At 54.3% G+C, this 115,343-nt stretch carries 83 protein-coding genes and 1 pseudogene (1 of these 84 only partly in view); 22 read left to right on the forward strand and 62 right to left on the reverse strand.

Features of this window, described 5'->3' with window-relative positions; genetic code table 11:
* The 9 genes from N0M98_RS03095 to N0M98_RS03135 all read right to left on the reverse strand — a co-directional run.
* Positions 1 to 1,099, reverse strand: partial view of an extracellular solute-binding protein gene (locus tag N0M98_RS03095; protein WP_249866112.1) — the 5' portion only. The gene continues 494 nt to the left of window position 1, outside the view; 1,099 of the gene's 1,593 nt are visible here — the first part of the coding sequence; it begins with the start codon at positions 1,097 to 1,099; the stop codon falls past the left edge of the window.
* A 399-nt stretch (positions 1,100 to 1,498) separates the two neighbouring features.
* The gene (locus N0M98_RS03100; RefSeq protein ID WP_259616923.1) at positions 1,499 to 3,748 is read right to left on the reverse strand and encodes an AraC family transcriptional regulator; all 2,250 of its coding nucleotides are present in this window, start codon (positions 3,746 to 3,748) and stop codon (positions 1,499 to 1,501) included.
* Positions 3,749 to 4,129: 381 nt separating this feature from the next.
* On the reverse strand, positions 4,130 to 5,524 hold the full coding sequence (locus tag N0M98_RS03105) for an amino acid permease (protein ID WP_249866331.1): 1,395 nt from the start codon (positions 5,522 to 5,524) through the stop codon (positions 4,130 to 4,132).
* 365 nt (positions 5,525 to 5,889) lie between these two features.
* Entirely contained in the window at positions 5,890 to 12,810 is a 6,921-nt protein-coding gene (locus N0M98_RS03110; protein WP_259616924.1) for a putative Ig domain-containing protein, read from the reverse strand.
* A gap of 39 nt (positions 12,811 to 12,849) precedes the next feature.
* Positions 12,850 to 13,371 carry a phage tail protein gene (locus tag N0M98_RS03115; protein ID WP_249866116.1) on the reverse strand — a complete coding sequence of 174 codons (522 nt, stop codon included), beginning with the start codon at positions 13,369 to 13,371 and terminating at the stop codon, positions 12,850 to 12,852.
* 16 nt (positions 13,372 to 13,387) lie between these two features.
* The gene (locus tag N0M98_RS03120; protein WP_259616925.1) at positions 13,388 to 13,900 is read right to left on the reverse strand and encodes a phage tail protein; all 513 of its coding nucleotides are present in this window, start codon (positions 13,898 to 13,900) and stop codon (positions 13,388 to 13,390) included.
* Positions 13,901 to 13,946: 46 nt separating this feature from the next.
* A complete protein-coding gene (locus tag N0M98_RS03125; protein ID WP_249866118.1) occupies positions 13,947 to 14,459 on the reverse strand; it encodes a phage tail protein in 513 nt (170 codons plus the stop codon).
* 30 nt (positions 14,460 to 14,489) lie between these two features.
* Entirely contained in the window at positions 14,490 to 14,789 is a 300-nt protein-coding gene (locus tag N0M98_RS03130; protein WP_249866119.1) for a DUF6916 family protein, read from the reverse strand.
* An 18-nt stretch (positions 14,790 to 14,807) separates the two neighbouring features.
* Positions 14,808 to 15,278 (reverse strand): GNAT family N-acetyltransferase, encoded by a 471-nt coding sequence (locus N0M98_RS03135; RefSeq protein ID WP_259616926.1) that lies wholly within the window; start codon positions 15,276 to 15,278, stop codon positions 14,808 to 14,810.
* Between the two features lie 280 nt (positions 15,279 to 15,558).
* Between N0M98_RS03135 and N0M98_RS03140 the strand changes: the two genes are divergently transcribed.
* Positions 15,559 to 17,223 carry a PhoX family protein gene (locus N0M98_RS03140; RefSeq protein WP_259616927.1) on the forward strand — a complete coding sequence of 555 codons (1,665 nt, stop codon included), beginning with the start codon at positions 15,559 to 15,561 and terminating at the stop codon, positions 17,221 to 17,223.
* A gap of 414 nt (positions 17,224 to 17,637) precedes the next feature.
* On the opposite strand, the gene N0M98_RS03145 is transcribed toward N0M98_RS03140, so the two are convergent.
* Positions 17,638 to 18,528 (reverse strand): LysR family transcriptional regulator, encoded by an 891-nt coding sequence (locus tag N0M98_RS03145; protein WP_259616928.1) that lies wholly within the window; start codon positions 18,526 to 18,528, stop codon positions 17,638 to 17,640.
* A 145-nt stretch (positions 18,529 to 18,673) separates the two neighbouring features.
* Between N0M98_RS03145 and N0M98_RS03150 the strand changes: the two genes are divergently transcribed.
* Entirely contained in the window at positions 18,674 to 19,621 is a 948-nt protein-coding gene (locus tag N0M98_RS03150) for a DMT family transporter (protein WP_249866122.1), read from the forward strand.
* Positions 19,622 to 19,746: 125 nt separating this feature from the next.
* Here N0M98_RS03150 and N0M98_RS03155 read toward each other — a convergent pair whose 3' ends face one another.
* From N0M98_RS03155 to kdgD, 9 genes are all read right to left on the reverse strand, one after another.
* The gene (locus N0M98_RS03155; protein WP_249866123.1) at positions 19,747 to 21,363 is read right to left on the reverse strand and encodes a type 2 periplasmic-binding domain-containing protein; all 1,617 of its coding nucleotides are present in this window, start codon (positions 21,361 to 21,363) and stop codon (positions 19,747 to 19,749) included.
* A gap of 119 nt (positions 21,364 to 21,482) precedes the next feature.
* Positions 21,483 to 22,367: a carbohydrate ABC transporter permease gene (locus tag N0M98_RS03160; RefSeq protein ID WP_259616929.1), complete on the reverse strand. Its 885-nt coding sequence runs from the start codon at positions 22,365 to 22,367 to the stop codon at positions 21,483 to 21,485.
* Between the two features lie 17 nt (positions 22,368 to 22,384).
* The gene (locus N0M98_RS03165) at positions 22,385 to 23,365 is read right to left on the reverse strand and encodes an ABC transporter permease (protein ID WP_249866125.1); all 981 of its coding nucleotides are present in this window, start codon (positions 23,363 to 23,365) and stop codon (positions 22,385 to 22,387) included.
* A 288-nt stretch (positions 23,366 to 23,653) separates the two neighbouring features.
* The gene (locus tag N0M98_RS03170; protein WP_259616930.1) at positions 23,654 to 25,894 is read right to left on the reverse strand and encodes a helix-turn-helix domain-containing protein; all 2,241 of its coding nucleotides are present in this window, start codon (positions 25,892 to 25,894) and stop codon (positions 23,654 to 23,656) included.
* Positions 25,895 to 25,950: 56 nt separating this feature from the next.
* Positions 25,951 to 28,977, reverse strand: coding sequence for a chondroitinase family polysaccharide lyase (locus N0M98_RS03175; protein WP_259616931.1), 3,027 nt, complete (start codon positions 28,975 to 28,977; stop codon positions 25,951 to 25,953).
* A 117-nt stretch (positions 28,978 to 29,094) separates the two neighbouring features.
* Entirely contained in the window at positions 29,095 to 29,787 is a 693-nt protein-coding gene (locus tag N0M98_RS03180) for a DUF1961 family protein (RefSeq protein ID WP_259616932.1), read from the reverse strand.
* A 564-nt stretch (positions 29,788 to 30,351) separates the two neighbouring features.
* A complete protein-coding gene (gudD, locus tag N0M98_RS03185) occupies positions 30,352 to 31,701 on the reverse strand; it encodes a glucarate dehydratase (protein WP_249859984.1) in 1,350 nt (449 codons plus the stop codon).
* Between the two features lie 17 nt (positions 31,702 to 31,718).
* On the reverse strand, positions 31,719 to 33,185 hold the full coding sequence (gene gucD, locus N0M98_RS03190) for an alpha-ketoglutaric semialdehyde dehydrogenase GucD (RefSeq protein WP_259616933.1): 1,467 nt from the start codon (positions 33,183 to 33,185) through the stop codon (positions 31,719 to 31,721).
* Positions 33,182 to 34,138, reverse strand: coding sequence for a 5-dehydro-4-deoxyglucarate dehydratase (gene kdgD, locus N0M98_RS03195; RefSeq protein ID WP_259616934.1), 957 nt, complete (start codon positions 34,136 to 34,138; stop codon positions 33,182 to 33,184). Before kdgD ends, gucD begins: the two co-directional genes overlap by 4 nt.
* Positions 34,139 to 34,484: 346 nt before the next feature.
* Between kdgD and N0M98_RS03200 the strand changes: the two genes are divergently transcribed.
* A complete protein-coding gene (locus N0M98_RS03200) occupies positions 34,485 to 35,435 on the forward strand; it encodes an AraC family transcriptional regulator (RefSeq protein ID WP_259616935.1) in 951 nt (316 codons plus the stop codon).
* Between the two features lie 286 nt (positions 35,436 to 35,721).
* Here N0M98_RS03200 and N0M98_RS03205 read toward each other — a convergent pair whose 3' ends face one another.
* A complete protein-coding gene (locus N0M98_RS03205; protein WP_259616936.1) occupies positions 35,722 to 36,594 on the reverse strand; it encodes a hypothetical protein in 873 nt (290 codons plus the stop codon).
* A 339-nt stretch (positions 36,595 to 36,933) separates the two neighbouring features.
* Here N0M98_RS03205 and N0M98_RS03210 point away from each other — a divergent pair, with 339 nt between their 5' ends.
* Positions 36,934 to 38,589: a stalk domain-containing protein gene (locus N0M98_RS03210; RefSeq protein ID WP_259616937.1), complete on the forward strand. Its 1,656-nt coding sequence runs from the start codon at positions 36,934 to 36,936 to the stop codon at positions 38,587 to 38,589.
* A 127-nt stretch (positions 38,590 to 38,716) separates the two neighbouring features.
* Here N0M98_RS03210 and N0M98_RS03215 read toward each other — a convergent pair whose 3' ends face one another.
* The 8 genes from N0M98_RS03215 to N0M98_RS03250 form a co-directional block, all read right to left on the reverse strand.
* On the reverse strand, positions 38,717 to 39,718 hold the full coding sequence (locus N0M98_RS03215) for a ferredoxin family protein (RefSeq protein ID WP_259616938.1): 1,002 nt from the start codon (positions 39,716 to 39,718) through the stop codon (positions 38,717 to 38,719).
* Positions 39,719 to 39,740: 22 nt separating this feature from the next.
* Positions 39,741 to 40,721 carry an ABC transporter substrate-binding protein gene (locus N0M98_RS03220; RefSeq protein WP_259616939.1) on the reverse strand — a complete coding sequence of 327 codons (981 nt, stop codon included), beginning with the start codon at positions 40,719 to 40,721 and terminating at the stop codon, positions 39,741 to 39,743.
* Between the two features lie 176 nt (positions 40,722 to 40,897).
* Positions 40,898 to 42,568, reverse strand: coding sequence for a helix-turn-helix domain-containing protein (locus N0M98_RS03225; RefSeq protein ID WP_259616940.1), 1,671 nt, complete (start codon positions 42,566 to 42,568; stop codon positions 40,898 to 40,900).
* A 152-nt stretch (positions 42,569 to 42,720) separates the two neighbouring features.
* Positions 42,721 to 44,022: an ATP-binding protein gene (locus N0M98_RS03230; protein WP_259616941.1), complete on the reverse strand. Its 1,302-nt coding sequence runs from the start codon at positions 44,020 to 44,022 to the stop codon at positions 42,721 to 42,723.
* 625 nt (positions 44,023 to 44,647) lie between these two features.
* On the reverse strand, positions 44,648 to 45,298 hold the full coding sequence (locus N0M98_RS03235; protein WP_249859994.1) for a PspA/IM30 family protein: 651 nt from the start codon (positions 45,296 to 45,298) through the stop codon (positions 44,648 to 44,650).
* Between the two features lie 86 nt (positions 45,299 to 45,384).
* The gene (locus N0M98_RS03240) at positions 45,385 to 45,591 is read right to left on the reverse strand and encodes a PspC domain-containing protein (RefSeq protein ID WP_310943027.1); all 207 of its coding nucleotides are present in this window, start codon (positions 45,589 to 45,591) and stop codon (positions 45,385 to 45,387) included.
* 595 nt (positions 45,592 to 46,186) lie between these two features.
* Positions 46,187 to 49,801 carry a cyclic nucleotide-binding domain-containing protein gene (locus N0M98_RS03245; protein ID WP_259616942.1) on the reverse strand — a complete coding sequence of 1,205 codons (3,615 nt, stop codon included), beginning with the start codon at positions 49,799 to 49,801 and terminating at the stop codon, positions 46,187 to 46,189.
* A 32-nt stretch (positions 49,802 to 49,833) separates the two neighbouring features.
* Positions 49,834 to 50,376 carry a ThuA domain-containing protein gene (locus N0M98_RS03250; RefSeq protein ID WP_259616943.1) on the reverse strand — a complete coding sequence of 181 codons (543 nt, stop codon included), beginning with the start codon at positions 50,374 to 50,376 and terminating at the stop codon, positions 49,834 to 49,836.
* A 109-nt stretch (positions 50,377 to 50,485) separates the two neighbouring features.
* On the opposite strand from N0M98_RS03250, the gene N0M98_RS03255 reads away from it, so the two are divergent.
* Together N0M98_RS03255 and N0M98_RS03260 are read left to right on the forward strand one after the other, a co-directional pair.
* Positions 50,486 to 51,661: an oxalate decarboxylase family bicupin gene (locus tag N0M98_RS03255; RefSeq protein WP_249859997.1), complete on the forward strand. Its 1,176-nt coding sequence runs from the start codon at positions 50,486 to 50,488 to the stop codon at positions 51,659 to 51,661.
* A gap of 267 nt (positions 51,662 to 51,928) precedes the next feature.
* The gene (locus tag N0M98_RS03260; RefSeq protein ID WP_259616944.1) at positions 51,929 to 53,851 is read left to right on the forward strand and encodes a hypothetical protein; all 1,923 of its coding nucleotides are present in this window, start codon (positions 51,929 to 51,931) and stop codon (positions 53,849 to 53,851) included.
* 190 nt (positions 53,852 to 54,041) lie between these two features.
* Here the strand turns inward: N0M98_RS03260 and N0M98_RS03265 are convergent, their stop codons facing one another.
* Together N0M98_RS03265 and N0M98_RS03270 are read right to left on the reverse strand one after the other, a co-directional pair.
* Positions 54,042 to 54,851, reverse strand: coding sequence for a hypothetical protein (locus tag N0M98_RS03265; protein WP_259616945.1), 810 nt, complete (start codon positions 54,849 to 54,851; stop codon positions 54,042 to 54,044).
* 245 nt (positions 54,852 to 55,096) lie between these two features.
* On the reverse strand, positions 55,097 to 55,996 hold the full coding sequence (locus tag N0M98_RS03270) for an aldo/keto reductase (RefSeq protein WP_310943061.1): 900 nt from the start codon (positions 55,994 to 55,996) through the stop codon (positions 55,097 to 55,099).
* Positions 55,997 to 56,466: 470 nt separating this feature from the next.
* On the opposite strand from N0M98_RS03270, the gene N0M98_RS03275 reads away from it, so the two are divergent.
* From N0M98_RS03275 to N0M98_RS03300, 6 genes are all read left to right on the forward strand, one after another.
* Positions 56,467 to 57,477, forward strand: a complete 1,011-nt coding sequence (locus N0M98_RS03275) for a pectinesterase family protein (RefSeq protein ID WP_259616946.1) — start codon at positions 56,467 to 56,469, stop codon at positions 57,475 to 57,477.
* 484 nt (positions 57,478 to 57,961) lie between these two features.
* Positions 57,962 to 58,897 carry an ABC transporter permease gene (locus N0M98_RS03280; protein ID WP_249866335.1) on the forward strand — a complete coding sequence of 312 codons (936 nt, stop codon included), beginning with the start codon at positions 57,962 to 57,964 and terminating at the stop codon, positions 58,895 to 58,897.
* 17 nt (positions 58,898 to 58,914) lie between these two features.
* Complete coding sequence (locus N0M98_RS03285; RefSeq protein WP_259616947.1) at positions 58,915 to 59,799, forward strand: carbohydrate ABC transporter permease; 885 nt, start codon at positions 58,915 to 58,917, stop codon at positions 59,797 to 59,799.
* Between the two features lie 140 nt (positions 59,800 to 59,939).
* Positions 59,940 to 61,577, forward strand: coding sequence for an extracellular solute-binding protein (locus N0M98_RS03290; protein ID WP_259616948.1), 1,638 nt, complete (start codon positions 59,940 to 59,942; stop codon positions 61,575 to 61,577).
* Between the two features lie 123 nt (positions 61,578 to 61,700).
* Complete coding sequence (locus N0M98_RS03295; protein ID WP_259616949.1) at positions 61,701 to 62,801, forward strand: PRK06851 family protein; 1,101 nt, start codon at positions 61,701 to 61,703, stop codon at positions 62,799 to 62,801.
* Positions 62,802 to 63,111: 310 nt separating this feature from the next.
* Positions 63,112 to 64,044: an aldo/keto reductase gene (locus tag N0M98_RS03300; protein ID WP_259616950.1), complete on the forward strand. Its 933-nt coding sequence runs from the start codon at positions 63,112 to 63,114 to the stop codon at positions 64,042 to 64,044.
* Between the two features lie 137 nt (positions 64,045 to 64,181).
* Here the strand turns inward: N0M98_RS03300 and N0M98_RS03305 are convergent, their stop codons facing one another.
* Positions 64,182 to 64,781, reverse strand: a complete 600-nt coding sequence (locus N0M98_RS03305) for a hypothetical protein (protein WP_259616951.1) — start codon at positions 64,779 to 64,781, stop codon at positions 64,182 to 64,184.
* A 308-nt stretch (positions 64,782 to 65,089) separates the two neighbouring features.
* Positions 65,090 to 66,226, reverse strand: coding sequence for a response regulator (locus tag N0M98_RS03310; protein WP_259616952.1), 1,137 nt, complete (start codon positions 66,224 to 66,226; stop codon positions 65,090 to 65,092).
* Between the two features lie 349 nt (positions 66,227 to 66,575).
* Between N0M98_RS03310 and N0M98_RS03315 the strand changes: the two genes are divergently transcribed.
* The 3 genes from N0M98_RS03315 to N0M98_RS03325 all read left to right on the forward strand — a co-directional run bounded on the left by N0M98_RS03315 (position 66,576) and on the right by N0M98_RS03325 (position 71,695).
* Positions 66,576 to 67,256, forward strand: a complete 681-nt coding sequence (locus N0M98_RS03315; RefSeq protein ID WP_249860007.1) for an AraC family transcriptional regulator — start codon at positions 66,576 to 66,578, stop codon at positions 67,254 to 67,256.
* A gap of 112 nt (positions 67,257 to 67,368) precedes the next feature.
* On the forward strand, positions 67,369 to 68,358 hold the full coding sequence (locus N0M98_RS03320) for an ABC transporter substrate-binding protein (RefSeq protein ID WP_249860008.1): 990 nt from the start codon (positions 67,369 to 67,371) through the stop codon (positions 68,356 to 68,358).
* Positions 68,359 to 68,539: 181 nt separating this feature from the next.
* Entirely contained in the window at positions 68,540 to 71,695 is a 3,156-nt protein-coding gene (locus N0M98_RS03325; RefSeq protein ID WP_259616953.1) for an S-layer homology domain-containing protein, read from the forward strand.
* A gap of 138 nt (positions 71,696 to 71,833) precedes the next feature.
* Here N0M98_RS03325 and N0M98_RS03330 read toward each other — a convergent pair whose 3' ends face one another.
* The 14 genes from N0M98_RS03330 to N0M98_RS03395 all read right to left on the reverse strand — a co-directional run bounded on the left by N0M98_RS03330 (position 71,834) and on the right by N0M98_RS03395 (position 90,054).
* Positions 71,834 to 73,012 (reverse strand): iron-containing alcohol dehydrogenase, encoded by a 1,179-nt coding sequence (locus tag N0M98_RS03330; RefSeq protein ID WP_249860010.1) that lies wholly within the window; start codon positions 73,010 to 73,012, stop codon positions 71,834 to 71,836.
* 19 nt (positions 73,013 to 73,031) lie between these two features.
* Positions 73,032 to 73,880 carry an AhlS family quorum-quenching N-acyl homoserine lactonase gene (gene ahlS / locus N0M98_RS03335; protein ID WP_249860011.1) on the reverse strand — a complete coding sequence of 283 codons (849 nt, stop codon included), beginning with the start codon at positions 73,878 to 73,880 and terminating at the stop codon, positions 73,032 to 73,034.
* Between the two features lie 12 nt (positions 73,881 to 73,892).
* Complete coding sequence (locus N0M98_RS03340) at positions 73,893 to 75,326, reverse strand: aldehyde dehydrogenase family protein (protein ID WP_259616954.1); 1,434 nt, start codon at positions 75,324 to 75,326, stop codon at positions 73,893 to 73,895.
* A 471-nt stretch (positions 75,327 to 75,797) separates the two neighbouring features.
* On the reverse strand, positions 75,798 to 77,489 hold the full coding sequence (locus tag N0M98_RS03345) for a sigma 54-interacting transcriptional regulator (RefSeq protein ID WP_249860012.1): 1,692 nt from the start codon (positions 77,487 to 77,489) through the stop codon (positions 75,798 to 75,800).
* Between the two features lie 124 nt (positions 77,490 to 77,613).
* On the reverse strand, positions 77,614 to 78,288 hold the full coding sequence (msrA, locus tag N0M98_RS03350) for a peptide-methionine (S)-S-oxide reductase MsrA (RefSeq protein WP_249860013.1): 675 nt from the start codon (positions 78,286 to 78,288) through the stop codon (positions 77,614 to 77,616).
* Positions 78,289 to 78,484: 196 nt separating this feature from the next.
* Complete coding sequence (locus N0M98_RS03355; RefSeq protein ID WP_283942763.1) at positions 78,485 to 79,231, reverse strand: amino acid ABC transporter ATP-binding protein; 747 nt, start codon at positions 79,229 to 79,231, stop codon at positions 78,485 to 78,487.
* A 14-nt stretch (positions 79,232 to 79,245) separates the two neighbouring features.
* A complete protein-coding gene (locus tag N0M98_RS03360; RefSeq protein ID WP_249860014.1) occupies positions 79,246 to 79,905 on the reverse strand; it encodes an amino acid ABC transporter permease in 660 nt (219 codons plus the stop codon).
* Between the two features lie 74 nt (positions 79,906 to 79,979).
* Complete coding sequence (locus tag N0M98_RS03365) at positions 79,980 to 80,759, reverse strand: amino acid ABC transporter substrate-binding protein (protein ID WP_249860015.1); 780 nt, start codon at positions 80,757 to 80,759, stop codon at positions 79,980 to 79,982.
* 258 nt (positions 80,760 to 81,017) lie between these two features.
* Positions 81,018 to 83,021 (reverse strand): iron ABC transporter permease, encoded by a 2,004-nt coding sequence (locus N0M98_RS03370; protein WP_310943036.1) that lies wholly within the window; start codon positions 83,019 to 83,021, stop codon positions 81,018 to 81,020.
* Positions 83,022 to 83,080: 59 nt separating this feature from the next.
* Positions 83,081 to 84,091, reverse strand: coding sequence for an ABC transporter substrate-binding protein (locus N0M98_RS03375; RefSeq protein ID WP_249860016.1), 1,011 nt, complete (start codon positions 84,089 to 84,091; stop codon positions 83,081 to 83,083).
* A 251-nt stretch (positions 84,092 to 84,342) separates the two neighbouring features.
* Positions 84,343 to 85,461, reverse strand: a complete 1,119-nt coding sequence (locus tag N0M98_RS03380) for a TFIIB-type zinc ribbon-containing protein (protein WP_249860017.1) — start codon at positions 85,459 to 85,461, stop codon at positions 84,343 to 84,345.
* A 14-nt stretch (positions 85,462 to 85,475) separates the two neighbouring features.
* Positions 85,476 to 86,588, reverse strand: coding sequence for an SPFH domain-containing protein (locus N0M98_RS03385; RefSeq protein ID WP_249860018.1), 1,113 nt, complete (start codon positions 86,586 to 86,588; stop codon positions 85,476 to 85,478).
* A 363-nt stretch (positions 86,589 to 86,951) separates the two neighbouring features.
* Positions 86,952 to 88,325 carry an MFS transporter gene (locus tag N0M98_RS03390; RefSeq protein ID WP_259617001.1) on the reverse strand — a complete coding sequence of 458 codons (1,374 nt, stop codon included), beginning with the start codon at positions 88,323 to 88,325 and terminating at the stop codon, positions 86,952 to 86,954.
* 310 nt (positions 88,326 to 88,635) lie between these two features.
* Positions 88,636 to 90,054, reverse strand: coding sequence for an MATE family efflux transporter (locus tag N0M98_RS03395; RefSeq protein ID WP_375295438.1), 1,419 nt, complete (start codon positions 90,052 to 90,054; stop codon positions 88,636 to 88,638).
* Between the two features lie 514 nt (positions 90,055 to 90,568).
* On the opposite strand from N0M98_RS03395, the gene N0M98_RS03400 reads away from it, so the two are divergent.
* Positions 90,569 to 91,936, forward strand: a complete 1,368-nt coding sequence (locus N0M98_RS03400; RefSeq protein WP_259616956.1) for an ABC transporter substrate-binding protein — start codon at positions 90,569 to 90,571, stop codon at positions 91,934 to 91,936.
* A gap of 260 nt (positions 91,937 to 92,196) precedes the next feature.
* Here N0M98_RS03400 and N0M98_RS03405 read toward each other — a convergent pair whose 3' ends face one another.
* Positions 92,197 to 92,688, reverse strand: a complete 492-nt coding sequence (locus N0M98_RS03405) for a P-loop NTPase family protein (protein ID WP_259616957.1) — start codon at positions 92,686 to 92,688, stop codon at positions 92,197 to 92,199.
* Between the two features lie 321 nt (positions 92,689 to 93,009).
* Between N0M98_RS03405 and N0M98_RS03410 the strand changes: the two genes are divergently transcribed.
* Positions 93,010 to 93,405 carry a VOC family protein gene (locus N0M98_RS03410; RefSeq protein ID WP_249860023.1) on the forward strand — a complete coding sequence of 132 codons (396 nt, stop codon included), beginning with the start codon at positions 93,010 to 93,012 and terminating at the stop codon, positions 93,403 to 93,405.
* Positions 93,406 to 93,556: 151 nt separating this feature from the next.
* Complete coding sequence (locus N0M98_RS03415) at positions 93,557 to 94,051, forward strand: DinB family protein (protein WP_249860024.1); 495 nt, start codon at positions 93,557 to 93,559, stop codon at positions 94,049 to 94,051.
* Positions 94,052 to 94,324: 273 nt separating this feature from the next.
* Here N0M98_RS03415 and N0M98_RS03420 read toward each other — a convergent pair whose 3' ends face one another.
* The 9 genes from N0M98_RS03420 to N0M98_RS03460 form a co-directional block, all read right to left on the reverse strand.
* Positions 94,325 to 96,850, reverse strand: a complete 2,526-nt coding sequence (locus N0M98_RS03420) for a tetratricopeptide repeat protein (RefSeq protein WP_249860025.1) — start codon at positions 96,848 to 96,850, stop codon at positions 94,325 to 94,327.
* A gap of 345 nt (positions 96,851 to 97,195) precedes the next feature.
* Positions 97,196 to 97,348 (reverse strand): hypothetical protein, encoded by a 153-nt coding sequence (locus N0M98_RS03425; protein ID WP_249860026.1) that lies wholly within the window; start codon positions 97,346 to 97,348, stop codon positions 97,196 to 97,198.
* A gap of 14 nt (positions 97,349 to 97,362) precedes the next feature.
* Complete coding sequence (locus tag N0M98_RS03430; protein ID WP_259616958.1) at positions 97,363 to 98,154, reverse strand: glycerophosphodiester phosphodiesterase family protein; 792 nt, start codon at positions 98,152 to 98,154, stop codon at positions 97,363 to 97,365.
* 46 nt (positions 98,155 to 98,200) lie between these two features.
* Entirely contained in the window at positions 98,201 to 99,538 is a 1,338-nt protein-coding gene (locus tag N0M98_RS03435) for an ABC transporter substrate-binding protein (RefSeq protein ID WP_249860028.1), read from the reverse strand.
* 49 nt (positions 99,539 to 99,587) lie between these two features.
* The gene (locus N0M98_RS03440) at positions 99,588 to 100,388 is read right to left on the reverse strand and encodes a carbohydrate ABC transporter permease (RefSeq protein WP_259617002.1); all 801 of its coding nucleotides are present in this window, start codon (positions 100,386 to 100,388) and stop codon (positions 99,588 to 99,590) included.
* A 112-nt stretch (positions 100,389 to 100,500) separates the two neighbouring features.
* Entirely contained in the window at positions 100,501 to 101,379 is an 879-nt protein-coding gene (locus N0M98_RS03445; protein ID WP_259616959.1) for a carbohydrate ABC transporter permease, read from the reverse strand.
* The gene (locus N0M98_RS03450) at positions 101,372 to 102,424 is read right to left on the reverse strand and encodes an ABC transporter ATP-binding protein (RefSeq protein WP_259616960.1); all 1,053 of its coding nucleotides are present in this window, start codon (positions 102,422 to 102,424) and stop codon (positions 101,372 to 101,374) included. Before N0M98_RS03450 ends, N0M98_RS03445 begins: the two co-directional genes overlap by 8 nt.
* Before the next feature lie 40 nt (positions 102,425 to 102,464).
* Positions 102,465 to 103,106, reverse strand: coding sequence for a DeoR/GlpR family DNA-binding transcription regulator (locus N0M98_RS03455; protein WP_259616961.1), 642 nt, complete (start codon positions 103,104 to 103,106; stop codon positions 102,465 to 102,467).
* 178 nt (positions 103,107 to 103,284) lie between these two features.
* A complete protein-coding gene (locus N0M98_RS03460; protein ID WP_259616962.1) occupies positions 103,285 to 104,598 on the reverse strand; it encodes an ABC transporter substrate-binding protein in 1,314 nt (437 codons plus the stop codon).
* A gap of 184 nt (positions 104,599 to 104,782) precedes the next feature.
* On the opposite strand from N0M98_RS03460, the gene N0M98_RS03465 reads away from it, so the two are divergent.
* Positions 104,783 to 105,646: a helix-turn-helix domain-containing protein gene (locus N0M98_RS03465; protein ID WP_259616963.1), complete on the forward strand. Its 864-nt coding sequence runs from the start codon at positions 104,783 to 104,785 to the stop codon at positions 105,644 to 105,646.
* 182 nt (positions 105,647 to 105,828) lie between these two features.
* Positions 105,829 to 106,110: pseudogene (locus N0M98_RS03470) on the forward strand (YfbR-like 5'-deoxynucleotidase); the annotation flags it as partial.
* Positions 106,111 to 106,262: 152 nt separating this feature from the next.
* Here the strand turns inward: N0M98_RS03470 and N0M98_RS03475 are convergent.
* From N0M98_RS03475 to N0M98_RS03490, 4 genes are all read right to left on the reverse strand, one after another.
* Positions 106,263 to 107,216, reverse strand: a complete 954-nt coding sequence (locus N0M98_RS03475) for a DUF3800 domain-containing protein (protein WP_259616964.1) — start codon at positions 107,214 to 107,216, stop codon at positions 106,263 to 106,265.
* 345 nt (positions 107,217 to 107,561) lie between these two features.
* On the reverse strand, positions 107,562 to 108,461 hold the full coding sequence (locus N0M98_RS03480) for a ParB/RepB/Spo0J family partition protein (RefSeq protein WP_259616965.1): 900 nt from the start codon (positions 108,459 to 108,461) through the stop codon (positions 107,562 to 107,564).
* 31 nt (positions 108,462 to 108,492) lie between these two features.
* Positions 108,493 to 110,175, reverse strand: coding sequence for a sigma-70 family RNA polymerase sigma factor (locus tag N0M98_RS03485; RefSeq protein ID WP_259616966.1), 1,683 nt, complete (start codon positions 110,173 to 110,175; stop codon positions 108,493 to 108,495).
* Positions 110,176 to 110,584: 409 nt separating this feature from the next.
* Positions 110,585 to 111,157 carry an S-layer homology domain-containing protein gene (locus N0M98_RS03490; protein ID WP_259616967.1) on the reverse strand — a complete coding sequence of 191 codons (573 nt, stop codon included), beginning with the start codon at positions 111,155 to 111,157 and terminating at the stop codon, positions 110,585 to 110,587.
* A 217-nt stretch (positions 111,158 to 111,374) separates the two neighbouring features.
* Between N0M98_RS03490 and N0M98_RS03495 the strand changes: the two genes are divergently transcribed.
* The gene (locus N0M98_RS03495) at positions 111,375 to 112,757 is read left to right on the forward strand and encodes an MATE family efflux transporter (RefSeq protein WP_259616968.1); all 1,383 of its coding nucleotides are present in this window, start codon (positions 111,375 to 111,377) and stop codon (positions 112,755 to 112,757) included.
* Between the two features lie 98 nt (positions 112,758 to 112,855).
* Positions 112,856 to 113,782, forward strand: a complete 927-nt coding sequence (locus N0M98_RS03500) for an alpha/beta hydrolase family protein (RefSeq protein ID WP_259616969.1) — start codon at positions 112,856 to 112,858, stop codon at positions 113,780 to 113,782.
* A gap of 203 nt (positions 113,783 to 113,985) precedes the next feature.
* Here N0M98_RS03500 and N0M98_RS03505 read toward each other — a convergent pair whose 3' ends face one another.
* Complete coding sequence (locus N0M98_RS03505; protein WP_259616970.1) at positions 113,986 to 114,258, reverse strand: hypothetical protein; 273 nt, start codon at positions 114,256 to 114,258, stop codon at positions 113,986 to 113,988.
* A gap of 403 nt (positions 114,259 to 114,661) precedes the next feature.
* Positions 114,662 to 115,294: a TetR/AcrR family transcriptional regulator gene (locus tag N0M98_RS03510; RefSeq protein ID WP_249860039.1), complete on the reverse strand. Its 633-nt coding sequence runs from the start codon at positions 115,292 to 115,294 to the stop codon at positions 114,662 to 114,664.
* Positions 115,295 to 115,343: the final 49 nt, after the last annotated feature.

Raw genomic sequence — 115,343 nt, forward strand, 5'->3', positions numbered from 1 at the left:
CGGCTTCGCCGTTCTTGCTCGTCTTGGGAATCATGACGTACATCCCAGCCGGCTGATAGGCGGGCTTCGTATGCTTGCCTTCCTCGTTGGTATACGGATCGATAGGCGTAATTTTGGCTCCCTGCACGTTCTTCTGCAAAATGCCGACGACTTCCGGCGCCGTGCCGTAGCTTTGCCCCGCATCCTCGGCGTACATGCCGACCTTGCCCGTCATAACGTCCTGCTGCAGCTTCTTCTTGTCTTTGTCCAAAGCGAAGTCCGGCGAAATCAGCCCTTCATTGTACAGCTTGTTGAGAAATTTGACGCCTTCCTTATGCCCCGGCATCAAGGTCGGCTTGTCGCCGGACCCGAGCAGCTGCATAAGCGTATACCGTTCTTCTTCCGTCGTTTTCTTAATAAACGGCCATATGATCGGCTCATAGGAAGCCGGAGCAAGCGAGAAGCCCAGCGGGATCGTGCCGCTGCCGCCCGGATTTTTCTCTTTGAACGCCTTGAGCGTGTTATACACTTCCTCCGTCGTTTTCGGAACCGGCAGCCCGAGCTTGTCGAGCCAGTCTTGACGGATCATAGAAGAATATTTGCCGAGATAGACGCGCTTGGCCGGAATCGCGTACTGCTTGCCGTCGAACTTGCCGTAGTTCAGCGTATCTTCGCCGAGGTAGCTCTTCAGGTTGGCGCCGCCTGCGGCGAGCAGCTCGCCCAAATCCATCAACCCGCCCTGCTGGACGTATTTGTATACGAGATTCGGGTCGTACGTAAAGACGATATCCGGAGCGTCTCCGCTCGCCATCAGGACGTTCAGCTTATCGACCTCCTGCGCTCGGGGAACCGGAACGAATTCCAGTTTAATATGATTGGGGTCGCCGAACGTCTCTTGGACCCACTTGGTCACGAGATTGTTCGTCACCGTCATGCCCGCCGGCGAATTTCCGCGGTCGAACACTTCCACCTTCAAGGTCACTTGTTCTTTGGAACCGCCGCCTGCCGCCGCTCCCGTCTCTGTTTGCTCCCCTTGGCTGGTACAACCGATCAATAAACCGAATGCCGCAGCTGCCGTTATTACCGATGCCGCGTTTCTTTTAAGCGCTTTCTTTTTCAAGGTGATTCATCTCCTCTACTTCATTGACTTCGGTACCCTCGCCTCGCGCCCTCGCTCTTGCTGTGCATGCTGCTGTAACTGCCGTACCGGTGGAGGACCGGCGGGATGTAATTTAAGTTATACAGGGCGCGTCGGAGAAGGGTCAACCAACATGATTCTTTGCGGCAAACCAATTCTCCGAACAAGCCCGTCCCGAGCCGACCAACCGTTTTCCGCGGGCCAACCGTTTTCCTTATCGGCTGCGCAAACCGCCTGGCGACGCGGCTTAACGGCTTTTGCAAGCCTCTGCGCAGCCCAGTCGTCAATGCGGTCATAGCCTGCTGCAGGAGGAGCATTGCTAACCATATAGAAGCGGCAAGAAGGCGCCTCGTGCGCGCACGGGAGCCTTCCGCTTCACCCTTATTCGGCTTGCATATATTTGCGGTAATCGCCGGGCGTGACGCCGACGACTTTCTTGAAGGTACGGCCGAACGAGATCGAATGCGTATATCCGACCTTCTCGGAAATGTCCTGCAGCGGCAGCTCCGTTTGCAGCAGCAGCCTTTTGGCCTGCTCCATCCGCAAATTCATAAGAAAATCGACGAATTTCATGCCGTAAGCCTCTTTGAACAGCTGGCTGGAATATTTGGCGTTGACGTTAAACTGATCCGAGATCAGATTCAGCGATAAGTCCGGATTGGCGTAGTTGTCTTCAATATAGCGGCGAATCTCGTTCACCAGATGATGATGATTTTTGGCGTCCCTTACGGATACGTAATGGCTATGCAGCTGCTTTAGCGAAGAGGCGGCCGTCGGCAGCAGCTCTTCTAATGTTTCGGCCGTTTCCAGCGCTTCCGTCAGCCGCGGCGCGACCGTCTCATGCCAATAATCGGCGACTTCTCCCGACAACCCGTCCAGCGTCCGCTCCAGCAGCCGAGCCCAGTATTGCAGAAGATGGACGATCTCCGCCCCCTTCAGCACGTCCTGCTCCAAGCATTCCGCGAATTGATCGACCTGAAGCTGCCAGCCGGAATCGGCGATTCGGAAGTCCTGGCTCATCGCATCCATCATCTGGAAATATTTATGCGTATCCCCTTGTCCGGCGGCGGCAATCTCTTCATACCGGATCACCTGGTTGTTGCCGAGCGACATCTTATATTGCAGCGCGGCCGCCGCTTCCTCGAAGGAATTGCAAACCTCGGACAGCCGGACGGTGCTTCGCCCGGCGCCGATCGTCAGCGAGAACTTCAAGTTCACCGCCACCCAGGTGCGGAACCGGTCGAGCAGATCGTTCACCTCATCGGAGCGGTCTTTTCCCGGCGTATCCAGCATCAGCAAGATCGAGAGCCGCTTATCGGAAATCCACTCCGCCCAAATCGTCAGCCACTCGGGATCGGACAGCTCCTGCACGACGTTTGTGAGCGCGAATTTAAGCAAATTTTGATCGGTTAGACTGTAGCTTCGCTGGAAGGCCGCAAACCCGTCAATTTCGGCGATGCAGACATTGAGCTCCGTATACCGGTCGGGCAGCTTGAAACGATTCATATGCGCAGCCCATTCGGCCTCGTCCATCGGCGTTCGGCCCCCTAGCCAATCGAGAAAAAACTGCTTGCGCCGGACGATCAAATCCTCCTGGTACTGCTTCTCGTAGCGGCTCGTCTGATCCATCAGATTCTCCAGCACTTTACCGATGAAGGCGAACTCGTCGCTGCCTTTTCCTTTTAATGGATTGCGGCTTTGGTATTTGTTGATTTGCTGCATGATGCCTTCGATCGGCTTGTAATTGCGGCGCGTCACGTATAGCGTATATACGACGCTGAACAGCACCGTCAATATGCCAATCCCCAGCCATATATGGGAGATTGCCGATACCCAGCTGAACATGCGCCCGCCCTTGATCCCGCTGACGAAATTCCAGCCGACGACGCCGGAATGAATATCCGTCACGACGCTTCCCTGATCGGCCAGCGATTTGCGGTCGAGACGCTGCCCCGCCCTCTCGACCGGGTACACCTGCTGTCCGCCCGCATCGATAATATCCATAAAAGTGATATCTCCGTTGATCATCTCGTCCACAATGCGCAAGAGCGAATCGACTCTGACGTTCACGACGATGATCCCCTGATTGCCGAAGGGGAGCAGCGCTTTTTTGCTCATCGAAATCACTTTCTCTTTGGATTGCAGGCTCAGATCCGAATACATCCGCACCTCGGACCAGCCCGTATTGCTCGGCTTGCTCAGCGCCTGCTCGACGAACGGTTTATCCTCAAAGCCGTCCAGCTTCTGAATGGAGTTCGTTGTCAGCACCAGCTGATCGCGCGCCCTGTACAAATAAATCGACTGGATCATCGGATTGTCGTCCATGATTTTATGCAGTTCTTTGGATGTCTCGTAGTGAAGCATTCCCGCATCGGAGCCGTTTTTCGGTTCAAAAAATTCGTACAGCACATCGCTGTTCCCGGCTTCCTCCAAAATGACGCGCTCGACCGATTTCAGTGAGGTTTCGATAAAATCGATGACATATTTGGCAAATATCCGGTTAGCCTTCTCCGTCTCTTTAATCGAAAACTCGCTTATCATGGAAACGGATACAAAAATAATGATGCTGACGGTGATGAATAAGATCGGAAAATACGACATCAGCAATCGATTATACCAAGTCTTTTCCATACGCCTATATGCTCCTTAAACAATGAATTGTCCTATGCAAAATAATAAAATCAGCTTCGGCCCGCCGCCTGAGCAGGGTTGGCCGGACGACTCGCGCCGCCAGTGCTGTCATTATACAGCGGAGCCGCCGGCAGCGACAAGCTTCGCTTCGTTCTGTTTCCTCCTTGTTCGATAGCATCCGTCCGTGATGAGCTTCTATTCTTTGTACCTTAATCGCGGCATTCCGGCAACCAACTCTTTTCCGATCGACCAACATTTTTCCGGCGGGACCGCCGAGGGCACGGACTATTCACGGAAGCTTGCGTGCAGACAAGCTATGCAACACAAATAACGCACAGGCTTGACCGCCCATGCGCTATTTTGCCGCCGAGTTATTTCCTCTTATTCGTCCGTCTCTGCGAAATGGCAGTCTTCCGGACTCAGCACCTTCGTCTTATATTTCCATTTATATCCTAACCAAATCGCCAAAAATAGCGGAATGCCGATATAGGAGGCGAATAAATAAGCCCAATCGATGCGGCCGTCGGCAATCGCCTCCATGCATTGCCCGATAATGACGACGACGCAAAGCACCGCCGCCAAAATCGGACCGAACGGAAACCACTTGGCCCGGTAAGGCAAATCCTTCAGCGACTTGCCATGAGCCAAATACGCTTGGCGAAAACGGTAATGGCTGACGGCAATGCCGAGCCAGGCGATGAAACCGGACATCCCGGACGCGTTCAGCAGCCATGTGTAGACGAGGCCGTCGCCGTAGAAAGACGACAAGAACGCGAACATGCCGAGAATCGCGGTCGCCAGCAGCGCAAAGACGGGAACTCCGCGGCGCGACAGCTTGGCCAAGAAGCGCGGCGCCTTGCCTTCCTCCGCCAGCACCCACAGCATCCGGGTCGACGCGTACATGCCCGAGTTGCCCGCCGACAGAACGGATGTCAAAATGACGGCATTCATAACCGACGCAGCCATGCTGAGGCCGGCCTTCTCGAACACAATCGTGAACGGGCTCTGCGTGATGGCGTCGCTCGACAGACTTTCGTTCGTATAAGGGATAAGCAGACCGATTACGAGGATCGCCAGCAAGTAGAACAGCAGTATGCGCCAAAATACCGTTCGGATCGCCCGCGGCACATTTTCCCGCGGATTCTCGCTCTCGCCCGCCGCTACGCCGACCAGCTCCGTCCCCTGGAAGGAAAAGCCGGCCGCCATAAAGACGCTGAGCGCCGCGAGAAAGCCGCCGTGGAACGGCGCGTCGCCGATCGTCCAGTTATGGAACCCCGCCGCTTGCGGCTGCGACCAGATGCCGATGATCATTAGCAGGCCGACCGCGATAAAGATAATGACCGTAATGACTTTAATTAGCGCAAACCAAAATTCCGTCTCCCCGTAGCCTTTGACCGACAGCAGGTTCAACGCGGTCATCAGCGCCAAAAACAATGCGCTCCATACAAAAGACGGGCTGTCCGGAAACCAAAATTTCATAATTAGCGTTGCGGCCGACAGCTCGGCGGCAATCGTAATCGCCCAATTGTACCAGTAGTTCCACCCCAGCGCGAAGCCGAAGGCCGGATCGACGAATCGGGTCGCATACGTGCTGAACGTGCCGGATACAGGCATGTATGTAGCCATTTCTCCCAAGCTCGTAACGAGAAAATAAACCATAATGCCGATGGTCAAGTAAGCAAGCAAAGCTCCTCCCGGGCCTGCCGTATAAATAGCGCCGCCGCTTGCCAGAAACAAGCCGGTTCCTATCGATCCCCCCAGCGAGATCATCGTCATATGCCGGGCTTTCAGCCCTCTATGCAGCTTCTCCTGCTTCAAAAAAGAACACTCCCTATCTTCCTTCGTTCGCCTCTCGTCCCAGTGCCCTTTTCTTGGAAAATAAACATAGCCCGCTCCGCACAATGAAACGGGCGAGTCTGCGATATCTCCATATAATATACAGCATATAGCATAATCGGGCGGCGCCGCTAATTCAACTACAAAATATGACAATGGTCAATTAATTTTTAAAAAAATTAAAACCTTCTATATTTTGCTTCTTCAGGAAGCATTCCATTCCTTGCGCCGCGGCGGACGCCGGAAAAGCGGCAAGCCGGTTCAGGGGGCCGTTGCCCTCCCGAACCGGCTTGCGCCAAGCTTCGTTACAAATATTGCGCTGCCTTCAGCAGCCGGTACAGCATCGCCGCAGCCTCGGCACGGGTTGCCGATTGACCCGGATGAAACATCCGCTGCTGATCTCCTTCGATGATACCGGCCCGTGCAGCCTGCTCCACGGACGCTTTAGCCCAATCCGCGATCAGCGGCTCATCGGCAAAGGCCGATTTCTCCTGGCCTGCCGGTTTCATCCCGATATAGGCCATCGCCCGCGTCATCATGACCGCCAGCTCTTCGCGAGTCACGGTTCGATCCGGACGGAACGAGCCGTCCTCGTAACCGTCAATTAGCTTCGCCTGGTAGGCGGTGTTTACCGCCGCGGCAAACCATTGGCCGTCGACATCGGTAAACGGCGCTTTCTCCCGGGCATCGCCTAGGCCAAGCGCTCTGACCAGCAGCGCCGCCCATTCGGCGCGCGTCACGGTGCCGTCAGGATCGAAGCTGCCCTCGGAGCGGCCTTGGACAATCAGCTTCGACGCGAGGATTTGGACCGTCTCCCGGGCCCAATGGCCGCTTAAATCACCGAACTTCACAGGCGTGTCCAGCACCGCATAGATGCCTGTGCCTGGGCTTTGAAGGTTCAGCTTGGCAGCGGAATTGCCGCCAAACGGCTCGAACGCGGCAGGCGCGAACCGAAGCTGCTGCGCCGCCGAGTCCCAACGGACTCCGGCAGCCGTATTCGAGTTCACCGCATCCGTCAATAGAAGCATCCGAATGATGACGCCGGTTAAACCTGTCGCATCCGTTTCATTGCCTTTTCCATCGACTTCGCGAACGGAGAAGACAAGCGGCTTAGCCAGCTCCGTGCTCCCGAGCGCGCTTATCGCTCCGGCAAGTCGTCCCTTCGTCTGGGCATCCGGCTCGCCGATCCCGATACGGATCTTGAGCCCGTCCGCATCGCCGGTTCCAAGCTGGCCGGCCAGCCGTTGCGGGTCTATCTCCTTCAGCGGGAGCTCGATGACGCCCGCTGCCGTCTGGAAGACGATTTTGAGATCGGCATTTCTCGATAGCATGTCCCGGATGACATCCGCCGTCAGCTCAGCGGTTCCCGAAGCTCCCGCCGTTTGCAGCAGAACTGCGCCGCTGCTTATTTCATCCGCGGAAATCATGACCGTTTGCACCGTTCCGTCCCCCGGCGTAATGTTCACCGGATACTCCGAGTCCGTCTCCGGCGTTGCCGCACCGGAAGACGAGGACGGACGGCGCGAGCCGCTGTTGGCGGATACGACGACCAGCGCAGCTTCGGCCGACTGCCCTCCGTAGGTCGCCGTGATCACCGTGTCGCCCGGAAGCAAGCCGGTGATCAGCCCGCCGCTGCCGATCTTCGCAATAGCCGCATCCCGCACCGTATACGTTGCCAGATCGCTTATATCCAGCACGCTGTTATCCGACAGCTTCGCCGTCACCGCAGCGTACTGCTGCTGTCCCGCGCGCAGAGCGTACGAGGCTGCGCCGAAATGCAGCTCCTCAATCCGTACGCCGCCGCCGATGACATGAACGACGGCCTGAGCCGTCAGCGTCTCGCCGAGGTAACTATATGTTGCGCTCAGTACTGTCGCCCCAGGGCCGACTCCGAACACCTTACCGCCGGCATCAACGGTCGCAATCTTCAGGTCTTCCGTCCGGAAATGAACGCCTTGCGTCAACGGATACATGCGGCCTTCATACGTTGCGGAGACGACCGTAGTCAGAGCTTGCCCGGCCTGCATCTCATAGGATGGTTGCCCGAAGGCGATCGTCATGCCGCCGGAAGGCTCCGGCTCCGCTTCAACAACGACGGCCGCCGTGGCCGTCTGCCCGCCGAAACCGGCCGATAATACGGCCTCTCCCGCGCGCAGTCCCTTCAATACCCCTTGCCCGTCCATCCGGGCGATATCCGGTTTGTCGAAGGAATAGATCGCCGCGTCCGTCACATCTTTCAGCTCGCCGTCGGAATAATGCGCCGTCACTTGAACGGCTTGAGTCTGACCCGCTCCGAGCCGATATGACGGCTGCGACAAGGTCAGCCGTTCCAGCTCGGAACCGACGCGAATTTCCGTTGCCGCCGTTTGATTGCCGTACACGGCCTGCAATACTGTCGTTCCCCTCTTCAATCCGGTAACGGCCCCCGAGCCGTTAACTGCGGCGATCGACGAATCGGCGATCCGATACGTCACACCGTCGGCGATTTCTTGGGTTAACGTATCCGAATATTTCCCGTTCAGCACCGTTTGCTGCTGCTGTCCGGCTTTCACCGTATAACCCGATGTTTCGAAGAATATCGCCGGATCGATTCGAATCGTCGCGCTGCGGCTTGCCGCCGCTCCGCTGCCGTCGGTTACTTTCACCGTGAAGCCGGATGTTCCCGCTTCGACGGGCACGCCGTAGACGGCGGCGTTAACCGATCCGTTCGCCGTCCCGAACGTAAGTCCCTGCGGCAAATCGCCTTCCGCCGACCAGTTGTAGACGCCGCTGCCGCCCTCCGCCGACAAGGTCCATTGCGGATAAGGCTGCCCTACCGTACCGTCCGGCGCCGCCAAAGCTTCAACGGATAGCGGCGGATGAATCTTTAAGCTTAACGCTTGGGATGCCGTCGCGCCGTTGCCGTCGGCCACGCGAATCGTGAAGCTGCTGTCGGCCGCCTTGACCGGCGTTCCGTAAACCGCTCCAGCCACCGTGCCTCCGCTTACTTCCGTACCGAACGAAAGTCCCTCCGGCAGCGTTCCGTCCAGCGACCATGTATAAGCGCCGTTGCCGCCCTCCGCAGTGAACAACCGCTTCGGATAAGCTGCGTTCGCCGTGCCTTCCGGCAGAGGCGACGCAACTAGCTGCAGCCTAGGATTGACCTTCAGCGTCATATTCTGCTCGGCGACCGCTCCGTTGCCGTCGGTCACGCGGATCGTAAAGCTTGCCGTGCCCTCCGCTACCGGCGTCCCTTCGATCGCCTGTGTGGAGGCGCCGAAGACGAGACCGTCCGGCAGCGTACCTGTCAAGGACCATGTATAGACGCCGCTGCCGCCTTGCGCGCGGAATGCCGCGGCCGGATACGGCACGCCAGCCGTGCCTTCCGGCAATACGGGGGATGCCAAGATCAGCGCCGGGGCGATTTGAATTGTGAATGCTTTCGTTTTGACGACACGGTTGCCGTCCTCCACTTGCAGCGTGAACGTAAAGGCGCCTTCCTTGGCCGGTATCCCGCTAATTTCCGATCCGGCAAGCGTCAGACCGTCCGGCAGGCTGCCTGCGGCAACCGACCATGAGTACGTGCCGTCTCCGCTGCCGCCCTCCGCTTCCAAAGCTTGCGCATACGCCGCGGATAAAGTTCCTTCCTTCAGCGCCGCCGTTCGGATAGCAAGCCCCGGATTCACCTTCAGCGTGTAATCCCGGGTTGCGGCCGCGCCGTTGCCGTCGGTCACCTTGACAGTGAAGCTGCCGGTTCCCGCAGCGGCCGGCGTTCCGCTGACCTTCGCCGTGGCCGGATCGAAGCTGAGACCCGCAGGCAAATCGCCGGCAATGGACCAAGTGTAGACTCCGTTACCGCCAGCCGCGCTGAACGTCTGCTCCGGATAAGCCTCGCCGACCGTCCCCTCCGGCAAGCTCGTCGCGTTCAGCGTCAGCTCCGGATTCACCTTCAGCATCAGCGCTTGCAGCGCCGTTACGCCGCTTCCGTCCGTTACTTTCACGGTGATAGGGAACGTGCCGTCAGCTCCAGGCGTTCCCGCAAGCTCGCCGGTCGCTCCGTCGAGCGTCAAACCGGCAGGAAGCGATCCGGTCGTCACCGACCAGGTATACGTTCCGCTGCCGCCCGCCGCGCGGAGCGTCTGCGAATACGCCGTCCGAACCGTTGCTTCCGGCAAAGAAGCCGTTTCAATCGTCAACGGCGGATGAATGAGCAACGTCAGCTCCTTCACGGCTTTCACTCCGTTCGCGTCCTCCGCCTGTACCGTGAACGCGAACGTACCGCTTGCCGTCGGCGTTCCGCCGAGCTGTCCGGTGGAGCCGTCCAGCGTAAATCCGGCAGGAAGCGATCCGGAAGCGATCGACCACTGATAAGCCCCTTCTCCTCCGGCTGCGGCAAGCTGTACGGGAGCGTATGCAATGCCTACGGTTCCTGCGTGCAAGCTTGGATCGTCAATGACCGGCTTCGCTTTCACCGCCGTCGTGTCTTCAGCAGCGCTGTTGGCCGTATTGTACTCCCCTCCGCCGGATACGCTCACCGCGTTAACGAGGCTCGGCGGCGCATCCTCCGCTACGTTCACGGTAACAAGGATCGGCGGGTAGCCGGCTCCCGGCGCAAGCGCGTCCGACCTTGTGCAGCTTGCGCCGCTGCAGGTCCAGTCCAGCCCGCTCATGGTTGCGAGCGTCATGCCGGCAGGAAGCGTCTCGCTGACCGTCACCGTTCCGATCGCGGCGCCGCCGCCGACATTGCTCACCGTAAGCACATATCCGGCGCCGATCTGACCTTGCGTGAAGCTGCCGGCATGCGCGACGCTGATCGTGAGATCGGCTGCCGGAGCTATTATTGTCGGATCGGCTGCGTTGTTATCCGCAGGGCTGGTATCGCCTCCGCCGGACACAGCCGCCGTATTGATAACGATCGGCGCCGCGTTAACAGCGACATCGACCGTCACCGTGATATCCGGGTACGCGGCCCCCGGCGCAAGCGCGTCCGATCGGGTGCAGCTTGCGCCGTCGCAGGTCCAACCGGTTCCGCTCATCGCGCTTAGCGTAAGCCCCACAGGCAGCGTATCCGTTACAGTTACAACGCCAGCCGCGGCTCCGTGCCCTTCATTCTTCACCGCGATAGTATACGCCGCGCCTCTCTGGCCCTGAACGAAGCCGCCCGCATGCGACTTGGCGATCTTAAGATTCGGCACCCCGATAATAACGGTAGGGTCCTCCGCCGTATCGTTCCCGGGATTTGCATCCCCGGCAGTCGACACCGAGGCGGTGTTCACCACATTCGCCGGTGTGTCGGCCGCCGCTTGCACAGCTACCGTAATCGCAGGATAGCTGGCTCCCGGGTTCAATATATCGGCACGGGTGCAGCTCTTCGCCGCAGTATCGCAAGTCCAGCCGCTGCCGCTTAACCCCGTCAAGGTTAACCCCGCAGGCAGCGCATCCGTCACCGTCACGGCTCCGGCGGTCGGACCTTGTCCCTCATTGGTGACGGTCAGGGTATAAAGCCCCGGCAACCCTTGCGTGAAGGAGCCCGTATGCGACTTTGCAATCGATAAATCCGGAGGGGCCACGACCGTCAGCGTGAACGAAGCGCTCACCGACTGCGGCTTGCCCGACGCCAGACTATCCATCTGCACCGTGATGACGGCGTTCCCGCCCTTGTCCGCCGCAGGCGTCACCGTGATCGTACGCGAAGCCCCGCTCCCCGTTACCGTAATGCTTCCCGCAGGAAGCAGCGCGGAAACCGGGGAGGCTGCCGTCACGTTGGCCACCTGCGCTTCGTCTCCGAGCGTCAGCGGGATCTGAAGCGTCGTCCCCTGAGGAATCGATTGATCGGGCAGTCCTTCGACGGCTCCAATATCGACACGGCTGCCCGTTTTCCTCGGGAACCCTCGCTGATCGAACAGCTCCGCTTTCGCGTTATTTCCGGCTCCTCTGGCCGGACTGGCCGCGGTCAGCGCATGAGTTTCGCCGATGCCTCCGCTCGCTGCGAGCGGCAGCAGCCCCGGATCGCTCACATCGATCTGATTGTCGTTCACACCGGCCTGCAATCCGCCCGAGCCTCCGAGACCGAACAGATTGGAGCTGCTGGACGAGTCGAACGAGCCGCTTCCCCCGACATTCCCGGGATTGCCTCCCGCCGCCAAGTTCCCCGCAACGATCGAATTATCGATAACGGAGGCACCTTGCTCCAAGTCAATTCCGCCGCCTGCTCCGTCCGCCTGATTGTTATAGACCGTAGCATGCCGGATCGTTGTCGTCCCCGAATAATGCAGCACGAGCAGGCCTGCGCCGTTGCGCTTGGCGGTATTGCCGCTGATCGTCGTATTTGTGATCGCCGCGGGCCGGTTCAAATAAATCCCGCCCCCGCCGCTGTTCGCGGAATCCTTTCCATCAGCCTGGTTGCGTGAAATGGTACTGCTGTCGATCTTCACGCTCCCCAGCGCAGCAGCCGTCGGAACGAGAGCCAGACCGCCGCCCAAGCCGTTCTTCGCTATGTTTCCGTCGATGAAGGAGCGGCTGATATCCACATCGAAGTCGCCCTCGAGAAACATCCCGCCGCCTTTAAGATCGGCCTGGTTATTCCTGACAACCGTATTGCGAATCGTCAGCTTGCCCCCGGGCTCGCCCGCTATGTTCATTCCGCCGCCGTACAAATCATTGCCCGTCGCCGTATTGCCGCTAATGATGCAATTATCGATGGTGATGCGGCCGGAGGAAGCGATATAACCCGAGATGCCCGCGCCTCCGTACAAATCCCCGTTCGCATAAGACGCGGCGCCGCCGCTGATCGTCAAAGCGTTTAGCGTCACGTCGTACACACCGCTTGCCGAAGCGTTGATATCGATGATTTTCTTAGCCGTCGTCCCTGCCTTCGGCTTGATCACCGTACTGTTCGGGTCGCCCTGGGGATCGCCGCCCGCCCCGATGATCGTCACGCTGCTGTCGATCAGCAGCGGCCCCGATTCCAGCTCATACGTGCCGGCAGGCAGGACAATCGTGTTCGCGCCGCCCGCGGCGTTGCTTTTGGCAACGGCCGCCCTGACCGTACATTGATTCGGCGTATCGCAATTACCCGCGGAATCGGAGTAATTATTGACTTCTATCGGAGCCGCCGAAGCATAAGCGGGCGCAATTAATGAAGATAACAGAAGCACGAGGACGATGCCCAAGCAAAGGGCCAGCCCCCGGAAAAACCCAGTGAAGAAGCGCCTGTCATCCGATGTTCGACTTGAAACGTCATCCATCCGGTTTCCTTCTTTCTAAAGTATTGGTTCGCCTGCTCATCAGCCTCGAGGAGGAAACACTCCCTGTAAAGCAATGATGTAGTTAAGCCCCAAATAAGGCTGCATATTATTATGCGGCTGATTGCCTCCCGCCGGAAGCAGCGCTTCATGGCTCATGGCCGGCTTGTTGTCTCCCGTTCCGTAAGCTTGTCCTGTAACCCGCCCGGGCGTGGCGGCCCACAGTGAGCCTTCGACCGGATTGTTATCGGCGGGCGGCCCGTAATAAACCTCATGGTTATGCGCGGGCAGTTGGCTGTTAAGCAAGGTTACCGTCTGGCTTCCCCCGGATTCCCCAGGGCTCCGGAGCGTTAGGCCCGGTCCTTGGCGGGGGTGCATCGGTGCCCTTCCCATCAGATTGGGCAAAGCGAAGGTTGATTTCCCGTCCCCTCCGTATGTGGTGCCCAGCAGGGAAAACAAGGCGGTGTTTTGCGCAATCGATAACAGCTGTCCGTTGCACAAAGCCCAGCCTTTGGGCGCAAAATCACCTGCAAATATGCGAATTTCCGCAACAAACGGGTCCATTCGTCATCCTCCGTTCCTAGGTTCTTGAAGGAAAAATTCCTTGAAGCGCAATGCAAAAGTTCAAAGTCAAATAAGGCTGCATATTTTCGTGCGGCTGGCTTCCGCCGGCCGTTTTGACGGCAGCCGCGCTCATTCGCGCGTTATAAGTCGTGTGGTAGGAGCTGACGGCCGTTTTGGCCCATAGATTGTTTTGCGGTGTTTTGGAAGTGGCCGTATCGCCGCTCGCGGCAACGGCATGCGTGTGCGTCGGCATTTCGCCGATCGTCAAGGTATGAGACGCCTCCCCTGCCGACATGCCCAGAGTAATAGTGCTTTCCCCAGGCACTTCCCTTGTATGGATCGGTACCCTCCCCTGCAGGTTCGGAAGGGCGAACGTCCTGACGCCGTCCCCGCCGTAGACCGTTCCCAAGATGGAGAACAAAGCGGTATTTTGCGAAATCTGCAGCAATTGCCCGTTACACAGTGCCCAGCCTTTGGGCGGGAACGGGAACGAAAACAAGGCGATTTGCCCTAAAAACGGTTCCGACATCAAGCTCAGCCTCCTGTTCTTTTCTAATCGTGAATCGATCTATACTTCAGCCCTGACTCGGATATATGCCATACAATGAAATAATAAAATTCACGCATAAATAAGGCATAAGATTGTCATGCGGCATGTTATTTCCCGACAAACCGAGCGCTTGGGGATGCATCGTTCCTGCCGGCGAGCCGCCTCCGAACTGATCGAGGGTGGAATTGGCCCATATCGCGCCGTCAGGCATATTCGTCGTTCCCTGCTCGGTCCAAACTGCAGCGTCATGGCCGTGCGCAGGCATTTGGGACGATACCAGCGTCACCTGCTCTACTCCCGCCTTCTGTCCGAGCACGTACGTATTCCCTGCGTTGTTTCCCTGATGAACGGGAATTCTCCCTCTCAAATCCGGAAGGGCGAATGTCGTTCGGCCGTCCCCTCCGTACGTCGTCCCGATTAAATAATATAACATTTCATATTCGCTAATGGATAGCAGCTGACCCTCGCAAAACATCCATTCTGCCGGGGCGAAGCTACCTGCAAACATCCGGATTTCCCCCACATACGGCTGACCCATGATCTATCCTCCCTGCCTTGCGGCCGCTAATTATCCCGTAACAAGCCGGTTGAACACAATTTCGTACAAAAATCCGTCCTTTCCCTTGCCGACGGGAACCATGAACAGGTCCAGCTCGCCCAGTTGTTCATGGTTCATTCGATACATCTGCTGCGGCAAAAACGGCGCTTCCGGCCCTTTAAGCAGCAGAGAAAACTGCTCCGCTTGAGGGGAGGCCTGCTTCACCTCGACCTCGGTCAATTTCAACTCAACCGGCCCCGAATCGCTCTCCGCTTGAAATCGGCTGTATAACACGCTTTGAAAATCGGCTAGCGAATCTTTGCTCAACACCCGTTGCCTCCTTACCTTTTATGAAAATGTCGGCTTCCATTGCATTTCATCATATACGCCTTCGGCCTTCGTCGTCCGGAACCCCAGCCGTTCATACAGCGATTTCGCCCGGCTCGCGCTCTGCACGTGCAGCAGGATCGGCCTTCCGGATGCCTGCGCTTCCTCCTGCAGCAGTTGCAGCAGCGCCGTCCCGGTTCCCCGGTTTTGCGCATCCGGCAGCAAGGCGATATCGACCAGAACGATGAAGCCCGTCTCCCTCGCTACCAGCAAGACGCCGATTCTCCGGCCGTCCTGCATGACAAGCTGCGGCTTCGCCTCCGCATAGCGGGATGCATACGACTTCTGCCGAAACTGAAATTGCATGGCCAGAAAAGCGTGAATTTCCTCCGTCCCCCACCCCCAGCCGCTGACTTCTTCACTTCGCGTGCTGACGTACAATTCTAGTAAAAAGGTCTCATCGTGTACAGCGGCTTCTACTAATTGCAGCATGACGGCTCCCCGTTACTTATGTATTCCAGTGAAAATGATGTCCGTTTTTTCGCTGTTAGCAAACTTAACATATCACAATTGGGCATCACCGTGAAGTGCTGAAACGCCCAGTCTAGTCTAAAGATTTTATCAAATTTTTAAACAAGCGGCTCCCCCATTCCATGTAAAAACAATTTATGCTATTTTTAAACTATTATCATCGAATCTATTGATTCGCGTCTATCGATTCGCACTCGCAAATGTAAGGAAAATTTGATTATGCATACATAAGGAGCGACCCATGAGCGAAAAAAAACCGATTTCCCGCCGAACCTTCCTCGCCTATCTCGGCACCGGCGCCGCCGCTATCGTAGCCGCCTCCTCCGGCTTAGGCGCTTTTCAGGGCAAAGCCTTCGCCGCGGACACGTTATTTTCATTGCAAACGAATAAAATTACCGACGCCTTCCAGCCTATCGAGCCGGCCTCAAGCGGCGAGCTGCTTCTGCCGAAGGGCTTCAAAGCCCACGTCTTGGCGGCATACGGGGATTCGATCAATCCGAAAGGGGATGTGTTCGGGTACGGCAGCTCGTTTACCCGCTTCTTTCCCATCGACGGATCTAATGTGAAAGGTTTGTTATGGGTCAACCACGCGTCGGACCATCACGGGCCGCACAACGGCAGACGGACGGACGGGCAGCTCAGCTTGGCGCAGATAAAAGCGACGCTTGCCAACCAAGGTGCTTCCATTATCGAAATTTATCGCGATCAGGACGGCGATTGGAAGATGGACACGGAATCCGCCAATGCCCGCAGAATCACCGGCTATGATCCGTTCGAGCTGACGGGGCCTGCCAGAGGCTCCCAATCGGTTCACGGCGCCGCCACAGTGCAGGGAACGGTCGCGTGCGGATCGGGAGTGCAGACGTTGTGGAGCACCGTTCTCTGCGGAGAAGGACGGTTCGGGGCGATCGGCCGCGATACCGGGCTCGACCAGACGCATTACGGCTGGATATGGGAGGGCCATCCAGGCGATCGCTCGTTCCAGCTGCGCAAGCATACGGCGCTCGGACGCTTTCAGCACGGCGGGGCGGCCATGACCTTAAGCAAGGACAGCCGCGTGGTCGTCTATATGGGCGGATCGGCAGCGCATGAGTGCATCTACAAATTTGTCAGCAAAGGAACCTACGCCGCCTCCGCGGGGAAAGCGAACGCAGAGCTGCTGACCGAAGGCAAGCTGTACGCCGCCGACTTGGAGAAAGGCCAATGGATTGAGCTGACTATCGAAGCCGTACGCCGGACGCTCGACGACAGCGACTTCCGGGTGCCGAGCCCGCTGAATAAACGAAAAGAAACACTGACGGACCTATTCCGGGAGCAAGCCGACGTGCTCACGCATGCCCATGAGGCCGCAGTCATTCTGGGAGCCACTCCTACCGACCGCCCTGCCGGACTGGCGCTCCATCCGTCCGACGGCAGTCTATACGTATCCCATACGAGCCACGCCCGCCACGGCAATATTCACGGCTATATGAACCGCGTGATCGAGAAGAACGGCGATCCGGGAGCGGACAGCTTCGATTTCGACGTCGCTTCCGCCGGAGGAAGCTCAAGCGGCTACAGCTGCCCGGAATCCATGTCGTTCGACAGCAACGGCAATCTGTGGACGGCTTCCGACATGCCTGCGGACAAGCTGAATCAAGGCACGATAGCCGCGTTCAAAAACAACGGGCTGTATCTTCTTCCCGCGTCAAAGAAACAGGGCGGCTCTGCGCTTCAGTTCGCTTCCGCACCGGGCAGCGCACATTTTGCCGGCCAAAGCTTCGCTCCGGATGAGAGGACGCTGTTCTTGTCCGTGCAGCAGCCGGAGCCAGGGGAATCCGCGCCATCATCCGGAGCTTGGCCGAATCGGCCGGGCGACCGCGTTCCGCTGCCCGCCGTCGTCGCGATTAGCGGCTTCCACGCCTAGCTTCCCTGAACGGCGGAACCGGCTCTGCGGCACCTGTCGCCGATAGAGATTCCGCCGTATGTTTCCGGAACAAATCCCCCAAAAGCCATCCATGCCGCTACGCGGCACCACAGACAATGGAAATGGGGTACCAAGAGTAATTTCCAGGGTAGTGACGTGATGCTCTGAAGCTTATTCCGTCCGCATCCAGCCTAAGCTGGATCGGCGTCTAACCATTCCTCTGGGATCGTTCTATGGGTAGACTTTCCTTTCGGGGGAGCCCACGGATTTCCACAGGAAATTGCTTCGCATCATTTCCTAAACAACAAAAAAGCGCCGTTCTCCCGGCTTTGCGCATCAGCTACACAGCTTGATGCGCTAGGCTCCGGGGAACGGCGCTTTTAAGCATGACGCCCCGTCGCGCAAGCCTTGCGTCTATTTCGCTGCGGCCGACGCAGCAGCTCCTGTATCGCGGAAGGTATGAACCGCGTCCAGCAGCTTGCGCATCGTGCCGCTGACCTGCGATTCGCGGCGCCGGATGAAGACGGTCGTGATGCGGCTGTACTCCTCGGGAATCTCGAAGCAGCGAATGTTTCCGGCCGCTTCCAGCCGAGCCGCCGCCCATCTCGGCACCAGCGAAATGCCGAGCCCCGAAGAAACCATGGCAAGGATCGTTTCGAGCGTACCGAACTCCATCACCCGGGAAGGAGCGACGCCCTGCTCCGCAAGCCACAGCATCAATCTCGCGCGGTAGCCGCAGCCGTTGCGGAACACGAGCAGCGTCTTGTCGACGCACTGCTCCAGCGCGGCAAACTCCTCGTCGTCTCTGGCGATCAGCACGAGTTCGTCCTCGACCAGCTGATCCTGCTCCAGATCCGGGTGGCGGATCGGTCCGGTGACGAACGCCCCGTCGAGCTGATACTGCAGCACATCGCTCATCAGATGCTCCGTTACGCCCGTAACCAGCGACAGATCGACGCGCGGGTACCGCTTGCAGTAGCCGGACAGCAGCTCTGGCAGGCTGGACACCGTCTCGACCGTCCCGATGAGGAGCGGGCCCGACGGGTCTTCCGAGTCGTGGAACGACTGCTTCATTTCCTCCATCAGCCGCAAAATTTTTTGCGTATATTCCTGCAGCTTGCGCCCCTCCGAGCTTAACGCCACGCCTTTGCGGTGGCGGTGAAACAGCGTCGCTCCGAGCTCCTGCTCCAGATGCTGAATACGCGCCGTCACATTGGACTGCACGTAGCTCAGCTCTTTTGCCGCTTTGCTGACGCTGCCGTGATCGGCCACCGTCTGAAATATTTTCAAATCGTTGATGTCCACAATCCCGCTCCCTTTCTGCCACTCCATTTATATCAATAGTAATGATGTTACTCATCATTTTCAATCATTTTACATGATATAAATTTGGCAATATGATAAACATCGTGTGATTCGCATCAAAATGGAAGAAAGTAGGATGACTGCAATGAGTAAAGACCGCGTCATGAAGGGCGCCTTCATGTGCCTGTTAGCCAGCGTAGCGTGGGGAGCGATGTTTCCCGTAGCCGAGAGCGCGTTTACGCGACTTGATCCTTTTTACTTTACATTAATTCGCTATTCCTCGGTTTCTGTTATTTTGCTCATTCTGCTGTGGGTGAAGGAAGGCCGCAAAGCGCTGAGCTTCGAAGGCAAAGCCAAGCAGCTGTGGTTCTTCGGCACGATGGCCTTTACCGTCTATAATCTATTGATCTTTTGGGGACAAAATCAACTGGGGACCTCGGGCGTCATTCTGGCTTCGGTCATGGAGGCGCTCATGCCGATCTTATCGGTGCTGGTGCTCTGGATATATAAACAGCGCAGGCCCGAAGCGCCGACCATTCTCTGTATCGTCGTCGCGCTGATCGGATGCTTTATGGTTATTACCAAAGGGGATCTCGGGGCTTTCTTCGTACAAGGAGGCGCCTTTCCGGTCATGCTCATCTTTGCAGCCGTACTCGGCTGGGTTATCTATACGATCGGCGGCGGCCAGTTCAAAGACTGGTCGGTGCTGCGGTACTCTACGCTGACCTGCGTCCTGGGCACGGCCACGTCGGCCGTTATCGTTCTTACGCTGACGGCGTTCGGCGTGCTGCACGCTCCTTCGGCGCAAACGATAATGTCCACGGGTTACGAGCTCAGCTTCATGATTATTGTCGCCGGTCTGATGGCGCTGATCAGCTGGAATGCCGGAATCAAGCTGCTGACGCCGATTAACGGCATCCTGTTTATCAACTTCGTCCCGGTGACGACGTTTATCATTACGCTGCTGCAAGGACACCAGATGACGGTGTACGACGTCGGCGGAACGCTGCTTATTATCGCCGCGCTGATCGGCAACAACTTGTACCAGCGGCGCAGAGGAAGCCTGGCCGCCGCCGCGGGGGCTGCGCATTGATCATAATTAAGAACTCAGCGAAAAACCACCGATCAGGGGCCAACCTAATCACGGTGGTTTTTTCGCTTGTTCAGCCAAGCATAAAGACGGCCCCGCTCGAATAGTCGGGACCGTCCCATATGCGATTATTTGGAAGAGTTGTAGCGATCGTACACGGTTTGATAAATCTTCATCATTTTATCCAATCCCATGTCGTTGAGCTTCTTCACGTAGTCGTCCCATTCCTGGTCGATGCCGCCCGACATCATCCATTTGGCCGCCATCTTGCCGACATACCCGTCGATATCGGTCAAATATCTGGCGATTTGATCATTTTCTTCGGCCGTAAAGTACGTTTTCGGGAAACCGTTGCTTACGAGAAACGGAGCGTAAGTGTTATCCACATCGACTTTGGAGCGCTTGCCTGTAGGCGTAGTGACCTTCATATCGAACACTTGGTTCGTCAAGCCCCATACCGAATAGGCGGTCGGAGGCACTTGTTTGAACTCTTCCTCGTTGGCTCCGGCAGGAAGCGGAATTTCATCGTACTTGCCGTCCGTGCGTTCCTTCAGACTATCGCCGCCGATGACGCCGCTGTTAAATTGCAGCGAAATCTTCGGATCGAACGAGTAGTCGATCCAGCGGATCGTCGCCTCCGGATTTTTGTTCACGTTCGTAATGGCGAAGGAGCCTCTGAACAGAATGCCCGCAGGATAGTCGGCCCAGATCGGCTGCCCGCCAGGTCCCTTCAGCGGCGGCATCGACACATAGTCCTGATTGCTCGGATTCCAGTCCATTGCAACGCCGACGATGCCTTTGCTCGTCTTCGCGTTGAACACCTTGGCATCCTGCGTAAAGCTCTCCTGATCGGCCAAGCCTTCGGAGAACAGCTTGTTGACGAACTTGATCGCTTCCTTGTACTGCGGCTGCACCGCCGTGTATACGACTTTGTTGTTGTCGATGGACAAGTGGTTGTGCCCGACTTTGTGAATGTCGCGGTCGAGGATGCCGAACGCTCCGAAGAACGAGTTGATGTCGGTATTGCTGCCGTTATTTTGAACGAACGAAAGCGGAATTTGGTCCTTCTTGTTGTTGCCGCCAAGGTCGTTTTCCTTGAATGCCTTCAGCGTCGTATACAGCTCGTCGATCGTCGTCGGCATCGGCAGGTTGAGCTGATCGAGCCATTTTTTATTAATAAACATCGTCGATTTGGTTCTCGCGTACGTCTCGTTGATCGTAGGCAAGGAATAAATATGTCCGTCGGGAGCCGTCAGCTGCTTGCGGTACGTCGGATTGTCGTCCAGCAGCTTCTTAATGTTAGGCGCGTACTTGTCGATCAGCCCTTCCAGCGGGATCAAAATGCCCTGCGAGCCGTATTTGACAATATCCGTATCCTCGCTCAAAATGCCGTGTCCGTAAAATGCGTCCGGCAGCTCTCCCCCGGCGAACAGCAGGTTTTTCTTGTCTGCCCAGCTGCTGCCCGGCGTCAGGTTCCAGTTGATATGGATATTCGTCTTCGCCTCAATGTCCTGGAACAGCTTGTAATCGTTCAAATCCTTGCCTGAAGGCGGCTTGAAGCCCGCAAAATTCAGCGTCAGCTTCTCCTTGGCAATCGGAAAATCCGCCGCATTGATATTGCTCGGCAATTCCCCGGTTTTCTTGTCCCCATTGTCCGCGGCGCTTTTGTCTCCTCCGCAGCCCGTCAGTCCGACTGCAACCGATAACGTTAATGCCGTCAAAGCTACTGGCCATTTTTTACTCATCGACATGTCCCCTTGTTTATCGTATACAATATATAAGTTAGCCGGGCCAACGGGGAAGCGGCTTCACCCGTTCGCGATCGGCGATAAATAGCTGTCTGCCATGCGCATATACCCGCAGTTTACCCTTTCAGCGAGCCTACCAGCGCCCCTTTGACAAAATAACGCTGCAAGAACGGATACAGCACGAGCACCGGCAAGCTGGATACGATAATAATACTGTATTTCATCAGTTCCATCCGCTTCTGCTGCTCCTGCGAGCCGTCGATCATATCCTGCAGGTCGGAGCCTTCATTCATAATCAGTATGTTGCGCAAAATAACCTGAAGCGGCTGCATGCTGTTGTTTTTCAAATAAATGAGCGCCTGGAAGTAGGAATTCCAATGCCCTACCGCATAGAACAGCACCATGACGGCCACGATCGGCAGCGCCAGCGGAATCGCGATTTTGAAGAAAAACTTCATATTGGTGCAGCCGTCGAGCAACGCCGACTCCAGCACTTCGCCGGGAATATTCGACTGGAAGAAGGTGCGGGTAATGATTACGTTAAAGACCGAAACCGCGTTCGGAATGACCATCGCCCAAACCGTGTTAAGCAGACCCAAATCTTTGACCAGCAGGTAGGTCGGAATTAGCCCCCCGCCGAAGAACATGGTGAATACGATGATAAACATAAATACGTTGCGGCCCACCAGGTCGGTTCTCGACAAGGCGTAGCCTGCCGACACGGTCAGCACCACGTTAATGGCCGTGCCGAGAACGGTATACACCACCGAGTTGCGGAAGCCTACCCAAATGGAAGCCTCCGACAGCAGCCGCTGATACCCGTCAAAGGTCAGCTGGTCCGGGAAAAAGAACAGCTTGCCGGAATAGATCAAATCCGGGTCGGTCACCGACGCCATGATGACGAAATAGAGCGGGTAGATGACCATAAGAAGCAATATCGAGATCAATGTATAATTGCACACGTCGAAGGCGATGTCGGCCTTGGTTTTTGCCAGCTTCATCTTATCTTGTCACTCCTCTACCATAGGCTCGTCTGCTTAAGCGACTTGGCGATTTTATTGACCGAAATCAGCAGAATGAAATTGATCACGTTGTTGAACAAGCCGATAGCCGCGGCATAGCTGTACTGCGCCTGGACAAGACCCGCTTTGTACACGTAGGTCTGGATCGTCTCGGAGGCGTCGACGTTCAGCTGGTTCTGCATCAAATACACTTTTTCGAAGCCTACGCCCATCATATTGCCCACATTCATGATCAGCATGATAATGACGGTCGGCATAATCGACGGAATGTCGATATGCAGGACGCGCTGGAGCTTCGTCGCTCCGTCAACGACGGCCGCTTCGTGCAAATCCGGGTTCACCGCGGTCAGCGCGGCCAAATAAATGATCGTCCCCCAGCCTACGCTCTGCCAAATGCCGGAGAACACGAACACGGTTTTGAACCAGACGGCCTCCCCCATGAAAAAGATCGGGTTGATTCCGAACAGTCCGAGAAAGGTGTTCACCGCCCCTGTCTTAGGCGACAGAAGCAAATATACGATCCCTACGACGACGACCGTCGAAATAAAGTGGGGCGCGTACGTAACCGTTTGCACGACTTTCTTAAAACGTTCGCTCGTCAGCTGATTAATCATCAGCGCCAAAATAATCGGCGCCGGGAAAGCAACCAGCAGCTCGTACAAGCTGATCCCGATCGTGTTCTTAATGATCGTGCCGAATTGATACGATTGAAAAAAACGGTCGAAATTGTCGAAGCCCACCCACGGGCTGCCGCTATATCCTTTGATCGGATTGAAGTTTTGGAACGCAATTTGCAGGCCGTACATCGGAACATAATGAAAAATAATAAAATAAGCGAGCGTCGGCAGCAGGAGTAAATACAAATCGTAATTGCGGATGATGAATTGAAGCTTTTTCACCAGTCCGGATTTGGACGCCTGCCCTCTGCCCGGCTTGATCATAACGCCTGTGCCGGCCGTATCGTTTGGTTGAGCCATCGTTGAACGTTCACCTCCACTTGATGTCGTTGCATGCGTTGTGAAATCGCTTGCTTTGCATGATTTTATTTAACACCGGAGGCGCGGCGGCTGTATATAAGCGAGATCCATCCGGCGGCTATGCGAAAATTGACCTTGGCGCGCTTTTTAGGCGAATCGGCCATAATTGACCTCGCATATGCCGCTTTTGCCGCCGGAAACGGCAAACCCCGCTCTACAGTCGGGACAGGCATCGGCAGCCTGACTCGGAACTATAGGCGGGGCAGAACATGCAGCTTTAGCGAATCGCTATACGCGCTGCTGCTTGCGGTATTCGCCGGGGGTTACCCCAACCGACTGTTTGAACTTGCGGATGAAGCTCGACACATCGTAGTAGCCTACCTGCTGCACGATATCCTTCACGGACCGGTCGTTCGTGCGCAAGAGCAGCTTGGCCTGGTCGATGCGGATTTCGTTCAAGTAATCCATAACCGTCCGTCCGGTCTGTTCCTTGAAATAACGGCTCAAGTACGATAAGGACAAAGAAAAATGATCGGCGATCTTCTGCACCGAGAAGTCGTACTCATTATAATGGTTCAAAATGTACTCGGTGATTTGCTCGATCAATGCCGCCGATGAGGCGGGCTTGCGTTCCTGCAGCGAATTGCATAAAGTAGCGCAGGCAGTCGTGAACACGCCGGCGATTTCGTCCAAGGTCGTGACGTCGGTCAGCGCCATCACATCGGGAAAGCTGTCGCTGGAGCTGCCTGGCCGCTTCTTCTCGATGAAAGCGATGAACTTGTGGATCATGTCGTAGCAAAGCTCTCTGGCAATGAACAGCGTCAGCCCGCTTTGTTTCATTCGGACGGCGATCTGCTGCACCGCCTCGGTAATTCGCTCCGCGCTTCCGTGCTGTAGCACCAAATCGAGCTCATTGAGCACACGTCGCGGATTGAATACATCCTCCCGGTCGTGAGCCGGCAGTTCATCGAAGAAGATCGCCCGCTGATTGCCTTTGATCAGCTTATAATCGATCGCCGTAGAAGCTTCCAGATACGAGCGCCCGACCTGCGTCACTTCCTCGTACAGATTGCCGACTCCCATCGTGATCGGCGCCGCGAACACGGCGGTCAGATGCTCTCGCAGCGATTCAAGCCACCGCTTCCATTCGTCTCCCGAGCTTTGCACCGACATGATGAAGAGCGTCCGCCGATCCTCCAGACTGTCCTTGAAATAGCCGGTCTCTGCTTCGCCGAAGCGCCGCTCCACTTCCTCGATCAGCTGCTTCTTCTGCGGCACCAGGCTCGCCGGATGCTCCAGAATGAGCACCGCCGTCTGCGGATGCGGAAATACAACCCCGACTTCGCCGCCCCGTTCGTTCACTTCTTGAAGCGTTTTCATCTCTCCTTTAAGCAGGGAGCCGAGCAAATGGTCCTTTACGGCCGAACGGTTCTCTTCCAGCTTTCGTCCGAGCTGCCGGTTGGAGTCGGCCATATCGTGGATGACGCTGCCGATAGCCTCGAACTCGTTGGCCTTGCGTATCGAATGGCCGCGGACCGCCTCGACCAGAGAGGCCAGACGCTTCACGGGCTTGTAGTTGAACAGCATGACCAAATAAACGAACAGGCCGCCGACGAAGAAAATAATGAGCAGGCTGTTGATCCATTGGAAAATAACCTGGTTCACCGGCGCAACGACCGTCGCCTGCGGCTGCAGCGTCGCATAGATGAGCCCGCTGCGCGGCGATTTCTGGTATGAGACGGCATACGGCTTATGCTGAATGTCGAGCTGAACGTGGCCCTTCTCCTTCGTCAGCTGCTTGTAGAAATCCGAATCCTTCAAGTAGTCTTCCTGCTTATAGGCGGACAGAACGCGCCCCTGCTGATCGAAGACGACCGCATTGCCCTTGGGCAGCGTCAGCTCGGGGTTCATTCCTTTCAGCATCATATCCTCTTTCAAAATAAAAAGCACCGTGCCGTAAGGGCGCTGACTGTTGATCGGGATCGGCACCATATACGTAACCAGCCGCTGGGACGGCAGCCCGTCGATCTTCACGTCCTCGGCGGGCCGCAGCAGCGGGCTGGTGAGCCGGTTCAGATCCTCTGGGAACTGCTCCGGCGTCCAATCGGCATAATGATAGATGTCCGCTACGAAATCATGTACTTTATAAACGCTGAGCGAAGAGTACAAATAGTCCGAGCCCCGGATATGAACCAGAACCTCCCGGATGCTGTCGTCGACGACCTTGCTCTCCAGCACCTTCTTGGCCTCGTACATGCTGACCGAATCATGGGTCAGCACATACGGAGACAGCTCCGGCGTCTGCGTAATTTGCCCGGCGATTTTATTCATCTGAATCAGCTTCTGATCGACCTCGTCCTGAAGCTTGTCGAGCAGCGCCTGATTGTTTCTCTCCACTTCGTTGCCGACAATATCGGCCAAACGCAAATACCCCGTCGTCCCCAAAAAAAGCAGCGGCAGCAAGAGCAATAAGATATAGGACAAAAGGTACCGGTAAAACACCGGAAGCCGGTTAATCGCTGTTTTCATCCGATCGCCCCCCCCTTGCTTGTTTGTGATGTGATCTATGTCAGTGAAGCCCAAGTTCACAGGCTCTTCTCAAGCCTGCATTCCATAGGCATGGCGTCCTTGCAGGTCCACTCGACGACGGTGCGGTCATCCGCATGGCTGACGATCCTTACGGCGTCTCCCGCATCCGAAGCTTTCCGGCTCCAGCGTCCTTTCAGCGTCAGCCGAAGCGTATGCTCCTTGCTCTCGGCATGCACCCACCTACGCGAGTAGAGGCTGACTTCGATCCGATTGCCATGCTCGTCGTACTGATCCTCTTCGACGCCCTCGTACAGCCGCAGATCGGGATCGACGGCGCTGACGATCAGGCCGCCGCTCTCCGGCTCCTCGCGAATCATGACCATTGAAGGCGTATCCACTGCAGCCACATGCCCAATGTCGACGCTTTCATTTGCTTCAAAGAACGCATAGGCCGTCGTCCGGCTGGCCCGGTCCTCGACGATATGGGCAAGGCGGTCCTTGTTCAGCACCCGATATGCGGCCTCGTCCGGCGAGCGCATCGCTTCGCAGAAGCGGACGAGCTGCTCGGCACCCACGCCCACGAGGATCGCATACTCGTAGCCCTCGCCGTCAGGAGCGGTCCCGTGATCGAGCCAGGCCGCGGCAAAATTGCCTTCCGTGTCGGCATCCGTCGATTGATGCTTGGAATGCTGCGTCGCTTTGGACACCGACAAGCGTTGTCCCCTTGGAATATAGTATCCGTTCCCCTTATTATCCAATATCGACGCCGGGTTGTCTAATTCCATTTTTCGAGAATACGGGAATTCGTCAACCGGCGGTTCTCCGTTCAGGCGAATCGCTTCGTTTCCTCCGGCAAGATGATTCTGGAACAACGTCGTCTCCGTCGCATACCGGCTCTCGGCATTCTCGATATCGCTGCCCAAACAAACGATCCGGTTATCGAAGAAAAAGTACGATTTGCGCGCCCGGTGCGTTCCCTCATATTTCGGATGCTCGTGCAGCTTCATCGCGAACATGCCGTTGCGTCCTTCCAGATGCAGTCCGCCCGCGTAGCTCTCGTCGGAGATCAGCATTTCTTCGAAGCCGCTGAACGTATCGACGTTGCGCACGTCGGAACGCAGCTCGGCGATCGGCTTATGCACCGTCGTCGTACCCGGCCACCGGTTCCAATCCCAGCCGTCGTGGGAATAGCCGCTTGCTTCGTTGGTCACCGGATCGCCTTGGCTCATAATTTGCAGATGGCCGTGCGATATGTAGCGGCCGTACAAGTTTGCGCTCACATACGTCTCGTTCGCCCATAAATACCGGCTGTGGCCGCGCACGCCCGCCAGCCAGGAGTCTCTGCGGTGCAGCGCCAGAGCCGCATAGTTCATCGCCCAATGGCCGCTTGGGTCCGCTTCCGGCCGGATGCCCGCGGCCATAAGCCGGCGGACCGTATCGCTGCTCTCTCCTGAAGCGGGCGCGGCGAGCCGGAGATAGGCGGCGGCGACTTCCTCGTCGATGTCCCGGGTTCCGTCCGGCGTTCCGGCAAGCGCCATATACGCGAACGGCTCCGGATCAAGCGCCCACTTGCCCGTCGGATGGCGCGCCGACAGGCTGACCAGCCACTCGTATTTGTTCGAATACAGCCGCATGGCCAGCAGCGCCCGGCGCGCCGTCTTATGCGCCTCCTCGGTTACGCGGTACGGCGTTCCGCCCAGGAAGTACATGACCGGAGTAACGCCTTGAAACCCGCCGACGGCATAGGCCGGATAATGATTCACATGATGGTAGGCCGAACCGTCGATCTTGTACGCAGCGCGAAGCCCGCGGGCCGGCAGCAGCGACTGGCTCAGCCAGAGGCGGAAGGCGGACAGCTCGCGCACTTTATAAGGCGTTTCGTCCAGCATAAGCAGGCTGGCCAGCATCCCGTGCAGCGTCGTGTTGAAGATGTCGATGTTGCCTTCCACTTCCGCAAGCGGCGTATGGATGCGCCCGGTCCCGCTGTACCAGTACATCGTCCGCCGGCTTAGCTCCAGCCGCCCGTGCTCCTTCAGCACCTCCCGCATCAGGAAAACGGCCGGGTAATACTCGCGGAAGCTATAGCCGAAATGATGCACGGTGCCCTGCGAGCTGCCGTAAGCCCAGCCTTGGTCCTCCAAATGATCGACCAGATCGATGAACATGCCGGCCAGCTTGCGCTTCCAATCTTCCCGGTCGGCGGAGCGGTAGACGTCGGCGATTCGCCTCATCAGCTTCGTATACTCGATCAGCTGCACGCTGTTTGCAAGCGCCTTCAACCGCTCCTTATCGGCAGCCGGAAAATGGTCGAAGAACGGGAGCTCGACCGGCCGTCCCGTGATCGCATCCCCCCGGCGCGATATGCCGTAAGCCGCAAAATCGTGCTCCAGCCGCTCGATATCGTCCGGCGCAACATTCCGCTTGCGGAAGAAGAACGCTTCGTACCTCTCGTTCATCTTCAAGTGAGCGGCGGATTGCTCCGGCGTAACTTCATCCGGTAGCGGGAGGCAGCGCTCCAGCCGCTCGAAGGCGTACAAGCTGAGCCAGTGTGCGTTAGCGGCGTTGTCCGCTCGCAAGTTAACCGCGGGAGCTTGAAAGTCGCGCGTATGAAACCGGGGATCGATCGGCGTGCACAGCAGCAGCTGATCGATATACAGCGTGCCTTCTCCGGCGCTTTGCGGCCCGTGAATCGTCAAAGTATCCATATCGGGATGCGGGGTTCCGTCCATATCTCTTTCGTAGGCGGCCCATACCGTTCTCCATCCCCGGAAGTCCAGATGGAAGTCGAACCGGCAATCGGCTTGCCCGCGGCCGCTGCGGCCGAATTCAAAAGTCAGCTTATCCTGCAGCGGGCGCGGATTGTATATCCACACGGCGAAAGAATCTCTTGCCTGGCTGACGGAGCCTTCCTGAAACGGGCGGAAGCCCATGGGACCGCTTACGGTAAGACGCGGCCGTTCCTTGTAATCCCAGCGCAAGCTATGCGCGCCGTCTTTATAACGGTCGCCGCTGATCGATAATCGGGATTGGCCGTCGCTCGACCAGCCCGCCGGCACTTCCTGTTCAAAGCTGTATATGTTCATGCTGCATATCCCCCTTGTAATCCTTCTTGTCGCCTTAGTACAATACAAGGCTTAAACCGGCCGCGAACGTGCGAAGCGGCATCCGTCCCCGCAGTCCGCCGACCGGCCGCTGCGACCTCACCGCCGTTCCTCCTCCAGCGCGTACACGCGCAGGTTGGCGTACTCGCCGACCAGCGGAGCCATCTGGCGCATCCCGATCTTCCCGCCGCCCAGCAGCGGGCCGTAGGTCTCGCCGTCGTCCTCCCAGCGGAACACCGTCAGCCCGTTAATCGAGAACGTTACGACGGGACCGTTCTTTATCAGCTGCATCCGGTAAGGGCAATCGGCATCGTCCGCATCCGGAATCGGATCGGCTCCTTGGCAGACCAGATGCCCGCCGAAGCTTTTGCGCAGATTGCACGTATGGAACGCCCTCTCTTCCGGATAGCGCCGGCGGAAATAAGAGACGTGCAGCGCGTCGATATCGCCGCTATGATAATGATCGTATTGACCCGTGCGCGGCTTCAGCCGCTCCGAGAATAAATCCTCTCCGCCGCGGCCCGCCGCCGAGAAAAACAGCATGCAGAGCCCAGGCTCCTTCACCGGCCAAAAATCCCACGTCACGGCAATGTCCGCCGGAAACGTCTCGGGACACCAGAAGACGAAGTTGGAAGCCTGCCCGATCGACGGGTCCAACGCGTTCTCCATGCGCATTCTGCCGTTTGGAAACGAAATCTTCGCTTCTCCTTCCATCCGAAACCCGGCGATATCCTGCCCGCAAGCGAGCGGGTTATCATAAATAAGCCGCTGCGGCAGCTCCTCCAACAACATCGCAGCTCCTCCTTGTATTTCGCCATTCATTTATTCTTTAAATAATGGTTTAGTTTAAAGAACCGACCCGCGCTTTGTACATAAGCCGTTTCGATACCGAATATGCGAGATTTGCACAAACCCTGTAAAATCAAGGCCTCCGAGGAACAAATCCCCCAAAAGTGACGTGATGCTCTGAAGCTTATTCCGTCCGCATCCAGCCTAAGCTGGATCGGCGTCTAACCAATCCGTCGGGATCGTTCTATGGGTAGACATTACTTTCGAGGGAGCCCCCCGGATATCCACAGGAAATTGCTGCGCATCATTTCCTAAACAACGACAAAAGCCGCCCCTCCGCAGCAAGCGGAAGGGCGGCTGAAAGCTTCTTTCTCGTAAAGTCGGCCGACCGCAAGCTTTTCCGTATAGGGCGGGAAAGGCCGACGGCTTGCGACGCGCATTCGTAATATGCGGCTATATTTATACGGCCCTGCGGATCGGCCGGGCCGATCCGCTAAGGCAATTCGGATGCGTACCTGGCCGGATGCGGGAACATCCCCTCTAAAGCGCCCGGCGTGACCGGCGGCCTCAGCGAACGAGGCACGGCCGTTTCGGATCGAACGACCAGCCGGGGATCAAATACTGCATCGCCCGGGCATCGTCCCGCGCTCCAAGGCTCATCTGCCCGTACAGCTTATGCGCCTGCTCGATCTGCTCCATATCGGGCTCTATGCCGAGCCCCGGCTTATCCGGCACCTGCACCAGCCCGCCGGCGATCCGCAGCGGCTCCTTGGTCAGGCGCTGGCCGTCCTGCCAAATCCAGTGCGTGTCGATCGCCGTAATCTTGCCCGGCGCCGCCGCGGCCACATGCGTAAACATCGCCAGCGAAATATCGAAATGATTGTTGGAATGCGAGCCCCACGTAAGCCCCCATTCGCTGCACATTTGAGCGACGCGGACCGAGCCCTGCATCGTCCAGAAATGCGGGTCCGCGAGCGGAATATCGACGGAGCGCAGCTGCACGGCATGCCCCATCTCCCGCCAGTCGCAGGCGATCATATTCGTCGCCGTCGGCAGCCCGGTCGCGCGCCGGAACTCCGCCATCACCTCGCGTCCGCTGTACCCGTGCTCCGCCCCGCAAGGGTCCTCCGCATAGGCGAGAACGTCCCGCTTGCCGCGGCACAGGCGGATCGCCTCGTCCAGCGACCACGCTCCGTTCGGGTCCAGCGTAATCCGCGCCTCCGGAAACCGGCGGGCCAGCATCTCCACGGCTTCCATCTCCTCCTCGCCGGGCAGCACGCCGCCCTTCAGCTTGAAGTCGTTGAAGCCGTAACGGGCATGGGCCGCCTCAGCGAGCCGTACAATCGCTTCTCCCGAAAGCGCTTCCTCATGACGCAGACGAAGCCAGTCGTCCTTGGCGTCAGGCTCGCTCGCATAAGGCAGATCGGTCTTCCGGCGATCCCCGACGTAGAACAAATAGCCCAGCATTTCTACGGATTCCCGCTGCTGCCCGTCTCCGAGCAAGGCCGCGACGGGCATGCCGAGGAATTGTCCGAGCAGATCGAGCAGCCCCGCTTCCAAAGCCGTGACGGCATGGATGGCAGTGCGCAAATCGAAGGTTTGCTTGCCTCTTCCTCCGGCATCCCGGTCTGCGAACCGCTCTTTCACTTCCTTCAGCACATTGCGGAAGCGGCCGACGGAACTGCCGACGACCAGCTCCTTCGCCTCCTCCAGCGTTTGACGGATACGATCGCCTCCCGGCACTTCCCCTACGCCCGTGTGACCGGCGCTATCCTTGAGAATCACGATATTGCGGGTGAAGAACGGAGCATGAGCCCCGCTCAAATTCAGCAGCATACTGTCACGTCCCGCTACCGGAATGACCCGCATGTCGGTAACGACCGGCGAAGATGCCGGGCTTGATGGTTCGAGCTTCATATTCAGACGCCTCCTCGCTACGATTTGACGAATACGGTTTTGACGGCGGTAAAAAACTCAATGGCCGCGCGCCCCTGCTCGCGCGAATGGGAGCTCGACTGCTTCATGCCTCCGAACGGAGCCTGAAGCTCCACCCCGGCGCTCTCCGCGTTAATTCGCACGAGACCCGCGTCCATCTCTTGAATGAAGCCGAGCATAGCCCCGATATTCGTTGTAAAGATGGAAGCGCTCAGACCGAATTCGGCATCGTTAGCCAGCGCAAGCGCCTGCTCCATGGACTCCGCCTTCATCAAGGCCAGCACCGGACCGAAGATTTCTTCCCGCGCTATCGTCATCTCGGGAGTCACCTCCTCGAACACGGTCGGTTCCACGTAGTAACCGTCGGCATAGCCGCTTCCTTGAGGCTGCTCGCCTCCGCACAACAGACGGGCCCCTTCCTCCTTGCCCTTACGGATATAGGCCAGCACCGTCCGATGCTGCTTTTCGTTGGCGCACGGCCCCATCCATACATTTCGCTCCATACCGTCGCCGATCTTAAGTTCGCCGATCCGCTCAAGCAGCAGCCGCTTGAACGGCTCGTACACATCCTGATGCACGATGACCCGGCTCGTCGCCGTGCATTTTTGCCCCGTCGAGCGCAGTCCTCCGCTGATCGTCGCTTCCACGGCAAGGCTCAGATCGGCGTCCGCGGCGACGACGACGGGATTTTTACCGCCCATCTCCAGCTGGTACTTGGCTCCCCGCGCAAGCGCCGCCTGACCGATCGTTTTGCCGACTGCGTTCGAGCCTGTGAAGGTGATTGCCTGAATGCCCGGATGCTCCGCAATGCCCCGGCCTATGACGCCGCCCTCCCCGATAACCATGTTGACCACGCCGGCAGGCAGCCCAGCCTCCTCGAAGCATTCCATCAGCAAAGCGCAGGTTACGCCGGTCTCCGACGCGGGCTTGATGACCACCGTATTGCCGTAGATAAGCGCAGGAGCCATCTTCCACAGCGGAATGGCCACCGGGAAATTCCACGGCGTAATAACGCCTACGACGCCCAGCGGCACGCGGGTGGTGAACATCAACGCCTCGCTGTCCGTTGAAGGAATCACATCGCCTACGGAGCGCATCCCTTCGCCTGCGTAATAGCGCAGGATGGCGACGCCGCGGGCGGTCTCTCCCTTCGCTTCGGGGAGCGTCTTACCCATCTCCCGGGTCATGGCAGTTGCTACTTCATCCAGCCTTTTCTCCAAAATAGCCGCCGCTTTGTACATATAATCGCCTCTGACGCTGCCGGCGAGCCGTTTCCACGCCTTTTGCGCGGCGCTGGCCGCCTGCACCGCTCCATCCAAATCCGGCAGCGCCGAATTTTGGATATATCCTACGACATCGTTCCGGTTCGCCGGATTGATGCTGGCTTCTATTTCCCCCGTATGCGAAGGCACCCATGTTCCGCCGATATAATTGAGATAAGTCCGACTCTCGCTCTTGACCGTCATATTCGGGCGCTCCCTTCCTTCGGCGCTGCGGCCGGTTTGGGGAACCGTTCGAACGCTTCCTTGATAATGAGCTCAAGCTTGCGGTAATGCTCTTCCTCAACGGGGATGAGCGGCGGCCGCACCTCGGTTCCTACCGGATGGCCGACAATTTGCATGCCCGCCTTGATCAGCGCCACGGCATAGCCCTTTCTTTGGCGGCGGATTGCATTGATCGGCAGTATGACATGCCGGTACAGCTCGCCGAGCAGCGCTTCGTCGCCGCTTAGCAGCGCATTGTAAAACAAGCGGGAAATATGCGGAATATAATTCGATATCGCCGACGAATACGCTTTGAAGCCCAAATTCACATAAGCGGGCATCGTTACTTCGGCCATCGGCATCCCGTTCAGCCAGGAAAGTCTGCCGCCGATCGTCTGCGTCAGCTCGATATTCAAATCCATATTGCCGAGCCCGTCCTTCAAGCCGACAAGCTGAGGAAGCGCAAGCAGCCGCTCCAGCGTATGCAGCGTCAGCACGCAGTTATCCCGCTGATAGACGACCGCATTCAAATCGGTGCTCCCGATAATTGCGTTCAAATAACGGTACAGCCCTTCCTGCTCGGCATCGATAAGGTACGGCGGAAGGATCAAATAGCCGTCCGCCCCCAGCTCCGCGGAAATCCGGGTCAGCTCCAGCGCCTGAGAAATATTGCCGCCGACGCCGGTATATACGGGCACCTTCCCTCCGGCGACCGATAAAGCCGTTTCGACCATGCTCCTGTAATCCTGAGGAGACAGCGCATGAAATTCGCCGGAGCCGCAAGCGACGAATATAGCCTCCAGTCCTTCCGTAACGAGAAACCGCACATTATGTTCAAAAGCATTCACATCCAACCGTCCGTCGCGATCCATAGGAGCTACAGGGAATCCCAGTATGCCTCCCGGCGCCGTTCTTGAACCGATGTTAGCCGTCATTCGTTATTCCGCCCTTCGTATCGATAATAGCCCTTCGCCGCAGGCGCGGGCAGGCAGCGAGAGTAATCCGCCGCCGCGTTTTAGGTGTAACTCCTGCTTCTTCTTCAGTATAGAAGCTGCGGACCTGAGCTGTCTTTTCAAAATCACGCCTTATTTTTGCACTTTTTCATGCTATAATGGGGCCGTTGAGTCAAGTCTGACGCAAATCCGCTTTTCCTGCGCGGAAGGGCCCAGTCAAGATGACCGGGTGAAGACGACTTTGAAAAAAACACCGGCAGCCCGGACAAGCGGCGCCTGTCCGAGTTAGCCATCATTTTCGTTCAGCGGATTAAAAGGAGGGCAGCACATGGTCCCCACCATAGCGGCATGTCAAAAAAGCAGCCTGTACTTAAACGAGCATGTCACCCGACTGCATGGGCCTCCCGCCTCCTTCTTCATTCATTATTGGGGAGGCAAGCCGAGACATCGCGGCAATACACCCCATGCGCATTCGTTCTTCGAGATTTGCTACGTAGCCGATGGAGCCGGAACTTATATTCATAACGGCATTACGTACCCTCTCCGCCAAGGAACGCTGTACTGCTCCAAGCCCAACAGCTCCCACCATATCGAGAGCGAGACCGGCATGCTGCTGCTGTTCGTCGCCTTCGACGTAATCCAGGAAGCTTCCGACCCGGAGGTCGTGCAGACATTCGAACGATTGAACCGGTTTCATCATCTGTTCATCGCCGATGCGGAGCAAAGCGCCGCAGTACTGACTTGGAAGGCTCTTATCGCCTATTGCTCGGAAGAGACGGTCGACTATCCGCTGGCCGCGGAGAAGCTGGCTCATTCGCTGCTGCTGACTTGTATATCGACGTTTGCCCGGCACGGCGGCTCCGTTACGGCGGAACACGCGTCCGAGCCCGTGTATTCGGAAGCTTTGAAAGATGCCAAAGATTATATTATGAACAATTTATCCCATAAATTGACGCTCAAGGAGCTGGCCCAGGCAATCCACTTGTCGGAACGCCAGCTCTCCCGCCTTCTGTCGGAGCATCTCGGGCTGACGTTTCCGTCCTGGGTCCGCAATGAACGCATTAAGCGGGCAGCCTATCTTCTCGCTTATACCGACATTAACATTGAAGAGATTTCCGCTGAAGTCGGCTTCGAAACGGTGCATTATTTCAGCAAAGTGTTCTCCGATCTGATGAACATCACGCCTGCCAAATTCCGCAGGGCCGTGCGCGGCAGCGAGCTTGATTTCTCTTTGCTGCACCGCTACTTGCAGGCCGCGGTCAACCGCAGCTTGCCTTAAAGCGGACATGCCGGCTCGGGCCGAGCCCGCGGTCATGTTCCGAGGCTGATTGCCTTAGTCGGCCTCCGCACTCATTCACAAATGAACTATCCGTATGCAGCTCAAAGAAGCAGAAGCCGCCATGGCGTCTGCTTCTTTGATCCGGCTGCCGCAAAAGATGCACCGGGTTAGCGTTGACTTACATCCTGATAACTTCCGGGACGTTCGCCGCTTCTGCGGGCGTTTCCGCCCGGAGGCGCCTTCTGGGTTCAGCGCGCTCCCGGACCTGCAACCGGCTCGGGCCGCCTTAAGTGTCCGGCTGCTCCTTTTGCAGTTTGGACGGGTTGTTGATCTTGTACGGCACCGGGTGTTTGGTCAGCTTCTTGGCTATCACCTTCGCTTCGAAGGTGAGCTTGTCCCCTACCTCCAGCTCCAGCTTCTTCAGCGTGGCGCTGTAGCTCGACCAGGCGTCCCCGATAACGGTCTCGGGCTCCACGATAGACACCTCTTCATAGATGACGACTTCATCGTCATTGTCGGAGAAATGATTCGGCACCGTCGTAAATTCCTTCACGGTCGCGATCATCTTCACCTTGTCTTCGGGCAGCTCCGGCTTGGGCGATTTCTTGGCCTTGCCCTTCGCAGACTCCTTCGGAGCAGGAGCCTGCGCCGGTTCCGTCGCGGCATGCTCCTCCGCCAGAGTTATCGGCCGTTCGGCCGCCGAATCTGCGGAAGGCTCCGCATCCGCCTTGGATGCCGCCTCCGAAGCCCGCTCCTCTTCCGCAACAGAATCGGCCTCCTGTGCGAGCGTGGTCTCGGCCGCTTCTTTGTCCGCTTGAGCAGCCTCAGTCTCAGCTTCAGCCGCCGCTCCGCCCTGTTCCGCCGCTTCCTCCGAAGAAGCCGGAATCTTCTGGGCATAGCTGGACGCTTGCATTTCCTTCAGGTAGGAGGGATGAATGCAATGCTTCTCCCCGCTGTCAAACTCGATGACCGCCGTCAGATGATCGACAAAGCCGACGATGCTGCAGGGCAGATTCATTCCGTTTCCTTTGTAATAAAACGTCTTCGCCTTGGATGCTTTCCCCGATAACAAGCCCCACTCCTTGCACTTATCCACCTGGGCCGCCTCGTCCTCGAAGGTGGTATAGATACCGGGCTCAATGATGAACGCATATGCCATGAGCTTCTCCGCCTTTCTGTTTATACCCCATCATTGTACCATTACCGGGCAGTTATTTTCACCGTTTCCCGATCAGTTCAAAATGCGGACTGCGCAAGCGCGCGCAGCTTAATTTTTGCTGAAAATTGTAACTTCTTGGCCATTTTTACGTTATACAATTGAACTGTGATTTCGCTATGCCGCTAGGCAAACCGCCGCTTCCGCACGGCTTTCGTCTATCGGATCTTCGCAGGGACAAGCTTTCTGGAAACATTTTATCAAAGGATTTCCGCCGGGACCGCCGAAATCCATGTAAGCATCTGTTTGTACTCATCCAAACTTGCAGAAGGAGGAAATTTTATGCATGTTATAACCAAACCCGTCTCCAAATATGCGGCGCTGCTTGCCATGGCGCTTCTCATATGGTGCGCCGGCCTGGCGCTGCCCGCGCAGCACGCGCTTGCGTTCAAATACGGCTATCAGGGAACGCCGAGCGATACGATCGGGGTCACGCGTCCGACGCTGACCTTTTATTTCAAAACCGATTCGAACGACCTTCCCGTTGCGTACGCGATGTTTTTGAACGGCCAGAGCGTGCCCGTTACGTACGATAAAGAGCAGGGCGCCTTCCACTATACGCCCGAACAGGATTTGACGCCCGGCGATTATACGGCTCGCATGTCCATCACGTTCAAAGGGTATCAGCCGATCGAGGAATCATGGACGTTCACCGTCGCGCAGGATGCGCTCAAGGAGCTTCCCGCGGCCGGTCCGGATCAGCTCGACGCTTTCGCCGCGCTGAACGATTACCGGGTGCTGTACGGCTTGCCCCAGGTCAAGCTGAACACGCGTCTGAACGCGAGCGCTACGGCGCACGCCACTTACCTGAACGCTAACGAAGTGAAGCAGACGAGCGACAGCAAGGAGAGCCTGCACACGGAAGAGAAGGGCAAACCGAAGTTTATCGGAGCGCTTCCGCTCGACAGGGCCGCCTACTTCGGCTATACGTCAAAGGTCGGAGAAGACGCCGCCTACTCCAGCGGCACGACGAAGGAAGCGATCGATCTGCTGTTCGACGCCCCTTATCACCGCAATCCGTTCCTGGACCCGAACGTAAGCGAGATCGGCATCGGTAAAGTCGGCGATTATACGATTATCGAGTTCGGCTACGCCTCGACGACGACAACGCAGCTGGTCGTATCGCCGGCCCCCGGAGACCGCTATGTGCCGACGACGTTCGAGGGCAACGAAGATCCCGATCCGCTGCGGATTCATACCGATGCGGCCTATCCGGTAGGCAACCCGATTATGGCGCAATATTACGGCGCCGGAGAAGATCAAGCCAAGCTCGTCAGCGCCGAGCTGACCGACGGCAGCAAGCAGAAGGTCGATGTGCTGGTGAACACGCCGGATAACGACGACAAGCTGGACAATGCGTTCATCATTATGCCGCGCAAGCCGCTGGAAGCCAACACGACCTATCGCGTGAAGCTGAACCTTCAAATCACGAAGAGCGATGGAGCCTCGTCTAACGAAACCAAGGAATGGGATTTCACGACCGAGCCGACGCCCGGCATCGGCAAAACGAAGCTGCACCAGGACGCGGCCAAATATAAGCGTTCTTCCGTTACGGTAGCTCCGTTCCAGCGGGTAGCCACCTTCGGCCTCGACGATACAAGCTATCAAGTCGACGGCATCGGCTTCCCGATGAAAAGGCAGCCTGCCATCGACGAAGGCTTCTCGTATTTGTACATCCGCGACCTTGCATCGGCGCTAGGCGCCAGCGTCGATTGGGATAATACCCGCAGAGCCGCCATCTACACGAAGGGCAGCCAGAAGGTCACGTTATTTACCGACCAAAGCGCCTATGAAGTCAACGGCGTGCGGAAAGAGACTGACACCCCTGCGCGGCTGATCGGAGAAAACACGATGGTACCCGTTCGGCTGCTGGCCGAGGTGCTCGGCGCCAAAGTCGATTATGACGACGCCACGCGTACCGTGAAGCTCACCTATTGAAGCTGAATATTGCCGGAAAGCGAGCCCGAGCCCGGCGGACTGTATGAATAAGTCCGCCGGGCTCGTTTTTTTCCCTCGCCGAATGCCTAATCTCGTTTTCAACCCGGGCGAGGCGCCCGCAGCGCGGCTACTGTGCCTTCCGCCCGCACAGCTCCGCAAGCTCGTACTGCTTCGCTTCCCCGGCTTCATGCCCGCAGCCCCCGGTAATAACGGTCGTTTGCGAGATTCGCACCTGCGCTTCGTACATTCCCTGCTCCGCGCCGTCCGAAGATCGGTACTCGATCATGACCCTGGCGGAACGGTCATCCGTTTTGTCCACGGCTACGCGCTTCTCGTAGCCGATCCAGCTCCAGCCTTCGCGCACGAACGCGGCGCGCTCGGCAACCTGCTCGAAGGCGCCGATGCCGCCCGCCCCCCGGTAATGACGGGCGAGCCGCTCGACATCTCCGTTGCGGCGGATCAGCGTATCCAGCAGCTCCGGACGCAGCTGCGCCCAGTAGCGCCCTTCCGGGAAATCGATTAACGTCGGCGCGTGGCGATGCCCGCCGAAGTGACTGGTGCGCCATACTCTGAGCGGCAGATCCTCGCGACCGGCGTACCGCTCTTCGATCTCCTTGTACAACGGATATCCGAACTTGCCGCAGCACACGTCATGGCTGCCGTGCGTACAAACGAACAAATCGCGGGTCCCTTCCGCCGGTTCCGCTGCGCAGTCTTCGAAAGCGGATAGTTCTCCGCCTGCGAGAAGCGCCTCCGCCACAGCGGCCACCTGCCGCTCGGGAGCCACATATTCCTTTCTCCCGAACAGCGCTAACGACGGCCCCTCCCTGCTGAATCGGATTATCCTTCTGCAGCCTGCGGGAGAGGCAATCCGGTCGGAGGCGAATGCCAGAAACCTGAACTTGCGCCCCCGCCCGGCCGCTTGCTGCAAAACCTCATTCAAGCCGGCCGGGAAATGAACCGATCGCTCCACCTCATGCTGCCAAGGAAGCGGCACTTCCGCCAATAAATAAACAAGATGGCCAGGCGCCGAACCGATCGGGTCCTCATGATGCATCGCCGATACTTGGGCGCAGTACTGCTTGGACAACGACCCGGCCGCGCAGCCTACCTCAACGGTCTCGAACATGCGGCGATCCTCCTTCATGCCGTTATTGAACAAGCTTCTTCACGACATCGTCCAGCATCTTCTCGTTGGCGATCGGACCGAAGCCCTGGAACCACAGATCGTAATCGACTTTATAGACATGTCCGTTCTTGACCGCGTTCAGCTGCTTCCACAAGCTCAGCTGCTCAATCTCCGTCACCTTATCCTGATTTTCCACCAATAAGAAAATATGATCCGGATTAATTTCCGGCAGCTTTTCAATCGACAGCGCTTCATACGATTTGGACGAATCCGGTATGGACGGCGGCGGCGTCAGCGCCAAATCGCTGTATAACACCTCGAACAGCGCCGGGCTGTAATAGCGAAGATCCTTATCCGTTACCCGTAAAAACATGACGGTCTGGTTGCCGATCTTTTGCTTCACCTGCTCCTTCGCCTGCTTGGCATGCTCATCATACCCAGCGATCGCCCGTTTGGCTTGCGCTTCCTTGTTCAGCATTTGAGCGAAAGCGAGGAACGTTTCCCTCATCTTCCGATTTCCTTTGTCGTCCTTAAGCGGCTCGATGGCGATCGTAGGCGCAATTTGCGACAGCTGGCCGTACACCTTCTCGTGATTTTGATTCGCTACAATCAGGTCCGGCTCGGCGGCCAGTACCGATTCGAGATTCACCTGCGGTATTTGCCAGCCGATGTTTTTAGTTGCCGTCAGCTTATCCTCAAGATACCAGGAAAATTTGTTGCTGTTCGGCCCCGAGCTCGGAGCAGCCACAGGCGTCAAGCCCATTGACAGCATAAAATCCGTCAGCCAAGGATGCAGCGATACGATTTTGGACGGCTCGCCCTTAATTACGGTTTCGCCCAGCAAATGCTTGACCGTCCGCTCTTGTGCGGTCGGCTCCTGCTTGGGCGCCGCGCCCGTGTCGCCGGATGCGTTTGGCTTGCCCGCGCAGCCAGCCGCAATCCCTATCATAAACGTCATCAGCAATAAAGGAACGATCCATTTCATTCGGTGTTGTCGATACATTCGCTATTCCCCCACTATGTCTAATTGATAGTAATTCTCATTATCATCAATAGATTATAGGAGAGGGCCAGGAAACATTCAATGCACATAATCTTGCAATTGTATGGATAAAATCTTGGCCGCCCGAGCTTGCCTGCCATCCCCGAAGGATGGCAGGCAGCTCGCGTGACCGCCGATTAGCGCGAGGCCCCTTTCAACAAATGGCTCAGCGCGATATCGATGGACAAGCTGTGCTGAATCGGCGCGTGCCCGTTGAGCCAGCTCTGCACCTCGTAGACATTGCCTTTGCGAACCGCCGAGAGCCGGTGCCAAGCATCGCTCTCCAACAGCTCGCGCACCTGCGCCCGATTCAAGTTGGAATTGGTCGTCGCCAAAAAAATATGATCGGGATCGAACCGGATAAGCTGTTCCGGGGTTACGCAAGTGTAATGATCCTGCAGCGTAATCCCTCTGGGGGGAAGCAATCCGAGCTCCCGGTACAAAATTTCTCCCAGCTGCCTTCGGCCTCCGTACACTCTAAGCTCGTTTGCGGAAGCGATCAATACCATAACGGTCTCCTCCCGCCTTAACTCCCTGGACAACCTTCTTCGCGCCCCGGCCGCCTTTTGTTCAAAATGCCGTATCCAACGGGTATACTGGGCTTTTCGGTCCAGCAGCGCGGACAGCTCGAACAATAAGCTCCGCCAGTCGTCCTTCAGCGGCACGTTAACGGTCGGAGCTATGTTACTCAGCGGGGAGAGGCGCGCTCTGCCGCCTCCGTCCGAACCGAGGATCATTCTCGGATTAGCTCGAATAAGCGCTTCCCAATCCTGCGGCCTCTCTCCAATAATCCGGATGTCCTTCAGTTTGTCTGCAATATAAGGCAGCAGCCCGTCCAACTGGTCATTACCGGCATAAGGCAGCGTCGCGAACGGTTGAAGCTCCAGCGCCAACAAATAATCGTTCACATGGGGAGAAAGCGTTACGATATGTTCTCTGTCGAGGTTTTTGCGGTAGACGGACGGAGAAACGCCTATCGTTTTTTTGAAAATGCGGCTGAAATACAGGGGATCGCGGTACCCGACCTGCCGGGCGACCTCTTCCATTCGCAGAGGCTGAAGCAGCCGCGCTTTCGCATGGTTCATCCGCAGCCGCGTCAAATAATCGATCGGCCTTACGCCGACATACTTTTTGAAGATGCCGGAGAAGTTGCTCCAGCTGATACCATAAGACTCGGCCAGCGCTTGCAGAGACAAGTCCTCCTGCATATAATGCTCATCCAGATAGGCGACAAGCCGGCGAATCGCCTCGCGCATCCCGCCGTGAGTCCGAGCCCCGCTTCGCGCTTCGCCGGCCATGGCAAAGAAAAGCTGCTGTAGAAGCATATTCCTCCTCCATTGCCCCATATCGTCCCGCTCTTCTGCGGCTGCCTCCAGCTGCCGGAGCAGCTTCATGACTGGCGCGCCGTAGGCCTGCAGCCCGCGGGAACGGCTACCGAATAAAGAAGCATTCTCCGCGTCGGCCGCCGGCTCTTCGGCTGCGCCACGCTTCGTATTCCCGGCATTGGCGCGGGCCGGCGCCTCATAATAGGCGAACGCCAGCAATACGATTTCCGGCGGCTCCGCCGATACGGCCCTTGCTTCCACGACATCTCCCGGAACGAGCAGCGCATATTTCCCCGCTTCCATTGTCAGCCATGCCCCGTTCCAATTCAGCTCCAAGGACCCGCCCGCGACAAAAACCAAATAATGCCGGTTGATCGCCCTTCTTCTTAAGCCCCAGCGCGGCGGACATTGTTTTTTCAGCATAAAATCCAATAGAAACAAGACGTGCTTCATGCGATCTATATGATAAGAAAAGGCACTCATGGCGATTGCGACTCCTCCTTGCTGCTGTTCGGAAATTGAGAATCGTTCTCATAGATATCCGGTTTCATTGTAGTCTAAAAGGTCTGATAAGAAAAGAGACGCCCACCATGAATCAATCAGGGAATATATAAGAAACTCAACAAGCAGCAAGCCTAGCCGCTAAGCAGCGGGAGCTTGACCGTAACCTCCGTTCCTTCATTCAACTCGCTTTGCACCTTGATGCTGCCGCCAAAATGGTCTACGAGCTTTTTGACCATGAACAGGCCGATACCTTGGCCGCTCTGCTCGTGATTCATTTTCTCATATTTGCGAAACAGCTTCTCAAGCTGCTCCGGACTCATTCCGATGCCTTCGTCCTTAATAATAAGTTCAAGGACACCCCGGGCATGACAGGCCCGAAACCAGATCCGCCCGCCCTCCAGGCTATATTTAATCGCATTGCTGAGCAGGTTGGAGACGATCAGCTTCAAGCCCATAACGTTGCTCAGCATCATTTCATTTTGCAGCTCCACCTGCGGATACAGCTTCATATTCTGCGTCCGCGATTTGGTCAGCATCACCGGCAGCACTTCCTCGATGTTAGGCCGGACGGGGATGATTGTTTTCGTCCAAAGAGATTCGGTGGAAAGCATCTGCTCGGTATTGATGATATGGGTGATTTCATTATCGATCACATCGACGTAATCTACGATCGCCTTCAGCTTGCCTACCGCCTCTGCGTCTCCCACCTGGGACTGCAGCATCGTCGCATATGCTCTAATGACGGTTAAAGGATTTCTCACTTCATGGGAGACCACATGGGCGAACTCCAGCTTATGCTTGTACAAGTCGACTTCCGATTGCAGCTGGCTGTGTACCGACAGCGAAGGGAAATGAACGGTCCGTTCTTCGTCATGATAAAATTGGGATTTGACCAGGCTGGTATCGGTCATCATATACTCATGGCTTTTCAACAATTCGTTCTGAACGCTCGAAGAAATTCTCCGAGCGTCATAGCAGCATACGCCCACTATGCCGAGCTCGCTCATCGATTCGTCGGACAGGCGCTCGTACTCGTCCAACAGCTTGAAAATATGCTGCTGGTTTTCCCAATATACATGCCCCCATGATCGCACCGTTATTTTCTTTTCCAGGAATGAGTTGAACAGTCCCTCCAAATTGTCCATTATGTTTTTTACATGAAAACCGTGATGGCAATAATAAAATTCACGGTTATCGACATAATATATTTTGTCATAATCGGAACGGACCAGCTTTCCTCCCAGCCGCTCCATAATTTGCTTATAAATATTGCGGTCGTCGATGAACACGATATGATGTCCCAGCCGCAGCCCGGTCAGAATAAAAGCCATCGCGTTCTGAATATAGCCTTCCGCAGAATCGTATAAATAAAGAATATGTGCCCCGTTGGTAATATCAATTTGGTCCGTTAGCGATATCGTCGTATTCGTCATGTTCTCCACTCCTCATGTCATGAAAGGACATCATCTTCAGAATGCTGCGAAACCCCTCTGCCATTGGATCACCAATTCTAATTGGAACCCGCATTCCTTCCGGATTTGAAACGGCCTCCCGCCCGGTGTTCGCCGGACTGACACGCCGCTTTCTCTACTGTATTACGTCATCCCTCCCGTTTAATCTTGTGCCATTATACTACCATTCCCCCTTAACGTGAAAGCCCTTACTCTATCGGATTCTTTTGTGCTTTGCACCCATTTTGCCGCAGCGGCCCCTCAGTGTTCCCGATAAGCTTATCCGGAGTTAAATCCCCGGCACATGTGGATATGTTGTATTGTGGATATGTTGATAGAAGTTCAAAAACTTATACACATCCTATTGTAACCGTCTGTGGACTATGTGCACAACTATGTGGATAATTAATTTTCCCCTTTTCCGTGAAAACTCGCTTGACGACGTCCTTGAAAAAATCCTGCATGGCGATGCGTCCTTCTCATGGTTCGGAAGTATGGGCAATGGATATCCGACCGCGCTTATCCGTCTACGGCAAAAAGCCCAAAGCCTCTGTTCGGGCTTTGAGCTAAGCGGAGCATCTGTATATGGTTTGCCGTTCGATTCAGCCTAAGAAGGGGATTGTCCCGTACGAAGCCGGGCAAGCTGCTCTTGAATCAGCGCCTCGCGGGATGCCGCCGCCGCGGCCTGCATGGAGCTGGCCAGCTCCGCCTGAGCTTCCTTCTGCAAAATCGTCTCTTCAATGCGCTGGAAGCCTCGGGACGCCGCCCCTCCCTCCAGACCGTATCCGAAGCCGGGCGCCGCAATGCGCGCTTGGCTCTCCACCTTACGGGCGCGCGCAGCCAGCTCATCCCGCTTCGCCTGCATGCCGGCATACTCGGCCTTCGCTTGATTTAACCGGTATTCAAGCTCCGCGGAGAGCCGCTTGGATTCCTCGTACGCCTCCGAATATTGCGCCGCCTTCTCCAAATAATTGAGCTTCGCCTCTACCGCTTGGCGCGCTTCGGCGTCGCAGTGAGCCGCAACCGCCTCTGCCGCCTTCTTCTCGAAGCTTTCGGCGAGCCGCCCGCTTTCGGCGATTTGCTGCTCCAGTCGCCTCTCCGACGCCGCTTGTCTGACAAGAGCCTGCCGGATCGAATGAATTTCTTCCTCCATGTCGCGCAAATACTGGTTAAGCATCATTACCGGCTTCTCTACTTTATTCAGCGCTTCGTGAGCCGTCGCCTTCGATAAATCGACCAATCTTTTAAGTACTCCCATTTGTCATTTCCTCCTTATTAATATATAACCGTGTATAAGCCTTCGTAAAATCCAGCGAATAACCCGTTCTTATTGGCGATATTTACCTAAACATAATGCATATAAGACTGCTTAGGAATAAACAAGCTGGCGATGAAGTAGATCAGCACCGTAGTTCCAAAGCTGCAAAAGGCGGCAATAACCGTTATCAGACGAAGCAGCGTCGGGCTGATGCCCAAATATTCGCCCAAGCCTCCGCATAAACCGGTTAAACGTCTGTTCGATGTGGATCTGTACAATTTGTTCATCATCATTTCTTCCTTTCGTTCTATGCGTATTCGAGTATGCTCTCGTCGTTCATTGCATCTGTTCTTGATGTCTTAATTGTAGTACGGACGCAGCGGCCGCGAAATGGACCCGCGGCGGTTTCGGTACCTGGCCTTAAGTCGGGGATACGCTCTGACTTTGGGCGGAAGCGGCACCTGAAGAACAAATCCCCGGAAACGAAGGCTCTCCCTTCCCCACGATCACCCGCCGGAACCGGCCATACACGGCTGTCTAAACAGAACAAATCCCCCAAAAGCCATCCATGCCGCTACGCGGCACCACAGACAATGGAAATGGGGTACCAAGAGTAATTTCCAGGGTAGTGACGTGATGCTCTGAAGCTTATTCCGTCCGCATCCAGCCTAAGCTGGATCGGCGTCTAACCCTTCCTCTGGGATCGTTCTATGGGTAGACATTCCTTTCGGGGAAGACCACGGATATCCACAGGAAATTGCTGCACATCATTTCCTAAACAACAAAAAAAGAGACCCCTTCTCCGAAGGAATCTCCGTTAAACCATTGACAGATGAACCGGGCGAACGTCAGGCGAGCCGCAGGACAGCTCCGCCTATGGCTGCGACGTTAGTGAATGTTCCGGCTCCTGCCGGCCAGCGCCCGCAGCATACTCCGCAGTGCATCGCCGTTCTCGAAGCAAAAAGACAAGAGGCGGTCTCTGCGCAGCTCCAGCAGCACGGTGCGGCTGCCGGCAATGCAGTCGGCGGGGCAGCGGCCGCCTGCGATCAGCGCCGTCTCGCCGAACCAGTCGCCGGCTTCGAGCGTGGCGATGTTATCTGCGCCCCGATGCACCCGGACGCTCCCCTCCATGATGCCGAACATGGAGCAGCCGTAATCGCCCGCCCGGCAAATGACTTGACCGGGCTCGAACGTCGCCGCATCGGCCTCCCGGGCCAAGCGCATGAATTCGTCCGGCGACAGGTGCGCAAGCAGCGGGGCCTGCCGCAGTACAGCAGCCCGCTCGCCGAGTGCGGCGCCGGTTCCGCCGTATAGCGAATCTCGGTCGGCACCCTCTGCCTCCCGAGCCGCGGCCGCCTCGGCAAATCCGACGCTTACCGCCGGACCCTCCCAGGCAGCGGGGCAGCGGCGGGAGAGGAAGCTCATCATCTCCGCCGCAATCGCCGGCCGCTCCAGCATCAAGTCATAGAGGGAGTCCGCGTCCAGCTCCCACATGGCCGTTAACTCGTCGGCGCGAACCGTAGCCGTCTGTACTTCCCCGGTCAGTACGGCCATCTCGCCGAACCATTGCCCCTGTCTTAATTCTCCGGCCTTCTGGCCGTCCTTATAGACGCCCAAACGGCCGATGCGGACCATATAGAGGGAAGCGCCTCTCTCCCCTTCCCGAATGACGGTGTTGCCGCCGAGGCGGTCGAACTTTTGCAGCCGCATCGCGATCATGGCCAATTCCCGGCTCGGCAGACGCTCGAATAGAACGGCCCGGCGAAGCGATTCGACGCGTTCGGCCTTCTCGCGCAGCGTGCGGCGAATTCGCCGCTCTTCCTCATCCATCCCCGCTGTAACCGCAGCGGCTGAAGCGGCGGCCAATCGATCCAGCATAAACAGCCGAATCCGCTCGCTCAGCCACGGGTCCCCTTGATCGGAAAGCCATCTCAAATGCTCCTCCATGCCTTCCTCTGCGCCGCGCAAGCCGACAATATTGCGGGAAGACGTCATTAGACGGACCAGCTCCGTCCGCAACGAGCCTTGTACCGTCATCTCCAGCGTTTCCGCAGCGCTTGCCTGCTGCCGCGAATCGCCGGCCGTCCAGTTGGCATAGACCGTTTCCATCGTTCCGGCGTCGTACAACAAGCCCAGCAGCACGAATATACGGCGGCAGACGCACTCCCGCAGCTGCCGGACGATATCTACGATGTCGGAGCCGCCCTCGGCTTTGGCCACCGCGGCGGCGTGCTTCCCGTATTGCTCATGCAGCCGCAGCTCTTCATGGATCAAAGCCTCGATTTCCGCCCGCTCGGCCAAAGGCTCATTTCGGTGCATTCGCGCAAGCGATACGACATACGCATCCCGCCTATCCGGCGAAGCCGAACGATACAACGATAGCAGCCCGTCGAACGCCTGCTGTGTCCCTATCCGCTCGCATACTTTAGGCCAATGCAGCGAGAACTCGCCTTCCGCCAAATAAAATTCCAAAGAAGACAAGCGATCGTCTCCGTAAGCCGCCAGCGCGTCGACGGCATGGCATCGCGTCGCAGCGCCCCGCAATAAAGGCGCGATGACAGGAATCAGCGCGGGCACGCGGAGAACAGCCGCCGATTCGAGCGCTCGTATTCTTACCCGGACGCTGCTGTCTTCCAGCAGAGCAATAAGCGGCCTGTAGAAGCTGCTCGTTCCGACTTGGCCGATGAGAACCGCTGCGGCCGCTCGCCTGTCTTCATCGCCGCTGTCGATCCATTGCTGCAGCTTACCTACAGCCCGGAACATGCCTTCAACGCCGTAATGCTTCACCAGACCTGCCGCAGCGGCAGTCTGTACGTAGGCGTTGCGATCCTCAAGACATAACGTAATGTCCTCCAGGCAAGACTCTTTCGCATAAGCGGATAGCGCCAGCACAGCCTTTCCTTTCAGCTCTCCGTCCAGCGAATCGAGCATTTCCTTCAAAAACGAATCCGCCCCTTCCGGAACAACCGCCTCTACATACACAAGCGCTTCCTTCGCTACCTCCGGGGAAGAATGCATAAGCAGCCCGGGCATTAGACGGGACAGATCGAGCCCCTCTAAGCCCCGCGCAATGCGGAGCGCATGGACAAGCTGCCGTTCATCCGAACCGCCCAAAGCGTCCTCCACCACGCTGCGGCTATCCGGGTCCTCCCAGCCGCCCCCGGCTTTCTGCAGCTCTCCTTCTCCGTCTCGCAGCGCAGTCCTCAGCGCCTGCCGGTAAGACTGCCTTATCGGAAATACTGCCGCAATAGCGATGCCTAGCAGCAAAATAACGACGTAGCCGAGCTGCGCAGGAGAGAGAACGCTCGCTAACGCAAGCAATAGCACGGCGGCAATCGCCTTGATGCCGTTGCCGGCGGCTCCTTCCAGCAGCCTCCGCGCCTGACCGCGCCACTGCGGCGGCACAGGCAGAAGAAGCCGGCTTGCCGCGGAATGGGCCGTATCCTCCAGCGCATGGCCGCCGGCTTTCACCACGACCACCATGGCGATGCCGGGGAAGATCAGCAAACCCGCGCTTCCTGCGAGCAGCACGACAGGGACGGCCAGAAGCGCCGCCGTGGCTCCGAAGCGGGATAAGACGCGATCGTCTATGAACATCCGGGCTAGCAAAGCGAGCAAGCCCGCCCAGCCGTAGAAGCCTCCGATAAATCCCGCCAAATCGTCGTTTTGCAAGCTCCCGCTCACAATCGTCTTAAATTGAAAATCGATGAATGGAAGAGAGAGCGCCAACGCTGCCGATGCGACCGCCGCATATTTCACATACGGGACGCTTCTGCAGAGCCGAACCCCCGCCAGGATCGCCTGCAGCGGTCCCGAACCCGGGGCCTCCTCGCCCGGATCGGCCGCAGCCATAATCCGCCGGCTTGGCCCCGCGTCTTCGGCGAACGCGGACCCGCGCGGCAGCAGCAAGCCTGCCGCCAGCCCCAGAAGAGGCAATCCCGCATAGATCCAGATCAGATCGGCCGTTCCCGTCCAAGCGACGAGCGCCTCCGCTCCGAACCCGCCCGCTATGCCGCCTGCTAGCCCCCCGATTGCTACGATCCCAAGCATCCGCCGTGCTTTCCTTGACTCCATCACGGATGCGGCGAACCGCCAAAAGCAGACGATCATCAAAAGGCCGGCAACCTCATACTCGACGTAGATGACCGGAAATATCCAGCGCAGCTCCGCGCCCGCAGCAAGCCGCGAAAGGACGGCGAGCAGCGACAGCAGCGGGATAAGCCTTCCCGCCAGCCGGTCGATGCGAATCCGGCTCCCGTACTTTTGGAATAGCAACCCAGCCGCTATGATGGCGACCGCCTGCGGCGCGTACATCCAGGAAAGGGATGCCGCGTCGAATCGGCTTAGAAACAGCGCGTCCGCCGCAGTCCGCCCCACCGTCAGAGCGGCAGCGACGCAAAATAACATGATCGAAAGCAGCAGCGTCTTCCGCCGTTCGCCCTGTTCTTCGTTCCATAACAATAAGGCGTTCCGTATGGACTCGCCCGTTACAAAGCCTTTCATCCTTCAATACCCCATTCGTCAACTATAGTTTCTTATTCCGGCAATGCGGCTTCTCCGCGCCCTGCCGCCCAAAGGCAGCTAGCCCTTATCAGTCTCCTGACTTGCGGATGCGCCAAAGAATTCGCGTTATGTCCCGGCATCAGGCACACCACGCGCCCAGCTTCCACCCGCCTCACCCATGCGGCGGGATAACTTGCGCCTTCCAATCTGTACTCAAGTATCGCGGCAAGCTCCGCTCCCTCCGCAAAAGCATACCGGTACGGCTCATCCTCCGATTCGAACGGCGCTATATCCTGCACGATCGGATGCCTCTCTCCCGCCTCCCCGCTTACCGGCTCGAAAGCCGGCGGTTGATAAGGAGGATGTCCCGTGAAGCGGGCGCCGATCATCTCGAACAACCGGTCGTGAGCGCTTAATGAAACGCCCGCATGCAAGACGACCAAGCCTCCTCCCTCTCTCACAATAGCGGATAAGGCCTTCCGCTTGTTCGTCCGTAACCGGGATGCAGTGCCAGCAGTAAATAAACTCTCTATATTGTATTCCTCATCCGCGCGGCGAAACCCTTTTAATACCAATCGAAAATCGTATCGAGGGAAGACGCGCGACCCCGGACATATACGGAAAACGACGGCATATGTTAAGAAAATGAGCTTAACGATATAGGAGATACGAGGAGTGAATGCGATGAAAAGAGTGCATCCGCATCGTACGGAAAACGTTCAGATGCCTCAGCCCATACGGGATGACGGCACAGGAGCGGTCGATCTGGGGCCAAGGGACATTATGCGCGATCTTGAAAACCCCGATATGCTCGTCCCGCCGCCCACGGACTCCGGCACGGTCCCCAATATGAGATTTTCATTCTCCGATACGCACATGCGGCTGGAACACGGCGGCTGGGCGAGAGAGGTAACGGTACGGGAGCTTCCGATAGCCACTACCCTGGCGGGGGTCAATATGAGTCTGACGCCGGGCGGCGTAAGAGAGCTGCACTGGCACCAGCAAGTGGAATGGTCGTACATGCTGCTCGGTAGAGCCCGAATTACGGCCGTCGATCAGAACGGGCGCAACATGATTGCCGACGTAAGCGCAGGCGATTTGTGGTACTTTCCGCCGGGCATCCCCCATTCGATTCAAGGTTTGGACGAAGGCTGCGAGTTTCTGCTCGTCTTCGACGACGGCACCTTCTCCGACAATAACACCCTTAGCATTACCGACTGGTTCGCTCATACGCCGAAGGACGTATTGGCCGCCAATTTCGGAGTCCCGCAAAGCGCGTTCGCCCATATTCCTTCCAAGCAAAGATACATATTCCAGAGCAGCGTCCCCGGCGCGCTGGCAAGCTCGGAAGTACAGGACCCGCAGGGCGCCGTTCCGCTAAGCTTCACTCACCGCTTGCTCGCGCAAGAACCGATCAGAACCCCCGGCGGCACCGTGCGCATCGTCGATTCCACCAACTTCCCCATCTCCACCCAGATTGCCGCCGCTCTGGTAGAGATCGAACCGGGAGGCATGCGAGAGATGCATTGGCATCCGAATAACGACGAATGGCAATATTATCTGACCGGCAAAGGGCGCATGACCGTCTTTGCGGCCAACGGCAACGCCCGCACGTTTGACGTTCGGGCCGGCGACGTCGGCTATGTGCCTTTTGCCCTCGGACACTATATCCAGAACACCGGGGATCAGAGCTTATGGTTTCTGGAAATGTTCAAGAGCAGCCGCTTCGCTGACGTTTCGTTAAACCAATGGATGGCTTTGACTCCGCATGAGCTCGTCCGCAATACGCTCCATGTCGGGCCGGAATTGATGAATGCGCTGCGCAAGGAAAAATGGCCGGTCGTCAAATATAAACGTTAACTTCTTAACGGGGGTTTCCTGTGAGGAACGGCGGCGCGAAGCCGCTGTTCCCAGTCCGGCCGGACTTGCCCCGCACAGCCGTAGACGCCGTATCGCTATGCGGATACGAAACGGCCTCTTACTTTAGGCTCTGCCGTTATTTTCCTCAGGCGAAGAATAAATGAGCACATAAGACATGAAGTTACCCTATTGAGAGACAACCGGATACAGTGTAAGATCAACCCATGTTATGGAAACATTCTTTAATTCTGAAAGGCAGTGATTCAATTGATGAAAGATCAAGGACAAGTCGCGGATATCGTCCTCGAGCATCCATCGCTGGTCCGGGAAATCGGCCTGCCGGCAGTGCTCCGGCCGGGGGCGGCATGGCCCGCGCTTCGCATTCATACCCCGGCCCGCGCAACAATTTCCGCCGAGTTGAGGCTTGTCTCCGGCCGCACGCCGGCAATCCGGCGCCTGGTGGTAACGATGGAGGCCGGAGAAGAGCGTAAGCTTTCGTTCGAAGGCAGCGCTTCCGGCGGCGGCGGCGTGTACGAAATCGGCGTTCAACTGAATGCGGACGGCTCCCCTGCCTGCTATGACCGGTTCGCCTTTGCCGTAGCCGACGAGGCGGGCATACCGCCGGAGCAAAGCTCCATCGCTTACTTGGACCGCGACGGCTCCATGACGTATGTTCCCGATTATAAAGGGAACCGCATTGCCGATTTCTCTCATTGCGGTTACCAAGGAGGCGGCGTCAGGCTGCCGGATGTGCCGGCTCGTCTGGAGCTTGAACCGGCCGAGGCGGGCAGCGAAGCAGACGATACCCGCCGCATTCAACAGGCCATCGACGAGCTGTCTCTGCTTCCGCCCGGGGAGGACGGCTTCCGCGGCGCGCTGCTGCTAAAGCGCGGCGTTTACCGCATCGCCGGAACGCTGACGATCCGCGAGAGCGGCATTGTGCTGCGGGGAGAAGGACAAGGAGAGGACGGTACGATCCTCCATGGGACCGGCGCCGTAAGAAGAGATTTGCTGCAAGTACGGGGACGCGCGGCCCCTGTCCTGCTGGAAAATACCGCGACGGAAATTACGGATCTGTACGTGCCTTCCGGCGCCCGCTCCTTCCATGTGGCGGACGCTTCCCGCTATACGGTCGGCGATGCCGTCGCCGTCATCCGGCATGGGAACGCCGAATGGATCGGCGCCATCGGTATGGATACGATCGTGCCTAGGCCGAGGGTCGGCGGCACCAAGCAATGGGAGGCGTTCGATCTGGCGTTCGAACGCATCGTTACCGCCGTCGAGGGCGATCTGATCACCGTAGACGCCCCGGTGGCGAACGCGATCGAGCGGCGCTGGGGCGGCGGCAGGCTTGTTCGCTGCGACGACGCCGGACGGATCGAACAAGTCGGTATCGAGAACTTGCGGATCGATTCCGACTTCAATCCGGACATTACCGATTGTCAGGTCGACGGCAAACCCGGGTTAACGTCCTATTGCGCGGATGAGTCGCATGTCGCGAACTTCGTTGTGCTGGATCGGGTAAAAAACGCCTGGGTACGCGATGTTACCGGTTATCATCTGGAGCATTCGCTGGTCACCATTGACCGGCACGCCAAATGGGTTACCGTGCAGGATTGCACGGTCCGCGACATGGTCAGCATCATTACGGGAGGCCGCAGATACGCCTTTCACGTGACCGGGCAGTTGTCGCTCGTGCAGCGCTGCGATACGGAGACGGCGCGCCACGCCTTCGTCTTCGACGCCCGCGTATGCGGCCCGAACGTCTTCCTCGACTGCGAGTCCCGCATCGATTATAACGCCAGCGAGCCGCATCACCGCTGGTCGGTGGGCGGTCTCTACGACAACGTCCGCGCACCGCTCTTCATTCGCGACCGCGGCTGGATGGGAAGCGGGCACGGCTGGTCCGGAGCCAATTACGTGACCTGGAACGCCGAGGGCCCGTTGACCTTGCAGCAGCCCCCGACGGCGCAAAACTATGCGGTCGGCCATATCGGCGAGCAGAAGCCGCCGTTCCTCCCGAACGAGCACGACCCTAGGCCCCGCCGAGACGGGTTCTGGGACCGGCACGGGCGGCATGTCGAGCCGCGCAGCCTGTATTTGCGGCAGCTTGCCGAGCGGCTCGGCGAGCAAGCGGTCCGGTCCGTCACCGCGGTTTCAAACGACTGCGGGCCGCAGCCCGGGCGTTAATATCCAACGTCGCCGCCGCTAACACGGATGCGGTCCGCTCTGCCCTAACCCCGCACGTGCCAAAAGACGCTTCTACCCCCTACGCGGGTTAAGAAGCGTCTTTGCTTATGAACTTATGAATAGACAATCGGGCGTTGCTCCTGGAGAGTGAGTTTATTTGGCCCTCAGCGGCCGCTGCAAAGCGGCGGTTTTATTCCGCAGCGGCGTCGCTCGCGCCGGCTGCATCGTCAGCAGGAGCCTGTTCCGGCTTCTGATGCTTCGCTTCCACGAATTGCTTCAGCGTGTCCGTCAAGCCGTCCTTCAGCTTGGCAATCAGATCGTCTTCGCCGATGCCTTGCGCCGCGGCGATCTCCGCAATTGTCTTGCCCGCCTCCTGCTCCGTTCTGAGCTCATCCTGCGTAATGCCGAGGATGGACGTCAACAGCTCCGAATTGCCCAGCAGCCCCGGTCCGCCCATCGACATGCCGCCGCGTCCCGGTCCGCCGTTCTCTTGTCCTGGCTGACCTTGCTCGCCTTGCGGACCGCCTGCAGGTCCTGTGTTCTCGATCTGCGACTTCAACCGGTCGGATAGGCCGGAGATCTGTTTGTCCGCCTGATCCTGCGTCAGCTTGCCCGCCGTCACCTGGGCGTTAATCTCCTCGGTTTGCGCCGCGACCAGCTTAGCCAAATAATCTGCTTCGCTCAGCCCGCTATTTTGCGCAATTTCTGCCAGCGTCTTACCTTCCTTAAGCGCCGCCTGAATGGTGCTCTCTTCGACGCCGAGCAGCGTCGCCGTTTGCTTGGTCAGATTGGCGCCGTGAAAACCGCCGCCTCTTTGCATGCCGCGCTCGCCGCCAAATCCTCCGGGGCCTTGCTTGCCCGCGCCCTTCGCCGCAGTGGCCGCCGTGCCGTCGCTCGCCGCCGCCGCTTGAGCTTGATTATGCAATCCCGCGAAGCCAGCTCCCAGAACGAATGTTGCTGCGATTGTACCTGCGATTAGTTTTTGACCGATTGTCTTCATTTTCTTCATCCACCTTTATGAGTTATTTTGTTTACAAGACCAAGTATAGGCCCCTTAACTGAATTGCTTCTGAGGGTGGGCTGAAGAAACAATGAGCATCGGCTGAGAGTTGCCTGAAGAAATCTTTGCCAACGGGTCGGGATAGGCAAACGATATCTCATGATTGCAGCAGCGAGCCGGGTATGTAAAAACCCACGATTTGGAGGCCTTTTCCAACTCCCTACCGTCTCTTCGGCTAACCGCCTTCAAACGATATCGAGCGGCAGCTTGCGAACCGGCTTCGGAAACTGCCCGTCCAATGCGGCCAGCTCCTCGTCCGTCGGCTCCACTAAAACGGCTTCGGCATTCTCGATCACATGGCGTTCCGTCGCCGCCTTCGGTATCGCCAGCACATGGTCTTCCCTAATGCACCAGGCCAGCAGCAGCTGCAAGGGGCTGATTCGGCGCTTCGCCGCGATATCCGCAACCGCCTTATTGTGAATCAACCCTTTGCGAAGCGCGCCCGCCTGCGCGAGAGGCGAGTAGGCCATCATCGGCATCCCGCGTTCCCGCTGCCAGGGCAGCAAATCGTACTCAATTCCCCGGGACCCGAGATGATAAAGAACCTGATTGATCGCGCAATGCGTCCCGCGAGCGAGCCGGGTCAGCTCCAGCATATCGTCCTTATCGAAATTGGAGACGCCCCAACGCCGAATTTTACCCGCCTCGACAAGCCGCTCCATCCCTTCTATCGTCTCTTCGAGCGGAATGCTTCCTCTCCAATGCAGGAGGTACAGATCAAGCCGATCGGTCTTAAGCCGTTTCAAGCTTTGCTCGCAGCTGCGGACGATCCGGTCTCGTCCGGCATTATGCGGATATACCTTGGACACGAGAAAGACGCTGTCCCTGATTCCTTCGACCGCCTCCCCGACCAAAACTTCGGATTTGCCGTCCCCATACATCTCCGCAGTATCGATTAGGTTCATACCCAGCTCAACCCCGAGCCTCAGCGTCCGGATTTCCTCGTTTCTGCGCGCCGGGTCGTCGCCGATACGCCAAGTTCCCTGCCCCAATACCGGCAGCTCCGCCCCGCCCGGCAGCCGCAGCTTGCGCTTTGCCAAAGCGCCGCGGATTTGCTCCATTCGTTCCTCGCCAATAGCTGACATCATCGCTCATCTCCTTCTAAGCTTTAAAAAGATGGTGAAAAACGCCCACTGCGCATGCGAAAGCGCCTTCCGATCGCTCCTGTTCCCAGATTTCTTGAATAGGTAAGCCCGTGAACCGGGTGAAATCCGGGAACAAAAGCGAACGCTTCGCTTCTCCTGATGGCTCTCGCTTAGCGAAGCCGGCTTTTTCACCGTTCTTCCGGAAGATACACGTAGCGCTCATTGACTCACGATTATGGCCGCAGGGCTTCTCGCGCCCGCACCCGTTCTGATAAACTATAAAGCAGGATTACCGTCTACAATCAGCTTATTACCTAAAAGCCCGCCTTTGAAAGCGGATTCTCTCCACAGAAAAACGAAAAAACAATCCAAAGAATCCGTTTTCAACAGCGATTGGAGGATCAAATGGACGCCGCAGCGGACTTTTTCACCACACTTCTAAATATGACATAAAAAAAGGAGTGTCTTCCATGATCATTGTCGCAGCAGACGGCAGCGGTAATTTTTGCACCGTTCAGGAAGCCGTCGATCATATTCCCGACAACAATAAGGAACGCGTCGTCATTTCGATTAAAAACGGCGTGTACAAAGAGAAGCTGCACATTGAAAAACCGCTGATCAGCCTCATCGGCGAAAGCGCCGAGCACACCATTATTACGTTCGACGATTATGCCAAGAAGACCTTCCCTAACGGAGAAGTTTACGAAACCTTTCATTCGTATTCCGTATTTATCGGAGCGGACGACTTCACCGCCGAACGGCTCGCCTTCAGCAATTCGGCCGGACGCGGCGAGCTTGTCGGCCAAGCGGTGGCCGCCTATGTCGACGCCGATCGGGTTTCGTTCGCCGACTGCCGGTTTCTCGGTTATCAAGATACGTTATTTACGGGGCCTCTGCCTCCGGCTCCTATGAAGCGAGGCCGGTTCGGCGGGCCGCGCGAAGGAATGCCGCGAAGGCACGGAAGACATTATTATCGCCGATGCTATATTGAAGGAGATGTCGATTTTATTTTCGGTTCGGCGACCGCGGTCTTTCACGATTGCGAAATTTTTTCCAAAGGCCGCCGATTCGGGGGAGAAGACGCCTCCGGCGAATTTCCGTCCAACCGGATTCACGGCTGGCTGACCGCACCGTCAACCCCGGAAGACGTTCACTACGGCTACGTGTTCCACGGATGCCGTCTGACCGGCGATGCGCCGCCGCGATCCGTATACCTGAGCCGCCCTTGGAGGAACTACGCCAAGGCGGCGTTCCTAAACTGCTGGATGGGAGAACATATCGCAGCCGCTGGCTGGGACAACTGGAATAAGCCGGAGAGCGAAGAGACGACGGTCTTCTGCGAATATGAAAACCGCGGTCCTGGAGCCGCGACGCAAGAGCGCGCGGCTTGGTCCTCCCTTCTGACGGCCGAAGAGGCCGAAGCGTACGCAATCCCGAAGGTACTGGCGGGAAGCGACGGGTGGGACCCCGCCGTTTCGTAGAATGCCGGCCTCGACGCAAGGCTGTTTTTGCCGATAATTATCAATGTCCCTAACTATTTTCACCGTTAAATAAGACAGTGTGCCTGCAGCCGCTGTCTTATTTCGTTTGTCCGGCGGAAGCATGTTTACGAATTCTTTATATCCAGATAACACTCCAATAACTCTCCGGCGATAAACTTGTTCTCAGAAGCCGAGATGCCTCCCCTCGCGGATGAACAGCCTTCGCTGTCCCGATGACAGCGGTCCGTATTCGGAACCATGTCGGCGAAGAGAGTCCTGCTTGCCTCAACAATTTCATAACCAAAACGATTGGGTGGAGACTTTGAGAAAACCCGAAAGTAAACCGGTTCCGCACGCTCGTGCCGACCTCCGCCGTTTGCTTTTGGTTTCGCAAAGTCTTGTTTTATTATGGCGAGAACCGCTCGTCCTCCGACAGACATACGAAAGGGGTTAAACCGAATTGAATCATGTACAAGCCCGGGCGATGACCGCCGGCGCCAGCCTTCCCCGGCGCAGGAACAAAGCGGTACGAGCCATCGTCCGCCACTGGCAGCTCTACCTGCTCATAACGCCGGTTCTGCTCTACTTCTTCGTATTTCATTACTGGCCGATGTACGGCGTGCAGATCGCCTTCAAAGACTTTATCGCCACCAAAGGCATCTGGGGCAGTCCCTGGGCCGGCCTCAAGCATTTCAAGCGTTTTTTTGAAAGCTACTTTTTTTGGCGGCTGCTCAAAAATACGCTCGGCATCAGCCTGTACGAGCTGGCGGTCGGCTTTCCCGTGCCGATTGTGCTCGCGCTCATGATTAATGAAGTGCGTCATAAAGGATACAAAAAATTCGTGCAGACCGTAACGTACGCGCCGCATTTTTTGTCCACGGTCGTCCTTGTCGGCATTGTCATTATGTTCTTGTCTCCGACGAGCGGCATCGCCAATACGATCATCAAAGCGCTGGGCGGCGAGCCGATCGGCTTCATGACGAAGCCGGAATGGTTCAAAACGGTCTACGTATTATCCGGCGTCTGGCAGCAGATGGGGTGGAGCTCGATCATTTACTTGGCTGCGCTGGCCGGCATTGACCCGGGGCTGCACGAAGCGGCCAAGGTCGACGGAGCTACCCGGCTGCAGCGAATATGGCATATCAACTTGCCCGGCATTATGCCGACGGTCGTCATTTTGCTCATTCTGAACATCGGAAGTCTGATGGGCGTCGGCTTCGAGAAGGTGTTTTTGATGCAAAACTCGCTGAACACCGAAAGCTCCGACGTCATCTCCACCTACGTGTACCGCAGCGGCCTGTTAGGGGCGCAGTACAGCTTCGCGGCGGCGGTCGGCCTGTTCAACTCGGTCGTCAATCTGATCCTGCTGCTGACGGTCAACCGGATCGCCAAAGCGGTAGGTCAAGCCAACCTATGGTAAGGAAAGGAAGTGGCTTTATGGAAACCCGCAGCTTCGAGAACCGCTGCTTCGAGGCGATCGTCTATACGCTGCTTACCGTGGTCGCCGTGCTGGTGCTGTACCCGCTCGTCTTCGTGCTCAGCGCCTCCGTCAGCGATCCGGCGGCCGTGCTTAACGGAGAGATGTGGCTGTGGCCCAAAGACCTCAGCTTCGTCGGATACAAAAAAGTGCTGGAAAACCACGACCTGCTGCGCAGCTATACGAATACGATCGTGTACACCGTTATCGGCACCGCCATCAATTTGGTCATGACGGTCATGGCCGCCTACCCGTTGTCGCAGAAAAGCTTCTACGGGCGCAATGTCATTACCGCTTTCATGGTGTTTACGATGTTTTTCAGCGGCGGGCTCGTTCCCGCCTATATGCTGGTCAAGCAGCTCGGCATGCTGAATTCGATGTGGGCGCTCCTGATTCCCGGAGCGGTGTCCGTCTGGAATATCGTCATCATGCGCACTTTTTTCCAGAACAGCATTCCTTCCGAGATGCAGGAGGCCGCAGCGATCGACGGATGCTCCGACTGGAAGGCGCTGTGGCGGATCGTGCTGCCGCTATCGATGCCGATTTTGGCCGTGATGGTGCTGTTTTATGCGGTCGGCCATTGGAATGCGTACTTTAGCGCGCTTATATATTTGACCGACCGGGAGCTTTACCCGCTGCAGCTTCTATTGAGGGAAATTCTCGTGCAGGGGGAGATGGAGCATATGGTCAATGTGGGCGACAGCTCGCACGCCAAGACGATTATGGATCAGGAAGCGGTCAAGTACGCCGTCGTCGTCGTGGCCAACTTGCCCATTTTGCTGCTGTATCCGTTTCTTCAGCAATATTTCGTCAAAGGCATTATGATCGGCGCCCTCAAAGGCTGAGCCATAGGCCGTATTACAGCTTGCATGTAAAGCCGGCCGGCCGGCGCGCCCTCTCTTGGCAGTGCGCAACATCGGCATCAGCGCAGGAACCACCGTCCCGCTTCGGGGCGCAAAACGATAATCCAGGGAGGAACACAGCAATGAATTGGAGCAAATTAACGGCGTTAACCTTATCTTCGATCATGGCCGTAAGCTTGGCCGCAGGCTGCAGCAGCAGCGCGAAGCCGGAGGGCGGCGCGGGACAAGCCGCGGGCAAGGAAACCGCAGACGTTAACGTGAACAAAGCAGGGATGCCGATCGTCAAGCAGCCTGTCGAGCTGACATTCCTGACAGGGCTTGCCGACACGAACGGCAGCAACAGCTTTGAAGACCGGCTGGTATGGAAGGAATACGCCAAAATGACGAACGTCAAAGTCAATTTCCAATTCGTTCCCTTCAGCAGTTTGACGGAGAAACGCAATTTGGCGCTGGCGAACGGCGACTACCCCGACGCCCTCTACTCGGCCCGAGTGCCGGCTTCCGATCTGATGAAATACGGCAGCCAGGGCGTGTTCGTGAAGCTGAACGACTACATTGACGAGTATGCTCCGAACTTGAAGAAGCTGATGGATAAGTATCCCGATCTGCGCAAGGCGCTGACGATGCCGGACGGCAACATTTATTCGTTCCCTTCCTTCTACAGCCCCGAATTTTTGCCGATGCTCATCGGCACGCCGCTATGGGTCAAGCAGGATTGGCTGGACAAGCTGAACATGAAGGAGCCGCAGACGACCGAGGAGCTGTATGCCTATTTGAAGGACGTCAAGACGACCGATTTGAACGGCAACGGCCAAGCCGACGAAATTCCTTACAGCGGCACCGGCATCGGCCCTCTGATCGATCAAATCAAAGGAGCCTGGGGCGTCGGCAACCGCGGGCTCGGCCACAAATTCGTCGATGTCGACCCGCAGAGCGGCAAGCTGCGCTTTTTCCGGCTGACCCAAAACTATAAGGAAGTGCTGGAGTACGTCAATAAGCTGTATACGGAAGGCTTGATCGATAAAGATATTTTTACGCAAAACGGCAACGCGCTGTACGCCAAAGGAGCCAAGGACGTCCTGGGGGCTACGATCAACCCGAATCCGAAAACGCAGTTCAACGGCGAAGGCTACTTCGGGCTCGGCGCGCTGAAAGGGCCCCACGGCGATCAGATGTATACGCATATTAAAGTGCCTATGGTATGGCCCGGCGCGTTCGTCATTACCGATAAAAATAAAAACATCGAAGCGACGATCCGCTGGATGGACTATTTCTTCAGCGACGAAGGCGCGCAGTTTTACTTCATGGGCGTGGAAGGAACCAGCTACGCGAAAACGGCGGACGGCAAGCTCGAATACGTCGACGAGATTAAGAAAAATCCGGCCGGTCTCACGATGGACCAAGCGCTGACCAAGTATGTGACGTGGATGGGCGGAAGCTATCCGGGCTACGTGCAGGAGAAATATTTCAAAGGCTCGGAGACGCTGCCGGAGTCGGTCGAAGCCGGTAAAAAAGCGCAGCCTTACGCGCTCAAGGAGCTGTGGTACAATTTCAACTTCACGGACGCCGAGACGGAATATATGAGCGCCCAAGGCTCGGATATTCAAACGTATATCGGCGAAATGGAGTCGAAGTTCATTACCGGCGCCGCATCCTTCGACGAATGGGATAAATACGTCTCCACCGTTCAAGGCATGGGCGTCGACCAATACATGAAAACGTATCAAAGCGCCTACGACCGTTACAGCAAAAGCAAATAACCCTCCTTCGGCAGGATCTTCAGGTTCGGCCGGGCCGGGCAAAAAGAATGCACCTTTTGGGCGGATCGGTAATACGATGAAACTAGGCTAGCAAGATCATCCGTCACAGAAAGGTGTGTTCTTATGTCCGGAACCATTACGAATTTCTATGCAGGCGGCAATACGGCCCGCGGCTTCGCCAATTTGTTCGAGTCCTCGCTGCAAGGATTGGATCGCGTCTATATTCTTAAGGGGGGACCCGGCACCGGCAAATCGACCTTGATCCGTTCCATCGGCAGCGAGCTGGCCGCCGGCGGCTACGATATTTGGTTCATTCACTGCGCCTCCGACAACAATTCCCTGGACGGCGTCGTCGTTCCCGAGCTGAAGCTGGGCATCGTCGACGGCACGGCTCCGCATGTTATCGAGCCGCGGCTGCCCGGAGCGGTAGAGCAATATGTCAATCTCGGCACGGCATGGGATGCGCGGCAGCTCAGCGGGCGCAGGGAAGACATCGCCGAGCTGAACGGCCGCATCGCGCAAACGTACGAATCCGCTTATGCCTGCTTCGCAGAAGCGCTGCGGATTCACGACGAATGGGAAAAAATATATGTCGATAATATGGATTTTCAAGCCGCCGACGAGCTGACAAACGAGTATACGGATATTTTGTTCCGGGACCTGAAGCTGGACAAGGAAAGCCGGATCGACCACCGGTTTCTGGGAGCGGCTACGCCCAAAGGGGCCGTCGATTTCGTTCCTAATCTGACCGAAGGCTTGGCCAAACGTTATTTCGTTAAAGGCCGGCCCGGCTCCGGCAAGTCGACGATGCTGAAGAAGCTGGCAGCAGCAGCCACCCAGCGCGGCTTCGACGTCGAAATCTATCACTGCGGCTTCGATCCGAACAGCCTCGATATGGTCATTGTGCGGGAGCTCGGCTTCGCGATCTTCGATAGCACTGCGCCCCACGAATATTTCCCCGAACGCGCAGGCGACTCGGTGATCGATATGTACGCCCACTGCATCAAGCCCGGCACCGACGAGGAACACGCAGAAGCGCTAAGCGGCATCAAACTGCGGTACTCCGCCAAGATGAGCGAAGCGATGCAGTTTCTGGCGCAAGGCAAGGCGCTGCGCAACAAGCTGGAGCAGATTTATATTCAATCCATCGATTTCAGAATCGTCGATCGGATTCGCGATGAAATCTGGCAGGAAATTACCGACAAGACGGTCGCAGCGGACTGATTGCAGCCCTTAGCGGCGCGAAACTCGGGGTTCGCTTCTATGTGATTTCTGTTCGTCAGACCGAGGGTTTGCCTCCGGTTTCCTTTAGATTCAGCCTCGCGGCCGACACCCTTACCTTCAGCTAACAGTTCCTACTACCAAGCCTGTAGTGGACTTTCACCGCCTAGTTATCGCCCATGCGGGCGCACCTGAAAAGAGCGCGGCTCTCCTTCTGGAGGGCCGTGTTTTTTGCATACCATTCGGATCGGTTTAGATTTATAATAAGAGGGCAAGCCATAATCCAGCCATATCTTAAGGAGATGACTCATTCATGGAACAAACGCGTATCGGCAAGACGGATTTGTATGTGAATCGTATCGGGCTTGGAGCCAATGCTGTCGGCGGGCATAATCTGTTTCCCAATCTGAGCGACGAGACCGGAAAAGACGTCGTCCGGACGGCGCTGGCGCATGGCATTAATTTCATCGACACCGCGTTCATTTACGGCCCGGAACGCTCCGAGGAGCTGATCGGGGAAGTGCTGAAGGAAACGGGCCGCCGCAGCGGCACCGTCATCGCGACGAAAGCGGCGCATAAATTCGTCGACGGGCAAACATTGAAGGATAATTCCCCCGCCTTCCTCGTCGAGTCGGTTCATGCCAGCTTGAAGCGGCTGCAAACCGATTACATCGATTTATTTTACATACACTTTCCGGATGAGAGCACTCCTAAGGATGAAGCGGTGGGAGCGCTGCATAAGCTGAAGGCCGAAGGGCTCATCCGCGCAATCGGCGTCTCCAACTTTTCCATCGACCAATTGAAGGAAGCCAACAAGGACGGATACGTCGATGTGCTGCAATCCGAATATAACTTGCTGCGCCGCGGCGTCGAGGAGGCGATCCTCCCTTATACGGAGGAGCAGAACATCTCTTTCGTGCCTTACTTCCCGCTGGCTTCCGGGCTTTTGGGCGGCGCCTACACCAAAGATTCGACCTTTCAGGACGGCCGGGCCAAAAATCCGCTGTTCCAGGGCGAAGCGTTCCTGCGCAATCTCGGCAAGGTAGAGCAGGTCCGCGAGATCGCCGCCGCTAAGCAGGCGGAGGTCGCCCACGTCGTTCTGGCCTGGTACTTGACCCGCCCTTCCATCGACGCCCTCATTCCCGGAGCGAAGCGCCCCGAACAGGTGATCAACAACTTAAAAGCGCTGGAAGTTAAGCTGACGCCGGAGGAAATCGGAGCGATCGACCGGATTTTCCAAGCGTAACGGCGGTTTGCCGGGGAGCGGCCGGTTCCGGTTGGTCATCTGCATCTACAAGCAAAGAAAACAAGCATCGGCTGTCGAAGCCGATGCTTGTTTGGGGTACGGACGGGCCGCCGCCCCGGGACCGCTCCCCCGACGGTTTAATCTCCCCGGTCCAGTTCCAGCCGTTCAACAATGTCGCTGGCTTGGGTCCAATACGGCTGAACGGCGTCAGGCCGCCGAAATTGCTGCACGTCGATCCACAAGACCGGACGCCGGTCATCTTGGTATACGCACAGCAAAGCCGGCTCGCTGAGGCCGCCCATGCATACTTTAACGGCAAGCCTGTCGCTTCTGTCTCTAAGCGAATCCACCTTTTTCATTACAAAGCTGTTAAAATACGTTATGCGCTCCCGGTCCTCGGCCAGCGTAAACACGTCGCCGCAGCAGGCGCAGGCGAGTTCAACCGCATGAACGGTTCCGCCCGCCTTCCCCGGATTCCGGCAATGTCTGAACTGAAACTCCTCCTGACATAAGCTGCATTTCAGCACGGCGCGGCATGCTTCGCGAAAAAGCGCTATCCCCTCCGCGATAAACGTATTCCGCACTTCTTCCGTCTCTCCGGCCGTCAGCCTGCGCATGAATCCGACTTGGCTTCGAAACACTTGGAACATCCGTCCGTTCTTGATCTTCTTCTTCAATATCTCCATATATACCGCGGTCTGCACGCTATCCTGCCGGTCAGGAGCTCCACCAACCATACCGTCACTCCCTGTCTCTCTTTCGGTTCCATCCGCTTCCGTCAGCCGTCGTTCTGAACCCAAACTCCAATCCGCTCTCCGCCCGCAATGAAACTCCATCTATTATATATTCAATCAGATCGGTCTGAACAAAAAATGAACAACCGGAACAAATCGCAATAAAAAAGCAGCCTCCCCCGCAGGGAAAGCTGCTTGTACTTTACGGTGATAACTAGAAATGCGGTGAAAAACGAGCGGAAGGGCCATTTGAATCTGGAAAAGCGATAGCGTTCGCCTCTGAAAGCGACAGCGCCTGCGGAAACGTCTTCTTACAGCTGGGCGCTCTGCGACTTCCATTCCGTGTACCACTGCGAAATGCTCTCATTCGGAGCGACGTCCAGTTCCTCCAGAACAAGGCTTAACAGCCTGTGCTGCTCTTCTACCGCTGCGCGGTCCTTAAACCAGGCATGAAGCTTCATTAGCGCCAAATAACTGCCTTCATAGTAAGGATACTGCTGCTGCATTCGCAAAAAAACTGCAATAGCCTCGCTCGGCCGCTCATGCTGAACGTAATAGTCGCCGAGCCGCTGGGCGTGCTGCAGCCAGAGCATTCGGAGACGCTGCCGTTCGTTTTCGGCCCACAAGTAGTCGTTATCGGCCATATAATCTCCCGCATACAGATCCATCACCCGCTGATGCTCATAAACATTAGCCGCAGACAGCGGCTCCAGCCGCCGCAGCTCCTGCTCCCATTCGTCGGCATCGATACGCACCCTGCTCGCATCCAGAACATAGCTTTCCTTGATGCTCAAGCTTCGTATCTCGATATTTACGCCCATCCGCTTCAAATCCTGCCGAACCTGATAGATCGTTGTATACAGATGCGTCGTCGCCTTGGGAATATCGAAATCGGGCCACAGCAAGTCGAGCAGCGCCCCTTTGCGGACGAGCTGGCCGCGATGGTGCAGCAGGTAAGCGAACAGCTCCTGCGCTTTGGAGGTGCGCCATTTGACCGTCTCCGGACCGAGTCCCGGCAGCTCGATTTGCATCGTCTGCAAGCACCGGATCAGCGCGACGCGGCTGGCCGGCGGCGCTTTGGGGTGATCTCCCGCGTGCTGGAGCAGCCTCTGCACCGTTCTTGTCAGACGCTCCCGCCGCACGGGCTTCAGCACATAATCGAGGGCATTTAATTCAAATGCCTGAACGGCGTAATCGTCATAAGCGGTGACGAATACGATCTCGATGTCAGGACAAATCTCCTGCAGCATCTCCGCCGCCTTGAGACCGTAGATTTCCGGCATATGAATATCCAAAAATACGACATCCGGCGCATCCGCCTTGGCCGCTTCAATCGCTGCCATAGCATCTTGATAGGCGCCGGTCACTTCTATGCCGTCGATCTCCTTCAGCATCTTGCGAAGCTGCAGCAAAGCGAGGTTCTCATCGTCAACCAACATGGCTTTCATCGCTGTATCACCACTCCACGCATAACCGGTTTTATATTTGTATCGGCAGCCCCGGAGCATCTTGTTAGGTGCTTTTCGGGTTTGTTCAGAAATTGTTTAGGTACTATTACCATAGCGTATAATTCGAGGCAGGACAAGCATCTGCATACATTTTTACAATAAATGTCCTTCTTCCGTCATAAGCTCTCTTCTTTCTGGAAAAATAAAGTTTGATAACCTGATATCCCCTTTTCTTTGGCAAACTACTTATTGTCAATCGCAAAGCCAGTTGCTATACTACTAAAACGTGAATGAGAATCATTATCACCGATTGGATAAACCCGCTATATTATATGGAAGGTGAAGCCGCATGTACGCCCGACAATCCATCGAGCCTCCGCTAACTCATGAGGAGAAGAAGGAAGAATTCATGATCATGCTTAAGGAAATCGAGCCGGTCAAAGGCGCCGGCGGGTGGGAGATGGAGCCTCGATTTACGGAATCGCAGGTCCTCGTCGCCGTCGCGTCCGGACAAGGCCGGCTGCTCATAGGCAATCGCTCCTGCCTGCTGCGCCAGGATCGCGTGTATGCGGTTCCTCCGGGAGAAACTTACGGGGCCTCGGCGGACCCGGCCGAAGGGCTCGGGCTGTTCCTGCTGCGCTTCGACGTCTATCGGCCCGATCCCGCGAGCGGTGAGGTTTTGCGGGTAGAGCCGGGCGATTCGCTGCTGCTGGGCAGAGGAGAAATTCCTTTCTCATCGGCGGCGGGCTCCGCTGCGCTGTGCCAAACGATTCATTCGCTCTGGCAAAGCGCGGATCGGCTGGAACGGTTCCGGGCGCAAATGCTGTTCCAGGAATTGCTGTATACGACGATGAAAGCGAGCGGCCGAACGGAAGAGGATTCGCTGTCGGCCCTCGAACGGGCCAGGGACTATATGAAAACCCACTACCAGCACAATCTTTCCATCGAACAACTGACACGTCTAGCCGATATAAGCCCTAAGTATTTTGTCGATCTGTTTAAAAAATTGATGAAACGCTCTTTCTGTTAACCGGAAATCGTCCATCCTAAATCAGGATTTCGTATATGGTGGCGGACTAAGCGTTCCTCTATAATGAACGTTGAGAATGATTATCAATAGCATAAGGGGAGAACATACGAAAATGAGAAAAGGACTACGAACGTTCTGCATCGCCGCACTCGTGCTGGCGTTAACCGCATGCGGCAAGAGCCCTGCGCCTGCGGCTGGAGATTCCGGAGCGGGCCAGCAGACGCAAGGAAGCGCAGCGCAGGAGAAGACAGCTTCGCCAAGCAAGCAATCGATCAGTTACTTGGGCACATCCTACACGGTCAATGCGCCTAGCGGCTCCATCGTCATCACAGGCGCGCTGGAGGCTATGGAAGACGCGCTCGTGCTGGGAGTGCAGCCGACGGGAGCCATTACTACCGGCGGCAAGTTCCCGGATATGTTCAAGCCGATTACGGGCTCGACGCAATCGATCGGCGAAAAAATGCAGCCGAATATGGAGACGATTCTTAAGCTGAAGCCCGACGTCATCCTCAGCTCGACCAAATTCCCTGCCGACGTAGGAGAGAAATTGTCCAAGATCGCTACGACGATCCCCGTCTCCCATATTGCGACAAACTGGGAAGAAAATTTGCGCCTGCTGGGCAAGTTAACCGGCAAGGAAGCAAAAGCCGAAGAGGTGCTGAAGCAGTATAAAGAGGACGTTGCGGCGGCCAAGGCTAAGCTGGGCGACAAATGGAAGGATAAAAAGGTCGTCACGGTGCGAGTTCGCAGCAACTCCCTCAATATTTATCCTGCGGATGTATTCTTTAATCCGACGCTGTACAGCGAGCTGGGATTTGCCGTTCCGGACGAAATTAAAGCGGCCAAAGCGCAGCAGACGATCTCGATGGAGCAATTCAGCGCGATGAATCCCGACGCAATCTTCGTGCAGTTCTCTGAAGACGAGAACAAAGACAAGCCTAAAGTGCTCGAAGAGATTCAGAACAACCCGCTCTGGAAAAGCACGAATGCAGCCAAAAACAACAAGGTATTCGTCAATGTCGTCGACCCTCTGGCGCAAGGCGGCGCTTCCTGGAGTAAATTCCAGTTCCTGAAGGCAGCCGTAGACAAACTGTCCAACTGATGCACTGCGGCTTGCGCCGCCTATAACTGAAAAAAGAAGCAGGCTCACCCGGGGCCGTATGTCTTAAATACGGTTCCGCGCTGCATGGGCTGACTTCGTCATGCCCTTTTTATAATGATAATGATTATCTCTATCAATTATATACACGCATACATCGACGATGATTCAGGAGGAATGTTTCATGCGAATACGAACGCATCACTTATCTGCAGCTGTACTCAGCCTCACTATGACGGCTATGCTCGCCGCCCCTACTCTCGGATGGGCCGACTCTGCCCGCTCTGTCGAACGGCCGGACGCGGCGAAAGCATTCGAGACGCTAAAGCAAAAAGGGGTGCTTGAAGGCTACGAAGACGGCTCCGCAGGACTCGACCGTCCTATGACGCGGGCCGAATTTGCCGCCGTGCTTGTCCGCCTCTTAAAGCTGCAGCCGAAAACCGGCACCCCGTCCTATACGGATACCGGAGGTCATTGGGCTCAACAGCAGGGATACATCGAAGCGGTCACGGCCGCCAAAATGATGGAAGGCACGAGCGACCGGACGTTCGATCCCGAAGGCAAGGTAACCCTGGAGCAGCTCGCAGCCACCCTGGTTCGCGGTCTCGGCTTGATGCCTGCGGCCGAAGCGGACGCCTCCGCCGTAGGCCCAACTTCCGAGTGGGCGGCGGGCTATGTCGCCACAGCCTTGCAAGAGAAGCTGCTCGGCCCCTATCCTGACTATACCGGGGTGGCAACACGGGAAGCGCTCACCTTGTCGCTTGCCGCCGCGGACGATAAGCTCGCCGCCCTCGCAGCCGCGAACTCGGGTCCGCTGTCGATTACAGAATTTAAGGCTACCGGAGCCAAAAAGCTGCATGTGCAATGGACTCGGCCCGCAGAGCCGGATAAGATTTCCTTCGTGGTGAAGCGTTCCGGAACGCCGGTAGAAGGAAAAGCGACGGTTCAAGACAACGGACAAGGCGCGGACATCGTATTCAATGCGCCGCTCCCGGCCGGAAATTATTCCGTCGAGCTGAAGGGACTTGACCCGGCGGACGCAGGCAAGACGACAGCCGAAGCTGCCGTTGAACAGGAGAAGCTCGTCTCCATCGATTTTGCGACGGCGGGCGATACGCTGCCGCGTGCACGCAATGCGTATGTGGCGTTTCGCGCCCTGAACCAATACGGGGAAGCCGCTTCCTTCTCTTCCGGCCAATTCGAGATTAACACGGGGCGGACTTCTTATACCGCCGTGCCCGGCGAACAGGCGATCAAGCTCGATCTGACGGATCAAGAAACCAACGACCGCGTTGCCGTCAGCATTCTTCACTCCGGCACCGGCTTGTCCGCCCAAAAAACGTTCACGGTCGGAGACCTCCCTCTCGTCACCCGCATTGAAGCGGGCGAAATACGGTTCCCGGGCTCCGTCCAGAAGCTGATCTCAGGTTCGTCGGCTTATTTGCAAATCCGCGCTTTCGACCAGTACGGCATACCGGTCATGGCCGTCGACGAAACCGATAAGGACGGCAAAGCCTACGGGCTGAACACCCCGAGCGGGGTCCATGTGACCGCCAAAGACAGCTCCATCCTGACGATCGAAGACAACCCTTGGTTTGACGAAGACGGAGACGGCTTTCCCGAGCTGAAGATCGGCGGCGGCATCGACGCGGACCAAGCCAGAGAATCGGAAATTACGCTCTATGCTCTCGGCTCCAGCCAGTCGGTGACGAAGAAGCTGGCCTTATCCGTCGTCAAATCGCCTTTCTCGGTGCAATTCGCCGATTTCAGCAAGACAGTCGCCGTCGGCGATAAGAACGTCGTGCTTCCTCTCATCGTGAAGGACGATCAAGGCGCAGCGTTAACCTCCAACGAGATCGCTCTGGGAGCCGATCAGCTGGACGTGTACGATACGTTCGGCAGCGGCGCGGACGTGCGGCTCGACTCGCAAGGCAAGCTCATCATCAGCGGCTTGAAGGAGGGCAGCGGAACCGTGACGGTTCGGCTGCAAGGCACGGATAAGCAAGCTACTCTGAACTTAAACGTGCAAAAGGAACGTTATCCCGCCCAGTTCATGCTGAAGACCGACCTGGCGCCCATCTACGTGCAGGATGCCGAGGAAAGCCTCGTCGTCCTGATCAAGGATCAGTACGGCGACTTGATTCGCGACGCCAGCAACGAGTATATCGCCGCCCTCGCGGACGATACCGATGCGACCAAGGTGCGCAAGGATGCCGAGTACAAGCTTCACGCCAGCTTTACGAATACCGGCAAGCCTGCAGATAACGGCGCCTTTTATCCGACGGCCGGGCCGCTGAAAACCGCGCTGGACGCCCTTCGCAAAAGCAACCCGTCCCCGGACGGCGAACGGGAGCGCGAGCTGATCGACGAGACGTTCCAGCAGCCGGAAGCCGGCAATACGTACGGCCTCAACATCGGCAATATTTACAACAGCAAACTGACCTTCAGAGCCGACGCCAACAAAACGGGCACGTACCAGCTTACGCTGACGCTCGTCAAAGTCGAGAACGACAAGGGCTCTTCCAAGGTCGAGGAATTGGCCCGCCTCACCCGGACCGTCGAAGTCATCGACGGCACCCAATCCGATATCGCGTATGACGTCAAACTGGATACGGCCGTCAACAATACGCTGTTTGCAGCGGTTGACGCTTACCGCGAAAAACGGATCGACGACGCTACCGTGACCGTCAGCGCTTATGGCGTAGCCCAGGACCGGATCAAGCTGGCCAAGGAAGTCGTGCTTTCCGCCAAAAAAGGCGGACAAGCCGTACAGCTTCCTTCCTATTGGCTGAACAGCGCGGCAGGAGCCATCACGTCCTCCAATCCGTCGGTAGCTAGTGCCGTCTATGTCAATTCGGGAACGCCGGCCGTGCCGAATTACAAATATTTCGTAATCGGCGATAAAGAAGGCTCGGCGACAATCACCACCATCTTCCGTACCGCCGGCGGCTCCAAGACGGCCCGCCTGGATATGAAGACGAGCGAGCAGCCGCTGGACATCGCCAAAACGTCGGTGCCGAAAGCCTATGCCGAAACTAGCTACGCCAAGCTGACCGGCAAGAAAATATGGGATTACTCGCTCATGGGCGAAGTTTCCGTCATCGACCAATACGGCTCGGCCTATAAGAATGACGCTATGGCGACGCATGTGAAAGCGTTGAACCTTATGTTCTACGTAAAAGACATCGTGTATAAAACGGCCGACGGCAACGATACCGTCAGCGTCGATCCGAATACAGGCGTTCTTGCTTATACCGGAGACGGCGACATGGCGGGCTTCACCGTCGTCATTGAAGCGCCGAACGGCAAACAGCTGCAAACGATCGTCCATCTCAAATAAACCGGAGGAAACGGCAAGAAAAGAAGCCTTTCCGGCTCCGCTCCCGCTGCGGCGCCGAAAGGCTTCTTTGATTTGATCCATTAGGACGTTGGTTTAAATCCGATAGATCGTCGTCGTACCAGCCCCCGCCGGTTATGCTTAGCTTTGCGGAACCGCTCCGTCGAACGCCGACTGGTAAATGGCGCGGATGTCCTCCTTATGAAGCGGCAGCGGGCTGCGCGCCAGCAGTCGCTTCTGCTGAACGCCGTCTTCCGTCAAGCTGTCTATCGCGCTTTGCGGAATGTTGAAGCCCTGCAGCGTGCTCGGAATTCCTACGTCCTTAACGAGCCGCTCCAGCTCCTCGACGCATTTGCGGGAAGCTTCCTCTTCGGACATGTAGCTGGCATAGCCGCCCATCGCTTGCAAAATGTCGGCCATCCGCTTCGTGCAGCTGCTGCGGATATATCCCATGACGTAAGGCAGCAGCACGGCGTTCGATTCCCCATGCGATATATGGAACTGTCCGCCGAGCGGGTAAGCGAGCGCGTGCACGCCGGCAACCCCCGCATTGAAGAAAGCGATTCCGGCCATATTGCTGCCGTAGCTCATATCCGTCCTCGCCTGCCTGTCCTGCCCGTCGGCTACGGCCCGGCGGAGCGAACGGCTGATGAGACGGATCGCCTGCAGCGCCAGGCCGTCGGTCGTCGGACTCGCATTCACCGAGACGTAAGCTTCGATAGCGTGCGTAAGCGCATCCACTCCGGTTGCGGCCGTTACGCGCGGCGGAACCGAGAGGGTCAGCTGCGGGTCGACGATCGCCACGTCGGCCATTAAATAGTCGTGCGTGACCACGTCCTTCGTCGTCTCCAGAGACAGCACGGAGATGTTCGTGACTTCCGAGCCGGTGCCCGAGGTAGTCGGAATGAGTATTTTCGGCAGTCCTTTATGCTCCAGCTTTTTCGTTCCGGTCAGATTCAAATAATCGGCAACCGAGCCTTCATGGGTGCCCAGCGCCGCGGCCAGCTTCGCCAGGTCCATCGCGCTGCCTCCTCCGATGCCGATTACCAGATCGAATTTTCCTTCGCGGGTGTAGGCGACGAGCTTTTCCCCGATTTCGAGAGGCGGCTCGGGAACGACATCGGTGTAAATTTGCACGTCGCAGCCTTCCTGCCTCAGCCGGGCGGCAATCGGATCGATCATTCCCATTTTCTCGAGAAACGCATCGGTTACCAGCAAAATCCGCGACGGATCGAACTTGGCCGCTTCAGGCCACAGCTGCTCCAAGGCGCCCCAGCCCACATAGCTGACCGGCGTGCAGACCAATTTGGACACGGTCATGATGAAAGCCTCCTTATTCTTATTCGTAGTATCCTTCGGTGGATTTGCGGAATTGTTTGAACTGATCGGCATCGTGGCCGAACCACACCTGGGAATTCGTTCGCGTTGCCAGCGTACGGATTTTCTCCACCGCGTTCCGGTAACCGAGGGAATCGTATATAATGCCCGGCGGCTTGACCGGAGGGCCGTAGCTTTCCGCCGTATAGATGGCGTCGGATGCGAGGATGATCCCGCCCGTTTCCGGCATTTCGATATGCAGGCCCAACATGCCCCAAGCATGGCCGCTGCCGAAGTTAACGACCTTAATGCCCTCGGCCAGCTCCAGATTGTCTTCGCTGCGCTTGACCGTTTTCCACTGCAGATGGTTTTTGATCCAGGCGTCGATGTCCGCCCAAATATAAGCGCCTTCTTTTTCGTTGCGGGCGTACGTTTGCAGCGTGCCGTTCAGCTCATCCTCGTGAACGATAATCGTAGCGTTCGTGAACATCTCCAAGCACCCGGCATGATCCAGATGCAAATGGGAGGCGATGACATACTTGATGTCCTCGGGTCTTACATTCAGCTGCTCCAACCGGTTATGCAAATAGCATTCCTCGCTCGCCACCCATGGGAACGTCTGCTGGGTCGATTCGGCCCAGCGCCCTTCGATCCCCATCGAATTCGGGTTGCAGGACGTGTCGAACAAAATTTTCCCTTCGGGATGATCGATCAATACCGTATAGATCGGAAATTCCACGAACTGCGTCGGCGCATTCGGATTGTTGATCGTAGCCGGGTTGTGCATTGCAATCATCCAGTTTTTATCCATGCTCATACGGCCGTTATCCATAACGTACAGCTTAGGGCGGGCTTTAATAATATTCGACATGTTCATTTCCTCCTATAATGTGGTTTTCATCGTAACGAACTTTAATTCGGTCATCTCCTGCACCGCATACTTGATGCCTTCGCGTCCGTAGCCGCTTTCCTTGACGCCGCCGTACGGCATATGATCGACCCGGAACGTCGGAATGTCGTTAATGATTACGCCGCCGGCTTGAATGTCGCGGGCCGCTTGGAATGCGTTCGTCAGGTTGCGGGTGTATATGCCTACGTTGAGCCCGTATACGGAATCGTTGACCATCGCGATAGCCTCGCTCAGCTCGCGGTACGGCACGATCGATACGATCGGAGCGAACACTTCCTTGCAGGACACCGCCATATCCGGCTTCACATCCAGCATGACCGTCGGCAAGTAGACCGACTGCTCCCGGCGGCCGCCGCACCCGATGCTCGCCCCGGCCCGTACCGCATCCTGCACCCATTCGTCGATGCGGGCCAGCTCGCGCTCATGAATCATCGCGCTCAGATCGGTTTGCTCGTCCAGCGGATCTCCGATCCGAAGCTGTCCGGTCCGCCGGATGAACTGCTCCGCAAATTCGGCGTAGATCGATTCATGAACATAAATGCGCTGCAGCGAGATGCACACCTGTCCGGCAAAAGCGAAGGCGCCTTCCACGCAGCGCGGAACGATCGTCTCGACTGGTACATCCGGCTCGACGATCAGGCCGGAGTTGGAGCCAAGCTCCAGCGTTACTTTGCGCAGCCCCGCTTTGGCCTTGATCTGCTTGCCGACCTCCGAGCTGCCGGTAAACGTAATTTTCTTGACCCTCTCGTCCAGCACGAGCGCGTCGCCGAGCTCCCGCCCGCTTCCTGTAACGACCTGCAGCGCGCCGTCCGGCAGCCCGGCCTTCTGGAACAGCTCCGCAATGAACAGCGAGCTGAGCGGCGTCTGCTCCGCCGGCTTGAGCACGACCGTGTTGCCTGCGGCAATGGCCGGGCCCAGCTTATGAGCCACCAGGTTAAACGGGAAGTTGAACGGGCAGATCGCCACCACCGTGCCGATCGGTTCGCGCCAAGTGAAGCCAAGCCGGTCTTCCCCTCCGGGAGCCGCATCCATCGGAATCGTCTCGCCGTAGATGCGCTTAGCCTCTTCCGCGGCAAATTGATAGGTCGCAATCGTGCGGCCGATTTCCGCTCTTGCCGTGCGAATCGGTTTGCCCGCCTCCAGCGCCAGCAGCCGCGCCGCCTCTTCCTTCCGCTCCTCAAGCTGCCGTACGACCTTGAACAAAATGTCGGCGCGCTGATGAGCAGGCATCTTCCGCATCTCCCCGAAGGCGCGGTGCGCCCCCGCTATCGCCGCCTCCACATCGGCGGCGTCCGCTTTGCTGATATGGGCCAGCAGCCTTCCGTCGTAAGGAGCATGCAAAGGATAGCTGCGCGGCTTCACCTCCCATCTGCCGTTGACGAATATCCCTTTTGTTATCGCTTCCAATGGTCGTTCCTCCTTTGTTGTTCCTTACAATAATGTATAAGCAAAAACCGTGCCAACCTCTAAAAGGGTGGTGAAAAAGTCCGCTGGGGCGTCCATTTGATCCCCCAATCGCTGTTGAAATCGGATTTCTTTGGATTATTTTTTCGTTTTTATGTGGAGAGAATCCGCTTTCAAAGGCGAACGCTTACGCTTTTCCAGATTCAAATGGCCCCTCCGCTTTTTTTCACCAGGCTTCTGCATCAGCCGTTTGAGCCGCTTTGGCGGGAAGCGGCATCTGATAGATCGGTGAATTAATTCACCGTATTGGATGGATGCGCCATGATCCATAAGACCTCCGGCAATCTTTCGAGCCGGGTACCTGCGAATCAGCCCAACGCCTCCTGACATGCTCCTGCCTCTCCGCGTACGACGAAGAGAGTGATGAATTATTTCACCACCCTCGGAAGAAATTCACCGCCTTCGGCCACCGGCTTACTGGCCGTTATCCCATCGCTGCAATTTTTTTACCAAGGTCGAATGATCGATCCCGAGATGCTCCGCCGCTTTCCGCAGCGAGCCGTACTTGTCCAGCGCTTCGCCGATCATTCTCCGCTCAAATTGCTTTACCTTCTCCTTCAAGGTCGAAGCCGTATCGATCCGGCTCTGGTCATGAATGTGAAGCGGCAGATGCGCGGGCTCAATCATATTCGAAGGCACCGACACGATCATGTTCTCGATCAGGTTGCGCAGCTCCCGCACATTGCCGGGCCAATGATACCCCTCCAGAATCCGCTTCGTCTCCTCCGCGATCTGCTTGTCGATCCGGTACTGCCGGCAAAAATAGTGAAAATAATGATCCAGCAGCGGCACGATATCTTCCCGCCGCTCCGCCAGCGGCGGAATCGAAATTTCCACGACGGCCAGCCGGTAATACAGGTCCTCCCGAAACTTGCCGCCACGAATCAGCTGCCGCAAATCCTGATTCGTCGCGGCGACGATCCGAATATTCAGCGGTCTCGGCTTGGTGCCTCCCAATCGCTGAATTTGCCTCTCCTGCAGCACCCGCAGCAGCTTCACCTGCAGCGACAGCGGAATTTCCGCTATCTCGTCGAGCATGACCGTGCCCTGATCGGCCAGCTCCAGCAAACCGATCTTGCCGTTGCGGCTTGCCCCCGTGAACGCTCCCGCTTCATAACCGAACAGCTCCGATTCGAGCAGCTGCTCGGGGATCGCGCCGCAATTAATTTTGATAAAAGGCTTCTCCCGCCGGTCGCTCAGATCGTGGATCAGATTGGCCATCACTTCTTTCCCCGTGCCGGAAGGGCCGTATAACAAAATGCTGGTCGGATACGGGGCCACCTGCGAGATTTGCTCGTACACCTTCTTGATCTGGGGGCTGCGGAACACGATATGCTGCTCGGTCTCGCCGCTTTTCAGCGTATACCGGTTATTCTGGATGCGCGAGAACGTATGCGCTTTCTCCAGCTCCTTGCGCAGCTCGTTCAAATGCGTAATATCGCGCACGCTGGTGACGATCATCTCCAGATTCCCCTGCTCGTCGAACACCGGATTGCCGGTTACGATGACGTCCTTCTTGCCCCCGATCCGCTGAATGATGGAGATGCGCCGCTTTCTTTCGAGCACGAGCAAGGACACCGATTGATCGAAGTAGCCTTCCGACATCAAATCCGCCATCCGGCGGCCGATCAATTCTTCGCGCCGGAAGCCGGTAATTTCCTCGTAGGCGGTATTCACCTGCATCGTAACGCCTTCCTTGTCCACCACATACAAGCCGTCGGTAGAAAACTCGATAATCGACTCCATCTGCTTCAGCAGCTTGCGGTAATGATGCATCTCCGATAAATCTTGGATAACCGCAATCGCGCCGACTCTGCTGCCGTTCTCGAAGAGCGGCGTTCGGTTGACCATGCAGACGCGTCCGCCGATCACCATCTCCCCGCCGATCGAGCTCTCTCCCCCGTCCAGCACTTCATGCATCCGGGAATGGGGAATCAGCTTCTTGATAGGCTGTCCCTTCCAATCATCGCTCCCTACATTAAGCAGCTTTTGCGCCGCTTCGTTCATCAGTGCGATCTCGTTATCCGAGTTGACGACGATGACGCTGTTATGCATGGATGAAATAATATTGCCCCACAACGGAACGGATACGGATTCATCGATCATGATCTGCTTCCTCCTCGCTACAAACTGTTCGGCGGCTTTAAGAAATGTGGCGTTTCAGTCGTGACCTGCGGTCGAGCGGCGTTTCCACTCGCTGTTCCAACTCTTTGTCGGCCGTCGTCTCCGGCTACCAGCGTATCCGGCCGATCAGCTCCGTCATAGCCGCCCGATGCTCCGCCGCTGCCGGCCATCCGGCTATTTCCTCCTTAATTCGCGCCAGGTTCGTATATCCCTTGGCCAATCCGTTCAAGCGGGCCGCCAAGGTCGATTGCTGAAGCTCCTGCGGCGTATACAAAGTGCCGAGCTTATCCATCGCATCGGGAAACCGCTTCAAATAATATTTCTGGTGCCTGTCTTCCGCGGGGTAAAATTCCCTGAGCGGCGCCAGCTCGGTATCCGGTTCGGCCATTCCCCGCTCCTTCCTGACCGCCGCAACGCGCAGCGCGGCCGCTTCCTGCTCCTTATCGCGGCAAAGCACAAGCGAACGGTACTGGCGTCCTTTATAATCATTGATATTGACCGGGTTATGATGGTTCCAGAACAGTTCCAGCAAGTCTTCCAGCGATATAAGTGCAGGGCTGAAATCGACCTCGACCGTTTCCGAATGATCGCCCATCTGCCGGTAGGTCGGCTGGTCCGTCGTTCCGCCGGCATAGCCGACGCGGGTGCTCACGACGCCCGGCAAATGTCCGAAGAGCGCCTCCGGACTCCAGAAGCAGCCCATACCGAGCGTCACGGTCTGAGTATGCGATTCGAAATAAGGGGGAATCTTCTTCTTCCCCGATTCTGTATACCGGCTCATGCTAACGCCTCTTCCTTTCCTTGTATGAGCTTTTCCAAGTCTGCCGCTTACTCCTTATGTCCACTATACCATAGGAGAACGCAAAAAGAGCATCCTTACGGATGCTCTCCTCTATCGTCAGCCTATGTCGAACTATTGCGCCAACCCCGGCTTCATCGCCGCCATCGACGCCGCGCTGCCACCATTGCTTCCGCTGCTATTTCAAACTGATGTTCAAGAAAGCTCTCGTCCGTTCGTGTTGAGGGTTCGTGAACAACGGCTCCGGATGACCGGCTTCCACGATTTCTCCTTTGTCCATAAACATCACCCGGCTCGCCACTTCACGCGCAAAGCCCATTTCGTGAGTGACGACCATCATCGTCATATGCTCTTCGGCAAGACGCTTCATCACCTGCAGCACTTCCCCCGTAAGTTCGGGGTCCAGCGCCGACGTAGGCTCGTCGAACAGCAAAATCTCGGGGTTCATCATCAGCGCCCGGGCGATGGCGACGCGCTGCTTCTGCCCTCCCGACAATCTCGCCGGATATTCCGACGCGCGGCTTGCCAAGCCTACTTTGTCCAGCAGCTCGGCGCTGCGCCGCGCAATATCGGCGGACGACTCCCCTTTGACGATTTTCGGGGCCAACTCGAGGTTTTGTTTTACCGTCAGATGCGGAAACAGGTTGAAGTGCTGGAACACCATGCCCATCTTGGAGGTGATCCGCTTTATCTCCTGCGGCTTGGAATACACTCCGTCCTTCACGAGAGCTTCGCCGTCCACGCTGATGCCGCCCCCGTCAATGGTCTCCAGATGGACGAGACTGCGCAGCATCGTGCTCTTCCCGGAGCCGGAAGGGCCGATGACGGCCACGACGTCTCCTTTTTCCACATGGAAGGTCATATTCTTCAGCACATCCAAAGTGCCGTATGATTTGCTGAGGTTCGAAACTTCAATAATAGCCACGTTAGCCAGTCCTTTTATTCAAATTTAAATCTGCGTTCCAGCCATTTGAACAGCAAGGTTAACAAGAGCGTCATGATCAAATAAATGACCCCGGCGATAAAGAACGGCACGATCGTAAAATCGCGGTTTACCGCCGTCTGCGCAAAATGCAGCAGCTCCGGAACGGCCACGGCATACAAGAGAGCCGTATCTTTAATGAGGGTAATCGACTCGTTGGATACCGCCGGCAGCACGACACGGAACATTTGGGGCATGATGATGCGCGTCATCGTCTGCCGCTTGCTGAAGCCGAGCACCTGAGAGGCCTCGTATTGGCCTTTGTCGATAGCCAGCAAGCCCCCGCGGAAAATCTCGGCGAAATACGCCGCATAGTTCAGAATGAAGCCCAGGCAGGCAGCCGTAAACCGGTCCAGGACCAAATATTCGCCGACGCCGGGAATCATAGGCAGCCCGAAGCAGATCACGAGCAGCTGCAGCAATAAAGGCGTGCCTCGCATGACATAAATATAAGCGTGAGCCAGCCCCGACAACGCTCTGCTGCCGCTTTTGACAGCCAAAGTAATCACAAAGCCGAGCGGGACCGACACGATAATTGCAATGATAAACAAGAGGACCGTCATTCGGGCTCCCTTGAGCATCGGGATGACCATAGAGGTCATGATATCTGCGGACATACACTTATTCCTCCAAAAGCAAAACGGGATTTCCCATAGAAGAAATCCGGTTCGCCTGATCCATATTCGATTCGTTATTTCAGAACTTTATTTTCGCCGAACCACTTCTCGGAAATTTTGGCGGCGGTGCCGTCTTGGTTCATATCGTCCAGCGCCTTTTGCAGCTTTTGCAGCAGCGCTTCATTTCCCTTCTTCACTCCAACCCCGTATTCTTCCGGCGCAAGAGACTCGTCCAGCAGCTTGAAAGTACCCTTTTCTTTGGACATATAGTAGTCGATCACCACTTCGTCAATGACGACCGCATCGACGCGGCCGATCTTCAGATCGCTTAAGGCAAGCACGTTATCTGCATATTCGGTTACCGTCTTGATCTTCGATTTTACGGGATTGTCGTTCAATGCGTCCGCCGCCGAGGACAAAGATTGCAGCCCCACGACTTTACCCGTCAGATCGTCGAGCTTGGTCAAATTCGATTTGGCCAGAGTGACGACCACCTGCGCGTTTTTCAAATACGGCTTGGTGAACAAGACTTTGCCTTTACGCTCATCCGTAATCGTGTAACCGTTCCAGATCAGATCGATCCGGCCGCTGTTCAGCTCGGATTCTTTGGTTTGCCAGTCGATAGGTTGAAATTCCGCCGTCTTGCCCATCTTCTCGGCAGCGGATCTGGCATAATCGATATCGAAGCCGACGATTTCGTTCTTATCGTCGCGGAAGCCCAGCGGAGCGAATTTGTCGTCGATGCCGATGACCAGTTTAGTAGATTCAGCCCCGCCGCTCTTCGAGCCGGAGCATCCTGTAAATAGGGAGATTGCCGCCGTGACGACCAAAGCCATAGCTGCCAAACGTTTCATAAAAAATAAACCACCCTTGCTTCATAAGTATTGTTGCATTCGCTTTACTACGTTACCACTTTATCAAGAATTACATGATAACATAGATTCGCAAAAGGTGTCGATAGGTTCAAAGGAAGTAATTTTTTCCCTTTCAACATCGATAGATTCCTATTATAAAGGGGATCATCATTTCTTATAATTGACCATGAATCTATTAATGAATGCAAAAAAGCACCGATCCGTACGATCGGCGCCGTGAGAAGCGCGGTGAAAATATCATTTGCGCACTGCGCTGCGGTACATCAGCATCAGCAGATAGGGCGTCCCCAGCAAGGCGACGATGATGCCAGCGGGAATTTCCTTCGGCGCGATGACCGTCTTGCCGATGAAGTCGGCTGCGACGAGCAAGACGGCGCCGAACAGCGCGGAGAGCACGACCGATCTGCGGTGATGGTGACCGACCAGCAGGCGGACCGCATGCGGCGCAAGCAGTCCGATAAAGCCGATGGCGCCGACGCTTGAGGCCGCCGTCGCAGCCAGCGCAACGCCGATGACGGTTGCGATCAGCCGCGTACGCTGAAGCTTCAGCCCGAGCCCGAGCGATACTTGATCGCCGAAGGCCAGCAGATCGATTCTGCGGCCGAGCCACCAGGCGACCGGCGCCAGCAGCACCATGGCAACGGCCAAGCGCAGCCATTCGTCATAACCGCGGGCATACGTGCTGCCGGCAAGCCAGGCTAGAGCCGGCGCCGCGGCAATACCGGAGCGGATGACGAAAAACTGAATGCCTGCCGTTCCGATAGCGGAGACACCGATCCCGACCAGAATTAACGAGACGGGATGAAAGCCTTTCTTCCACGTGAACGCATAGACGCATATCGCGGCGGCGGCAGCCCCCGCGATCGCCCCTAGCGGGAGTGCTGCGGCAGGCGCCTGCGGCCACAGCACCAGCACGGCCAGCGCTCCGCAGCCCGCCCCGGAAGTCACCCCTAGGACGGACGGGTCGGCGAGCGGATTCCGCAGCGCTCCCTGCATCATCGATCCGGCTATCGCCAGCGCGCCGCCGGCGAATGCCGCAACCAGTATGCGCGGCAGCCGCAAGTCGACAACGATGTTCCGAGCAAATTCCTCGCCGCTCCCGATGAGGGCGAGCCATACTTCATGGACCGACAAGCGCATCGTTCCGGACATCAGACCGGCTATCATCAGAACGATCAATACCGTCAACAGGCCGGCAGCAAGCGCAGGGTAAGGAATGCGTTTACCCATGGCTCCGACGCTCATCGACGCTCCGGCCTCCTGGGACTGCCTTCCTTTCATCGTTTTCACGACGAGCCAAATCAGCCACGGAGCGCCGAGCGCCGCCGTAACCGCCCCGGCCGGCAGCTCGCCGAGCGAGCTGCGGAACATGCGGGCGATCGTATCCGCGCCGACCAGAATGACCGCGCCCCATAAGGCGCTTGCCGGCAGCAAGGTCACATGGCGGCGCAGCCCCATCAGGCGCATCAGATGCGGCGCTATCAGCCCGACGAAGCCGATCGGGCCGACGACGCTGACGGTGACGCCGGCCAGCAGCACGGCCGCCGCCATGCCGGAGAAGCGCGTCAGCTCGACCTTCTGCCCGAGCGAGCGGGCCGTATCTTCCCCGAGCTCCAGCATATCGAACGCGCGGGCGAAAATCAGCGCATAGGCGATGCCGATCGCAATCCACGGCCACGCATACTGAACGCCGCTCCAGTCGTTCTGCACGAGCGATCCGGCTCCCCAAGCGAGCAGCTGCGAAGCCTGGGTCTCAAACAGCAGCTGCAGCGCGCTGGTGAACGCGGCAAGCACAAGACCCACAATCATCCCGGCGACGGCCATCCGCACCGGCGTGCTCCTCCTGCCTCCGGCGATCCAGTACGTCATGGCCGCAGCGCCCAGAGCTCCCGCCAGTCCAAGCAGCAGCGGCGCGCTGGCTTTCAGGGCCGGGAAAAATATCGCCGCCGCCATAATGACGAAGTATGCCCCCGAGTTCAGGCCGAAGGTCGATGCGGATGCAAGCGGGTTGCGCGTCACCGTCTGCAGCAGCGCGCCGCACACGGCAAGCGCCGCTCCGGCCAGCAAGCCCATGACCGCCCTCGGCAGACGAATGCCGCGAACCATATGATGAGCCGCGGTATCCTCGGGATGCGTGATCGCTCCGATCACTTGCCCGAGCGTAATCTCCGCTTCCCCGTAGGTCAAGCTGACAAACAGCAGGGCGGCCAGCAAAACCAAGCCGCCCCCAAATACGAACAAACTCTTCCATCCCTTAGACCGGACCGCATCGCCGGTGACGGTGTTCATCGTCATGCCCGTCATTTGGCTAGAGCGTTCGTCAGGAGGTCGACGATCGTTTTAGCCGATAACGGACCGCCGAACGTCCATGTGTTGCCCGGCAGCTTGTACGTACGGTTTTCCTTCACGAAGGCCAGTCCGTTCCACACCGCATTATCCTTCAATTGCTTCTCGAAAATATTATCGTTATCCTGCACGATGTAGATGAAATTCGCGTTTTGCACGGCAGGAAGCGCCTCGACGCTGGTCGTTGCGAAGCCGTTCGGCTCAAACTTCGCCGATTTAAAAGCATTTTTCAGACCGATCCGGTTCATGATCTGGATGATCATCGAATTGTCGGTGAACATGCGAAGCACAGCGGCGTTTTGCTGCGAGAAGGCTTGAGTTACGGCGATTTCCGCCCCTTCCTTGCCTTTCTCCTTCAGCTTGGCTTTGGCTTCGTCGAACGATTTCTGCAAATCGCTCATCACTTTCTCGCCCTCGGCCTTTTTGCCGACCAAATCCGCTACGGTCAAAAACGTTTTCTCCATCTCATCGTACTGGTCACCCGCTCCTTCGGCAGGATACGGATTGAACGCCACCGTCGGCGCAATTTTGCTCAAAGCCTCATAGCTCGATTTGATCCGGAAGTCGGGCGCGACGATCAGATCCGGCTTGAGCGCGGCAATGGCTTCCAGGCTCGGCTCCGTGCGTACGCCTACATCGACGACGCTCGCGTCAAGCTGCGTAGGAATGTTCACCCATGTTTTGTAGCCTTTAATGTCGGCGACGCCCGCAGGCTGCACGCCTACCGCCAGTAAAAATTCGACGTACGACCAATCGAGCGCGACGACGCGCTTGGCCGTCCCCTTAATCTCCGTTGTGCCGAGCGCATGCTTAATCGACTTGCTGCCTCCGGAAGCGTCCTGGCTCGCTCCTGCAGCCGGTGCCGCATTGTCCTTAGCCGGTTCGCTCTTCGCGCCGCAAGCGGCCGCCAGAAGCATCAGCATCAGCGACAGCATAATGACGAGCGGTTTTCTCATCTTGTTCATTCGGTTAATCCCCCTAAATGATGTATAATAACAAATGATGCTTAATAAACTAGCTTCTCGCCGAATCGTGATAATGATTATCATTATCTAGGTGAAAATATTAATCGTTGCTCTGTAGTTTGTCAATACTTTTCCAGAAGGTTCGCCGTTTTCGGAAAAACGCAAAAAACGCCTGCCCTAGGGCGGCGTTTTCAAATATACATATTCATCCGGCCTGTATTACCCAAATTGGGGACAGCTGCCGCCTCCCTCTACCGCTGCAGCTCAGTCCAATACAATACCGCTGCGACAACCAGCACGCAAAACAAGGTAAACAGCGCAATCTTCCACGGGCTGCGCGGTACGCGGCCGGTTACGCTTCCCGTCTCCCCGTTGACCATATAACGGTACGTTTTGCTTTTGTACATATAGGTTGCATTCCACACAGGAAGCAGAACATGCTTATACGTCCGGTCAAAATATCTCGTGCGAATATCCAGATTGCGGATTTCGTCGCCGCCGATTTTCCTCCGGATTTCGCCGCTCAGCCTGTCGTCCACGCGGGACTGAGCGTCGGCCCAGCCCTGCCGCAGCGAGACCGTATAACGCTCCGCGATAAATCCGCTCAAGTATTCCGGCTTATACGGCACCAGTTGATGCAGCTTAAAATCGTTGAGCTTGTTCAGCAGTTCGCCGTCGTATTGTCCGGAGGCCGGGACGAGCACATCGTCGTAAAATTTCCGGTAGGTGCCGCTCGTCCAATGCCATACCGTATAGCGAACTCTTTCCGTATAAGTTTCGGTCTTACCGTTAACGACGCGGGTGCGCGTCTCCTGCCGGTAATGGTACACGCCGACCTCCGCTTTGTAAGACGAATCCGTATCGGTGTCGAACGTCCAGAACGGCACATAGATTCCGTTCAGATTAGAGCTGACGGACCGTTTTTTAAATTCATTCGGGATAAACCACCTTCGTTTGCGCCATGCGTTGAAGGCTTGCGCCGCTTGCTCCCGGGAAATATGGAAAGGGATGACCGATTCCGGGCGAATGCTGCCCGGATTTCCTTGCGGAAGCACCTTGGGCGACCCGCAGAACACGCATACGGCAGCGGTCTGGCTGGCAGGCATCAGCATTTCTCCGCCGCAATTGCCGCATTTGATCACCTGCTGCTCCGTTCCCCAATCCATTAAGGAAGCGTCGTCTTCGTCCGCAAAATCAAGATCGTGCTCCTCGGGCGCTCCCTCGCTCTCGTTTTCGATCGGCTTCTCGCTGCCGCAATAACGGCATTTCAGCGTTTGGCTGGCCGTGTCGAACTGCATTTGGCCGCCGCAGCCGGGGCATGGAAAGGTCGCCGTCCGGTCCTGCACCGTTATCTGCTCGTTAGCTCCCATAATCGAATCATCCTTTACAATTTAGTGCCGCAGCTCGAGCAGAACTTGGCTCCCGGTACTGCCGCACTGCCGCACTCGGGGCAAAAACGGCGTTCGGGGCGAGGCGTCCCGCACTCGGGGCAAAATTTGTCGGTTGCCTTAAGCGAATGGCCGCAGCCGCCGCACGGCTCAGTTCCGCCTTCCGGCTCGGAAGCTGCGCCGCCTTGAGGCGGATTCGGCTTCGGATTCCCGCCGGCCGCGGCAGGCTCGGCCGCCGGAGGCTGCTGTCCGGCCCCTGACATCATCTGATTGATCATTTGCCCCATGGCCATTCCGGCTCCAAGCCCCGCGCCTGCCCCGGCCAAACCGCCTCCCGGGTTGGAGGCCGCTTCCCGGATCGATTCGGCCGTCTGGTATTTCATATATTGATCGAGGTTGCCGGCGATATTCATCGACGACCTGCGATCGATCATCTTCTCGACTTCTTCCGGCAGCGAAATATTTTCGATAACGAATCCGGTCAGCGATAGCCCGACCGCCGCGAAATTCGGCTGCAGCTTAGCTCCCGCCTGCGAGCTGAGTTCATCGTAATGCGTAGCCAGATCGATGACCGGAATGCCCGATTCCGCCAACAAATCGCTCACGCCCGATACGATCATCGTTTTGAAAAAGCCGGCTATTTGACCCGGGTTGAAATCCTCGTGCGAACCGAAAATCTCCCTCATAAAGACGGCCGGTTCCTTCACCTTGAACGAGTAATTCCCGAAGCCTCTGACGCGCACTACTCCGAACTCCTTATCGCGCATCATCACCGGATTCGTCGTGCCCCACTTTTGATCGGTAATATTGGTTGTATTGACGAAATACACGTCGGCTTTGAACGGAGAGTTGAAGGCATACTTCCACGATTTGAGCGCGGTGAGCAGCGGCATGTTGTGCGTGCTCAGCTCGTATTTACCCGGACCGAACACGTCGGCGATCTGCCCTTCGTTCACGAAGATGGCCGCCTGTCCTTCCCTCACCGTAAGCTGCGCTCCCATCTTAATGGCGTTATCATACACGGGGAAACGATACACGATCGAATCGGTATCTTCAATCCACTCGATTACTTCAATAAACTGGCCTCTAAGAAATGAAAACAGTCCCATACTTCATCCTCCAATCAAATCCCTTTTCCCAAACGGCATTGCCGTTCGCTTTAGCAGCACTGATTCCTATTATACGGTAAACCGCCGAACGGGGTAACCCATTCCCTTCCATATCTTCGGATATAAACCATTAAAACCGCAGGAGAGGCACTTTTACCGTCTTATGCCGATGAAAAAGCAGTCTTTCGTCGACAGCAATCGCCAATAATCCCCCTTATTTTCCTATTGTTTCTATAATATACGATCCGAACTGCAGGCAGGTTTCTTCATCGGAGGTCCCGACTTGCGCATATGCAAAAAAAGAAGCCGGCACCCCGATTATGGGGCGCAGCTCCTTATGTTCATTGATCAGGATTCCGTGCGTTACGGACCGGTCTGCACGTCCGATTGCTTCGTCCGGGGTTTCTCCTCCGTCCACTCGTCCGAGAAGGTCCTAAGGCGCCGGAGCGCCGGAAATAAATACATCCATAACGCGGCGACCGCTATCGTTCCGACACCGCCGATGAAGGTAGCCGGAACCGCTCCGAAAAATCCGGCCATCATGCCCGATTCGAATTCGCCCAGTTGGTTGGAGGTGCCGACGAACAGCGAATTGACCGCATTCACCCTCCCCCTCATTTCATCGGGGGTATGCAGCTGAACCAGCGTCGAGCGGATCACAACGCTGATCACATCCGAGGCGCCGAGCAGAAACAAAGCGGTCAGCGACAGGATTAAGCTGGTCGACAAAGCAAAGAGAATGGTCGCCGCCCCGAACACGGCCAACGCTCCGAACAGTATCGGCCCGAGCGCGCGCTTCAGCGGAACATGGGCGAGCACAAGCGACATCAGCAAGGCCCCGATCGCAGGTGCCGACCGCAAGAGCCCCAGCCCCCAAGGGCCCGTATGCAAAATGTCCTGCGCGAATATCGGCAATAACGCCGTAGCGCCGCCGAGCAGAACGGCGAAGAGATCGAGCGAGATCGTACCCAGAATGATCTTATGACGGAAAACGAACACAAGTCCCGTGAACAGGGAGCGAACGGCCAGCGGTTCGACTTTGCGGACGCTCCGCTTCTTGCGAATCCAGTAGATGAGCGCGGCCGAAGATAACAGCGCAACCGCCGACGTCACATAGACCAGCGACGGACCGGCCGAAAACAGCAGGCCGCCTAAGGAAGGCCCCAAGATTTGGGCCGTTTGTCCGGCTGAGGCGGACCAGGCGGATGCTTGCGGAAGCAGCTCCTTCGGTACTAGCTCCGGCACTAGCGCGGCCAGCGTGGGACCTTCGAACGCGCGGCAGGCTCCGATGACGGCGGCAGCCAGCAGAATCTGCTCGCGGCCGAGCCAGCCGGCGTGGTTCCCGAAGGCCAGGAACACGGCGACGACGCCTTCGAACAGCTGGCACAGAAAGACGATTTTGCGGCGATCGAACCGGTCCGCTACATGGCCCACAAGCAAGGTCAGCAGCATCATCGGCACAAACTGGGCTAGTCCTACCAAGCCTAGACTAAATGCGTCATTGGTCAGCTCGTACATCTGCCAGCCGATGGCCACGGAGAGCATCTGGAAGGAAGTCGTTGACAAAATTCGGGCAACCCAGGATTTCGCATAAGAAGGCTGCCGAAGAACGGATGGACTGGATTGCGGCAAACGGTTCACGACCTTTCGAGGAGCTGCGGAGGGCCTCCTCCGTACATAATGTTTACAGACAGGATCAACTGCGGTTTGGACGGGAACAAATCCCCCAAAAGCCATCCATGCCGCTACGCGGCACCACAGACAATGGAAATGGGGTACCAAGAGTAATTTCCAGGGTAGTGACGTTATGCTCTGAAGCTTATTCCGTCCGCATCCAGCCTCAGCTGGATCGGCGTCTAACCCTTCCTCTGGGATCGTTCTTTGGGTAGACTTTCCTTTCGGGGGAGACCACGGATTTCCACAGGATATTGCTGCGCATCATTTCCTAAACAATAGAATAACCCCACAAAGTAGTGGGGCCTTGGCTTCGAAGCCGATTCAGGTACTTTGCGGGGAGCCCCGAAATTTATAAATAGCGGCGCCCGGATTAGCCGCGGACAGCCTGCTTCTCGGAAGCCGGTTCGATCAGACGATGCTGATACCATTTCTCCCCTTTAAACCGCCATAGAAAGACAAGTCCCCTTACTCCCCATTCGCAGTTCATGGCGAGCCATACGCCGACAATGCCGAAGTGGAAAACGATGCCCAGGATATAACCCAGCACGATTCTAAACAGCCACATCGACAGCATCGAAGTCATCGAAGTGAATTTGGAGTCCCCGGCCGCACGAAGCGCGGAAGGCAGCAGGAAGCTAATCGACCATAGCGGGATTTGGGCCAACGCATTAATCAGCGTCACGTTGAAAATATCATCCACAATATCGGCCGGAGGATGGAACAGCCCGACCAGCGGCCGAAACATAGGCAGAACGATCAGTGCCATCAGCACAAAAGAAAACGAAGACAGCCATATAAACGATTTCGTCAATTTTCTCGCATCCGCGACATTTCGTCGTCCCATACATTGGCCGACCACCGTTATGGCCGCAAGCGACAACGCATTGGAAGGAATTTGCAGCACGACGGCAAGCGTCGAGCAAATCGCGTTGGTCGCCATGGCGTACGTTCCGAGGCTGACAATGAACATTTGGGTGACAATCTTGCCGCCGTTAAAAAACATTTGCTCGGCCGCAAACGGCAGACCGACGAACATAATCTTCTTGATCATCGCCAGCTCGAATTGAAACAAATCCCGAAGCCGAAAGGAAAGACTCGCGTTCGCCACAATTTTGGCCAAAAAGAACAGCGCGATGATCGCCGCCGAATACCGCGACACATTGGCCGCTATAGTCATCCCCAGAACGCCCATGTGCATAAAGTTGATAAAAATGACGTTCAACACGACATACGACAAATTCATAATTAAGGAAAGAATAAGCGAAGCTCTCGTTCTCCCTATTCCTCTCAGCGCCCCGCATACCGCCTCCTGAACGGCGATACCGACATAGGAGACGCTGCTGCCGACCAAATAGACGTGGGCATTGTCCAGCACATCCGCTGAAGCGCCGCCGAACAGCAGGTTCATCACCGGATTGTGGAACAAGCCGATCAGCAAGCTGATGCCCAGAGCGAACAAAAACACAGTGGACACGGTGCTGGCCGCCGACTTGGAAACCATCGGCTCGTTCCCGCTCCCCTTATACTGCGCTACGACCACCGTTCCCCCCGTAGATACGGCGATAAAGGTGCTGATCAGGAACATATTGATCGAATCGATCATGTTCACCGCACTGATCGCCGCTACGCCCGAGGAACTGATCATAACGGTGTTTACGAGACTCAAACAGACGAGAAATGCCTGATCGATCAAAATCGGCGTATACAAAGAAATGATCTGACGGTAATTGACAGACTCTCCGGAAAAATATTTTTCCAAAAAGGCATGCTTTCTGCTTCGCAAACTCATTGGGGTCACATCACATTCTTTTGGTCAAATTGAGAAAACCCTCAAGCGAGGTCTTACAAAAATAGAAACTGCGCTCGGCGGGCGGTAATTTGGATCGTCAACAGGCAAAATTCTTTACTGCACTGACGCTTTAACAAACTCAAATACTGCTATGTGTTAAAAAAACTCTTCCAATTTCAGAAGAGCTTGCCGGCTTATAAACAACGATTTAAACGATCGCGGCCCACAGCGGAAACCGCAAGATCATGATTTGCTTTGATGATACTATCACCGGGGGCTTCAGTCTGTCAACGTCCATTATCTCCCCTCACAGCCCCTATAGGGCCAATGCGGCCCTGAAATCGCCTTCAGAAGGCTTCGGGCGTATGGGACCCGCTCGAATCCATTTCCATCCATAATATTATTTTGTTTAGAATAATCCACCTTTCTTAAAATATTAGAATTATCAAAAGGCCTGCCGAGCCATTATGATAAACCCGACAAGAACTTAATTATGAAATGGAGCGGCGAATGGATGAAAATCAACGTTTTGGGCGCAGTAGCCATAAGCTGTATGATGCTGGCTGGATGTACGGGAGACGGAGGAACCGGAGGAGGGGAACAGGAGCAGGCGGCTTCAACCGCGCAGTCATCTTCAGCGGTGCAAAGCCATTCACCTTCTAATGAGAACGAACTGCTTATTTACACGGTATGGCCTCAATACTATATCAAGGAAGATGTGTGGCAGCAGCAGGTGGGCCAATATCTTACCAAGAAATTTCCCGGCGTCGTCTTTAAGCATATTCAATGGGATAATCCGGGAAGGCAATTTAAAGACTTGATTGCGGCGGGAACGATCCCCGATATTATCATTGACGATTCCGCCCGCAACACGTACAGGGAAATTCGCAGATACGGTCTGGAATACGATATGAGCGAGCTGGTGAAAAAGTACAACTTCGATACCGGAACATTGAATCCGGGTATGCTACAGCAGTCCGTTACCTCCTCGGACGGAAAACTGTATTCTCTGCCCTACAGCTCTGCCGAGTGGGTTTTGGTGTACAACAAGGATATTTTCGATAAATTCGGCGTCGAATACCCCAAACCGGGTCTAACCTGGGATGAAGCCTATGAGCTGGCCAAGAAGCTGACGCGGCAGGACGGAGAAGTTACTTATAAGGGCTTCCAAGTGAATCCTTCCCATTATATGATGTGGAACCAGCTGTCGGAGCCTTCGCTTGACCCGAACGAAGACAAAGCCACACTTACCTCCGACAATTGGACGAAGATTACTAATAATATTAGACGGTTTTACGAAATTCCCGGCAATCAGCTGGTCAAAACGAACGCCTTCTCCCGAGGCAGCATCGCTATGGCTATCGATACGATCGATACCGCGGCCAAATGGGCGAACGAGAACAAAAATTTGAATTGGGACTTCAGCTCGGTTCCTGTGTTTCCGGAAGCGCCCGGCAAGAAATTTCAGCCTCAATCGACCGCGATGTTTATTACGAATCAATCGAAGAACAAAGACCTTGCCTTCCAGGTCATCTCGTATATATTATCGCCGGAAATGCAGCTGCACCTCTCCCGCCAGGGGCTGATGATTCCCTCGACGGACGCTGCCGTTCAACAGGCATTCGGCCAGGATTTACCGGAATTTCGAGGCAAGAACACGCAATCGCTCTATGCGCTGGAAAGCGCCTTGCCGCCTACCCGCAAGCCCGGCTTGACCTACATATTCACGCATAATCAAATCGACTATGTTTGGAAACCGCTCATTCATGCGGAATCCAAAGAAACCGTTACGGCCCTGCGAATGGCTAACGAGCTTGCGAATAAGGCGATTCAAAACACGAAAGCCGCGGAAGCGCAAGGCGTATACAGCGAGGATCAATAGAATTTGCTGGCGCAGGACCGGTTCAGGTATAGCCAGGCCGACTGTGTGGTTACCTCGCCTCTGTTTATTCAACCGTCCCTTAAAAGCGTGGTGAAAAAGTCCGCTGCGGCGTCCATTTGATCCTCCAATCGCTGTTGAAAACGGATTCTTTGGATTGTTTTTTCGTTTTTCTGTGGAGAGAATCCGTTTTCAAAGGCGACCGCTTACGCTTTTCCAGATTCAAATGGCCCCTCCGCTCTTTTTTCACCACCCTTTTAAATTTACGTAACAAAGTGCAAGCTTCTACTATCCGTTAGCCGAATCACTTTACTCTTGTGCGGCAGCAGCCGGGCTTCAAAGCTTTCCCACTTGCTTTCAAAATCGCGCGTCCACTGATACATCCTGTTCAGCATCTTCAGATCGGACTTATAATGACACGGTTCGATTCCTATTTTTTGTTTGAGAAACCTGGTAAAAATTCTTAGTCTTCGCTTCCATAAGGGAGTGTCGAGAAATATAATCGTGTCGGCCATTTCCAATAAACATCGATACGATTCCCGGTCTGTTCCTTCAAATATCCAAGTTCCGTTCATATCGATGTTGTTAATAACCTCCATCTGCTCCTCTGCCGTCCGTTTGTATCGCCCTGCGGCGGTTTGATGATGAACGATGCAATCCAGCTCGTACCAAGGCACCTTTATTTTTTCGGATAAACGCTTGGCCAGTGTGGTCTTCCCGCTGGCTACAATGCCGATGATAAACACTTTTTTCATACACTGCTCAGCTCCGTATTCATTCGATTCCCGGCGGCGGCCGCCTATCATATTCCATTCGCGCGCCAGGCATCGTTTTCCTCTATACGGCACGGGGCCATCAACTTCGCAACTTACCGAAAGAACCCCGCGGTCGAGCCAACGATACACTTTTACTTCGCTGCATCATAGCAGGTATTGCGTCCAAGTGTGTCGTTCGTACTCAGGCGCATACCGAGCATTGAATAATTTCCTTTGTTCATTACCATACTGAGGGAGGAAAATGCATCCATTCGGTAGAAGATTTGAAGCGTTAATAAAAATTTGGAGGTGCAGGGATTTATGGGTAAAGTGGTCCACTTTGAAATTCATGTAGATGACATGGAACGAGCGAAAACATTTTACGGAGAAGTGTTCGGATGGAAATTTGAAGATTGGAGCAGTTATGCCGGCATGCCTTATTTCGGCGCTGTAACCGGCGAAGCCGGCGAGCTTGGAATTAACGGAGCCTTGATGCAGCGGCAAGGCGCTTCTCCAGCACCGGGCCAGGCTTTGAACGGCTATGCATGTACTATAGGCGTCGGCGATTACGATGCAACGGAAGCCCATATTCTTCACCATGGCGGCAAGATCGCTTTACCTAAATATGCTTTGCCCGGCATGGCGTGGCAGGGGTATTATATCGATACGGAAGGGAATTTGTTCGGGATTCATCAGCCGGATAAGGATGCGAAGTAAGATTGGGTTTCGATACTTTAAGGATCGATAGGAAGATGTTCTTCGAGATGGCCGAATCATCAATAATTCCTTTTATCATAATCGGTTAGTCGGAACTTTCCATCCATTTGGAATTTATAGTATGATGATCCATATGAAAGGAGATGAACTCATGTCTAAACAATTGATCATCGGCGACGCAATGCGTGAACTGGCCGCTACGCGCCGCGTATTGGAACGCTTACCCGAGGAGCATATGTCGTGGAAGCCGCACGAAAAATCGATGGCGCTCGGTGGGCTGGCTACGCATCTGATCAACCTGCTGAACTGGCAAATCGCGATTTTTCAGTATCCGGAGCTCGATCTCTCTACCGTACCCCAGCGGCGGGAGGCTTTGCAAAAACGTGCCGACATTCTGGAAGAGTTCGACGGGAACGTCGACAAGCTGGACAAGCTGCTTGCCGAATGCGACGATAAAGCGCTCGGCGAGGAATGGACGCTGCGCCACGGCGACCATGTCATCCTCCGCGAGCCGCGGGCGATCGCGTTACGCACCTTCGGGTTAAGCCACATGATCCATCACCGGGCGCAGCTCGGAGTATATTTGCGGCTTCTCGATATTCCGGTGCCGGGCGTCTACGGTCCCTCGGCCGACGATGAAGCCTAGTAAACTGAGTTTCACGACCCGCTTCGCGTAAAAAGGCAAAGCGTCTGTGTTGTCTCGCAAGCAGATGACAGCGATCAAGGGAAAATGAACAGCCAGCTGCCAGAAGGGAACGCAAGTGACCGTCGTTGTTTAAAACAATATTTTGAAGCCCGAAAAGAGGGGGAAAAGTGAGGGAACCGCTGCAAGCGAATTTCTTCAGTTCCCCTTATGACGTTTCGAATCTTCATAAATCCATAGTTCGCGAGATTATCTCGACAACCTGATAAAGACACCCTATCGGGTGTCTTTTATTAAATGAAACTCTTCTAAAGCTACAGCCGCTTCAGGATTTTCCTCTGACAGTTTGATTTTGAATTGCTCAAGCAGTTTGGCGAGCTCATCGCCTGATTCACTATTGGTTTCCTTCAGCTTAAGGTACGTAATGATACTGTGCCCAATCACCTCAGGGTTATTGGTCAAAATCGCGGATATATTTTCCAAATATTCTTTATTTGTTGCAAGCAGTTCGGCATGAATAAAATCTTCCAAGCACTCCGTCCACTTTTCCATTCTTTTATAAACATATGCCCTGTTTGAGTACAACACCGCGTGTTCTAGATACGATATTGCTTTATTGAAATCCAATAAGGCTTTCCCATAGAGATTTAATCGTTCATTTTTCTTGCTTTCCCTATCTCCGATTTCCTCTAGCACAAGACCTCTGTTGTTAAAATCGTGAACATCCAGTTCATCCTCATTTTCTTTTATTATGTAGCGGTTATAATAACTCAAAGCATCGTGGTAAAGGCTTTTGTTACCTTCCCTCGCAGCAAAAAAATAAGCATTAGCCAGTCCACGATAATGTTTTGTGGTTATATAATAGTTTCCTGCGCCCTCCAAACCCTCTCGAAAGAAATAAATCGCGTCTGCAAACTTACCTTTATTATAAAATGCATTCGCGACGGTAAAATAATGCTGGTAATCGATTTCTTTGTAAGCCGCCAGCTTAGACTTAAACTCTTCGATCTCTGCATTTGAAATCTGTTCTTGTTGATTAATGTGGTCAATAAATTGCTGAAATAATAATCGGATCGGCTCTTCCTCATCCAGCTCGGGAATTAAATTCACCATGCCATCTTCCGAAATAATCACAATGATACATTTGGTTTGATCAAGTTTGTGCAGGTAACGGTAAGCTGAGTTATATCTTGCCCCTCTGCTTGAATCCCCTATGTTGGGTTCGGCAATCCCGTCCAATATTACACCGACAGCATGACAAACGCCTGTATTGTCAAAATATACGGCTCCATCAATGGGCGTTAAGTATTGTACAACATCAGGATTGACCGCGGTGGGCTCGATAATGATGGATTGTTTCTTCAATCGTTCGACTTCTTGTCCAGCCGTTTCTTCATCCGTAATGACTACCATGGTGCCGTGTTTTTGCTCTCTCGCTTTTCTAACAACTCTCTCGAGAGTATCAATTTCTCTAATATTCTCTTCTTCCCTATTTTCAAAGAATTGCGCTTTCATCATTCGTTTGAATTTTCGGGTCGTAAAGCCTTCTTCTCCTAAAACCGGGCTTTTGAAAGAAACCTGCAGCAGATTTTTAAAGACGATTTCCAAATTACGTTCCGTTTTATAAATCTTTTTATCATTCTCATTGAATAGTTTTCCAAAGCGGGATTCGGTATGCACTGTTGTTAGGAGCTGCAGATTATATTTCGATAATCCTTTAAACACCACCCGAAATAGTAAATGATTGCCTACTTCATTCCAGTTGATGTGACCAATACCATAAATGTATTTTTCGTCAGAGATTAGATATATATCTTTGTCGTGATCTGTCATTTCCAACAGCTTGCGGATTAACTTGGAGTCGTCCAACAAGATCTCATTTTCCCTAAATCGAATGATATACTTAATTATACCTCGAGATGGATGCAGCAAAGCTTGATCGGCAAATAGCATACATCCGAACGGGTTACTGCCCTCGTAGGTTCGCGTGGAAATATCGTCTATTTTCTCAAGCAAAATATTAATATAATATTGGCTGCTTTCTTCATTGGAAAGCAGAGGAGATGCAACGTCTTTCATTGTATACAAGCCTTGTAGCAAAGTTTGGATCTTGCCCATGAATAACCGAGTCATTCTTCTGGAAAATTGGATAGCATCTTCGTTGTACTTTTTACCAACTTCACTCTCACCGTCCAGCTTTAGAACATTCTTATCGCGAATAAAGTAATCTTGGAAATAATAATCCAGGACCATTCTTATAAAAGACAGCTCTGGATAGTTATAAAATATATCTTGAAGCTGCGAATCGACGTTATGTATGACAACCATCACTTTTAACTTGCGCTCTAGCCCTTCCGTGTTGATAGCAAAATCATTTGCATAGATAATATTGGTTTTAAACTGCTCTTGATTCGGCTTCTCAACATCAACGATACCTGTTTTATTTTGCTCGTTTGTTTTATCCGCAGGGAGAGACATTAGCTTGGATTGTATGATTTCTTTTAACATCGTGTCCTTCATCAACTCTCGGATTTCATTATTTTCCGAGTGAACCGGATTTGACATATCGAGCTCGCGGAACACTCGGATCAATTCTTTTAGCGGCTCTTGATTGATCACGATCTTTTTGCCGCCTTGGTCGGAAAGCGCCCTTCTTACTCTAACCACATTCTCAATATTCGGATAGTCATTATTGTCTAGCGTGAAAGTATACAGCTTTAAGTCGAATTTCTTATTCAGTCTTTTTAAGATATCTTCCAGATTCCCAAACACGACTTCGTTTATCCACTCTAATGATGACACCTTGATCGCCCCTTAAATTCCCCAGGTAAAAAGATAACCTTCTTGTGTAAAATTTACCATATACCATTATTCTATAACAAATTACAGTAGATGCAACCAAGGACCTACATTATATTAGACTGAATCCGAATATTAATTCCTAGACTACCACCGTTTCATTCTCCTCCCGAGACGGTCATCAGCCGTCGCCAAGATTCACCGTTTTAAGATCTCGGTATCTTATAAGTTCTATTGCGGTAAAGAAAGAGCACCGATTCGAATCGAATCGGTGCTCTCTACCTTTACGGAGACGAACCGCGGACAGGCAAATTTACAATGATCTCCCAATCCCACCGCGTAGCCAAATTACTTCAAATGAGCCGGATCAGAGAGCACAAACATCTTGGACTCCAGCGCCGGGCGCTCGGCCAAAACGCCGAAGTCCGACGCAGGCAGCAGGCTCAGCACGGTAACCCAGCCAACAACAGCAAGTTCCGGGGCTTGCTCATCGAATGTCATTCATTCATATCGTCTTATACCCCTTTCGGGAATCCATTCATTTCAGCTTCGGCCGCTTGGCGGCGTATCCTCATAGCAGGAAACGGGTTATTGCAGGTCACGAGGGTAACCCCGCAGCCGAGCGAGTAATACATTTGACGATCGTCATCCGGGCAGTAGGACCAGACGAGCAGGCCCATCTGCCGATAGTCGTCTACCTTTTTCGGGGAAAGCAGCTTCATGCTCATGGCCACTGCCCACATCTTGGAGTAGGTGCCTTTGGGACCCGGTACGAAATTACGCATTTCTTCCTGCGGAAAGCCTTGCGTCTTCAGCCCGTAAGTATCGTGAAGGTAAGCGATAATGCTTGCATCAAAGCAAGTAAATACGCAGCGGGGCAAATAACCGTATTCTTTTAACAACGCAACCGCTTGGTCGGCGGTCTGCACGGCATCGGGACTCGATTTGATTTCCACGTTGAGCAGAACCTCCGGGTACGCCCGAAGGAGCTCCAGAAGCTCCGCGAACGCCGGAATCTTCAGCCCTTCGAAAGAAGGGCCGAACCAGCCTCCCGCATCAAGCCGCTTGAGCTCGGCGAGCGTCAGGTCACCTACCTTGCCCGTACCGTTCGTCGTGCGATCGACGGTTTCATCGTGAATGACCATGACCTTCCCGTCCTTGGAACGGCGCAGGTCGAATTCAATCATGTCGACGCCCGCTTCCAGCGCCTTCTGAAAAGCAAGCAGCGTATTCTCGGGATAATCGCATTTCAGTCCGCGATGCGCCGCCACCACGAGGGAGTCGTCGCTTTGCAATCGTTCTATCATATGCCTGCATTCCTTTCTGGATTCCGCATATAGTAATGTTGCGTAATTACTGCTTCAGAATTCTTTCCGTTTCTTTCTTGAAGTTGTCGAGCGTCGCTTGAATATCCTTGTTGTCATACATGATGGCTTCGATCGCCTTATTGAACTCCTGATTTACCTGCGTCCAGGCTACGTGCTTATTCGTGTCCACGGCGTACTGCAGCTGCTCGTAAGCGACCTTGCGCGCAGGCTCCTTCGCCCACAGGTCCTTGATCTCCTGCGACTCCACCATCTTCTTCGTAAACGGCAAGTAACCGGAGTTAATGACGAACTGCTGCCCGCCCTTCGGATTGGTCATGACCCAGCGCAGGAATTCCCAAGCGGCGTCCTTGCTCTTGGAATCATCCATCATCGCGAGGTTCGCGCCGCCCGTCGGGGTCGCATACACCTGATCCATAGGCATAAACGCCGTCACATATTCGAATTTGGCGTTAGCGCTCAGGCTGCCGATGACCCCGGTCGATTGGAACATCATGCCGATCTTGCCGCTCGTGAACATGTTGTTGACGATATTGCCCGAGTCCTTGGCCGGAGGATAGAACAAGGCTCCTGTGCCCTGTAGGTCCTTCAAATAGCTGAACGTTTTGACGCCTTCGCCGTTCTCGAAACCGATCGAGGTGCCGGCATCGTTGAAGAACTTGCCTTTGGCTTGCGTGATCATCGCTATTGGGTACCACGTGTCGAACGGCATGCTGAGCCCGTACCGCGTATATTCGTTCCCTTCCTTAACGACAAGCGCGTTAGCGACTTTCTTCAGGTCGTCCCATGTTTTCGGAATGGCGAGGCCTTTCTCGTCCAGCATCGCCTTGTTGATATGAAGAATCGGCGTGGAACGGTTAAACGGCAGCGAAACGAGCTTCTTGTCGAAGGTGGAGTGTCCCATCAGGCCGGGAACAAAATCGTCAACGCTCATGCCGGAATTTTTCAAATAAGGATTCATATCCGCCAGTACGTCCGAATCGGCGAACATTTGAATGTAAGCACGCTCGAGCATGGCCACGTCCGGAGCGGTCTTCGCCGCTACCGCCTGCTGCAGCTTGGTTACCATCTCGTCGTAAGAGCCCTGGAAGGTGCCGACGACCTCAATCTTATTCTGCGATTCGTTAAAGCTCTTGATCATCGAATCGAAATATTCGCCGTTTTTGCCGCCGAGGGAATGCCAGAACTGAAGCGTCGTTTTACCGCCGGAGCCGCCGGACGTCGCAGCTGCGGTCGAAGCGTTCGGGGTTGTCGACGATGAACCCGGGGTGCCGCCGCCGGCTTGCTGAGATTGACCGCCGCAGCCGGCCAGAACGCCGGACAGCATAGCTGTAGCCATAAGTACCGTAGAAAGCTTTCTCTTCATTGAAAGTAACCTCCATGTGGGATGATTTTTATTTGGGATGAAAAAATTACTACTTGATACCTGAGTACACGAACGCTTTCACAATTTGCTTGGACGCAAACATATACACGATCAGAATCGGCAGCACGAGCACGACGTTGCCCGCCATAATGACATGCCAGTTAGTGATGCCTTCGGTTTCCCGCAGCATGGCGATCCCCATCGGCAGCGGCCGTACGGCGGACGAATCGGTCATCACGAGCGGCCAGAAATAATCGTTCCAGTGGCTGACGAAGCTGAACAGGGCGATCGTCGCCAGCGCGGGCATCGACATCGGGAGCATGATCCGGGTAATGATTTTGAACTCGCTCGCGTTATCCAGCCGGGCCGACTCGATAATCTCCTGCGGAATTTGCATGAAATATTGGCGCAGCAGGAAGATGCCGAAGGCGTTGGACATGAACGGGATAATTTGCGGCAGCAGCGTTTTGATAACGCCCCAATCCGCCAGCATCAGGTAAACGGGAATGAAGGTCACCTGTCCGGGAATCATGAACGTCAGCAGCACCAGGGAAAAGAAAAACTCCTTACCCGCAAACCGGTACTTCGCAAATGCGTAAGCGGCCGGGATCATCACCACCATCTGCAGGACGATAACCGATACGGTAATAATGACCGAGTTCTGGAAATAGGTCAGGAACGGTCCCGCGCTCATGGCATGAACGAAGTTGATCCACTGCGGCAGCGCCGGAAGAACCGTAGGCGGAAACCTCAGCGTCTCCTCCAGCGTTTGCAGCGAGGTGGAGATCATCCACATAAACGGAAACACGAAGATCAGAAGTACGATCGCTTTTAAAATAAACTGGATCATCAGGCTTACATAGTTCGTGCCGGATGTCGCCTGAGCGGTTGGACTGGCATTCTTGACTTCAGCTGCCACTTGGATGTACGCCCCCCTTTTGTTAAAAGTGGATTTTGGCATCTTACTGGTAGTGCACTTTCTTAGACAACAACCGGAAGTAAACGAAGGTCAGCAGGGCGATGATCGCCATCAGGACAACCCCGGTAGCGGAAGCGTAACCGATACTGTTGGTTCTGAATTCATAAATGTAATAGACGAGCGTTGTCGTTGCGCCGTTCGGGCCGCCTCCGGTCATAATCCTGACGGTATCGAACACCTTGAAGGAGCCGATCGTCATAATAATCAGGATGAAAAAGAGCTGGGGTGAAATCATAGGCAGCGTGATTTTGAAAAACATCTTGGACCTGCTGGCGTTATCGAGCGCGGCCGCCTCATAGATGGTCGGAGGAATGCTCTGCAGCGCCGCCACGATGATTAACGTGTAATAGCCGATATTGTGCCAGACCGATACGATGATGACCGATATCATCGCCGACCGCGAGCTTTGCAGCCACTGGGAAGTCGGCAGGTTGAACGTCTTCAGCATGAAATTCAGCATGCCGTGATTCGGTTCCATCAGCCACATCCAGACCAGGGCGATCGAGACGATCGAGATGATATGCGGCGTGAAGATCCCGGCCTGCACGATGGCGTTGAAGCGGCTGCTCCTGCTCAGCCACACCGCTATGATCAAGGAAATGACGAGCGTCAGCATAACGACGGCCACCGTGTAGACGACCGTATTGCCCAGCGCCTGGTAAAAGTCGTCGCGAGCGAGTACTTGCTTGAAGTTGTCTGCGCCGACAAACTTGCTTTTATCCGGGTTCATCAAATTGTATTTATAGAAGCTCAGCCTGATCAAATAAAACACCGGATAAATGACGAAGATCGCGATGCCCGCCATGGCAGGCAAAATCATCAAATACGGACGGAGCCTCTCCCATAACCGTTTCTTATCCATGGCTTTGCCCTCTAAGATGATTCATGTAGCCGTCATACCGCCAGTCCTCTCGACCTACCCGTCCCTCGTCCACGCCAAAGAAGTAAATTCGGTCCGCCTCCACGCCGACATGCACCGTATCGTCCACCGAGAACGAATCCTCGATGCACTTGATCATAAAGGAATGACAGTCCGTGCGAACTTGATATATCGTTTCGGAGCCAAGCATTTCCCGGGTGATCACCTTGCCGCGGACCGAGAAAAAGCCGCCTTCCCGTGCCGATGACAGCTGCGCGCTCTCCGGCCGGAAGCCGAACTTCGCTCCATCCGCGCCCAGCTCGCCGATGTTCATCGGCGGAACGCCGATAAATTGGGCCGCGAACAAGTTGCTCGGCTGGCGGTAGATGACCTCCGGGGATGCCTCCTGCTGGATGCAGCCGCGGTTCATCAGCACGATGGTGTCCGCCATCGACATGGCCTCTACCTGGTCGTGCGTCACGTATACGAAGGTGGTACCCAGCTTCTTATGCATTTCAATCAGCTCGATGCGCATCTGCACCCGAAGCTTGGCGTCGAGGTTAGACAGCGGCTCGTCCATCAGAAACACCGACGGCTTCTTGACCATCGCCCGGGCCAGCGCGACGCGCTGCCGCTGTCCGCCGGACAAGGTGGAGGGCTTGCGGTCGAGATATTCGCGCAGCCCGACTGTTTCGCTGATGCTTTCGATAAGGCGGGTTCTTTCCTCCTTGCCGACCTTATTGTTCTTTAGGCCGAACTCGATGTTCTCGCGCACGGACATTGTCGGATAAATAGCGTAGTTCTGAAATACCATAGCAACCCCGCGCTGTCCCGGAGCAATGCGCGTCACATCTTTGCCATCGATGAGCACCGCGCCCGCAGTTTGCGGATCGAGCCCAGCGATCATGCGCAGCAGCGTCGTTTTGCCGCAGCCGGACGGCCCGACCAAGACGGTAAATTTGCCGTCGTCAATTTTCAAATTCAAATTTTGTATGATCGTGTTTTGGTCAAATGATTTCGAAACCTGTACCAATTCAATGGAAGCCATGAGCGAACCCCCTTCATTTAGACATACCTCTGTGCCGGATTTATACGGTGTGCACCTTCATGCCCCAGTCTCTAAACGGCTTGAGATCAAATTCCTCCGCTTCTTTGCCCGTGATGAGCGTGTGAAGCGAGCTCTTTGGAGCAATCGTGTGGAGCGACAGTTTCCCTATTTTCGTATGATCCGCAACCACGATGATTTCCCTCGCCGCCTTGATCATGGATTGCTTGGCAGGGACCAGCCGGGCTTCCGGATGCATGAGTCCATACTGCGGATGAAGAGCCGGCGTGCCGATAAATGCTTTCTCCACATGAAGCGAGCCCAGCGTATGTTCGGTAAACATCCCGTTCAACATATAGCTGGACGGGTATAGCTCTCCTCCGGTCAAGATCACCTTCACACGCGGAGCATCCCGAAGCTCCGCGGCAACGTTCATATCGTTGGTAACAACCGTTATATTGGACCGGTGAACAAGATTTTTGGCGATATGCAAAGTCGTTGTTCCGGAATCAATGATGATGTTCTCTCCATCCTCCACCAAGCTCGCGGCCATTTGTCCAATGCGCATTTTCTGATCCAGACATTGTGTCGTTCTTTCGTTAAAAGAAGGCTCGTCGCGAGTCCACTGCTCGATGATGGCCCCTCCATGCGTCCGTTTCAGAGCCCTCCTTTTTACGTAAAACAAAACATCATCTGCATCCTTTTGTTCGTTTTTGTTCATTTCAAGTATATAAACGAATTATCATGCCATGATTAAACGGAAGTTAAGAAACGGTAAAGGCGTTTTTGCCGTGAAGTATGGAAATCAAAAAAAATCCCCGGGAGCTTCTCCCGAGGATCTGTTGTGCGGTTCATCGCGCTTATTATTTGGTTTGCGATTGAACGTATTTATTAATTTCATCTTCGGCTTCGCGAAGCGCCGTATTTACGTCTTTTTCGCCGTCAACATACTGTCTGAAGTGATTCTCCAGAATGCCGGCAGCTTTGGAGTAGTAGATGGATAACCTCGGCGCAGGCGCAGGCTTGCTCTTGAAGATGCCTTCCAGATGTTTTCCTTTCAAAATCGCCATATCCGCACCGTATGCTTGCTGGAATTTCGGATCACTTAGCAGTGAAATACGCCCGGTCTTTTCCGTAGCGATCTCCTGCACTTCGTCCGAAAACAGCACTTCGAGCACTTTCATCGCTTCTTCTTTATGTTGGCTTGTTTTGCTGATCGACATGATGTGCAAGTCGTACATCCCGGCAACATTAGGCTTATCCTTGTAGCTCGGATACTGGACAACATCCCAATTGAACTCGGGAGCTTGCGCGATGTAAGGGAACATATTGACGGTCGCCGTCATGGCAACGGTTTTATCTTTGATAAAGGAGTCATTTGTGCTCGTCCCCCATTTAGGCGGTTTGTTCTCCGGTAAAGCGTATACATCTTTGCCCAATTCAAACAGCTTTTTAAACGTATCATAGTTATCGCTGATAGTTGTTTTATGGGTAGCGGCGTCAACGATGTTTAAGGACAAAGGAAAACTCAGTCTTTGGATGCTTTCCGGGTCCAGTCCGCGATAAGCGACGCCATCTACCGTCCTCGTTAATTTTTTGGACAGCTGAATTACATCTTCCCACGTCATGCCGTCCTGCGGATACTCGACTCCGAATTTATCAAAAATATCCTTATTGTAATAAAGAGCGTTAAACTGCCTGTTATAAGGCAGGCCGTACAGCTTCCCGTCGTCGGAAATGTTTTTGATGGTTTCCAGCGCTTGCTGATCGAACCGGCCCAAGTCAAAACCATCCGCCTTAGCCAAAGGAGTCAGATCCTCGAATACGTCCAGGTCCATTGCCGCGGACATACTGCCGTTCCAGGTTGTGATCAGATCCAATTGGCCTCCTGCGGCCACATGATTTTCCAAATTATTTTTGGTCCTGTCTATCACCTGTACGGTAATATAAGGATATTTTCGATGCAGCGGTTCATTAATCATAAGCTCCAGGTCTTCCGGTGTGATCATTTGGCCCGGGTGCAGCATTAACGTCACAGGCTCGTGATGCTCTTCTGCTTTCTCGTTAGCGGCGGCCGAAGAAGTGCCCGAATCCGAACCGCCTGAACTGCAACCCGCCAATAAGCTAGTGAAAAGAACAACAGATAGTGCAGCTCTCATTTTCAACTTCACTTTCATTTGCTTCAGTCCCTTCATTCAAGATTTATGAATAACCTTAACAAAGTGGATAAAATTGCAGTTAAATTCGAATATTTCCATATATGTATTGCCTTATATAAGTTGAATATTATAATAGTTTTAAATGGACCTCAATGGTAATGAATTATCACAAAAAGGGTAAAAAATTGTAAGGGGATGCGCTATGGGTGTTTACGGTTTTCAATTCAAAGACGGCCCTTCTACGCCATTTGCCGAAATCGTTTATGTAGGCTGGGAAAAGCGGAATGGCAATTACCATTGGGACGGGCTGCATAGGGCGACAAGCAATCAATGCATTTTCCAATATACGCTTGCCGGAAGGGGAGAGATTCGCATCGGAACTCAAACCTATCCGCTCGAACCGAATTCCGCCTTTCTAGTCGTAACGGGAACCGACCACCGATATTACCTTCCGCAAGACAGCGAATTATGGGAATTTATATTTATCACCTTGATGGGGCCGGAAGCTTTGGCGTGCTGGTCCGCGGTCCACAATCATTCGGGTCCCATCGTTCGATTCGCCCCCGACTCACCGGTCATTCGCACACTGGAACACATTTTTCTGGAAGCGAGCAAAAAGTCCATCACCAACGGCTACAAAGCCTCGGGGCTGGCCGCACAGTTTGTTATGGAGGTTTACCAGTCCCTTAAATATAATCAGGCTTCTCCGGATACTTGGCCCGAAGTGGTTGTCACCGCGTTAAAGCTGATTCATGAGAATTACGCAGCCATTAACAGCATCGAGGAGCTGTGCCGGTCGCTTGGCATTTCCAAGTACAAATTTTCGAGATTGTTTCACGCCACATGCGGCATGACCGCCATGCAGTATCTGACCAAAACCCGTATGGAAAAAGCGATGGAGCTGCTCCGCCGCACTAAGCTCAATTTGGGTGAAATTGCACGGCTAACGGGGTACTCGGACGAGAACTACTTTAATAAAGTGTTTCGCAAGTCAACGGGGATAGCGCCGGGGAGATTTCGCTCAAGCAAACAAACGATACGCGTGGATCATATTTCGTTTAATTAGGTGCTGCCTATAATGAAAAAAACTCCCAGTCGGAGTTAATTGTCCAATAACAATTCGATTGTATACTTTACATATCACATCACACCACACTCATCATATAGAGAGGAAACGATACTACGGGGATTCATACGTATTTTCAATCGCTAACCGACTTAGAGCGAATTATCCGTTGTCCGGGTAAATTCAGACAACTACGGGAAGGCAAGGACGATTCCGTAGAAGGAAAAATACTGGAGGTCGCCGATAAGCTCGATCAGATCTATGAGGCCTTTACGGAGCTGCAGTTTGGGAATACCGAAAAAGAATTCGTCGTTATGTATCGCAACGCCCTTATCAAAATAAAGGGGATTAAGCTCCATTGCGTGGACTATTTTCTTCAGCATATTTTGCCTGATATCGTTAACGAAGGATCACGATCCCCAATCGATATTGAAAAGATCACGAACGAAGCCTTAGCCTCCTAGGAGCTCCGGCTTCAGTTCATTTGGAGGTGTTGACATATTCATCTCCTAGTAACAGTATCTTGATAAATTGTACTCCCTCCGAAGTTGCCGCCACATACCTCTGCAGGTGTATCACAGTTTTGATGTCCTCCGAGCAGCGCTCCGTACATTTCTTATGTTAACAAGAACGAGTTTCTACCTCTCCCCTCTATTTCATCCTTATATCCTAGCAACATTCGTAATCTTGTGTTCGGATACTCCATTAACTTCCTGTAATCCCGAGTGCTTCGATTGGGATAATGCAGTAATATTGACTGTAATCGTATCATTTCCCCAATATCATATTTTGTTTTATAAGCCATAAACTTTGACAAAAAATTACTTACTGGAATCTCAGAAAGGGTTTCGTTCCCTTCCCACCTGAATAATTTTATCTGTTTTTGAAATCGATCAGTATTTTCAGATTCGGATAAAAAACGATAAATCAGATCACTCTTTATTAACGAGGCATCTGAACTTTCTGCATAACCTTGCTCCATTAGAAATACGACAATTCCCATAAAAGTATCAATAATTTGTAAGGGCACTGACTCATGAGAAGCTTGCGAACGTACTGATTGAATTGTATATCTTTTATTTCTATAGACAGAATGGGCATTCATTTGCTCTTTAATTTTCGAGTACAACCGCAATACTCTATATTCATCATTTCGATCTACGCTTATTTTTACATCTATATTGTTAGGCAACGATAAATGTCGAGTTACTCCATAGAATAATCTTTCAGGAATTTTTATATAAAACAGATTACGAAGCTCCATCATTGATAAGTTCATTTGTTGGGCAATAGCTTGAGCTTCAGTATTACTTACTACAAGAATATTTATATTTACATCTTGGTTTATTACATGGTTTAATACTTTAAAGTATTTCTTCAAATACTGGTCATGATTATATTCCCTAAAATGAAGTTCGCTTCTTGTGTTTAGAGCTCGATGTATGTCTCTGACTGACCTGGTAATACTGGCTAATATAGTATCAATTCCACCGTATGCACCATAGTAAGAATACTCTTTTCCCGGTTGATCAATTTTATTCGCCTCATCAAAATAAATAAGGAAACTCATCAAGACTTACCCTTACCTTTCCGGCATCCAAATTAATCCGAATAATTTCCGCTTGACTTTTAGCATAATACATAATATCCTATCTGTACAGAAACAATACGGTTTGAGTGTAGTCTTCTCCGCTTCGTTAGCCAGAGCTGACTATACTCAGGAATGACCCTTCTCCGCTTCGTTAGCAGAGCTGGGTTATTTTTATTTTATTCATTTTATTAGTGCTAAATTTCGCAGTACAAATATGATGGATAAGGGTTGCCCACTATTTCCAGATACTCTCCGAATAATAGGTAGACCTTAAATTTGCGTAAAACTTAGTCACCCAGTCCTTTCTTCTCCAAGCATGCTCTCCTATAGAAACGTTCTTAGTTCGCTCTGCTTTTTCAAAAGTTCGCTTCTAACATTATTTATATGAGCTAGTATCTCTTGGGTATTTGAAATATCATCTAACTTAAGCTGTTTGAAATATTCCGTTAAGTTTTTAAGTTTCTGTTGGCATGACGAACTCTCGTTTTTTCCTTCTGAAGTAGTACTAGTTCCTATCCCTAATAAACAGTCTAATAATTCCATTTTATTATCCAGCAAAAATTTCTTCATTTGTTCATCACTAGATTCACGAATAAATCTTTCATTTTTCAAATCTGTAATGCTCACCAATCTGTTTTCTATCTTTTGCAGCATAGTAGACCTGATCATACCGAGACTAAAAGATTCAACCAAGCTCGATTTCTGGTTTGATAATTTTTCCAGCCATCCAATTAATCGATACAAAACCGTTATGTTTAGGGATCCTTTAATAAATCCATCTTCTATTTCATTGTGAGGATAATACTGAAAAATCCTTACTCTTTCGGCAACCCATCTACTACTTCTTCTCATTTTTTTGGCAAGCTCTTCGAAAGAACACTTTTCCCAACTGATCCACATTTCGTAAGTATGCTTAGCCCACTCATAATCCGTCCAGTCCTCTTTTCCGCCTTGAACACTGCCTAAACGCTTTAACTCCTCTTCTTCTGATTTCGGAGCCTCAACCAAAATAATAGGAAGCTCTTTAATCTTTAATTTCTTCGCAGCATGCCACCTCCGATGTCCTGAAAGAATAATATATTTGGAGTCTTTCTCATAACATGTAATACCAGTTTCCCACCCTTTACTTTTAATAATTTGTTGCATTTCAGCAGTCTTTACAGAAATATCCCCCCTTGGATTCTTTGGATTGGGAACGACTTTACTTATATTCGCCCAAATCATTTTAACATTCCCCAAATATACACACCTCAATTTAGATATTATTTTCCAAACTTACTTTCATCTGTTCAATACATACCAACAAGTACTCTATTTCTAACAAAAGCACTTCTGCCTCATCTTTTGTTTTGGCCTGGAACCCTTTGATTTCAGAAATAATTGCAGAAGAATTGATCTCATTATCCTTAATATAGGATAATTTTACTTGGCAATCTTGTAGTTTTCTATTTCTATCTATCAGAAACTCGCGAATAGACTGAGAAGTTGCGCTTGTAACAAATGTATGATCATGTGCTATCTGACTGTTAAAACACCTCGCCTCATACTTTTTCAACATCAACCGTCTTATATAATGCTCACCCAATGATTCCACTAAATCAGGATGATGTTTAGCAAGTCGTTTGATCCAGGCATAAATATAATCCAGCATCGCTATAGAGTACATCCGATTATTAAGCTTATCCTCGATTTCATCCTTCGGATAATACTTGTACACACGAATCCTCGATCCAACAGTCCCCTTCGTAATACCAAGTTCGTTACCAAGATCATCAAAAGACTTCTTTCCAGAAGCAATCCACCTATCATATGTATATTTGACTTGGTCAAACTGGCTCCAGTCCACCTGTCCACATTGTACAGAACCAATACGATCCAGTTCCTCTGCTTCACTTTTTGGAGCCGAAACAATGTATACTGGAATCATTGCTTTCTTTAACTGTACCGCTGCATTCCATCTACGATGTCCTGATAAAATAATGAAATTATTTCCCGACGCATAACAAGTAAGAGGCTCTTCCCAGCCAACGGATTCTATAAGATCTTGCAATTTTTTAGTCTTGATAGTTAAATCTCTTCTTGGATTTTTTGGATTAGGTAACACATGTTCTAAAGGTACCCACCTCAGTTGAGTTCTCGCTTTCCCTTCATCATCCATATCCAATTGATCGAGATTCATTAACCATCCCTCACTTTTATTCAAAATAGCTGTGCAATCATATCCACAATTATTTATTATTTTCTTCAGAATGTTATTTAGAGTATATTTTGATATTTTGCAGTGCCTAATAATATCCCTAGCACTATATCGGTCTATCAACATTTTAACGATATCTTGTTCAATTGCTGATAAACCACTTATCACTTCTACTTGAAATAGAATATCTCGTTCTTCATCAGAGCCAATCAAATCAATTAATTCCAAATTCTCGTGAGCATCAGAGTACGATAATGGTTGATAAAGTGAGGTAACGTTACAATTCCTAATATAATCCAACCCTTGTAGAGCCATATCCAGTGTACAGTTAAGTGTGTTGGAAATATATTCAGGCGTACAATATGCCATATTTCCCTTATAAATTTGAAGGATAATTGAATTTAAATTTCGACTCGGACGTATATGATTCATATTGTATATCATATAATCCTTCATTCTTCCTATTACAAAACTACACGCATAACTCCAGAAGCCGTTGTTATTTTTACTACTGTCAAATCTTTCGCGTGCTTCCAGAAGTCCTATATATCCTTGCTGGACTAACTCCTCTTTCAAATCTTTACTAGCCCTTCGCTGTTTAACAAATTTATGTGCTTTCCTTTCTATATGTTTGGAATAGCGTAAGACTATTTCATCAGATTCTTCTACCTCACGGCAACTAGGTCTTAAAATAGCCCTCATTCCTCTCTCTTGATCTATTGATTTCATTGATTCATTCACTCATCGCCCCCCCTACCTTCCATTCTAATTCGTTGCTTTAGCTAACCCTTCCCTCAATAAAATTGGAATTTTCTGAATTTAGTATACACTTATCTCAAAATTAACTCAATACAAGATAATAAAATTGAAGTATAGTAAAATTCGTGGTATTTTATAGTAGTCAGATATACATCTGTGGATTGAAATAATTTTATTATCTTGTATACATTCAAAGAGCTACCCCGATATATCTATAGTGGGTAGTTTTTTTGATGCATTGAGGTAATTCGTGTAAGATGGTTATTTCATATAAAGGAAGCCTCTGATTTGCTTAAAGCCCTCTGTAAATTTTATCGTTTTCTCCACCGTCGTTGACTTCCCTAGCTTGTTGGTTGTAACGATCGTGAATTTGTTTTCGCCTTCAACTAAATTATTTTTCGAATTGACTGACGTACACCGAGACATTCTGACCGTCAACCGTAACCTTCGTCCCTTCCTCCGCTTTAATGGAGAGGGTGACTTCAGCAGGATTTTCCCCTGTAATAATAGAAGCGGATACTTCCAGCTCTTCCGTAGCCGTTGATACAGCTTGTTTGGTAGATCTGTTTAACAGCACCACGCATTCGGCTCGCGTAATACTTTTAGTCGGACGGAAGGTGCCGTCGCCGAAGCCATTGATCAAACCGCGTTCCGCCGCGGCGCTTACATACATTAACAATCCGGGTGTAATCTCTCCGGCATCCTTAAAAGCATACTGAGCATAATTGGGATTGTCCACATCTTTGTCAGTCAACCCCATCATCCTAATTAACGCAACCGCGATATCCTCACGAGTTGCCGCTTCTTCCGGATGGAAAGTTATCTTACCGCCAAACGGATTAACAAATCCCGTTAAACAGTCTTTGCTTACTTCGATATAAGGATAAGACCATTTTTCCTTTGGGACATCGGAAAAAGTCGGTTCTGAAGGATTAGTTAAAGGCGCGTTGAAGGTTCGAACCACTGCTTGTCCTCTCTTCGAGAAATCCCCCAGCGCTGTGGATGATTAGATTAACATTTCGGCGGCATACGATATCGCTCGTTTTTTAGCTAAATAGTTCATGTCTTAGGCAAAATATGCATTTCCACTACAATGGATGAATCATTATAATGTAGGAATCGAATACAACTCTCAATGGAACGGAATATTTGCTACTCTAAGATGAAGACGGGTGCTGCTCATGAGTTTATTTGTGCGAGAGGCGTCATTTTACAAAAGATTTTTTACACTGACACTTATCATCGGGTTACAAAACATTATTACTTTCGGGGTCAACTTGTCCGACAATTTAATGATCGGAGGTTACAGCGAATCGGCATTATCCGGTATCGCGATAGCCAATCAAATTCAGTTTGTATTGCAAATGCTCGTCATGGGGGTAAGCGAAGGTCTGGTCATCATGGCGTCAAGATACTGGGGGGCCAATGACGTAGGATCGATTAAAAGGATTGCCAGCATAGGAATGCGCCTTTCGATTCTTGTTGGCTTGCTCATGTGGGTTATCGTCTTTTTCTTTCCTCAAAGCTTGCTATCGTTATTTGCAAATGATCAGAGTGTTATTGCCGAGGGAACCAAATTCGTGAAGATTATCTGCTTCTCATATCCATTTTTTTCCGTTACCAGTATACTGCTTGCGACATTGCGAAGTGTGGAGACGGTCAAGATCGGTTTTATTTTGTCCTCGACCACGCTCATCATCAATGTGTGCCTGAATTATGTTTTGATCTACGGACATTTTGGTTTTCCGAGCCTGGGTGTGCAGGGATCGGCCATAGCAACCTTGTCGGCCAGAATGATTGAACTGATTATTGTCTGCGTCTTCGTGAAACGTTATGACCGAAAAATCTATTTGAAACTGCGTGATTTTTTTACAATCGAGATGGGATTGTTTAAACAATACGTCAAACTGGGGTCGCCTATTCTCATGTCCAATTTTATCTGGGGGATTGCCATGGCAACACAAACATCCATATTGGGGCATATGGGTGCGGCAGCGATCGCGGCAAACAGCATTGCAACAACCATCTTCCAGATTGTATCCGTCGTTGTTTTTGCCTCAGCGAGCGCTACTACCATTGTCATCGGTAAAACGATTGGCGAAGGAAATATGGATAAAATCGTATCCTACGCCAAGACGCTGCAGATGTTATATCTCGTCATTGGATTATGTACCGGCGCCGCTTTGTTTGTTACCAAGGATTATGTCCTCGGCTTATATACCATTTCCGGGGAGGCCAAAGACCTTGCCTTGCAGTTCATGACCGTATTATCCGTCACCGTGTGCGGAACAGCCTATCAGATGCCGTCATTAACAGGGATCGTACGCAGCGGAGGGGATACCAAATTTGTTTTATACAATGATACCATCTTCATGTGGCTCATTGTTCTACCGGCTTCGGCACTTTGCAGTTTCGTATTTCATCTTTCACCAGTGGTTACCTTTATTTGCCTAAAATCGGACCAAATCCTGAAATGCTTCGTAGCTATTGTAAAAGTAAATCGATTCAAATGGGTCCGGACGTTCGATCCTTATTCGTCGGACTCGAAGGAAACGGCAGTTTAGTGGCAAGGAGTTCGAAGGCGCGGGTAATTCGCATTTCATCTGGAAATAATGAGATAATCCTTATACAAACATTTTTGTTCTTAAAGGGAGGTTAAAGTGTGATAGAACAAGTGACTGTTATAGCTAACGCATCCTATCCATTGGAAGGGATTTTGACGCTGCCGGATTCCCAGGCCATAAAAGTCCCAGCGGTTGTATTTGTACATGGCTCCGGCCCCTTGGATAAAGACGAAACCATTGGTGCAAATAAACCATTTCGAGACCTCGCAGAAGGCCTTGCCAAAAAAGGAATTGCATCACTGCGGTACGATAAACGTACCTACACCTATGGCAAGCAGATGATACAAGAACTCGGCGGCAGTTTAACCGTCGAAGAAGAGACCATTCAAGATGCGATATTTGCTTCCCGCATGTTAAAAACTGACCCGCGTGTAGACGCTAATCGTGTATTTATGATTGGCCATAGCCTGGGTGGGATGCTCGCTCCCAGAATCGATGCCGAGGGCGGCGATTTTGCCGGACTTGTAATTCTTGCAGGCACGCTTCGGACGCTAGAAGAAGTTATCATTGAGCAAAACGAAGTTTCCTTGAAGCAGCTTGACGAATCCCAACGCGAAATGGCGTCACAGCAGATCCAAGCCCTTAAAGACAAGTTTGATTCCATCACCGGCATGTCTGAAGAGACCGCACAGCAGTCCCTATTGTTCGGCGCCGTCTATGCATGGTATCTTAAAGAAATGCACCAGCATCCAGTTAAAGAGTATCTGTCAAATATTAATAAGCCCGTGTTTGTTTTGCAGGGGGATAAAGATGTCCAGGTTTCAGTTGAAAGAGACTTCAACCAATACCAAGCGATATTAAAAGACCACCCCAATGCCTCATGCAAACTGTACCCCGGGCTGAATCACCTGTTTATGAAAGCGATATATGGCACTTTAAAAGACATATGGGAAGAGTACAATGTTCCTCAAACGGTGGACGAAACTATTATAGAGGATATAGCAAAGTGGATTCAGTCGGTTTAGAATTCATAATGAACCCCTGTCCGAAGATACCGCCACTATTCGAATAAATGTTGTATGCCTAGAGAAAGCGTCATTTGCATGGTATACTGTTCGGTAGTAGTCGTCAGATTACGCATAAAAACCGTCCTTCTTTCAAATGATTGTGTGGTTAGCTTTCATTTTACAGGAAATGACGGTTTTTTTGTGCATCTTTACGAAAAGTCTCAAAGTTCGGTAACAGTTTGGGCATTACTATGACGGATGCCCTGAAGCAGCTTGGCCTTGATGTAGGGGATTCCGTCCCCTTTTACCGTCATATCGGCGAGCTTGACTTGTACAGCCCCATTCTCCGGTGCATATTTCACGCCATTATCGACAAGCAAAATAAGCATCTGCGTGAATTTCACTTCGTCCCACTCAACCATGAGGCCAGTTGGAGCGTCCAACTCGATCGCTAGGTGCTTATTGTCCCCCAACGGCCGGAGATGATCGACCACCTTCCCTACTGCCAATCCGGCATTAAATAACGATCGATTGAGTCCAGTCCGAAGATCCGCTCCTCAGGCTCCTACGGGTGTATGTCACCCGAGCAACTCCAAACTAACATTCCAAAGAGCAACCCAATTAATTCACCAATTGATCCAGACACCACGCCTAATAAAATTATGAACTAATAGAATTGGTATGAAATAAACTACCCAAAAAATGTAGGGTTTTTCCTACAGTACATTACCCTCCCCCTTACTTAGGTAAAAATTATACATATTATCCCATCCGCAATATTAAACAAAAACTATAGACTAAATACATCGAATGTACTTAACTCCTAAAATCTCCTGTATTTCCACAACCCTAATCTGTATTTCAAAGTTTATTGGAGGGGTTCGTGCAACATTCTTTTTAAAGGGTTTTTCGGGAATCGTCTGCACCATCCGTATCGCGTGCACACAAATCCTGGAGCTGGCGGATGACGATCTGCTCAACGGTCTCCGGTGTGTAAAGCTCCGGGCGAAGCATTGCAAGTATCGTCAAGCCTTCGATAAGCGCGGCCAATCTTAGTGTTTCGAGTTGAATGTCCACGGCAGAGGGAAGAAGCTGCGCCTGAGCTAGAATTTCAAGGGCGGCTTTGGTCAGGGAGTGGAATCCGTCCGTGAGTTCGTCTTTTTTAGCCTGCAGCGCCAAACTCGTGAGGGATCGGATGGCGAAGGTCCACCAGACGCTGACGGCAGTTCGTTTTTCCGCATCCATAGGGAGCAGCTGTAACAGAATTTCCCTCGCAGCCTTTATCGGAATATGGCTTATCACCAGCCCCTCTGCTGCTCTCGCAGCTCCTCTTGTCAAATAATAATCCACGATAAATAGCAACAGCTCGTCCTGCGTTGAAAAATAATGCCGCAAGGCGCCGGGCGACAATCCTGCCGCAGTGGCAACGGCGCGGATTGATGCATGCTCGATTCCTTTTTCCTCAATAATCTTCCATGCCGATTCGGCGATTAGTTTTCTTTTTTGTTCGTGGTCCACGATTTTCGGCAACGGTAAACGCTCCCTTGTCTTATTTAACACACTGTGCTATTATAAATAA

This window comes from Paenibacillus doosanensis (assembly GCF_025060755.1).
GTDB classification, from domain to species: Bacteria; Bacillota; Bacilli; order Paenibacillales; family NBRC-103111; genus Paenibacillus_S; species Paenibacillus_S doosanensis.

Excerpts from the sequence above, each read along its gene's own strand:
- N0M98_RS03100 (WP_259616923.1), bottom strand. The coding sequence starts at position 3,748 with ATGGAAAAGACTTGGTATAATCGATTGCTGATGTCGTATTTTCCGATC.
- N0M98_RS03105 (WP_249866331.1), bottom strand. The coding sequence starts at position 5,524 with ATGACGATGATCTCGCTGGGGGGATCGATAGGAACCGGCTTGTTTCTG.
- N0M98_RS03110 (WP_259616924.1), bottom strand. The coding sequence starts at position 12,810 with ATGGATGACGTTTCAAGTCGAACATCGGATGACAGGCGCTTCTTCACT.
- N0M98_RS03115 (WP_249866116.1), bottom strand. The coding sequence starts at position 13,371 with ATGGACCCGTTTGTTGCGGAAATTCGCATATTTGCAGGTGATTTTGCG.
- N0M98_RS03120 (WP_259616925.1), bottom strand. The coding sequence starts at position 13,900 with ATGTCGGAACCGTTTTTAGGGCAAATCGCCTTGTTTTCGTTCCCGTTC.
- N0M98_RS03125 (WP_249866118.1), bottom strand. The coding sequence starts at position 14,459 with ATGGGTCAGCCGTATGTGGGGGAAATCCGGATGTTTGCAGGTAGCTTC.
- N0M98_RS03135 (WP_259616926.1), bottom strand. The coding sequence starts at position 15,278 with ATGCTGCAATTAGTAGAAGCCGCTGTACACGATGAGACCTTTTTACTA.
- N0M98_RS03140 (WP_259616927.1), top strand. The coding sequence starts at position 15,559 with ATGAGCGAAAAAAAACCGATTTCCCGCCGAACCTTCCTCGCCTATCTC.
- N0M98_RS03150 (WP_249866122.1), top strand. The coding sequence starts at position 18,674 with ATGAGTAAAGACCGCGTCATGAAGGGCGCCTTCATGTGCCTGTTAGCC.
- N0M98_RS03155 (WP_249866123.1), bottom strand. The coding sequence starts at position 21,363 with ATGAGTAAAAAATGGCCAGTAGCTTTGACGGCATTAACGTTATCGGTT.
- N0M98_RS03160 (WP_259616929.1), bottom strand. The coding sequence starts at position 22,367 with ATGAAGCTGGCAAAAACCAAGGCCGACATCGCCTTCGACGTGTGCAAT.
- N0M98_RS03165 (WP_249866125.1), bottom strand. The coding sequence starts at position 23,365 with ATGGCTCAACCAAACGATACGGCCGGCACAGGCGTTATGATCAAGCCG.
- N0M98_RS03170 (WP_259616930.1), bottom strand. The coding sequence starts at position 25,894 with ATGAAAACAGCGATTAACCGGCTTCCGGTGTTTTACCGGTACCTTTTG.
- N0M98_RS03175 (WP_259616931.1), bottom strand. The coding sequence starts at position 28,977 with ATGAACATATACAGCTTTGAACAGGAAGTGCCGGCGGGCTGGTCGAGC.
- N0M98_RS03180 (WP_259616932.1), bottom strand. The coding sequence starts at position 29,787 with ATGTTGTTGGAGGAGCTGCCGCAGCGGCTTATTTATGATAACCCGCTC.
- gudD (WP_249859984.1), bottom strand. The coding sequence starts at position 31,701 with ATGAAGCTCGAACCATCAAGCCCGGCATCTTCGCCGGTCGTTACCGAC.
- gucD (WP_259616933.1), bottom strand. The coding sequence starts at position 33,185 with ATGACGGTCAAGAGCGAGAGTCGGACTTATCTCAATTATATCGGCGGA.
- kdgD (WP_259616934.1), bottom strand. The coding sequence starts at position 34,138 with ATGACGGCTAACATCGGTTCAAGAACGGCGCCGGGAGGCATACTGGGA.
- N0M98_RS03200 (WP_259616935.1), top strand. The coding sequence starts at position 34,485 with ATGGTCCCCACCATAGCGGCATGTCAAAAAAGCAGCCTGTACTTAAAC.
- N0M98_RS03205 (WP_259616936.1), bottom strand. The coding sequence starts at position 36,594 with ATGGCATATGCGTTCATCATTGAGCCCGGTATCTATACCACCTTCGAG.
- N0M98_RS03210 (WP_259616937.1), top strand. The coding sequence starts at position 36,934 with ATGCATGTTATAACCAAACCCGTCTCCAAATATGCGGCGCTGCTTGCC.
- N0M98_RS03215 (WP_259616938.1), bottom strand. The coding sequence starts at position 39,718 with ATGTTCGAGACCGTTGAGGTAGGCTGCGCGGCCGGGTCGTTGTCCAAG.
- N0M98_RS03220 (WP_259616939.1), bottom strand. The coding sequence starts at position 40,721 with ATGTATCGACAACACCGAATGAAATGGATCGTTCCTTTATTGCTGATG.
- N0M98_RS03225 (WP_259616940.1), bottom strand. The coding sequence starts at position 42,568 with ATGAGTGCCTTTTCTTATCATATAGATCGCATGAAGCACGTCTTGTTT.
- N0M98_RS03230 (WP_259616941.1), bottom strand. The coding sequence starts at position 44,022 with ATGACGAATACGACGATATCGCTAACGGACCAAATTGATATTACCAAC.
- N0M98_RS03235 (WP_249859994.1), bottom strand. The coding sequence starts at position 45,298 with ATGGGAGTACTTAAAAGATTGGTCGATTTATCGAAGGCGACGGCTCAC.
- N0M98_RS03240 (WP_310943027.1), bottom strand. The coding sequence starts at position 45,591 with ATGATGATGAACAAATTGTACAGATCCACATCGAACAGACGTTTAACC.
- N0M98_RS03245 (WP_259616942.1), bottom strand. The coding sequence starts at position 49,801 with ATGAAAGGCTTTGTAACGGGCGAGTCCATACGGAACGCCTTATTGTTA.
- N0M98_RS03255 (WP_249859997.1), top strand. The coding sequence starts at position 50,486 with ATGAAAAGAGTGCATCCGCATCGTACGGAAAACGTTCAGATGCCTCAG.
- N0M98_RS03265 (WP_259616945.1), bottom strand. The coding sequence starts at position 54,851 with ATGAAGACAATCGGTCAAAAACTAATCGCAGGTACAATCGCAGCAACA.
- N0M98_RS03270 (WP_310943061.1), bottom strand. The coding sequence starts at position 55,996 with ATGTCAGCTATTGGCGAGGAACGAATGGAGCAAATCCGCGGCGCTTTG.
- N0M98_RS03275 (WP_259616946.1), top strand. The coding sequence starts at position 56,467 with ATGATCATTGTCGCAGCAGACGGCAGCGGTAATTTTTGCACCGTTCAG.
- N0M98_RS03280 (WP_249866335.1), top strand. The coding sequence starts at position 57,962 with ATGACCGCCGGCGCCAGCCTTCCCCGGCGCAGGAACAAAGCGGTACGA.
- N0M98_RS03285 (WP_259616947.1), top strand. The coding sequence starts at position 58,915 with ATGGAAACCCGCAGCTTCGAGAACCGCTGCTTCGAGGCGATCGTCTAT.
- N0M98_RS03290 (WP_259616948.1), top strand. The coding sequence starts at position 59,940 with ATGAATTGGAGCAAATTAACGGCGTTAACCTTATCTTCGATCATGGCC.
- N0M98_RS03295 (WP_259616949.1), top strand. The coding sequence starts at position 61,701 with ATGTCCGGAACCATTACGAATTTCTATGCAGGCGGCAATACGGCCCGC.
- N0M98_RS03300 (WP_259616950.1), top strand. The coding sequence starts at position 63,112 with ATGGAACAAACGCGTATCGGCAAGACGGATTTGTATGTGAATCGTATC.
- N0M98_RS03305 (WP_259616951.1), bottom strand. The coding sequence starts at position 64,781 with ATGGTTGGTGGAGCTCCTGACCGGCAGGATAGCGTGCAGACCGCGGTA.
- N0M98_RS03310 (WP_259616952.1), bottom strand. The coding sequence starts at position 66,226 with ATGAAAGCCATGTTGGTTGACGATGAGAACCTCGCTTTGCTGCAGCTT.
- N0M98_RS03315 (WP_249860007.1), top strand. The coding sequence starts at position 66,576 with ATGTACGCCCGACAATCCATCGAGCCTCCGCTAACTCATGAGGAGAAG.
- N0M98_RS03320 (WP_249860008.1), top strand. The coding sequence starts at position 67,369 with ATGAGAAAAGGACTACGAACGTTCTGCATCGCCGCACTCGTGCTGGCG.
- N0M98_RS03325 (WP_259616953.1), top strand. The coding sequence starts at position 68,540 with ATGCGAATACGAACGCATCACTTATCTGCAGCTGTACTCAGCCTCACT.
- N0M98_RS03330 (WP_249860010.1), bottom strand. The coding sequence starts at position 73,012 with ATGACCGTGTCCAAATTGGTCTGCACGCCGGTCAGCTATGTGGGCTGG.
- ahlS (WP_249860011.1), bottom strand. The coding sequence starts at position 73,880 with ATGTCGAATATTATTAAAGCCCGCCCTAAGCTGTACGTTATGGATAAC.
- N0M98_RS03345 (WP_249860012.1), bottom strand. The coding sequence starts at position 77,489 with ATGATCGATGAATCCGTATCCGTTCCGTTGTGGGGCAATATTATTTCA.
- msrA (WP_249860013.1), bottom strand. The coding sequence starts at position 78,288 with ATGAGCCGGTATACAGAATCGGGGAAGAAGAAGATTCCCCCTTATTTC.
- N0M98_RS03360 (WP_249860014.1), bottom strand. The coding sequence starts at position 79,905 with ATGTCCGCAGATATCATGACCTCTATGGTCATCCCGATGCTCAAGGGA.
- N0M98_RS03365 (WP_249860015.1), bottom strand. The coding sequence starts at position 80,759 with ATGAAACGTTTGGCAGCTATGGCTTTGGTCGTCACGGCGGCAATCTCC.
- N0M98_RS03375 (WP_249860016.1), bottom strand. The coding sequence starts at position 84,091 with ATGAACAAGATGAGAAAACCGCTCGTCATTATGCTGTCGCTGATGCTG.
- N0M98_RS03380 (WP_249860017.1), bottom strand. The coding sequence starts at position 85,461 with ATGGGAGCTAACGAGCAGATAACGGTGCAGGACCGGACGGCGACCTTT.
- N0M98_RS03385 (WP_249860018.1), bottom strand. The coding sequence starts at position 86,588 with ATGGGACTGTTTTCATTTCTTAGAGGCCAGTTTATTGAAGTAATCGAG.
- N0M98_RS03390 (WP_259617001.1), bottom strand. The coding sequence starts at position 88,325 with ATGGCTTTTGGGGGATTTGTTCCCGTCCAAACCGCAGTTGATCCTGTC.
- N0M98_RS03395 (WP_375295438.1), bottom strand. The coding sequence starts at position 90,054 with ATGAGTTTGCGAAGCAGAAAGCATGCCTTTTTGGAAAAATATTTTTCC.
- N0M98_RS03400 (WP_259616956.1), top strand. The coding sequence starts at position 90,569 with ATGAAAATCAACGTTTTGGGCGCAGTAGCCATAAGCTGTATGATGCTG.
- N0M98_RS03405 (WP_259616957.1), bottom strand. The coding sequence starts at position 92,688 with ATGAAAAAAGTGTTTATCATCGGCATTGTAGCCAGCGGGAAGACCACA.
- N0M98_RS03410 (WP_249860023.1), top strand. The coding sequence starts at position 93,010 with ATGGGTAAAGTGGTCCACTTTGAAATTCATGTAGATGACATGGAACGA.
- N0M98_RS03415 (WP_249860024.1), top strand. The coding sequence starts at position 93,557 with ATGTCTAAACAATTGATCATCGGCGACGCAATGCGTGAACTGGCCGCT.
- N0M98_RS03425 (WP_249860026.1), bottom strand. The coding sequence starts at position 97,348 with ATGACATTCGATGAGCAAGCCCCGGAACTTGCTGTTGTTGGCTGGGTT.
- N0M98_RS03430 (WP_259616958.1), bottom strand. The coding sequence starts at position 98,154 with ATGATAGAACGATTGCAAAGCGACGACTCCCTCGTGGTGGCGGCGCAT.
- N0M98_RS03435 (WP_249860028.1), bottom strand. The coding sequence starts at position 99,538 with ATGAAGAGAAAGCTTTCTACGGTACTTATGGCTACAGCTATGCTGTCC.
- N0M98_RS03440 (WP_259617002.1), bottom strand. The coding sequence starts at position 100,388 with ATGATCCAGTTTATTTTAAAAGCGATCGTACTTCTGATCTTCGTGTTT.
- N0M98_RS03445 (WP_259616959.1), bottom strand. The coding sequence starts at position 101,379 with ATGGATAAGAAACGGTTATGGGAGAGGCTCCGTCCGTATTTGATGATT.
- N0M98_RS03450 (WP_259616960.1), bottom strand. The coding sequence starts at position 102,424 with ATGGCTTCCATTGAATTGGTACAGGTTTCGAAATCATTTGACCAAAAC.
- N0M98_RS03460 (WP_259616962.1), bottom strand. The coding sequence starts at position 104,598 with ATGAAAGTGAAGTTGAAAATGAGAGCTGCACTATCTGTTGTTCTTTTC.
- N0M98_RS03465 (WP_259616963.1), top strand. The coding sequence starts at position 104,783 with ATGGGTGTTTACGGTTTTCAATTCAAAGACGGCCCTTCTACGCCATTT.
- N0M98_RS03475 (WP_259616964.1), bottom strand. The coding sequence starts at position 107,216 with ATGAGTTTCCTTATTTATTTTGATGAGGCGAATAAAATTGATCAACCG.
- N0M98_RS03480 (WP_259616965.1), bottom strand. The coding sequence starts at position 108,461 with ATGATTTGGGCGAATATAAGTAAAGTCGTTCCCAATCCAAAGAATCCA.
- N0M98_RS03495 (WP_259616968.1), top strand. The coding sequence starts at position 111,375 with ATGAGTTTATTTGTGCGAGAGGCGTCATTTTACAAAAGATTTTTTACA.